At 57.9% G+C, this 88,659-nt stretch carries 84 protein-coding genes, 3 tRNA genes, 4 pseudogenes and 1 riboswitch; of the genes and pseudogenes, 38 read left to right on the top strand and 53 right to left on the bottom strand.

Translation table 11 applies throughout. The features are described 5' to 3' along the window. Positions 1-158: 158 nt before the first annotated feature. The 3 genes from AC13C0_RS11915 to AC13C0_RS11925 all read left to right on the top strand — a co-directional run bounded on the left by AC13C0_RS11915 (position 159) and on the right by AC13C0_RS11925 (position 3,907). On the top strand, positions 159-779 hold the full coding sequence (locus AC13C0_RS11915; RefSeq protein WP_482954432.1) for an ABC transporter substrate binding protein: 621 nt from the start codon (positions 159-161) through the stop codon (positions 777-779). A gap of 76 nt (positions 780-855) precedes the next feature. Next, a complete protein-coding gene (locus AC13C0_RS11920) occupies positions 856-2,856 on the top strand; it encodes a methyl-accepting chemotaxis protein (protein ID WP_341581941.1) in 2,001 nt (666 codons plus the stop codon). Positions 2,857-2,965: 109 nt separating this feature from the next. Further along, the gene (locus AC13C0_RS11925) at positions 2,966-3,907 is read left to right on the top strand and encodes a peptidoglycan-binding protein (RefSeq protein ID WP_117617041.1); all 942 of its coding nucleotides are present in this window, start codon (positions 2,966-2,968) and stop codon (positions 3,905-3,907) included. 3 nt (positions 3,908-3,910) lie between these two features. Here the strand turns inward: AC13C0_RS11925 and AC13C0_RS11930 are convergent, their stop codons facing one another. From AC13C0_RS11930 to AC13C0_RS11940, 3 genes are all read right to left on the bottom strand, one after another. Continuing rightward, positions 3,911-4,162 (bottom strand): hypothetical protein, encoded by a 252-nt coding sequence (locus AC13C0_RS11930; RefSeq protein ID WP_117617040.1) that lies wholly within the window; start codon positions 4,160-4,162, stop codon positions 3,911-3,913. 234 nt (positions 4,163-4,396) lie between these two features. Then, positions 4,397-4,549: a DUF1127 domain-containing protein gene (locus tag AC13C0_RS11935; RefSeq protein ID WP_162893658.1), complete on the bottom strand. Its 153-nt coding sequence runs from the start codon at positions 4,547-4,549 to the stop codon at positions 4,397-4,399. Between the two features lie 171 nt (positions 4,550-4,720). Then, positions 4,721-4,972, bottom strand: a complete 252-nt coding sequence (locus AC13C0_RS11940; RefSeq protein ID WP_117617039.1) for an HP1242/YdcH family protein — start codon at positions 4,970-4,972, stop codon at positions 4,721-4,723. A gap of 178 nt (positions 4,973-5,150) precedes the next feature. Here AC13C0_RS11940 and AC13C0_RS11945 point away from each other — a divergent pair, with 178 nt between their 5' ends. Together AC13C0_RS11945 and AC13C0_RS11950 are read left to right on the top strand one after the other, a co-directional pair. After that, positions 5,151-6,119, top strand: a complete 969-nt coding sequence (locus AC13C0_RS11945) for a beta-ketoacyl-ACP synthase III (RefSeq protein ID WP_117617038.1) — start codon at positions 5,151-5,153, stop codon at positions 6,117-6,119. A gap of 133 nt (positions 6,120-6,252) precedes the next feature. Next, positions 6,253-6,525, top strand: a complete 273-nt coding sequence (locus AC13C0_RS11950) for a YebG family protein (RefSeq protein ID WP_117617037.1) — start codon at positions 6,253-6,255, stop codon at positions 6,523-6,525. 37 nt (positions 6,526-6,562) lie between these two features. On the opposite strand, the gene AC13C0_RS11955 is transcribed toward AC13C0_RS11950, so the two are convergent. Together AC13C0_RS11955 and AC13C0_RS11960 are read right to left on the bottom strand one after the other, a co-directional pair. Then, on the bottom strand, positions 6,563-9,028 hold the full coding sequence (locus tag AC13C0_RS11955) for a YbcC family protein (RefSeq protein WP_482954433.1): 2,466 nt from the start codon (positions 9,026-9,028) through the stop codon (positions 6,563-6,565). Further along, positions 9,025-10,644 (bottom strand): NADH-quinone oxidoreductase subunit L, encoded by a 1,620-nt coding sequence (locus tag AC13C0_RS11960; RefSeq protein WP_482954434.1) that lies wholly within the window; start codon positions 10,642-10,644, stop codon positions 9,025-9,027. Before AC13C0_RS11960 ends, AC13C0_RS11955 begins: the two co-directional genes overlap by 4 nt. A 113-nt stretch (positions 10,645-10,757) precedes the next feature. Between AC13C0_RS11960 and AC13C0_RS11965 the strand changes: the two genes are divergently transcribed. The 4 genes from AC13C0_RS11965 to AC13C0_RS11980 all read left to right on the top strand — a co-directional run bounded on the left by AC13C0_RS11965 (position 10,758) and on the right by AC13C0_RS11980 (position 15,003). Further along, positions 10,758-11,669, top strand: coding sequence for a LysR family transcriptional regulator (locus tag AC13C0_RS11965; protein ID WP_117617034.1), 912 nt, complete (start codon positions 10,758-10,760; stop codon positions 11,667-11,669). 90 nt (positions 11,670-11,759) lie between these two features. After that, positions 11,760-13,247, top strand: a complete 1,488-nt coding sequence (locus AC13C0_RS11970; protein WP_482954435.1) for a flavin-containing monooxygenase — start codon at positions 11,760-11,762, stop codon at positions 13,245-13,247. A gap of 79 nt (positions 13,248-13,326) precedes the next feature. After that, positions 13,327-14,004 (top strand): FadR/GntR family transcriptional regulator, encoded by a 678-nt coding sequence (locus AC13C0_RS11975; protein WP_482954436.1) that lies wholly within the window; start codon positions 13,327-13,329, stop codon positions 14,002-14,004. Between the two features lie 3 nt (positions 14,005-14,007). Continuing rightward, on the top strand, positions 14,008-15,003 hold the full coding sequence (locus tag AC13C0_RS11980; protein ID WP_341581937.1) for a bile acid:sodium symporter family protein: 996 nt from the start codon (positions 14,008-14,010) through the stop codon (positions 15,001-15,003). Positions 15,004-15,017: 14 nt separating this feature from the next. On the opposite strand, the gene AC13C0_RS11985 is transcribed toward AC13C0_RS11980, so the two are convergent. Then, entirely contained in the window at positions 15,018-15,662 is a 645-nt protein-coding gene (locus tag AC13C0_RS11985) for a J domain-containing protein (protein ID WP_482954437.1), read from the bottom strand. 131 nt (positions 15,663-15,793) lie between these two features. Between AC13C0_RS11985 and AC13C0_RS11990 the strand changes: the two genes are divergently transcribed. The 3 genes from AC13C0_RS11990 (at position 15,794) to AC13C0_RS12000 (ending at position 20,923) form a co-directional block, all read left to right on the top strand. Continuing rightward, positions 15,794-17,971 (top strand): TonB-dependent receptor plug domain-containing protein, encoded by a 2,178-nt coding sequence (locus AC13C0_RS11990; RefSeq protein WP_482954438.1) that lies wholly within the window; start codon positions 15,794-15,796, stop codon positions 17,969-17,971. Between the two features lie 116 nt (positions 17,972-18,087). Beyond that, positions 18,088-18,987 carry an ABC transporter substrate-binding protein gene (locus AC13C0_RS11995; protein ID WP_482954439.1) on the top strand — a complete coding sequence of 300 codons (900 nt, stop codon included), beginning with the start codon at positions 18,088-18,090 and terminating at the stop codon, positions 18,985-18,987. Beyond that, positions 18,980-20,923 (top strand): HAMP domain-containing hybrid sensor histidine kinase/response regulator, encoded by a 1,944-nt coding sequence (locus tag AC13C0_RS12000; RefSeq protein WP_341581933.1) that lies wholly within the window; start codon positions 18,980-18,982, stop codon positions 20,921-20,923. The genes AC13C0_RS11995 and AC13C0_RS12000 overlap by 8 nt, the downstream gene beginning before the upstream one ends. 49 nt (positions 20,924-20,972) lie before the next feature. On the opposite strand, the gene gorA is transcribed toward AC13C0_RS12000, so the two are convergent. From gorA to gspE, 11 genes are all read right to left on the bottom strand, one after another. Next, the gene (gorA, locus tag AC13C0_RS12005) at positions 20,973-22,334 is read right to left on the bottom strand and encodes a glutathione-disulfide reductase (RefSeq protein WP_341581932.1); all 1,362 of its coding nucleotides are present in this window, start codon (positions 22,332-22,334) and stop codon (positions 20,973-20,975) included. Between the two features lie 25 nt (positions 22,335-22,359). Next, a complete protein-coding gene (locus AC13C0_RS12010; protein ID WP_341581931.1) occupies positions 22,360-23,031 on the bottom strand; it encodes a GNAT family N-acetyltransferase in 672 nt (223 codons plus the stop codon). 54 nt (positions 23,032-23,085) lie between these two features. Beyond that, complete coding sequence (locus AC13C0_RS12015) at positions 23,086-23,616, bottom strand: type II secretion system protein GspM (protein WP_341581930.1); 531 nt, start codon at positions 23,614-23,616, stop codon at positions 23,086-23,088. Between the two features lie 4 nt (positions 23,617-23,620). Beyond that, positions 23,621-24,925, bottom strand: coding sequence for a type II secretion system protein GspL (gspL, locus tag AC13C0_RS12020; protein ID WP_341581929.1), 1,305 nt, complete (start codon positions 24,923-24,925; stop codon positions 23,621-23,623). 2 nt (positions 24,926-24,927) lie between these two features. Continuing rightward, on the bottom strand, positions 24,928-25,935 hold the full coding sequence (gene gspK / locus AC13C0_RS12025) for a type II secretion system minor pseudopilin GspK (protein WP_341581928.1): 1,008 nt from the start codon (positions 25,933-25,935) through the stop codon (positions 24,928-24,930). Between the two features lie 6 nt (positions 25,936-25,941). Further along, positions 25,942-26,703 carry a type II secretion system minor pseudopilin GspJ gene (gspJ, locus tag AC13C0_RS12030; RefSeq protein ID WP_482954440.1) on the bottom strand — a complete coding sequence of 254 codons (762 nt, stop codon included), beginning with the start codon at positions 26,701-26,703 and terminating at the stop codon, positions 25,942-25,944. A gap of 2 nt (positions 26,704-26,705) precedes the next feature. Continuing rightward, positions 26,706-27,077 (bottom strand): type II secretion system minor pseudopilin GspI, encoded by a 372-nt coding sequence (gspI, locus tag AC13C0_RS12035; RefSeq protein ID WP_341581926.1) that lies wholly within the window; start codon positions 27,075-27,077, stop codon positions 26,706-26,708. Then, positions 27,074-27,604 carry a type II secretion system minor pseudopilin GspH gene (gene gspH / locus AC13C0_RS12040; RefSeq protein ID WP_341581925.1) on the bottom strand — a complete coding sequence of 177 codons (531 nt, stop codon included), beginning with the start codon at positions 27,602-27,604 and terminating at the stop codon, positions 27,074-27,076. Before gspH ends, gspI begins: the two co-directional genes overlap by 4 nt. Positions 27,605-27,610: 6 nt before the next feature. Beyond that, positions 27,611-28,063 carry a type II secretion system major pseudopilin GspG gene (gene gspG, locus AC13C0_RS12045; RefSeq protein ID WP_341582758.1) on the bottom strand — a complete coding sequence of 151 codons (453 nt, stop codon included), beginning with the start codon at positions 28,061-28,063 and terminating at the stop codon, positions 27,611-27,613. A 68-nt stretch (positions 28,064-28,131) separates the two neighbouring features. Then, entirely contained in the window at positions 28,132-29,343 is a 1,212-nt protein-coding gene (gene gspF / locus AC13C0_RS12050; RefSeq protein ID WP_341581924.1) for a type II secretion system inner membrane protein GspF, read from the bottom strand. A gap of 3 nt (positions 29,344-29,346) precedes the next feature. Beyond that, positions 29,347-30,855, bottom strand: a complete 1,509-nt coding sequence (gspE, locus tag AC13C0_RS12055) for a type II secretion system ATPase GspE (protein ID WP_482954441.1) — start codon at positions 30,853-30,855, stop codon at positions 29,347-29,349. A gap of 165 nt (positions 30,856-31,020) precedes the next feature. Between gspE and AC13C0_RS12060 the strand changes: the two genes are divergently transcribed. From AC13C0_RS12060 to AC13C0_RS12075, 4 genes are all read left to right on the top strand, one after another. Beyond that, a complete protein-coding gene (locus AC13C0_RS12060; RefSeq protein ID WP_482954442.1) occupies positions 31,021-31,671 on the top strand; it encodes a type II secretion system protein N in 651 nt (216 codons plus the stop codon). A gap of 188 nt (positions 31,672-31,859) precedes the next feature. Continuing rightward, positions 31,860-33,464, top strand: coding sequence for an FAD-binding oxidoreductase (locus AC13C0_RS12065; RefSeq protein ID WP_341581921.1), 1,605 nt, complete (start codon positions 31,860-31,862; stop codon positions 33,462-33,464). 8 nt (positions 33,465-33,472) lie between these two features. Further along, the gene (locus tag AC13C0_RS12070; RefSeq protein WP_341581920.1) at positions 33,473-35,071 is read left to right on the top strand and encodes a glycerol-3-phosphate dehydrogenase/oxidase; all 1,599 of its coding nucleotides are present in this window, start codon (positions 33,473-33,475) and stop codon (positions 35,069-35,071) included. After that, the gene (locus AC13C0_RS12075) at positions 35,061-36,620 is read left to right on the top strand and encodes an FGGY-family carbohydrate kinase (RefSeq protein ID WP_341581919.1); all 1,560 of its coding nucleotides are present in this window, start codon (positions 35,061-35,063) and stop codon (positions 36,618-36,620) included. Before AC13C0_RS12070 ends, AC13C0_RS12075 begins: the two co-directional genes overlap by 11 nt. Before the next feature lie 31 nt (positions 36,621-36,651). On the opposite strand, the gene AC13C0_RS12080 is transcribed toward AC13C0_RS12075, so the two are convergent. The 14 genes from AC13C0_RS12080 to AC13C0_RS12145 form a co-directional block, all read right to left on the bottom strand. After that, complete coding sequence (locus AC13C0_RS12080; protein ID WP_117617013.1) at positions 36,652-37,869, bottom strand: D-amino acid dehydrogenase; 1,218 nt, start codon at positions 37,867-37,869, stop codon at positions 36,652-36,654. Between the two features lie 164 nt (positions 37,870-38,033). Further along, positions 38,034-38,132, bottom strand: a riboswitch (glycine riboswitch). A 161-nt stretch (positions 38,133-38,293) separates the two neighbouring features. Beyond that, positions 38,294-39,517 carry a CaiB/BaiF CoA transferase family protein gene (locus AC13C0_RS12085; protein ID WP_482954443.1) on the bottom strand — a complete coding sequence of 408 codons (1,224 nt, stop codon included), beginning with the start codon at positions 39,515-39,517 and terminating at the stop codon, positions 38,294-38,296. A 24-nt stretch (positions 39,518-39,541) separates the two neighbouring features. Continuing rightward, positions 39,542-41,005: an NAD-dependent succinate-semialdehyde dehydrogenase gene (locus AC13C0_RS12090; RefSeq protein ID WP_117620235.1), complete on the bottom strand. Its 1,464-nt coding sequence runs from the start codon at positions 41,003-41,005 to the stop codon at positions 39,542-39,544. Positions 41,006-41,041: 36 nt separating this feature from the next. Next, on the bottom strand, positions 41,042-41,725 hold the full coding sequence (locus tag AC13C0_RS12095; protein WP_117617011.1) for a TetR/AcrR family transcriptional regulator: 684 nt from the start codon (positions 41,723-41,725) through the stop codon (positions 41,042-41,044). A gap of 46 nt (positions 41,726-41,771) precedes the next feature. Further along, complete coding sequence (locus AC13C0_RS12100) at positions 41,772-42,476, bottom strand: ABC transporter ATP-binding protein (protein ID WP_117617010.1); 705 nt, start codon at positions 42,474-42,476, stop codon at positions 41,772-41,774. Beyond that, entirely contained in the window at positions 42,473-43,255 is a 783-nt protein-coding gene (locus tag AC13C0_RS12105; RefSeq protein WP_117617009.1) for an ABC transporter ATP-binding protein, read from the bottom strand. The genes AC13C0_RS12100 and AC13C0_RS12105 overlap by 4 nt, the downstream gene beginning before the upstream one ends. Then, entirely contained in the window at positions 43,252-44,199 is a 948-nt protein-coding gene (locus tag AC13C0_RS12110; protein WP_117617008.1) for a branched-chain amino acid ABC transporter permease, read from the bottom strand. The genes AC13C0_RS12105 and AC13C0_RS12110 overlap by 4 nt, the downstream gene beginning before the upstream one ends. Further along, a complete protein-coding gene (locus AC13C0_RS12115) occupies positions 44,196-45,065 on the bottom strand; it encodes a branched-chain amino acid ABC transporter permease (protein WP_117617007.1) in 870 nt (289 codons plus the stop codon). Before AC13C0_RS12115 ends, AC13C0_RS12110 begins: the two co-directional genes overlap by 4 nt. A gap of 77 nt (positions 45,066-45,142) precedes the next feature. Beyond that, complete coding sequence (locus AC13C0_RS12120; protein ID WP_117617006.1) at positions 45,143-46,366, bottom strand: ABC transporter substrate-binding protein; 1,224 nt, start codon at positions 46,364-46,366, stop codon at positions 45,143-45,145. 164 nt (positions 46,367-46,530) lie between these two features. Beyond that, complete coding sequence (locus AC13C0_RS12125; RefSeq protein ID WP_482954444.1) at positions 46,531-48,144, bottom strand: long-chain-fatty-acid--CoA ligase; 1,614 nt, start codon at positions 48,142-48,144, stop codon at positions 46,531-46,533. Between the two features lie 3 nt (positions 48,145-48,147). Then, the gene (locus tag AC13C0_RS12130) at positions 48,148-48,513 is read right to left on the bottom strand and encodes a DUF6285 domain-containing protein (RefSeq protein ID WP_482954445.1); all 366 of its coding nucleotides are present in this window, start codon (positions 48,511-48,513) and stop codon (positions 48,148-48,150) included. Beyond that, a complete protein-coding gene (locus AC13C0_RS12135; protein WP_117617003.1) occupies positions 48,510-49,535 on the bottom strand; it encodes a phosphotransferase family protein in 1,026 nt (341 codons plus the stop codon). The genes AC13C0_RS12130 and AC13C0_RS12135 overlap by 4 nt, the downstream gene beginning before the upstream one ends. Continuing rightward, positions 49,535-50,740 (bottom strand): acyl-CoA dehydrogenase family protein, encoded by a 1,206-nt coding sequence (locus AC13C0_RS12140; protein ID WP_117617002.1) that lies wholly within the window; start codon positions 50,738-50,740, stop codon positions 49,535-49,537. The genes AC13C0_RS12135 and AC13C0_RS12140 overlap by 1 nt, the downstream gene beginning before the upstream one ends. Before the next feature lie 10 nt (positions 50,741-50,750). Next, the gene (locus tag AC13C0_RS12145; RefSeq protein WP_117617001.1) at positions 50,751-51,551 is read right to left on the bottom strand and encodes an SDR family NAD(P)-dependent oxidoreductase; all 801 of its coding nucleotides are present in this window, start codon (positions 51,549-51,551) and stop codon (positions 50,751-50,753) included. A 158-nt stretch (positions 51,552-51,709) separates the two neighbouring features. Between AC13C0_RS12145 and AC13C0_RS12150 the strand changes: the two genes are divergently transcribed. The 7 genes and pseudogenes from AC13C0_RS12150 to AC13C0_RS12180 form a co-directional block, all read left to right on the top strand. Then, positions 51,710-51,946: a type II toxin-antitoxin system Phd/YefM family antitoxin gene (locus tag AC13C0_RS12150; protein ID WP_117617000.1), complete on the top strand. Its 237-nt coding sequence runs from the start codon at positions 51,710-51,712 to the stop codon at positions 51,944-51,946. Beyond that, positions 51,946-52,380: a type II toxin-antitoxin system VapC family toxin gene (locus AC13C0_RS12155; protein ID WP_117616999.1), complete on the top strand. Its 435-nt coding sequence runs from the start codon at positions 51,946-51,948 to the stop codon at positions 52,378-52,380. The genes AC13C0_RS12150 and AC13C0_RS12155 overlap by 1 nt, the downstream gene beginning before the upstream one ends. A 5-nt stretch (positions 52,381-52,385) precedes the next feature. Next, the gene (locus AC13C0_RS12160) at positions 52,386-53,681 is read left to right on the top strand and encodes a hypothetical protein (protein WP_117616998.1); all 1,296 of its coding nucleotides are present in this window, start codon (positions 52,386-52,388) and stop codon (positions 53,679-53,681) included. Positions 53,682-53,712: 31 nt separating this feature from the next. Further along, positions 53,713-54,306 carry a condensin complex protein MksE gene (locus AC13C0_RS12165; RefSeq protein ID WP_205422249.1) on the top strand — a complete coding sequence of 198 codons (594 nt, stop codon included), beginning with the start codon at positions 53,713-53,715 and terminating at the stop codon, positions 54,304-54,306. Continuing rightward, positions 54,303-57,074, top strand: coding sequence for an ATP-binding protein (locus AC13C0_RS12170; RefSeq protein WP_482954446.1), 2,772 nt, complete (start codon positions 54,303-54,305; stop codon positions 57,072-57,074). Before AC13C0_RS12165 ends, AC13C0_RS12170 begins: the two co-directional genes overlap by 4 nt. Before the next feature lie 10 nt (positions 57,075-57,084). Next, entirely contained in the window at positions 57,085-57,954 is an 870-nt protein-coding gene (locus AC13C0_RS12175; protein ID WP_482954447.1) for a DUF7281 domain-containing protein, read from the top strand. Positions 57,955-58,242: 288 nt separating this feature from the next. Further along, a pseudogene (locus AC13C0_RS12180) lies at positions 58,243-58,392 on the top strand (IS1595 family transposase); the annotation flags it as partial. Between the two features lie 161 nt (positions 58,393-58,553). Here the strand turns inward: AC13C0_RS12180 and AC13C0_RS12185 are convergent. Further along, positions 58,554-60,233, bottom strand: a complete 1,680-nt coding sequence (locus AC13C0_RS12185) for a methyl-accepting chemotaxis protein (RefSeq protein ID WP_482954448.1) — start codon at positions 60,231-60,233, stop codon at positions 58,554-58,556. A gap of 146 nt (positions 60,234-60,379) precedes the next feature. Here AC13C0_RS12185 and AC13C0_RS12190 point away from each other — a divergent pair, with 146 nt between their 5' ends. Together AC13C0_RS12190 and AC13C0_RS12195 are read left to right on the top strand one after the other, a co-directional pair. Further along, on the top strand, positions 60,380-60,670 hold the full coding sequence (locus AC13C0_RS12190; RefSeq protein WP_482954449.1) for a hypothetical protein: 291 nt from the start codon (positions 60,380-60,382) through the stop codon (positions 60,668-60,670). Between the two features lie 56 nt (positions 60,671-60,726). After that, on the top strand, positions 60,727-61,203 hold the full coding sequence (locus tag AC13C0_RS12195) for a diguanylate cyclase (RefSeq protein WP_482954450.1): 477 nt from the start codon (positions 60,727-60,729) through the stop codon (positions 61,201-61,203). Here the strand turns inward: AC13C0_RS12195 and AC13C0_RS12200 are convergent. From AC13C0_RS12200 to AC13C0_RS12235, 8 genes are all read right to left on the bottom strand, one after another. After that, complete coding sequence (locus AC13C0_RS12200; RefSeq protein ID WP_482954466.1) at positions 61,128-61,853, bottom strand: lysophospholipid acyltransferase family protein; 726 nt, start codon at positions 61,851-61,853, stop codon at positions 61,128-61,130. The two genes, AC13C0_RS12195 and AC13C0_RS12200, sit on opposite strands and share 76 nt — an antisense overlap. A 77-nt stretch (positions 61,854-61,930) precedes the next feature. After that, entirely contained in the window at positions 61,931-62,689 is a 759-nt protein-coding gene (locus AC13C0_RS12205; protein ID WP_482954451.1) for a GNAT family N-acetyltransferase, read from the bottom strand. Between the two features lie 122 nt (positions 62,690-62,811). Beyond that, positions 62,812-63,570: an alpha/beta fold hydrolase gene (locus AC13C0_RS12210; RefSeq protein ID WP_482954452.1), complete on the bottom strand. Its 759-nt coding sequence runs from the start codon at positions 63,568-63,570 to the stop codon at positions 62,812-62,814. After that, entirely contained in the window at positions 63,570-64,676 is a 1,107-nt protein-coding gene (locus AC13C0_RS12215; protein WP_482954453.1) for a M14 family zinc carboxypeptidase, read from the bottom strand. The genes AC13C0_RS12210 and AC13C0_RS12215 overlap by 1 nt, the downstream gene beginning before the upstream one ends. Before the next feature lie 17 nt (positions 64,677-64,693). Then, positions 64,694-65,548: an archaetidylserine decarboxylase gene (asd, locus tag AC13C0_RS12220; protein WP_482954454.1), complete on the bottom strand. Its 855-nt coding sequence runs from the start codon at positions 65,546-65,548 to the stop codon at positions 64,694-64,696. Continuing rightward, positions 65,548-68,256: a glycosyltransferase gene (locus tag AC13C0_RS12225; RefSeq protein ID WP_482954455.1), complete on the bottom strand. Its 2,709-nt coding sequence runs from the start codon at positions 68,254-68,256 to the stop codon at positions 65,548-65,550. Before AC13C0_RS12225 ends, asd begins: the two co-directional genes overlap by 1 nt. 2 nt (positions 68,257-68,258) lie before the next feature. Then, on the bottom strand, positions 68,259-69,053 hold the full coding sequence (locus AC13C0_RS12230) for an aminotransferase class III-fold pyridoxal phosphate-dependent enzyme (RefSeq protein WP_482954456.1): 795 nt from the start codon (positions 69,051-69,053) through the stop codon (positions 68,259-68,261). Between the two features lie 13 nt (positions 69,054-69,066). After that, positions 69,067-69,585, bottom strand: coding sequence for a hypothetical protein (locus AC13C0_RS12235; RefSeq protein ID WP_482954457.1), 519 nt, complete (start codon positions 69,583-69,585; stop codon positions 69,067-69,069). A gap of 93 nt (positions 69,586-69,678) precedes the next feature. Between AC13C0_RS12235 and AC13C0_RS12240 the strand changes: the two genes are divergently transcribed. Both AC13C0_RS12240 and AC13C0_RS12245 read left to right on the top strand, forming a co-directional pair. Further along, on the top strand, positions 69,679-70,746 hold the full coding sequence (locus AC13C0_RS12240) for an IS1380 family transposase (RefSeq protein ID WP_482954458.1): 1,068 nt from the start codon (positions 69,679-69,681) through the stop codon (positions 70,744-70,746). Between the two features lie 638 nt (positions 70,747-71,384). Next, on the top strand, positions 71,385-72,152 hold the full coding sequence (locus tag AC13C0_RS12245; protein ID WP_482954459.1) for a hypothetical protein: 768 nt from the start codon (positions 71,385-71,387) through the stop codon (positions 72,150-72,152). Positions 72,153-72,249: 97 nt separating this feature from the next. On the opposite strand, the gene AC13C0_RS12250 is transcribed toward AC13C0_RS12245, so the two are convergent. Continuing rightward, positions 72,250-72,323: transfer RNA gene (locus AC13C0_RS12250), tRNA-Cys, on the bottom strand. Positions 72,324-72,383: 60 nt separating this feature from the next. Then, positions 72,384-72,459 (bottom strand) — tRNA-Gly (locus AC13C0_RS12255). A 224-nt stretch (positions 72,460-72,683) separates the two neighbouring features. Here AC13C0_RS12255 and AC13C0_RS12260 point away from each other — a divergent pair. Genes AC13C0_RS12260 through AC13C0_RS12275 form a run of 4 tightly spaced genes read left to right on the top strand, consistent with a single transcriptional unit; the run spans position 72,684 to position 76,265 of the window. Further along, a complete protein-coding gene (locus AC13C0_RS12260) occupies positions 72,684-73,850 on the top strand; it encodes an MlaE family ABC transporter permease (RefSeq protein WP_482954460.1) in 1,167 nt (388 codons plus the stop codon). 11 nt (positions 73,851-73,861) lie between these two features. Beyond that, positions 73,862-74,683 carry an ABC transporter ATP-binding protein gene (locus AC13C0_RS12265; protein WP_482954461.1) on the top strand — a complete coding sequence of 274 codons (822 nt, stop codon included), beginning with the start codon at positions 73,862-73,864 and terminating at the stop codon, positions 74,681-74,683. Between the two features lie 5 nt (positions 74,684-74,688). Next, the gene (locus AC13C0_RS12270) at positions 74,689-75,627 is read left to right on the top strand and encodes an MlaD family protein (protein WP_482954462.1); all 939 of its coding nucleotides are present in this window, start codon (positions 74,689-74,691) and stop codon (positions 75,625-75,627) included. Further along, positions 75,624-76,265, top strand: a complete 642-nt coding sequence (locus AC13C0_RS12275; protein WP_482954463.1) for an ABC-type transport auxiliary lipoprotein family protein — start codon at positions 75,624-75,626, stop codon at positions 76,263-76,265. Before AC13C0_RS12270 ends, AC13C0_RS12275 begins: the two co-directional genes overlap by 4 nt. Here the strand turns inward: AC13C0_RS12275 and pgsA are convergent. From pgsA to AC13C0_RS12305, 6 genes are all read right to left on the bottom strand, one after another. Continuing rightward, positions 76,210-76,776 carry a CDP-diacylglycerol--glycerol-3-phosphate 3-phosphatidyltransferase gene (gene pgsA / locus AC13C0_RS12280; RefSeq protein WP_482954464.1) on the bottom strand — a complete coding sequence of 189 codons (567 nt, stop codon included), beginning with the start codon at positions 76,774-76,776 and terminating at the stop codon, positions 76,210-76,212. The genes AC13C0_RS12275 and pgsA overlap by 56 nt on opposite strands. 7 nt (positions 76,777-76,783) lie before the next feature. Then, positions 76,784-78,646 (bottom strand): excinuclease ABC subunit UvrC, encoded by a 1,863-nt coding sequence (uvrC, locus tag AC13C0_RS12285; protein ID WP_117616990.1) that lies wholly within the window; start codon positions 78,644-78,646, stop codon positions 76,784-76,786. After that, the gene (uvrY, locus tag AC13C0_RS12290) at positions 78,630-79,292 is read right to left on the bottom strand and encodes a UvrY/SirA/GacA family response regulator transcription factor (protein WP_117616989.1); all 663 of its coding nucleotides are present in this window, start codon (positions 79,290-79,292) and stop codon (positions 78,630-78,632) included. Before uvrY ends, uvrC begins: the two co-directional genes overlap by 17 nt. A 100-nt stretch (positions 79,293-79,392) precedes the next feature. Beyond that, on the bottom strand, positions 79,393-79,644 hold the full coding sequence (locus AC13C0_RS12295) for a hypothetical protein (protein WP_117616988.1): 252 nt from the start codon (positions 79,642-79,644) through the stop codon (positions 79,393-79,395). A 111-nt stretch (positions 79,645-79,755) separates the two neighbouring features. Continuing rightward, complete coding sequence (locus AC13C0_RS12300) at positions 79,756-80,010, bottom strand: hypothetical protein (protein WP_205422247.1); 255 nt, start codon at positions 80,008-80,010, stop codon at positions 79,756-79,758. A gap of 85 nt (positions 80,011-80,095) precedes the next feature. Next, positions 80,096-80,542 (bottom strand): DUF1330 domain-containing protein, encoded by a 447-nt coding sequence (locus AC13C0_RS12305; RefSeq protein ID WP_117616987.1) that lies wholly within the window; start codon positions 80,540-80,542, stop codon positions 80,096-80,098. A gap of 225 nt (positions 80,543-80,767) precedes the next feature. Here AC13C0_RS12305 and AC13C0_RS12310 point away from each other — a divergent pair. Further along, positions 80,768-80,986, top strand: a pseudogene (locus tag AC13C0_RS12310) (molybdopterin cofactor-binding domain-containing protein); the annotation flags it as partial. Positions 80,987-81,001: 15 nt separating this feature from the next. Beyond that, positions 81,002-81,436 (top strand): annotated as a pseudogene (locus tag AC13C0_RS12315) (molybdopterin cofactor-binding domain-containing protein); the annotation flags it as partial. A gap of 52 nt (positions 81,437-81,488) precedes the next feature. Here the strand turns inward: AC13C0_RS12315 and AC13C0_RS12320 are convergent. Further along, positions 81,489-83,699, bottom strand: coding sequence for a diguanylate cyclase (locus tag AC13C0_RS12320; protein WP_482954465.1), 2,211 nt, complete (start codon positions 83,697-83,699; stop codon positions 81,489-81,491). 145 nt (positions 83,700-83,844) lie between these two features. On the opposite strand from AC13C0_RS12320, the gene AC13C0_RS12325 reads away from it, so the two are divergent. Then, a complete protein-coding gene (locus AC13C0_RS12325; RefSeq protein WP_341581894.1) occupies positions 83,845-84,792 on the top strand; it encodes an AEC family transporter in 948 nt (315 codons plus the stop codon). Here AC13C0_RS12325 and AC13C0_RS12330 read toward each other — a convergent pair. Then, positions 84,789-85,562, bottom strand: coding sequence for a fructosamine kinase family protein (locus AC13C0_RS12330; RefSeq protein ID WP_341581893.1), 774 nt, complete (start codon positions 85,560-85,562; stop codon positions 84,789-84,791). The genes AC13C0_RS12325 and AC13C0_RS12330 overlap by 4 nt on opposite strands. A gap of 83 nt (positions 85,563-85,645) precedes the next feature. Here AC13C0_RS12330 and yccX point away from each other — a divergent pair, with 83 nt between their 5' ends. Both yccX and AC13C0_RS12340 read left to right on the top strand, forming a co-directional pair. After that, a complete protein-coding gene (gene yccX, locus AC13C0_RS12335) occupies positions 85,646-85,921 on the top strand; it encodes an acylphosphatase (RefSeq protein WP_117616982.1) in 276 nt (91 codons plus the stop codon). A gap of 77 nt (positions 85,922-85,998) precedes the next feature. Continuing rightward, positions 85,999-86,604, top strand: a complete 606-nt coding sequence (locus AC13C0_RS12340; RefSeq protein ID WP_117616981.1) for a DUF938 domain-containing protein — start codon at positions 85,999-86,001, stop codon at positions 86,602-86,604. A gap of 49 nt (positions 86,605-86,653) precedes the next feature. On the opposite strand, the gene AC13C0_RS12345 is transcribed toward AC13C0_RS12340, so the two are convergent. Together AC13C0_RS12345 and AC13C0_RS12350 are read right to left on the bottom strand one after the other, a co-directional pair. Further along, positions 86,654-86,744, bottom strand: a tRNA-Ser gene (locus AC13C0_RS12345). Positions 86,745-86,872: 128 nt separating this feature from the next. Then, positions 86,873-87,079, bottom strand: coding sequence for a DUF2905 domain-containing protein (locus AC13C0_RS12350; protein ID WP_117616980.1), 207 nt, complete (start codon positions 87,077-87,079; stop codon positions 86,873-86,875). A 50-nt stretch (positions 87,080-87,129) separates the two neighbouring features. Between AC13C0_RS12350 and AC13C0_RS12355 the strand changes: the two genes are divergently transcribed. Then, on the top strand, positions 87,130-87,660 hold the full coding sequence (locus tag AC13C0_RS12355; protein WP_117616979.1) for an isochorismatase family protein: 531 nt from the start codon (positions 87,130-87,132) through the stop codon (positions 87,658-87,660). Between the two features lie 68 nt (positions 87,661-87,728). Next, positions 87,729-88,409 carry a cupin domain-containing protein gene (locus AC13C0_RS12360; protein ID WP_117616978.1) on the top strand — a complete coding sequence of 227 codons (681 nt, stop codon included), beginning with the start codon at positions 87,729-87,731 and terminating at the stop codon, positions 88,407-88,409. A 64-nt stretch (positions 88,410-88,473) separates the two neighbouring features. On the opposite strand, the pseudogene AC13C0_RS12365 reads toward AC13C0_RS12360, so the two are convergent. Continuing rightward, a pseudogene (locus AC13C0_RS12365) lies at positions 88,474-88,659 on the bottom strand (group II intron reverse transcriptase/maturase); the annotation flags it as partial.

The following is an 88,659-nucleotide window of genomic DNA, read 5'->3' on the forward strand; positions in this document are numbered from 1 at the left end:
ATGCATTGAGCTCGTTGCGCTCTTCCTCTGTCATCTTCAAAGGTATAACGGGTCGGCCCATTGCAGTAGCTCCATCAACATTTTCTGCAATTATAGCCTTTAATGCCAATTACTCGATGAACTTTTGTTAAGGTACACTAGGTGTGAACGGAGGGCCCGTGCAGCACCCTGCTCTTGAGCACCCTCTGGTCACCGGCATACTGGAGCGGCCCTTCTTCGCGGAAAGCATCCGCCATCTGAGAAAAGTACTCAGCCAGAAGGATCGTTTCCTGGTGTTGATGGATGATTCACCAACCATGCGCAATGCCGTAAACGAATACTTCGGTGACAAAAGACAAGCCACCCTTTACGGCTCGCAACTGGACATTGTGCTTACCAATGACAAGGACACCTGGTTGCAAAGCGTTTTCAATGCACACGAAACCTACGACGCTATTGTGGTCGGCACGCACCACACCATTCGCGATGAAGCCGATAACTACATCACCCCAAAAGAGCTCATGACTGAGGCATTTACCCGCACCCGAATTCCGATCTTTTCATTCTGGGATATTTTCATCGGCAAGGAACAAAGCATCGGGGGATTCACCATTTCAGCCCATCAGGAAGGCCTGACCGCAGCTCGCCTCGCCTCCCTGATACTGAACGGGGTTAAACCCAATCGCATACCCCAGCTGAAATCCCTGAGTGGCCACTACGTGTACAGCGAAAGTGGACTGAAACACTGGAACCTGGATTTGTCGCCACTGATCGCCAGCCAAGCGAACTTTGTTGACTAAATCGTCACGATTCACTCCAGACAATTCCCGTTCGGTCGTTAACTGAGATATCTAGCACTTTGGAAGAGGTTGTACAGTGACTGCCACCATTGTTGAATCTATTGAGCGTCGCCTCGGCGTGCGCGGCAAACTGCTGATTGCACCGGTGTTTATCTTGCTGCTGTTCGCGCTCGTCACTTTTTACAGTGTTCGCGAATTCCGAAGCCTGGATGATCGAATGGGCACTGTCGCCAGGGACCTTGCCCCCGAGACGGCGATTGCAACGGATGTTCTCATCAACCTTTACCGGTTGAGACTTTGGGTTTTCGACTATTACGCCACGGGTAACGAGGAAGTCCTGTCCCGTCTTGAGCAGCTCGAGTCTGGATTTTTCAACGATCTGGCAGATGCTCAGGCAAACATCCGGGCACCGGAACGTATCCGGCTGGTCAGGGAAATCGAGCAGGCCACCTCCCGGTACGTTGGTATCTTCGAAGAGGAGTTGGTCCCCGCCAAACAGCAAGTTCAGCGAATTGTTGCCGAAGAACTGGACCAGTATGGCCCTGCCGCTTCCAAAGCATTGCGCAGGGCTATTGACGGCATCACCAACCGGGAACCGGACAGCCCACTCCGGGTCACGCTTGAGCAGCTGATCCACGACACGCTCCTGATGCGAATGGCAACCCAGCGATATTTTTCGGATGGCACTGAAACCTCCGAGAAAGCACTGGGTTATGCCATGGAGGATGTATCGGACGCCCTTTCCTTTCTCGATATGGATGCCGTGCCCGATTTCATACGCCAATACCTCGATACGGCCATTGAGGCGCTGGAGAAATATCAAGCCTCAGTGAACAATCTTTTGCTTCATCAAAGCGCCATGAACCGAACCAAAACAGAACAACTCGATGTTCTGGGCCCGCAAATTACGCAACTGGCGAGGGAGCTCGAACAAAAGGTTTTTGTTGCGCTGGAAGCCGTGGCCGATGAGGCGGAATCAGAAACCGACACTGCTCTGCGCCTGACTATGGCCGCCTTCGCAACCTCTGTATTGTTGGGACTGGTGGTTGCCTTCCTCTTTAGCCGGATGATGGCCATTAGCGTGAAACGCGCTCGCGCGGAAATCCTCGGATACCTGGAAGACATTGGCAACAATCGCGGCAATGTCTCAACCCGACTCACCAAAGGGCGCCCGGATGAAATCGGGGACTTCATATCAGCCGTCAATTCGTTTCTCGAAACCCTCGAGGACATCATCTCAAGGATTGCCACGGCATCCCGGGGGTTGACCAGCGAATCCGAGTCCCTGTCCGGCATTACAGAGAGGACGACAAAAAGCTCCGGGCAGCAGAGAGACCAGATTACCCAGGTATCGGCGGCGATGCAGGAAATGGTTTCCACATCCGATGAGATCGCTTCAAATACCAACGACACGGACGAATCCGCCCGGCAGGCCGCGCGGCTGGCCGATTCCGGACAGGCAACCGTGACCAATGCAATCCAGTCGGTAACCCGGCTTGCGGAACAGGTCCAGGAGGGTTCCAAACGCATTCAACGTCTGGAACAGGAGTCTGGTGAAATCGGTGGTGTCCTCGAAGTGATACAGAGCATCGCCGGGCAAACCAACCTCCTGGCCCTGAACGCGGCCATTGAAGCAGCCCGGGCGGGTGAAGCCGGCCGGGGCTTCGCTGTGGTTGCTGATGAAGTCCGCGGGCTCGCCAGGCGGGTTCAGGATTCAACGGTCGATATTGAGCGGATTGTTTCCAATCTCCAGAGTGGCGCCGCGGGGGCCGTGGTTGATATGAGCAAGGCCAGACAGATGGCCGGAGAGGCCAGCGAAGAGGCCGGCAGGTCCGGCACGGCGCTTTCGGACATTCTGGCCGCAGTGAACCGGATTGTGGACATGACCACACAGATTGCGAGTGCCACCGAACAACAACGGGCGACCGCCGCGGAAATGACTCAGAATGTCGAGGCCAGCAGTGGTGCCATCGACGAACTGACTGGAGACATTTCTCACGTAAACGATTCCAGCAAGGCGCTTGCAGGTATGGCCGAAGAAATGGACAGCCTCGTTCGCCGGTTTCACGTCAGCTAATTATTCCGGTTGTTAACTGCGTCATAGGCGGTCCCGGTTATTGCTGATACTTTCAGGGCTCACGTTACGAAATGTAAACGTATACGGAACAGCCCAGAGGGATTTCGCCATGAAACGCTCACGCCATTGCCAGGTTCCTGGCTTTCGCACTCAGGCCGCCGTCCTGTTCACCGCGGCCATGGGCTTCAGTGCTGCCCACGGGGCAAGTCCGGTAAATGTTATTTTTTCAGCGGAAAATGCCCTTTACGGCGCCGGCTATGACATCGGGCGTGCGGACGGCTGGTATGACAACAAGTTGCGGGCCGCTGTCCGGAACTATCAGGACAAAAGCGGCCTTCCCACCAGCGGTGACCTGGATTCGCAAACCCTGAAGGCGCTGGGTGTAAATACCACCGCCAAGGCAACAGTCAGCAGCAATGCTGTCGCCAGCCGTGAAGACGCTGTGGCTGCACTGGGTTTACCGGAACTGAACCTGCGGTTACGGCCTCAAGCTGTGGCGAAAATGGTGCCGCGAACGGAGCCAAAGCCCGAGCCATCTGCACCGTTGATCGAGGCCCCCCGGGAAACGGGAACTGAAGAACCTCCTGCAAGCGCTGAGGCATCTGCAAGCAAGCCACCAGAAGCTATTGATGATTCTGATAACAAAACCATTTATAGTCAATTAGTTAAAAACGGAACCTCAACTCCTTCTGAAGCTCCATCCTCGTCCTCCCCGGCCGTTTTGGGGGTCGTATCCGAGTCGTCCAGTGAAACTGCGCCAGCCCCGGAATCCGAGACCGAAATCGTTGACTCCGTACCATCGGCAAATCAAAAACCTGTTACCGCTGTTGCAGTAGTGGCCGTTGAGGCAGACGGTCCATTAGCACAGCTGCCAGCAGAGCCAACAAGTACCGCCCCCCTTGAGCCTGAAACCGAAGTTACAGTCACAGAACAAACCGCCGGCACTGGCAACCCTGCTGCAACGAATCAGCCTGAGAACGAACCCCGGCGTAGTACCGGTGGCGGATTCTTCAGTGCGTTGTTTGATTTCTTCTTTGGCTGGCTGGTGTAACCGTCAGCCCTGAGCCCGGCGGCTGAAAACCTTCCAGTCGACCACGTTGCCATCCGAATCAAAATGAACGTAGCCTCGGAAGCTTGGATCCTCTTCCCAGGCTTTCACGAAGCCTACGGTTTCGCCGGCATCAGAAACGATTTCAAAGGCCTCGCTGCGGACAGCTGCAAGTTCACTATCAGGATCAATCTCAGAACGTTTGAGGGTAACGGAAGAGTCTAAAGGCAAGGTGCTTTGCAGGAATTCCTGGATCATCGTCGAGCTCTCCTTTCTGGGTGAACCGTTGGGGTTCTGGAGGTAGCCAGACTATAGACTGATCCGTTCAGGGAATATACAGATACAAATCAACTTTCTTATATTTTTTCGAGATAAAAACACTTTAAGAACAATGGTATATTTTATTTTTGCCACATTCCGAAAACGCTGAACTGGTGATTTTCTCACCAGCTCAGGAGATTACCGGTGCAATTGCCGGTCAGTTCTTCCGGATCAGAATTTCCAGAAAGGCGTGCTCAGTTTCTGTTCAACCAGTTCGGGTGAAAACCCGACGTCGTTCAGCAACCGGCGATCCATTGTCATAACCAGGCGGACGAAGTTGCGCTTCATCCGCCAGCCTTTGTAAAGAGAAGCTGCGCTTTTCATTTTAAAACTCCTGAGTCAACGACAAAATGTCGGTCATTCAAAACCGGGACCTTGTTTAATTAGGATCCTATTTTAGGGTTGACGAGGAGTTTTCTAAATACTTGGAAACCCCTACACACAGGGGCTCTCAGCGTTTTTCCGTTAAATTCAGGCTACACATTCATTACGTTTTCATGATGCCTTGTCGTTTGAAACCAGCGCCTGGTAAAGATTATCCTTAAGCCGGGCGCGCTTCTGTTTCATGCGATGCAATTTGTCGTCACTAATAGGCGCATCCCTCTTTTCCAACCCCTCTATCTCCTGATCCAGCTCCGCGTATTCCCGGAATTTTTCATCGAACCTCGGGTCGTTGCTCTTGAGCTCATCAATAAGGTCACTGTACTGGGGAAATTCTTTGTGAAGCTCATGGCTGGAAATGCCCATCGTCTTGCTCTCCTCTTCTGTGCAGAGTTATGCATCGTGTCGATCAAAGGTGATCACCTTCAGCATAGACGAGCCTGCCAGTTTCCGGGCTTCTTTGACAAATCGCTAATTACGCACGACGTTACATGGGTATAGCATGGAAGAACGTTAAACCAGTTACGCCTCGGGACACTCGCGAATGACCTTTGCACGAATTACCGGCACCGGCTCTTACCTGCCAGACAATATCGTTACCAATAAAGACCTTGAGAAAATGGTCGACACCACAGACCAGTGGATTCGCGAGCGCACAGGAATCGAGCAACGGCATATTGCCATTGAGGGACAGACCACGGTCGACCTGGCCGAGCAAGCTGCGAGGAACGCCATTGACGCCGCTGGCATTAACGCTGAAGACATTGATCTGATTGTGTTCGCCACCTCCACCCCGGACAAGATTTTCCCGAGCTCCGCCTGCATTCTTCAGGCCCGGCTGGGAATCCATGGCTGCCCCGCTTTCGATATTCAGGCAGTCTGCAGCGGTTTTGTCTACGCATTGGCAACTGCGGAAAAATTCATCAAAACCGGCAGCAGCAAGAAGGCGCTCGTCATCGGGGCTGAGGTATTCTCCCGCATCATCAACTGGGAAGACCGTGGCACCTGTGTACTCTTCGGGGACGGTGCCGGTGCGGTGATCCTGGAAGCCGATGACGAAACCGGCATTCTCTCCACGCACATCCACGCCGATGGCCAATATGAAGAGTTACTTCATGTGCCCTGCGGTATTGCGGATGGTTATGATCAGGTGAAAGCCGGGCGCGCGTTTGTGGAGATGAAGGGCAACGAAGTGTTCAAGGTGGCGGTGAACACGCTCGGCAAGATTGTCGACGAAACCCTCGAAGCCAATCAGATGCAGAAATCGGATATTGACTGGCTGGTGCCCCACCAGGCCAATCTTCGAATCATCTCGGCTACTGCCAGAAAACTGAATATGTCCATGGACCAGGTTGTTGTTACTGTTGGCCAGCATGGCAACACCTCTGCGGCTTCGATCCCCCTTGCCCTGGATGTTGCCGTGCGCGACGGGCGAATCAAGCGCAATGAGGTGATCCTGCTGGAGGCCTTCGGTGGCGGATTCACCTGGGGTTCCGCACTACTGAGATACTGATTTTCCCTTCCCGTACCCTGTCTTTCCGGGCTTCGGCAATTGCTGAAGCCCGATTGCCATTGTGTTGGCGACCCCCTGTCGGATAGACTGTGTTTTTATACAGTACTACTAACGCTCACTGCGAGGAATGACCATGGCAGTACAAGCAGTCTACTTTTCCGATAGGGACGGCCTGGATATGGCACTGAAAAATCCTGACACGATGCTGTTCACCTCAAAAGCCGAAGCCGATGCCCGGGATAAGGTTCTGGAGCTGGCCGAAGAAATTCAGGTATTTCTCAGCCGTAAGGTTGAAGGGCTTGGCGATGACCTGGCTGAACGCTGCGCCATGGCCATCGCTGAAGAAAAGGATCTGTTTCAGAAATCGCTCAAAAAACCGGATCTTCTTAACGCGGAGCAGGAATAAGAGCCAAGGGCGGCCGGCAGGTAAAGGCCGCCCTGCCTCACGCTATGCTTTTCCACTGCCCCTTATCGTAACGCTCTGCCCCATTCTCAGACATCCGGCACAGGCAGACCCACTGATTCTGCACCAGGGCCGCCACGTCTGGCTGGCAACGAATCACCGACTCTATCCGCTGTGCCGGAGCGTCAATCAGCACCGTCAGCCGAACCGGTTCGTGGCGCCAGTAGGTTCCGTCGTGCACCGATTGCAGAGGCAGGCCGATCCTAAGATGCGACCCATTGCCTTCAACCACCCCCACATTGCCACCAACGACCGAATGAAGCAGCTTGTTCCCTGAGCCGTAGACTTCCGGAACCGTTACCGAAGCAAAGTACTGGAGGTTAATCCAGTTGGCTACGATCATCGGAGCGGCAAGCAGCCCTTCCAGCAGGCTGCCATCGGCATCCAGGGCGGGATCGTAATCGTGCAGAAATACCCGGCCGGAAAGATTCCTTCCGCGGGTTCTTGTCCGCTTGGCAAAGATGATGGCTGCATTGTTGGCCAACCCCCACTCCGGACGCACCTCTGACCAGTCTCTGGTCCTTTTCTCCATGGCTTCTTTCAGCTGGTCATCCCCCAACCCATTCAGTTTCAGTGGCGTTGCCCGCTCCTTGCGAACCCGAACGCCAGCCTCCTCAAAACCCGCCTGTAAATCCGCCAGCTTATGAACGTGGGAATCCGGAATCAGGTGGTGATCGGCAATGGTCACCTTGTCAGTGGCCGTGCAATGCTCGGCAGCCACGGCCCAGGTATAGTCGGGGATTCTTATACCCCGGGCGGCCAGCCCTGCCCGGATTTCGGGCTCGTTGATCAGGCGGGCGGCAAGGCGCGCGTTGACGCCGCCACTCTGGCCGCCGCAGGCGCCGCAATCCAGTCCGGCCTGATTCGGATTGTTATCGGTATGACTGCCATGGCCAACAAACACCAGCAAGGGCGCAAAGCTGCCGGTTAACGACATGCCCCGGAGCATGTTTTCTGCCAGCGTTACCTTTTCCGCATCGGAAAGGGGATCACCGCCATGGTTATGAACCAGTCGCCCTTCAATACAATGTTCAGTATTGCTGTGCTGGCCACGCTTCAAGCTGTCCTTCAGCAATTTCCAGGCCCACGCAAGCCCGGTTGTTTCCACCATAGTGAATGTGGAGAGACTGCTGTATTTCGCCTTTCTCACCGATTCCCGGGCAATTTCCTTCTGATCCAATGCCCTGTTTTCAGCGAAGTCTTCCCGCAAGCTGCCCTTGGTATCGATTAAACGGTATGGCGCTGACAATAGCCCCGGCAGGCGCCGGACCGGCGCGAAAGGCCCGTGCTGCTGGTGCGCAATGGGCATTCCGAAAAAGCCCGCGAAACCCAGCGTCTGAACGCCGGGACAGACCTCTTCCAGGTGTCGGCGCATCACTTCAGACCGGACATCAATACAGAAGACAGCCTGGGCTTCCAGCGTCTCGTTGTCTGGAACCGAAACCGGCTCGGTCTGATGCCCGAATCCAAGCGCCTGCCAAAGCGTGCGCTGATAACCGAGCTCAAACGCACGCTGCCACACCCAGAGCCTGTTCCGATCGTTCCGGTCGCCGGCACGGCGTGCCCGCGCTCTCTGTTTCTGCCATTGGGCTTTTTGGGCGGGCGAGGCAAAGCCAGCGCCGAGGGACTCCCAGACCAGCATGATGGCCAGCAGTTCTGCGCAGCGATCAGACGATGCGCCCTCAAGGCCAGCGCGCCAGTCCTCTCCACGGCACCAGGAGGCCCAGCCGTTTACCCGAAGCAACAGACTGTGGAGCAGGGCCTCAAGCTCCTGACCAGAAACCCTGATAGCCTTGATCGATTCTTCAATCGCCTCATCCATGGTATCCGGCACGGCGTTGAAAAACGCCCGGGCACCCGCCAGACCGGTTCTGAAATCCAGGGAACGATCCTCGCGAACCGACTCGAGCCAGAACCCGAACAAACCCGTGTCATATTCGCCTCTGGTCGCAGACCAACGGCCCTGGCGCTGGTCAAAAAAAGCGCCACAGGTTTTCGAAACCTGATCACAAACCACCTCAGCCAGGTTCTCTTCACCATTGCCTGCGGAGTTTGCCGGACCTCCGGAAAACGTACCAAGAATCGAGCCCTGTCCGGGAGCAGAGGTGTTTGATGGACGGCCAGGCCAGTCCAGATAATCCGCAAGACACTGCTCGCCGTCAAACTCCTCGATACTCGCCCTGAGATCCTCTTCCCGGATCCGGCCGCCGTCCCAAGCCTCCCGGTAATACTCCGGGGGCATCAGCATGTTGATCCCGCCACGCTCCTGCAGAAGCTGGTCTGCTCTCGCCGCCGTACTATGCCTCAGGCCCCAGAACGGGTTGACCGCAATCCACTGATCCAGCGGCCACACCGGCGCAATCAGGTTACAGGCCTTGCGGAAAGAGTCGCGCCAACCATCATCCATTACCTGCAACTCCGGCACCGACACCGATAAATTGGTCATGATCTTTCCTCCAGTCTGAACGGATGATGGGGAACTCTACGAAACATTGACGGCACCCTCAGCGCTTCGGCCGCCAGCTGACGAGTCAGCCGGTCAAACGGCAGGTCGAGATAGAGCCCCTGCCGGAAGTGGGCGCCGAGCACCCGGGTTGCCCGGAAACGGGCGCCCAGAACAATCAGCAGCGAACATAGGGCCAGCAACGCGACCATTGCCGCCCCCAGTGCGTAACCGACCGGAGGAACGGCAAAACCCTCATGCACGGGCACCGCCGGCCCCACCAGCGTATGCAGCAGTGAATAGACCGGAACCAGCAACACCGACATGCCTGCCAGTTTGAATTTTACTGAAGCGGTTGCGCCGGCCGGTATACCCATGGCCGCGGCGGCGACTGCAAGCACCAGCAGCGCCCCGAAAACCGGGTTGTGCTCAACAATCCACGGAGCCTGGAACAGAATCAGAGTTGCGACCAGCCCGGTTGAGCCCGCCCAGAGCATCCGGCTGGCCACTGGAGGCTCGGCAAAGCCACCCGCCGCCGACACCACCACCGTGCGCCCGGAGGCCAGGAAGGAGTGGGCCTTATAAAGCGAGTGAGCCAACAGATGCAGCAGCGCCAGCGTGTAGGCTCCCATGCCGATTTCAAACAGCATGAACCCCATCTGCGCACAGGTGGACCAGGCCAGAGCATGCTTCACGGAGTGTTGGGTCATCATGATGAGCGCCGCAACGACCGCTGTGAGGCCGCCAATCACCAGCAGTATCAGGTGTCCGGCGGTGAATCCGTCGAAGACCGGGAACAAACGCAGCCACAGAAATCCGCCGAGGTTGATCACGCCGGCATGCAACAGTGCAGAAACCGGCGTCGGCGCCTCCATCACCCGGATAAGCCAGCCATGGAAGGGGATCTGGGCACACTTGAGAATGGCCGCCAGAGCCAGGGCCACCGAGGCCATGGTCAGCTCCGGCGAACCACCTGCACGGGCGGTCTCGCTCGCCACCATCTCTGGCAGGTAAAAGGTGCCGTAGTGGAGATACAGCAACACCACACCCGAAATCACCAGCACGTCTCCGGCGCGGCTGACGATAAACTTCTGAACCGCTGCCATTCGCGCCTGTGGCCGGTCCTGGTAAAGCGTAAGAAGGTGGTGCAGGGCCAGGCTGACACCAATCCAGACGCCTGCCAGAATCAGCAGGTTATTGGTGAAAACCAGAACCAGAACCGAAGCGATCGTAACCAGGAACCAGGGAAGGAAGCGATCACGGCCGGGATCCTGGCTGAGATAATTGTGCGCAAACCGCAGAATCACCCACCCAACGAACGCCACCATCAGAGCCATCCAGACGGCGATACCATCCGGGTACAAGCCAAAGCGACTGCCGAGGGTAGCCAGTGTGTTGCTGTCGCCAACGACCACGGACTGGATGATAAGCAAAGTGGCAACCAGTAAAGACGCGGCCATTGAGAGCACCATCAGCCAGCCGGCAATGCGCCAGCAGTGATTCCGCTTCAGGGGGCTTTTCAGCCAGCCGCTCAATCCGGCCAGCGCAAAAAGGGCCACCGGCAGCATCAGCCAGATGGCCAGTACCAGTAACGAAGAAAATTCAGCGATTGGATTCATAGGGACAAACCTTCTGTTTGGCGGAACCTTTCGGGAGTACTTTGCCCTTGCCAGACCGATATAAAAAATGGTTTATACTTATTAATTCATTCTGTTTTTGAGAACGGTCGGCAATGAAGCTCAATTACCACCACCTGTATTATTTCTGGAAGGTTGCCCGCACCGGCCATCTCACCCGGGCGGCAGACTCCCTGCATATTTCCCAGTCCGCTCTTTCAGGGCAGATCCGGAAACTGGAGGAAAGCCTCGGCCATGACCTGTTCATTCGGGAGGGGCGCCGGCTAAAGCTGTCCGAGGCGGGACGCATGGCTTTCTCCTATGCCGAAGAAATCTTCCGGCAAGGTGAGGAACTGTCGGCCCTGTTTGCCTCAGGCGCGCAACCGAACCGGGAAATCCTCCGCATTGGCGCCGTCGCGACCCTGTCACGGAACTTTCAGGAGGGTTTTCTGCAACCCTTGCTGAACCGGGAGGATCTGGAGCTTAGCCTGCAAAGCAGCCACATTGATGAATTGCTGCGGCGTCTGTCGGCCCATCGACTGGACCTGATTCTTTCCAATCAGACAGTACAGGGGGATGAGCAGAACCCCTGGCGCTCCCGTCTGATCGCCAAACAGCCGGTAAGCATCATTGGCCCGACGGGCCTGGAGGTGCAAAGAGAGTTCCCTGAGATGCTCAGGAACCGGAGCCTGATTGTTCCGGGACCGGACAACAACATACGCCAGGCTTTTGATCAGCTCTGCGAATACCACAGGCTCCGCCCGCACATTGCCGCGGAAGTGGACGACATGGCCATGATGCGACTGCTGACACGGGACACCGGGCACTTTGCCATCATGCCGCCGGTGGTGGTGCGGGACGAACTTAAAAGCGGGGCCCTGTCGGATTACGGCGCCCTGCCCGGCGTCTTCGAGGAATTCTACGCCATCAGCATCCGGCGCCAGTTCGAGACTCCAGCGCTGCGGGCGCTGCTTTCGCAGACCTCTGATAATTTTCTCGCCCAGCCCACGGTTGATCATTCTGACTAGCCAGTCTGGCCAAAAAAGTCATCCATCGGGGTGCTGTAGAACCGTATACTGATCCCGAACGAGCACAACAATAATGACGGACAGCCTTCCATGACCCCGCCCAGCGAACGTGAACGCCCATCCATTCTGATCATTGGCGCCGGTTTCGGCGGCCTCGGAATAGCCATAAAACTGAAGCTGGCGGGCTACACCAACCTGACACTGCTGGAAAAAGCCGACCGGGTGGGTGGCACCTGGCGCGACAATACCTACCCTGGCGCAGCCTGCGATGTCCAGTCCCACTTCTACTCCTACTCGTTTGAACCCAAGCACGACTGGTCCAGAAAATTTGGCCTGCAACGGGAAATCCTCGGGTACATGGAACACTGTGTCGCCAAATACCGGCTGGCCGACCACATCCGTTTTAATTCGGAAGTGCAGGAGGCGGCTTTTGATGACAACAACAATCAATGGACCGTTACTCTGGCCACCGGCGAGCAACTGACCGCAAGCGTGCTGATCACGGCAACAGGCCAGTTGAATCAGCCCGCCTGGCCAAAGCTCGATGGCCTGGAGCGCTTCAAAGGCAAGCTGTTTCATTCAGCCCGCTGGGATCACGGCTATGATCTGACGGGTAAGCGGGTAGCGGTTATCGGTACTGGCGCGAGTGCCATCCAGTTTGTGCCGGAGATTGCCCCAAAGGTAAAACAGCTGGACCTGTTCCAGCGCTCTGCCGCCTGGGTGCTGCCCAAGCCGGACCGCCCCTTCAAACCCTGGGAGCAGGCCTTGTTCCAGAAAGTCCCGGCCTGGGACCGGGTCTACCGCTATCTGATCTACTGGAAAAACGAAAGCCGGGCCCTGGCATTCACCAAATTCAGCGGATTGCTGGAGTTCCATGCCAACCAGGCAAAACGAGAAGCCAGAAAGCAGGTCACCGACCCGGCAAAGCTGCACCGTATCATCCCCGATTACAAAATCGGCTGTAAGCGCATTCTGATTTCCAACGATTGGTACCCGGCCATTAACCGGCCAAATGTGAATCTGATTACCGACCCCATTGACCATATTGATGAGACCGGTGTAGTTACCCGAGACAGCCACCACCCGGTGGATGCCATCATCTGCGGGACCGGTTTCCGGGCCTCGGAGTTTCTCTCCCCCATGCGGATAACCGGCCGGAGCGGGAAGACCCTGAACGAGGCCTGGCAGAACGGCGCAGCCGCCTTCAAAGGCATCACCGTCAGCGGCTTTCCCAATCTGTTCATGCTGTATGGCCCCAACACCAACCTGGCCCACAACTCCATTCTGTACATGCTGGAGTCCCAGTTCCGTTATGTCCTCGGTTGCCTGGATGCGCTCGGAAAATACCCCGGCTCCGCCATGGACGTTCGCCAGGACAGGCAGGACCGGTTTACCCATGTCGTCCAGGACGGGCTTGAAGACACTGTCTGGAGTTCCGGGTGTACTTCCTGGTACCTTGATGCTAATGGCCGGAATACCATTAACTGGCCGGGGTTTACCTTCACCTATCGTTTCGCGACACGACGGGTGGACACTGCGGACTATCAGTTTATTTATCCCTCTCAGCCATCTGACTGAGGCAAATCCTTCATCAATACTTGAAGCCTTCGCTAATTCATAGGATGATTGGGTCATAGGTTTGAGGGATGATAGACACATGCTAGAACGTATCCGCAAAGGCTCGCTTGTGGAAACCGCGATAGAAAGCCTCCGAAATGCCATCGAAAAAGGCGACTGGGATGTTGGCGATCGTCTGCCGGTGGAATCGGAGTTATCAGACGCTCTCGGGGTAGGCCGGAACACTGTCCGCGAAGCGGTTCGGGTGTTGGTGCATGTGGGGATGCTGGAAACCCGGCAGGGAGATGGCACCTACGTGCGCGCCACCCGGGACGCCGGCGAAACACTCCGCAGGATCACCCGTACCCAACTGGCGGATCAGCTGGAAGTGCGCATTATGCTGGAAACCGAAGCCGCCAAGCTGGCTGCGGCAAGGCGCACAGACCAGGATCTGCGGAACATGACCAGCGCCCTCGATGCGCGGGCCAAAGCCGGTGAGGATCTGCAAAGCCGCATCCGCCATGATGAAGCCTTCCACCACGCCCTGGTGGCGGCCTCCCATAACCCGGCACTGGCTGAGCTGTACAATTACTTCTCCCACGCCGTCAGCCAGACCATCGAGCAGACCGAAACCAATACCGACCTGCCAGAGCCGTCCCAGGAAGATCATGAACTTCTGCTGGCCGCGGTCCGCCGGCAGGATGAAACCAGGGCGGAGAACCTTGCCAGGGAATTATTGAAACCCAGCCTTCAGGCGCTCAAGCGGCAGGAGTCCTGAAATATGAGGTTCAGGATTGATACCTTCACCCTGCTCCTGCTCGGCGCCATCGTTCTGGCAACGTTTCTGCCCGCTACGGGCCAGGCCGGAGACATGCTGGCGACCGCCGGCACGGTAGCGGTCGCCCTGCTCTTCTTCTTCCACGGTGCCGCCCTGTCCCGGGAGCAGATTGTTTCCGGGGCCACCCATTGGCGCCTGCACATTCTGATCACATCGCTCACGTTCATTTTCTTCCCGCTGGCGGTGTTGCCCATCAACGGCCTGAGCGACATTGTGCCAACCTGGATGCCGAAAGATCTGGGCCTGGGGTTCCTGTACCTGGGTGTACTGCCATCAGCGGTCTCCTCCTCCATCGCCTACACGGCCATGGCCCGGGGCAACGTACCTGCGGCCATCTGCAGCGCCGCCGCCTCCAATGTCTTCGGCATGATGCTGACACCCTTCCTGCTTCTGCTGCTGGTGAGCACCTCAGGGGGCGGAGACTTTTCAGTGGCCGAAGCGCTGAAAGACATTATCCTGCAACTACTACTCCCCTTCACGGTTGGCCACGCCATGCGGCCCTGGCTGGGCGGTTACCTGGCGCGAAATGAAAGCCTGATGGCACGCTACGACAAGTGTGTAATCTGGTTGATTGTCTACTCGGCCTTTTCCTTCTCGGTGGAAAGCGGCCTGTGGCAGAAACTGCCGTTGCAGGCGATCCTGTTCGCTATCGCGTTGTGCCTGGGTTTGCTCTTGCTGTTTATAGTGTTTGCCAGGTTTCTGGTGCGGCGATTCGGCTTCAGCCTCGAAGACGAGGCAGCTGTCGTGTTCTGCGGTTCCAAGAAGAGCCTGGCATCAGGGTTGCCCATGGCGAAGGTACTGTTCTCCGGCCACCCGGGCTTCGGGATGATCGTTTTGCCGATCATGTGCTACAACCAGATCCAGGTGATCGTCGGGGCAATCCTTGCGCAGAAATACCGGGAGAAGATTGAACAGGCCAATGCAGAAAAAGCGGAATAACCGGGGTGGCGGCTTTAACCGCCCCCCATTCCGCCAAAGAGCGCGGCAAGAATGACCAGGCCCACAATCCAGCCAATGATCGCAGGCCAGAAATTGACCATCTGGGGAGGCTCATCGTCCTGCGCTTCCGCCATCTCCCGTTCTGGGTAATTGCGCTCATCCGGCAAATCCCGAACCTGCTCAACGCTGAACCAGTTAAACCAGTCCCCGAGAAACTGGGCGACAGGAGCGGGAAACGTGCCGTTTTCAGCCATTGGGCGCAACTGCGGCTCAAGTTGCCGGCCAATCTCCCGGCGCAGTGGCTTCTGATCCGCTGGCGGTTCATTAAGAATCGCCTTCCAGATACCGACGTCCCTGCTCCGGGAGGAGTCGTTCAGCAGCGCCTTGATCTGGATAACCACCTCACGGACAACCTGGCCGTCGTTGGCATCAAGTGGACGATCAGTTCCCTCACCCCCGGCCCGGCCCTGCTCCTGCAGCCGAACGGCTACCGGCTCCTCCCCCGGTGGCTCCGGGGCATCACCCACCGCCTCCCGAAACGCCTGCTCAAGGCGCCGGGCCTCGTCATCAGAGGCAAATTTTAGCTGTTGCTCATACGCGTCCTGGATCCGCTGGCGATCGCCGGTGGGCTCAATTCCAAGGATTTCCCAACAATTCATACAGCTGCAACTCCCGGGCCTGACATTCATTACATTTTTGAGAGACAAAATGCCCCACGTCCCCTACGATAGGCACCAATCACACTATAACAATACCAACTTTTTTCTCGGCAGATTATAGAACGTCAACCATGCATCAAGCGACAAAAACGGCAGGAATGAAAAAGGGCCGCCCCTTTGTGACCTGCCTCAGCGCCACTTTGATTGGCGGTGCGTTGTTACCGTCGACAGGGTTCGGCCAATCCCCCACATCCGATCTCATGCCCGGCCTGCTCGCCCTTGATGGTGTGCAAACCGAAATACCCGAGGTTCTGACAACAACACGATTACGACAGTCAAAACTTCGGGTGCCCGGCACGACCACCATCCTCACCGGCGACATGATTCGCGATCTGGGCATCATGAACCTGGTTGAAGCCTTCCGTCTGGTTCCCGGCATGGTCGTTGGTGCATATGGCAGCAACAACCCGGTCGCAACCTATCACGGAACATCCCAGTACGAGCAACGACGTCTGCAGGTTCAGATCGATGGCCGGACGGCCTATCGGGTCAGCCTGGCAGACGTTGACTGGATTACCATGCCGGTGGCCCTGGAAAACATAGAACGGATCGAGGTGAGCCGTGGTCCTAACTCCGCCGCCGATGGTATCAACGCGTTCCTGGGCAGTATCAATATAATCACGCGCTCACCCCAGGACACCGCTGGCGTGGAAGCATATGCAAGCGCAGGCTCCCGCGGCTTCGTCAGGGCCTTTACGTCCGTCGGCGAGGCCGGCCAGGCCGGTAGCTGGCGGCTTTCTTACGAAAAGCGCAAATCAAATGGTTTCGACACCACCAGGGATGGAGTAACCCCCTTTCATGATGGCCACAACGTCAACAACTTCAACTTTGACAGTATTATAAATATCGACAGCCGCCACTCCGTGGACTTCCGTGCCGGCGTGATCGACGGCATCAACGAAGAGGACCGGGACAGATCCGGCAAGTTGGGCGCGATGACAGACCCAGACATTGTCGCGGATGATTACTACCTGCAGGTCCAGTTTAATGGCGCCACCTCCCCCAATCACTTTTATCATGTCCAAGCCAGCCACCAGGTTCAGCAGCGCCGCCAACGCTGGTCTGTCAGAATCCCCGAACTACCGGAACCGGGAGAAGCCCCGCCAACTGCTCCGGATTTTTTGGCGGACCTGTTTCCTCCGGGAGTGCCGCTCCCTTCCCAGACCTCTCCGCTCATCGCAGACTTGAATGAGGATATCAAGGAATCCCGTCATGAATTCGAGATTCAGGACACGATCATCTTCAATCCGGGCCTGAAACTGGTGTCCGGTCTAGGCTACCGAAACGACGGCTACGACTCGGAAACCTTCTTCAATGGCAAAGGCAGTACTTATCAGAGCCGGCTGTTCGCCAACCTGGAATACTCACCGAGCCATTGGCTGACCCTCAACGCGGGCGGAAACTGGGAACGAACCTCTACGACCGACGAGGGCTATTTTTCTCCGAGGATCGCATCCAATTTTATTCTGAACAACAACCATGCCCTGAGGTTTGTCTTCTCCCGGGCTGTGCGTACACCGGATGCTTTTGAACAGTCCCCCGACTGGTCCTACCGGCCGGCCAATGTGCGCGCCCCTTACGAAGCGCTCGAGGGCACCCGCCTGCTGATCGAGGATCTGGTGGATAGCAGCACCTCCACCTATGGAGAAGATCTCGAGGAGGAGTGGATCACCTCCCGGGAAATCAGCTATTTTGGTCAGTTCCGTTTTGAGCATGCGATGCTGTCCACGGAGATCCGGTATTTCAACGATGATTTCCGGGACATGATCAGTGGGGTCATTAACGAAGAAGAGTGGTTCATCGCCAACAACGTTGCCATGAAGCAGGAAGGTGTCGAACTTGAGACCTCACTCACATTCCCGGGCACCATGCTGCGAGCCACTTATGCTTACATGGATCAGGAAGGGTATTATACCGGTGATCCTGCCGCCCTCTCGCCCAAGGACCAGAGATATGTGGTCGGCCTGCTTTCCCGACTGTCTGCCCGTCACTCGGGTAGCGCTGCCTGGATACAGGAGCTGCCATTCGAACTACAATCTTCAGTATCCTATTACTGGACTAACGAAGTCCGGGAGACCCGCTTTGAGCGCGCGGATTTTCGCCTCGCCAGGCGCGTTGACAGGCCGGACTACAGCTATGTGCTGGCTTTGACGATCCAGCATTATCTTGATCTTCAGGCCTGGATGAGCCCGGACAACCGGATTGAGGACCACAACCAGTTTTTCGTTGAGGCTGGAATTCGCTTCTGAACACCTATTATGGAAAGCATCTGACCCTGGACGGTATGAGGCACACATCAAACAGTTTTTCTGAAACGCGGAACGGAGCGCTGGTCCGAAGACTGGTCCTCCGGCTTTGCTTCGGATTGCTGATCTGGGCGTTTGGCCACTCGGCTTTTGCCCAGGATGAAGCCGTCAGGCGAACCGTCTATCTTGCCGGTTCCGGCAATGGCGCCCTGGACCAGCATTTGACCGGCTTACTTCAGTCGCAAATGGGCGAAGGCGTCAACCTGCGCCCGATATCCGATGACCAGATTCCGATGACCGCGGAGGCGCCGGTCATCACCATTGGCCCCTCTGCCTTCTCCCGGGTCCGCCAGCGCAACCGCTCGGCGCCCATTCTTGCGATGCTTGTGGAAAAATCGTTTATTTCGACATTTGCAGATCGCTCGCCGGGCCAGATTTCCGGCATTCTTTACGATGTTCCCCTGATCCGTCAGGCGCTGACAGGAAAGGCAATCCTGCCCCATGCAACCAGGATTGCCCTGCTGGCAACCGCGGATTCGGTGCAACTCTATGAACCGTTGCTTGATGAACTGCCGGCCTTCGGAATGGCCGGCAGGATTTTCCTGGTGGATGACGCCGACGACTTGATCCCAACCCTTGTTCGGGCGCTGGGGTATGGTGATTTCCTACTGGCCGCTCCCGACAGTGCCATCTACAACCCAAGGACCATCAAGCACATCCTGCTGACCGCCTATCGCCGTAACCAGATTGTCATCGGACCAACCCAGGCCTATGTGAAAGCGGGTTCACTGGCATCCAGTTATGCACCATTTCCCGAGATGGCTCGGTTGGCCAGCCAATTTCTGGACACCTACTTTGAGACCGGAGAGTTCCCTCCGCCCTCCTACCCGGATCAGTTCCGGGTAGAAATCAACAAACAGGTCGCGCGCTCCCTGAACATCCCATTGCCCAGCCGGGAGGACATTGCCGCCCGGGTGGATCGACAACTGACCGTCAACGGAGAGGTGTCTGATGAGTAATACGCCCCGACAGCAGCGCCCGTTGTCCCGCAAGCTGTTGCTGCTCGGCGCATTGCCCGCCGTTGTCATGTTCCTCGTGCTTATGGTGTTTTTCACATCAGCCCGGCTGGAGGATGCCCGTCGCGACTTGTCAGACAGCAGCCAGATGCTGGCAGACAGTCTGGCTCCGGCTCTGGAGTACGCGGTTGTATCCGGCAACACCCTGGCTCTGGAGCAGGTTCTCTCTCAATCCCTGCGCCGCAGCAGGACGGACTGGATCCGGGTATCGGATGTTTTGGGCGAGCAGGTCGGCTTCGTTGCCCAAGGACCGGTGAATCCGCAGGAAAACCCGGAACGCTATCAGGTTTTTGAGGCAGAAATTCTCCAGCAGCCTCTGGAGCTCGGGTCAGAACGCGCCGCGGAGTGGTTTGAACCGGACTATGGCTTTGGTTCGGGCGCACTGCGGGTGGGAACTGTGCAGGTCGGTGTCGGCACCGATGTTCTGGCGGACCGTCGCATGGGCATTCTGTGGACATCCACTGCCGTCGGTCTGGCATTGCTTTTGTTCACCATCCTGATCATCAACCATTTCCTGACCACTATCCTCTCTCCGGTCCGGGATCTGACCGACCGGATCGGTAAGCTGACAGCCGGCGATTACCAGGAACGACCGCTGAATACCCGCCAGACCTCCCGGGAAATCGTCGCCATTGAAGAGCAACTGAATCAACTGGCAAAACACCTGGCCGGCCTGCAGACCGCCCGGGATCAGACCCTGACGGCGTCTGAAAGTGCTCGCGAAAAGGCGGAAACGGCGAATCAGGCGAAATCCGAGTTTCTTGCAACGATGAGCCATGAATTACGCACGCCGCTTAATGGTGTACTCGGCATGATTGACCTTGTTCAGGAAGAACCACTCAGCAACCGCCAGCGCGACTACCTCATCACGGCCCGCCAGTCCACCGAGGATCTGCTTACCGTGATCGGCGACATCCTTGATTATTCCCGTATGGACAGCGGAACTCTCAAGCTGGAGACTCAGGAGTTTGACCTCAGACAACTCATCCTGAACTGCACCGCTACCTACCGGCATGTGGCCGAGCAACAAGGCCTGGCCCTGAATCTCACATTCTACGGCGACTGGCCCGATACCCCGCTGGTTACCGGTGATGCCGCGCGCCTTCGGCAGGTGCTCGCCGGGCTAGTGGACAATGCCATCAAGTTTACCAGTGACGGCTTTATCAATATTCAGGCCGGCTGCTTCTGCCTTGAAGACAACTGCGTCATCCTGAACTGCTCAGTCAGCGATTCCGGGTCTGGCATTCCGGTGGAGCGCCTGCACGACATTTTTAATTCGTTTGAACAGCTCGACGGCGGAAACACCCGGCTGCACGGAGGTACCGGGCTGGGCCTGTCTCTGGTGCAATGCCTGGTGGAGCTGATGGGCGGCCACATTCAGGTTGAGACCGACCTCGGCAAAGGTTCGTCGTTCCGGTTTGAATTGCCTTTTGAGCTGGCAGAAACCAATGCCCGACCAAATCCCCCCGGCATCCTGCCGCGAGAGTCGATAGGCGGAACCAGCCATGCCCTGGTGGTGGAAGACAACCCGGTGAACCAGCGGGTTGCCACGGCCATACTCAGCCGGTTGGGCTTTCAGACCGATTCCGCCGACAATGGCAAGGAAGCGCTGGAAAAGGTAACCACCAATCACAACGGATACGATGTGATTCTGATGGACTGCCAGATGCCGGTTATGGATGGTTACGAGGCAACCCGATACATCAGGGACTGGGAGAAGAGTAACGGTCAGTCAGGAACGCCGATCATTGCGCTGACCGCCGATGTACTGCCAGGCACGGAGAAAAGCTGCCTTGACAGCGGAATGAATGACTACCTGGCCAAACCGGTCCGAAAGGAAAATCTGCGCGAAGTACTGAGCCGCTGGATACAGCTTTAAGGTGGGTTGGCGCCCTTCCCTGGGCGCCTTTTGGTGATTCAGGGCTGATTCAGGCCACCGGCTCTCTCATGGTGACGAACTCTTCCGCCGATGTCGGGTGAATACCCAGCGTGGAATCAAACTGCGCCTTGGTGGCACCGGCCTTGATGGCCACGGCGAGGCCCTGGGTTATCTCGCCGGCATCCGGCCCGACCATATGGGCGCCCAACACCCGGTCGGTTTCATCGTCCACCACCAGTTTCATCAGGCTGCGTTCATCCCGTCCGCTGAGGGTGTATTTCATTGGCCGGAATTCGGAGCGATAAATCCGCAGGCGATGTCCTGCTTCGCGGGCCTCCTCCTCGGTCAGGCCAACCGTACCGATGCTGGGCTGACAGAACACAGCGGTGGGTATGGCGGAATAATCCATGTCGCCCTGGCCGTCACCGAACAGTCGTCTGGCCAGCACCATGCCTTGCGCCAGGGCCACAGGCGTGAGCTGCGGAGTGCCAATCACGTCACCCAGTGCCGTGATTGAGGGGACGGCGGTCTGGAAATGATCATCCACAACCACATGCCCGGACGCACTCAGCTGGACGCCCAGATCTGTCAGCCCCAACCCGTCGACCAGAGCCCGCCGGCCTGTTGCAGCCATCACCAGGCCGGTTTCCATGACCTCTCCGTTACTGAGCTGCACCCGGTAATGGGCATTTTCAGCGTCAACCGATTCGATCGTTACGCCAAACTGGAGGTTGACGCCCTTCTTGCGCATTTCCTGTTCCGTGAACCGACGGACATCGCCATCAAATCCTCTCAGGAACAGGTCACCACGATACAACAGCGTGGTCTCAACGCCCAGACCGGCCAGAATGCCGGCAAACTCAACGGCAATGTAACCACCTCCCCAGACGACCGCCTGTTTTGGCAGTTGCGGCAGGTAGAACATCTCGTTGGAGGTAAGAATGCACTCTTTACCCGGTATGTCCGGAATCACCGGCCAGCTGCCGGTGGCCACGGTAATGTGTTTCGACGTATATGACTTGTCGCCGACCACAACCGTATGGGCATCGGACACAGTGGCGGTGCCTTCGATAATTGTAACCCCGGCATTCTCAAGCAGCCGGCCGTAAATGCCGTTCAGGCGCTCAATTTCGGCGTTCTTGTTGGCGACCAGCTTGGGCCAGTCAAAACGGACGTCATCCAGCGGGACCTGCCAGCCATAACCGGCCCCGTCTTCCAGCTCATCGTGAACGTGGGCACCGTATACAAACAGTTTCTTGGGCACGCACCCCACGTTGACACAGGTGCCTCCCAGGTACCGTGATTCCACCACGGCAACGCGGGCGCCTCGTTGCGCCGACATACGGGCAAGTCGAACACCGCCAGAGCCGGCTCCGATAACAATCAGATCAAAATCCTGCTGGTCAGACACAGTTTCTCCCGTTAACAATTAAAAATCAGGTACGGCCTGGCACGGCCGTTTTGCTTTCCGGATGCACTTCCCGGAACAGAACGTGATCCTCGAAATCTCCGAGCCGGATCTTGCCCAGGCTTCGGAAACCTTCCGATTCGTAAAATGGCAGATAACGGTTGTTACCAGTATCCAGTACCAGCCCGCTGCCCTGCGGATTTTCTGCGCAGAGCTTCTCAACCGTTTTCAGCAACAGCCGGCCATAGCCCCGGTTCTGATACTTGGGATTCACCCCCATCAACGGCAGCTGGTGGGCCTGGGGCTGTGGCAACAGGTTGCGGATTTTCTCATGGTAATCGAGATAACGGCGCGTCGATGCGAAACCGGTGGTCAGCACCATACGGATACGCCAGCTGATCTGGTCCGCCAGATTCATCCGGAGCTCCGGATCACCGATGAAAGCCACTGCAACGAGGGTATCGTCGACCATAACCCCGATGGCGTCCTGATCGAGCTCAAAATACAGATCAATCAGTTCGCGTACGGTGGCCCTGACCCGCTGATCGTACCCCGGCCGGCGATGATCAAACAGATACTGGAATGTCGGTTCATTCCGGTAAGCATGGAAAAGTATGGATCTGGCTTCATTGCACGCACTCTCGTCCAGGCGAACAATGGCTGGCTCGGATTTATTCTTGTTGTCGCTGCCGTTACTCATCACTTTCCTCTCCCGCGTCATTCCGGGCACCGGCCCGGAATCTGTTTTTCAGAATCAGATGGTCAGTGTGAAACGAGCGGAAACCCGCCCCGGTTCACTGGCCCTGTCCACGGCGGCCTGATCAACCATCACGCCATGGTTCGTATTCAGATTCTCAAGCCACGCCGCAACCTCTGCAAACGGTGCGTTCTCCAGCCAGACGCGAATAGCGCCCTCGCCGCCGGGCTCAAACCGCTGCAGTGACAACCCCGCTTCGCCAGCGGAACGGGTCACCAGAGCCATCAGGGCTCGACCGTCTTCCGGCTTGTCTGCGGCGGCCGATGCGGTGCCCCCACCGGAATTGCCCAGGCGCTGGATCGTCTGTTCATTCGCCTGCATCCAGGCCAGCAGCTCGGCAGCATTATCCCGGGCGCTCAACGACTGGTCATGGAACTCCGCCGATGGGCGCCAGACAGCAAAGTACAGAATGCCGATAAAGACTGCGATCGCGAGCACGATCAGAGCCTGCTGGTCACGCCTCGGTAACTGGTCGTATTGTGCAATCAGTTTGCCCACCACCGGCTGATCCTCGATTCTGGAAAGCATACCCTTAACCTCCGGATACAGTCAGGCGGCCGCGGGCACCGCTGGATTCGTTCACCACCGAACCAATCCGGGCCTCAAGGCCCTGACTCGCCAGACCATTGCGCAAGGCACTCAGGCGATCGTAGCTATCCGCCCGCACATCCACGATCAGTTCCCCTCGGGAGCGGCTGTAGTTCACCGAATTGAAATTGACCGACTGGGTCCCCGGCAAGCGCGCATACTGCTGGCCGGTGTATTTCATCAGAGTGATAAAGTCCACCTCCGGACCACTGGCGCCGGCAACCCGGAGCTGCCCCTCAATGACACGCCTGACATTACCGGCATGGGTTCGACGATCAGCGGGAAAGGCATCGCGGTAGATCGCCATAGCGTCATTTCTCAGCGCTTCGGCCTGGTTCTGATAATAGAATCCCATGCCCGCCTGCAACGCTACCTGAATGACAAACCAGACCGCGGCAACCGCAATCAGCGGTTTCCAGGGCTTCAGCGGACTCGTTTTGCCGGACGTTGTCGAAAACATGCCCTGGCACAGATTGACCGGCTCACACATATGGTGATGATGGGCGTAGGCCAGCAATTCAAGTGGCATGAGCTCGAGGACTTCTTTCTTGAGCACAAGGCGGCCGGAAGCATTCAGCTTACCAATGCCCGATTGCTGAAGTTCAAATTCCTCCTCGGTGCCATAGAGGGTTACGGGTATTTCCGCAACCACTTCGTCTGCGGAGGGTGCGGCGAGGGTGTGAACAAACATGCCAAGATTGGCCGACTGCATGCTCAGCCACTCACCCCGCTCGCTGACCATCATCGCGGTATCGCCATCCAGACAGACGGACCAGCCGCCAGCGGTACGTGGTAGCACAGAGGCATCCGGATAGATTGCGTCCAGACGCACCAGCTCCCAGCCACTGAGCAGAGTCACCCACTGCGCCATGCGTTCGCGGTCAATCGCGGCTACCCGGTAGCCGTGATCGCTATGGCTACCCAGCGCCAGGTGAACGGAATCAATATCCTGGGCGATCTGCTCCTCAACGGCGTAGGGCAACGCCTGGCGGATGAAGCGGCTTTGTTTGGCCGGAATATCGGCAAGGCAATACAGTGCCTCGTCGCCGGGAATCAGGCCAATCAGCAAAACGTTGTCCAGGGCGTTCTGGCCCAGAGTCTGTTCAATGCTATCGCGGCTGTCTCCGGTTCCACGGGCCTGGGTATCGCCACTGGCGTCGTGCAGCACCCAACTGAACATCTGGGCACCGGGATTCTGGTCAGCGTCCGCAAAAGGCGGTATCGGGCGGACGTAAAGGCGATAAGACATGGTTATCCTTCTGAAATGGTAAAAGGCTCTTTGGTGATTCGGTTTTTCTGTCCGGTATCCCTGTGAACCGTCCGGACCTCCCCTTCCGGGGTCCGGTACACGGTACTGACCATATTAACGACACGGTTATCGTAGGTAATCCTCGAAGCAACTTCAAAAAAACGGGTCCGCAAACCCAGGCCCGCAGACTTGAGCCCGAGGCCGGCAAACTCCGGCAGCGCCAGAAAGTCCTGCAGGTTCTCGAAGGGTTCTTCTTCCCGCTTCTCTAGAATAGACGCAGCCTGGGCGTCCGTCAGTTCTTCATGCAGCGAGCGAATCACCATCGCGGTGGCGGTATTCACGTTAACGCCAGCCCCGGACACCGGAAGTGCCACGACGTGGGGCCTGAGGGCCTGATAGATTTCCTCGGTCATGCCGTCGATCAGCCGCAGCTCGGTCACGCTGGTAAAGGGCTGATTGCCGGCACGGTAGCCCGGATCGGCCATCAGATACTGGCCGTCCTCGGCACCGTAGGCAGTCACCGTCTGGTCATTCGGATCAATCCAGTCGACCAGGGCGTCTACCGACACGGCGGTAATTCCCAACGCCGCAAAAAGCCGGACAAAACGGTCTCGTGTCAACGCGTCAACCTGGCCGTTTCCGCCAACCAGATCGTTCAGGTTCAGGCGCCCGCCCAGATCGTCGATCTGCACTTCGGCCACGCCGTTGTCATCCAATGGCAAAACAGCGGCGTTGGCGGCCCAGAATTCATCCAGGCTGTCGACCATCAGGCTGTCTTCCTTGTCTTCTTCGAAATCCCTGCTCAGAATCTGCCGGGCAAAGACCTCAGCACCCAGGGCAATGCTCTGCCCCTGTTGTTGAGCCAGGTAATGACCCGCCCTGAAAACCCGGATGCTCTGCTGCTGGGTCATCCCTGAGGCAAGCATGACCACCAGAGCCATGGCAAGAAGCACCATGATCAGCGCTACGCCATGCTGGCCCTTGCCCGGAAAACCGGAGATTCGCTGCATGACCTGTCAGCCCCCCTGCCCGGGAACGCCGGCGCTGCCGCCAGCCTGCTCTCGCGTGGTTTGTTCTTCAGACTCATTGCCCGCCTGATTGGCCTGGTTGATGGCACCCTGGGCAACCGCCGGATCAAAGTCCGGCAAAACAAAGGTCCTGACTATTGTTCCGAAGCGCTCATGCTCAAGGGTAATCTCGATCCCGAGGGGCAGCGTTATATCCGGACGGCTTCCAGGGGTTAACCCGGCCACCGCTTCATCAGTGGGCCATTGCGGTTGCCAGCTACGATTCGCATCGAGAAACCGGACCTCCAGGCGGTTAACACGCTCAAGCAGTAACACATCGCGGCTGTCTTCCTCCTGGCCCTGATCCACCATCGGCCAGTAGCGCCGACGCAATTCGCTGCCGGTGTATTCCCACGCAACCCGCTGGAGCCCGCTGCGCCGGATACCCAACGGGTTCCGCCAGCCTTGCCGGGTCAGTAGCAGGGCAAACTCATCTTCTCGGCTGGACAGCGCCGGCTTGAAATCGCCATAGATATCGCGGGCGGGCCTGTTTACCACTTGCAGAATATCTCGCTCCAAAAGAAGCATGGCCTTCTGGAGGCCATCGAACTGTTCCGCCAGTTCGTTGACCCGGTCACGGGAACTGACCACGCTGCTTATCACCTGCCATACTCCCAGCCCGATCACCGCGGTGATGGTGACGGCAATCAACACCTCCAGCAGAGTGAAGCCGCCCTCTGATCGCGAGACAGACTGAGCGTGCGCCCGCATCATCATTCCCCTACAAACGCAGAGAGGGTGTGTATTGGCACCGGCGCGGCGCCATCATCCCGGTATCGGGCGACGGTCACTTCGACGCGGCGCATCCTGGCTTCTGCGGTCGCCAGAACCGCCGTTGTCACCTGCCAGCGGTAAGGCCCGTAATCGGTATCCCGGGAGGTTTCGGAAATACCCGGGAGGGTTTCCTGCAGACGGATCTGGTTGATCCGGTTATCCGCCAGCCAGCTGGCCAGCGTTTTATCCCGGATCCGTTCATAACTGGAGATATACTGGCTTCCAACTTCGGCCGCGGCGGTCGCAATGAGGCCGAAAACAAGCAGCGCGATCAGCACTTCGATCAGCGTAAAGCCGTTCTGAGTCCTCACCTGCTGCTCCCGTCATCGCCCGGTTTACGCCATTCCATCGGCGACACACCATCAGATGCCAGCACCTGCTTGTAATCCGACCCGCTACCGATGGTAAATTCCAGCTCGAAAGGCGTGGTCTCGCCACTGGAAAAAAACACCACGTCCGGCAGCAGACGATCCTCCGCCGAGGCCAGCCTCGGCGCATCGCTTTCAATGAACCGGGTAACGGCCAGCCACTCCGGCAGGCTGCGGGCACGAAACAGACGCTCTCCAGATGCGTTCCAGTCGCCCGTCTGGTCCTGGAACGCGACAAACTGATAGCCGCCCTCTTCCAGCCGAAGCCCCAGCTCCAGATTATTAAGAACGGCCTGCTCCGAAGCCGTCTGCATCAACAGGTACAGTTCGCTGACTTCGTTCTCCAGTTCACGCTGCTGGGAACTTCCGCCCATGGTAAACACGGCGAGTGACGCCAGCAGCCCGACAACCACCAGGACAACCAGTATTTCAATCAGGGTAAAACCGGTAGGCGGGGCTCTGAGTTGCACAATGGTTCAGCCCTTGGTGTTCCAGACACTGATATCCGCAGCGTTGCTGTCACCGCCTGGTTGCCCGTCGGAGCCATAGGAATACAGATCGTAGGGACCTTCGGTACCCGGGCTCACATACTGGTACTGGGCACCCCAGGGATCTTCCGGAACGCTCTTGAGGTACCCGTCGGGGTTCCAGTTTTTCGGTTCCGGGCTGCCACTGGGCTTCGACACCAGTGCTTCCAGGCCCTGTTGGGTGGAGGGGTAATGACTGTTATCCAGGCGGTAAAGATCCAGTGCGTTGGCGATATTGCTTAATTGGGTTTCCGCAACCGTCACTTTTGCCTGTTCGCTGCGCCCCATGATATTCGGGGCAACGATGGCCACCAGCAGGCCAAGGATGACCATAACCACCATGATCTCGATCAGGGTAAAGCCCTGGCTGTGCTTCGGTGTATTCAGGTTCTTGATCGTCATTGTTTCACTCGTCATTGACTTGGATTTCCATTCGGTTCGGGCCTGTCTCCTGACAACCCGGCGCGGCTTTAACCCACGAGATTACTCATGTTCAGTATCGGCAGCATAATCGCCAGAACGATAATCAGCACCACCACACCCATCACCAACAGCATCATGGGTTCAAACAAACCCACAATGGCGGCGATTTTCGATTGCAGGGTGTTTTCCTGCATTCGTGCCGTGCGTTCAAGCATGCTGTCGAGTTCGCCACTGGCCTCCCCGCTGGCAATCATATGCAGCATCATGGGCGGAAAGTACCCGGTCTGGTCCAGTGAGCGATGCAATGAGCCCCCCTCGCTGACCTTTCGGGCGGCGTCCCGGAGTTCCTGGCGCAGGAAGTCGTTCGAGAGCACCTCGCCGGCAATACGCATGGCCTCCACCAGCGGCACGCCACTGGTCGTAAGAATGCTCAATGTACTGGCATAACGGGCTGTATTTACCCCGCGCACCATCCCGGAAAGCAGCGGCAAATGCAGCAAACGCTTGTGAAAGCGCATTCTGAACCCGGGCTTGGTCAGGAAATACCGGAACACCATCAACGCGCCCACCAGCAAGATAAAAAGGTAGACACCGTAATCCGCCAGAAATTCCGACACCGCCAGCATCGCCATGGTGAGCGTTGGCAGTTCCTGCCCCTGTCTCAGGAACACGTCAATGATATCCGGCACCACATAGGTCAACAGGAAAACCACGATCGCGATGGCAACAATGCTGAGAATGATGGGATAAATCGCCGCCAGCTGAATTTTCTGGCGAGCTTCCTGGCGGCTCTCGGTGTAATCGGCCAGCCGGTTCAGCACCAGATCCAGGTGGCCGGCATGCTCGCCCGCAGCAACGGTGGACCGGTAAAGTCTTGGAAAGGCTTTCGGAAACTCGCCGAGACTGTCTGCAAGCGTATAACCCTCCATAACCTTGGCGCGGATCGCAATCAGCATGCTGCGAATGCGGGGCTTGGTTGATTGCTGCGATGCCGCCGACAGGGCCTGCTCAATGGGAATACCCGACTGAATCAGTGTGGCCAACTGGCGGGTGACCAATGCCAGGTCCGCCGCAGCAAGAGAGCCGCGACTACTCAGCGGATTGCTGCGGGTCTGCTTTTCAACTGCCGGTTCCACGGCCAGAGGGGTCAGCCCCTTGTCCCGGAGTTGCTGGCGAACCACCCTCGGTGCATCGGCCTCAACCACACCGCGCTTCTGTTTGCCCCGGGCATCAAGTGCCCTGTATTCGTATGCGGGCATGGTTTACCGGCCCCGGTGAGTGACGCGAAGCACTTCTTCCACCGTGGTGACACCGTCCAGTATCTTCTGCACCCCGTCGGCGTGAATGCTGGGGCCGTGCTGGCGGGCAACCCGTTCAAGGTCCAGTTCCCCGGCGCGCTTGTGGATCAGGGAACCGATTTCCTCGGAGATTTCCACCACTTCATAGATACCGATACGGCCACGATACCCAAGGTGGTTGCAATGGGAGCACCCCTTCGCCCGGTAAATGGTTGGTGGATTGGCCGAATCCTGCTGCAGGAATTCGCAATGCTCCTCAGTGGGCGTGTAGGGCTCCCGGCATTCCTTGCACAGCACTCGCACAAGGCGCTGGGCGACGATCCCCACCAGACTTGAAGATATGAGGAATGGCTCTATGCCCATGTCCATCAGACGCGTAATGGCACCAACAGCCGTGTTCGTGTGCAAAGTGGAAAGCACCAGGTGCCCTGTCAGACTGGCCTGAACTGCAATTTCCGCGGTCTCCAGATCCCGGATCTCACCGATCATCACCACATCGGGATCCTGCCGGAGAATGGCGCGCAAGCCGCGGGCGAACGTCATGTCCACTTTGGTATTGACCTGGGTCTGGCCGATACCGGGCAGGTTGTATTCGATCGGATCCTCAACGGTGAGGATGTTCCGGCTGCGATCGTTGATTTCCTGAAGGGCCGCGTAAAGCGTGGTGGATTTACCGGAACCCGTCGGGCCGGTTGCCAGCAGGATACCATAGGGCCGGTAGATCAGTTTGCGAAGCACTTTCAGATCCGGATCGGCCATCCCCAAAGACTCCAGCCGTATGGCCCCTGCCTGCTTGTCCAGCAGTCGCAGAACCACCCGTTCACCGCTCGAAGAGGGCATCGTCGAGACCCGGATATCCACCTCACGCCCGGCCACCCGCAGGGCAATACGGCCATCCTGGGGCACCCGTTTCTCAGCAATATCCAGCTTTGCCATGACCTTGATCCGGGACACCAGCAGCGGAGCCAGCGCCCGCTTGGGCTCGACCACTTCCCGCAACACACCGTCCACCCGGAAACGAACCACAAGCCGTTTTTCGTAGGTTTCAATGTGCACGTCCGAGGCGCTGGTTTTCACCGCTTCGGTCAGGATCGCGTTGATCAGGCGAATGATCGGCGCATCGTCTTCCTGCTCCAGAAGATCCTCGGTTTCCGGCACGGAGTCAGCCAGTGACGCCAGGTCCATGTCATCGCCAATGCCCTCGACCATCTGCATCGCTTCGGCTGAATCATTCTGGTAGGCAGAGTTAAGGGCCTGATCGAACCGGTCTGGATCGATCGAGGCAAAGCGGGCGCGGCCGCCGCTGATCCGATTGGCTTCCGCCAGCGCGGAATGGGACGCCCCGGGACGAACCAGAATGACCGGCTCGCCCGCATCCGAACGGGTCAGGATCACCCCGTTGCGCTTGGCAAACGTAAAGGGAAGACGGCCCAGCGGAGCATCCTGCGGCTGAAGTTCAGTGTCTGTGGTCAAGGTCGTCCTCGTTCGTGAAACCCTTTTCGATTCAATCAATTCAGAAAGGCTACCACAGGATATGGAGCCGCTGAATAACTCTGTACACTATACTGCCAATAAAACGTTGCAGTCTGATAACCTGTGGGCTTTTCGCGGCCCACAAACTTGCATTCAGGATGATCGATGCTCCTAAACAACGAACGGCTTCCCCTGATCCTCACGCTTCTGGCAGGGGCTGCCATGGTGGCCCTGACAGCGTGGCAGGGCCACCGTTTCTGGCAGATGGAAAGCCTGCAAGGTGATTATGGCACTGCACAGCCGCGGGTTTCCGAGTCCGCTCCGGCCCGGGAGCCGCCCGGTGTTGACCTCTCTTCCCTGGACCTGTTCGGGGCGGCCACCGGGGACAGCACATCGACGGAGATTGATACCGAAAACCTGCCGGAAACCAACCTTCGGCTATTCCTGCGCGGCGTTCTGGCCGCGGACGGCGATTTTCCCGGCAGCGCACTGATCGAAGACGACAAGAGCAAGACCGAAGCCTACTTGGTGGGCGATCAACTGCCCGGCAATGCGAAGCTTCGGTCGGTTCACCCAAACCGCGTAATCATTGAACGCGCCGGTAAGCTTGAGAACCTGTATTTCCCAGAGTCGGAGGATCGCGAAGGGATGTCATTCACCGCAGATCGTGAGGCCGAACCGGTCAACGCCGTCCAGCCTGCGGCTTCGGTCACAACCTCCATAGCGCCAGCCACCGCCGCGAGCGATGATCAGCGCCGGGAGGAAATCCGCCGGCGCCTTGAGCAGCTCAGGGAACGCCTGCGGAACAATAACTGAGGCCCCTATATACCGGCATAACTGCGATACCTGCATACCTGCGCTGTGGCTGCCGGTTTCCGCCGTGGGTGCCTTTGAGTTCCGCTGGCGGTAAATGACAGCGTCCCTGGCGCCAACCGACACCTGCGCCTGGCGCAAAGCCTATAGAATGCGCTCACATTCGTTTTAAATCCGGGAGAAAGAGAAAGATGCGACGCTGGAACGGCTGGGGCGATGAGACCTTCAATCTGGCAATGCCGGAACAGGGCCATGACTTTCTGGCCAGCAAGATCGGGAACGGCCGTCCGCTGGCCGACACAACCCTGGAGTCGGCTTGTGCCAGGGTGCCGGAAACCCGACTGCATCCCGGGCCTGACCTGGAGGCCCTGATCGATACCGCGCCGGAAACGCGGGTTCGGCACGCCCGGGGCCAAAGCCTTGCTGACTGGCTTGCCATGCGCAGCGGCGATTTTGGCGTGTTCCCTGATGGCGTCGCCTATCCGGCATCGAACGAAGATGTCCGGAAACTGCTTGCCTGGGCGGCGGAGCAGCAGATCAACGTGATTCCCTACGGTGGCGGCACCAGCGTAGCCGGGCATATCAATCCGGTCGACAACGGCAAGCCCGTGCTGACCGTGGATATGGGCAGAATGAACCGCCTGCTGGATCTGGACCCGGACAGCCAGATTGCCACCTTTGGAGCAGGCACCCCCGGTCCACTTGTGGAATCCCAGCTTCGGGCCCACGGCTATACCCTTGGCCATTTTCCGCAGTCCTTTGAACTGTCCACCATCGGGGGCTGGGTGGCTTCCCGCTCCAGTGGCCAGCAGTCCCTGCGTTATGGCCGAATTGAGCAACTCTTTGCCGGCGGCCGGGTTGAGACCCTGCAAGGCACCCTTACCCTGCCCACCATCCCGGCCTCGAGCGCCGGCCCGGATATCCGCGAGATGGTATTGGGCTCCGAGGGTCGGATCGGCCTCATTACCGAGGTTAAGGTGCGGGTAACCCGGCTACCTGAACACGAGAGCTTCCACGTTGTCTTCTTTCCGGACTGGGAGCGTGCCCGCACTGCAAGCCGAATGCTGGTCCAGAATCGAACCCAGCTGTCCATGCTGCGCCTCAGTAACGCCGTGGAGACCGAAACGCAACTCGCCCTTGCCGGTCACCCCCGGCTGATCGGCACCCTGGAACGCTTCCTCTCGCTCCGCGGCGCCGGAACCGGCAAATGCATGATGACGTTCGGAGTCACCGGAAGCCGGCGCCAATGCCGGAATACCCTGCAGGAGGCCCGCAGCGTCTGCAAGGCTCACAAAGGGGTCTACACCGGCACCCGGCTTGGTGATAAGTGGGCCGCCAAACGGTTTACCATGCCCTACCTCCGGGAGGCGCTCTGGCAGATGGGCTATGCTGTCGACACGCTGGAAACCGCAACCGACTGGGACAATGTCGATAACCTGCTGGGGCTTATCGAGACCAACCTTCGGGAAGGGTTGGCGGATAAACAGGAAAACACCCACGTGTTTACCCACCTGTCCCATTTTTACAGTCAGGGCTGCAGCATCTACACCACTTACGTCTTCCGGGTAGGCGACAGTTACGAACAAACCCTCGCTCGCTGGCAAAGGCTCAAGACAAGCACCTCCGAACTGATTGTGAACAACCGGGGCACCATCAGCCATCAGCACGGTGTTGGCAAAGACCATGCGCCCTACCTGCCAGTGGAGAAAGGCGAGCTGGGTATGCTGGCGATCCGTTCCCTGTGCCACACCTTTGACCCGGACGCCCTTCTCAATCCGAAGACCCTGGTGGAGTGAGACGAATCATGACGCGGGCTGAGACTCTTAAAGCGCTGACAACCGACAACGCCGGGTTCGATGTGGTTGTGATTGGCGGCGGCATCACCGGGGCCGGCGTTGCCAGAGAAGCGGCGGGCAGCGGTCTGCGCACCCTGCTGGTTGAACAGAAAGACTTTTCCTGGGGCACTTCCAGCCGTTCCTCAAAGATGGTTCACGGAGGACTGAGGTACCTGGGCAGCGGGCACTATGGTCTGACCCGGGACGCCGTCCGTGAGCGCGAACGATTGATGGCGGAAGCACCGGGGCTTATCGGCCCACTGCGATTCATCATGCCTCACTTCAAAGGCCAGTTTCCCGGGCCGCGCCTGTTCCAGCTGCTGCTCCGGGCTTACGACTTCATCGCTCACTCTCCAAGCCGGCACTTTCTGAGCCCGGCCCAATCAGAGCTGTGGGTTCCCGGACTAACCACCGAAAATCTGGCAGGGGCCAGCGGCTTCACCGACGCCGTTACCGACGATTCCAGGCTGGTACAACGGCTGATTGCAGAGGCCCGCAGGGACGGTGCCATCTGCCTGAACTACACACGTGCTCAGGAGGTAAAGCGCAGCCAGGGCAAAGTGTCCGGGCTGGTTATCCAGCCAGAGGAGGAAGACACTCCGATAGAGGTATCCGCCGATCTGGTGATCAATGCAACGGGTGCCTGGGCCGATCGACTCCAGACCGGCGGGAACGCCACCAAGGCCATGACCATCCGCCCCCTTCGCGGCAGCCATCTGGTACTGCCCTGGTCGTGCTTGCCCGTGTCCTGCTCGGTATCGCTGTTTCATCCGCAGGACCGTCGCCCGGTGTTTGCCTTTCCCTGGCAAGGTACAACCGTTCTGGGCACCACCGACCTGGACCATGAGGGCAGCCTGGATCAGGAGCCCGTCATTTCAGAGGCGGAAACCGAGTACCTGCTTCAGATCGCTTCTCGCCTGTTCCCGGCCACTCCCATCTCCCGATCCAACATACTCTCAACCTGGGCCGGAGTGCGGCCCGTGGTCACGGATGGCACCGGCAAAGCACCGTCAAAGGAAAACCGCGAACACTCGGTTCGACAAGACCGGGGGCTCATCAGCATTGCCGGCGGCAAGCTGACGACGTTCCGTGTGATTGCCCGGGAAGCCCTGAAAATGGGTCTCGGGGAAAGCGCAGGCAGCCTTCTGCGGCCGGGCAGCCAGGCGGTTTTCCAGACTGCACCAAAACTGGCGCGGCCGGAGCAGGTCGGGCATCAGACCTGGCAGAGACTGCAAGGATATTACGGACCCGACCTGAATCAGCTGGTTGCATCGGGCCCCATGGAGCCTGTGGTGCCGGACCGCCATTGGGATTTGCTCTGGGCAGAGCTGCTATGGGCCTGCAAGGCAGAAGATGTTCGGCATCTGGACGATCTGCTGCTGCGAAGAACGCGACTTGGCCTGATTCTGGCCGAGGGTGGCAAGGCGCTGTTGCCGGCGATCAAACTCCGCTGCCAGGCAGCGCTGGGCTGGGATGACCAGCGCTGGGCAGAAGAAGAGACCCGCTACCTCGGTATTTACCAGAGCGCCTATTCCCTGCCCCGGAAGGAATCGCCCAATGCCAGCTGAACCCCTGATCCTGGCCATCGATAATGGCACCCAGAGCATCCGCGCCCTGCTCTTTGACACCAAAGGCAACCTGATTGGTAAAGGCAAACAGGAGATCGAACCCTACTTTTCCAGGCAACCCGGCTGGGCCGAGCAGCATCCGGAATACTTCTGGAAGCAGCTCGGCGAGGCCTGCAGATTACTGTGGCGGACAACCACTGCAATGCCTGACCAGGTGGCTGGCGTTACCGTGACCACTCAACGGGGAACCGTGATCAATCTGGATGAGAACGGCCAACCGCTGCGGCCGGCAATCATCTGGCTGGATCAACGCCACGCACGGGTTGATGGCCCCGTCAAAGGTCCCTGGGGCTGGCTGTTCAAACTGGCCCGCCTTGAAGACACCATCAATCGGTTCCGGGAAAAAACCCAGGCCAGTTGGATTGCCCAGAACGAACCCGAACTCTGGGCCAGAACCCGACATTTCCTGCTGCTTTCCGGATATCTCAACTATCGCCTTACCGGCGAGTTCAAAGACTCAACCGGCAGCCAGGTGGGCTACCTGCCCTTCGATTACAAAAAACACCGCTGGGCTGGTCCCAGGGATTTCAAATGGCAGACCATGCCGGTCACCCCGTCCATGCTGCCGGAACTGGTATCACCCGGTGAAACCCTGGGGTATCTGACTCAGGAGGCCGGCCAGCATCTGGGCCTGAACCGGAAGTTACCGGTCATCGCGGCAGCATCGGATAAAGCCTGCGAGATTCTCGGTTCGGGCGGCCTGACACCGGACATCGGCTGCATGAGTTACGGCACCACCGCTACCATCAATACCACCAGCAAGCGTTACGTAGAGCCCGTCCGGCTGATGCCGCCCTATCCTTCTGCGCTTCCGCGCCACTATTCCACTGAGGTCATGATCTACCGGGGCTTCTGGATGGTGAGCTGGTTCAAGCGGGAATTCGGCCTGCGCGAACAGAAAATCGCGGAACAACGGGGAATCGAACCCGAGACGCTGTTTGATGAACTGGTCAAGGCCGTCCCGCCAGGTTCCATGGGCCTGATGTTGCAACCCTACTGGTCACCGGGCGTGCGCCAACCGGGGCCGGAAGCGAAAGGATCCATTATCGGTTTCGGGGATGTGCACACCCGCTCACACATTTACCGGGCCATACTCGAGGGGCTGGCCTATGCGCTGCGCGAAGGCAAGGAGAAGATCGAAAAACGGAGCGGTGTGAAGATCAAAAAGCTCCGGGTGGCCGGCGGCGGCTCCCAGAGCGATGCCGCCATGCAACTGACGGCCGATGTGTTCGGACTCCCCGCTGAACGCCCCCACACCTATGAAACCTCGGGGCTCGGCGCCGCTATCGACGCGGCTGTGGGCCTCGGGCTTCACCCGGACTTTGACACCGCCGTCGCCGAAATGACCCGGGTCGGGGACGTGTTTTCCCCCAATGAGAAAACCCGGGCTCTCTACCAGAAGCTTTATTCCGAGGTGTACCTGCGCATGTACCCGCAACTTCAGCCGCTATACCGGAAAATCAGGGAGATAACCGGCTACCCGGGCTGATACGGTCTGCAATCCTGGCGGAAGGCGGACCCTACGACGCCTTCTCCACAGCGTCCGCCAGCATCTCGGCGGTAATGGCCGACAACGTCCAGCCCAGATGACCATGGCCCGTGTTGTAGAACACGGTCGGCAGACGGCCCGGTCCGACTCGCGGCATCATGTTGGGAAGCATGGGGCGCAAACCCGCCCAAGGTACAACACGGCGTGTACAAACCCCGGGGAAACACTGCTCGACCCAGCGGGTGAGCGGCCGGATCCGGTCATCCTTGATATCGCGGTTGTAGCCGCTGAATTCCGCGGTACCGGCAACACGGAAGCGACCATCACCGAGCCGGCTGGTGACAATCTTGGTGGCATCGTCCAGCAGACTGACCGTCGGTGCGGCTTTCTGAGAGGCTTCGTCGTCAAGCTCAACCGTGATCGAATAGCCTTTGACCGGGTAGATATTGACCCGGTCCCCCAGCTTTGATGCCAGCCCCCGGCTACCAACACCCGCACAGATCACCACGCCATCGAAGGTATCCCGGGATTGCTCTTCTCCATCGTGCACTGTAATCCAGGCACTGTTTTCGTCCGCACTCAGCTCGGTCACCGTGTGGCCATAGCAGGTTTTAACGCCAAGTCGCTGGATGGCATCCGCCAGCCCGTTGGTGAACTTGTGAATATCACCTGTGGAATCACTCTCGGTGAAAAAGCCGCCGTAATAGGTGCCTGCCAGAGTCGGCTCAATGGCCTTCATTTCCTCCGGAGTGACGGACCGGCGCTCCAGGCCGCCAGCGGCCAGAAGCCGTGACACCCTGGCAGCGTGATCAAACCCGGCCTTGTCGCGATAAATGTGCAGAATGCCCTGCTTCTTGAGATCGAAATCGATCCCCTCTTCCTGCGCCCAGGCAAACAGGTGATCACGGGCAGCAATGGCCAGACGGGCGGTTTCGGTGGTGTTCTTCTCGTACTGGGGAATTGCAGCCATGAACTCGGCGAACCAGCTCAGTTTATGCCAGGAGGGTTTGGGATTAACCAGTAACGGCGCATCCCGGCGGGACATCCACTTGATGCCCTTGATCACTGTCTGCCAGTTATTCCAGACCTCCGCATTAGAGGCCGACAGCTGGCCACCATTGGCGAAGGAGGTTTCCATCGCCGCATAACGGTGCGTCTCGTAAACAGTGACATCCAGCCCGCGCTTGGCAAGGGTGTAAGCCGTGGTAATACCTGTGATACCACCGCCAATAACAGCGATTCGCTTCATTACAGTCTCCGTGAGGCGTCCAGGGTTTCCTTTCTACGCAACATGGTAGAAAGCACCCCTTCCGTCACGGGACCTGAGAGATTCACGGGCCGTTTCAGCGAAACCGGCCGCTTGCTCCTTCGGTGTGCCGACTGACGCGATTGTCGACAGCTCTTCGGAAAGTTTTCATGCTAGCGGTCCTTTTGCCTGAGAGTTTCCGGGGCAGTTGCTCCTTCGGCGCTGATCACACTTATGTGTGATTCAGTCTCTCCCGCTGACATGTCTGATCTGCATCTGGTGCCTATCAAAGCGTATAAGATAGCAAATAACCCGGGGGCAGGAAACCGGGCTGCCGCACGGGAGCCTGATGCGGGAACACATGGCCTTTGGCGCCTTATACCCACCCCTGCATAACCCCCTGCTTTGGTTACCATCACAGGGATGTTCACGATACAACACCACGCTCCCGGAGCACCCTGATCTCCTCGGGGGACAGCCCCGCAATGTGCTGCAGGACCTGTTCCGACTGCTCCCCTAACAGCGGCGGTGCCGCTCGGTAGGTCACCGGTGTCAGTTTCAGCTTGATTGGATTGCCGACCATCGGTACCTCGCCCAGGTCCGGATGCGAAACAGACTGTTTCATCCCCCGCGCAAGGACCTGGGGATCATCAAATACCTGATCCAGGGTATTCACCGGCCCACAGGGCACACCTGCCCCCTCAAGGATTTCCACCCACTCCCGGGTAGACCGCATCACCGTGGCCCGCCTCAGTTTCGGGGTCAGCTCCCTGCGGTTGGCCACCCGGGCTCGGTTCGTCGCAAAGCGCTCATCGCTCGCCCAGTCCGGATGTCCGAGCACGTCACACAGCCGGGCAAACTGCTGATCGTTGCCGACGGTCAGCACCATGTTGCCGTCCGCGGTAGGGAAATCCTGATAAGGAACGATGTTGGGATGGGCATTTCCCATCCTGGCCGGTGCCTTGCCCGTAGTCAGGTAATTCATCGCCTGATTGGCCAGGCAGGCCACCTGCACATCCAGCAGCGCGGTCTCCACATACTGGCCCTCGCCGGTCCGGTCCCGGTGGCTGAGGGCAGCAAGCACGCCGATGGTGGCGTATAACCCGGTCATGATGTCCGTCAGGGCTACCCCGACCTTCATTGGCCCGGCCCCGGGCTCGCCGTCCGGCTGCCCGGTAATGCTCATCAGCCCGCCCATGGCCTGGATCAGGAAATCATAGCCGGGCCGTTTCGCGTAGGGGCCATCCTGGCCAAATCCGGTAATCGAGCAGTAGATGAGTTTGGGGTTGATGCGTTTCAGGCTGTCATAATCCAGGCCATGGCGTTTGAGGCCGCCCACCTTGAAGTTTTCCAGCACCACATCCGATTCGGCCACCAGCTTGCGGATCAGTTCCTGCCCCTCGGGATGGGCGATATCGATCGCCAGGGACTGCTTGTTCCGATTGGCGGTCAGGAAGTAGGCGGAGAGCTCGGCGCTGCCATCAACTCCCTGCAGATAGGGCGGCCCCCAGGAGCGGGTGTCGTCACCGGTTCCCGGGCGCTCGATCTTGATGACCTCCGCGCCCAGATCCCCGAGGATCTGCCCCGCCCAGGGGCCGGCCAGGACCCTGGAAAGGTCCAGGACACGAAGGTGCGACAAAGGGCCTGACACCCGGCTCTCCTTGCAAGCGGGCATTTAGCGCATGCCACCGAGGCAGAGATACTTGAGCTCCATGAACTCGTCCAGACCATAGCGGGAGCCTTCCCGACCCAGGCCGCTTTCCTTGACGCCGCCAAAGGGGGCCGCCTCGGTGGAAATGATCCCCTCGTTGATCCCGATCATGCCGGTCTCAAGCGCCTCGGCTACGTGCCAGATGCGCCGGATGTCGTTGCTGTAGAAGTAGGCCGCCAGACCAAATTCCGAATCGTTGGCCATGGCGATTGCCTGCTCCTCGGTATCAAACCGGAACAGCGGCGCCACCGGGCCAAAGGTCTCCTCACGGGCCACCAGCATGTCCTGGGTGACGTCGGTGAGGATGGTTGGCTCGAAGAAGGTGCCGCCGAGGGCGTGCTCCTGCCCTCCCAGAACCACTTTTGCCCCCTTGCCGGTGGCATCGGCGATATGCCGCTTGACCTTGTCCAGGGCCGCCTGATTGATCAGCGGACCCTGGTGGGTCTCGCCTTCGAGACCGGCGCCCACCACCATCTTGCTGACGGCTTCCTTCAGCTTTTCAGCAAATTCGTCGTACACGCCGGACTGGACATAGATGCGGTTGGCGCAGACACAGGTCTGCCCGGTATTGCGGTACTTTGAGGCCATCAGTCCGGCCACCGCGGCATCGAGATCGGCATCGTCAAACACAATGAACGGAGCATTGCCACCCAGCTCCAGGCTCACTTTCTTGACCGTGCCGCTGGCCTGGCGCATAAGCAGTTTGCCTACCGGCGTGGAGCCAGTGAACGACACCTTGCGCACTGCCGGGTTGGTAGTCAGCTCCTCGCCTACCTCCGGCGCCCGGCTTTTCGAGCAGGTAATGATGTTAAGGACCCCCGGTGGAACACCGGCCTCCTCTGCCAAAGCCCCCAGAGCGAGGGCGCACAAGGGTGTGTCTTCCGCGGGCTTGACCACCGCCGGGCAGCCAGCGGCCAGGGCCGGCGCCACCTTTCGGGTAATCATGGCTACCGGGAAGTTCCAGGGTGTGATCGCCGCCACCACCCCGATGGGCTGTTTGATCACCACAATCCGCTTGTCCCGACCGTGGCCCGGAATCACGTCGCCGTAGGCCCGTTTGGCTTCCTCGGCAAACCACTCGATGAAGCTGGCGCCGTAACCTACCTCACCGCGGGCTTCCGCCAGAGGCTTGCCCTGCTCCGCCGTCATCAGGCGAGCCAGGTCTTCCTGATGCTGCATCACCAGATCGAACCAGCGGCGCAGTATACCCGTTCGTTCCCTGGCCGGGCGGGCACGCCATTCCGGCCATGCGGCCTCCGCCGCCCGGATGGCCTGCCGGGTGTCGTCGGCGTCCATATCCGGCACATTCGCCAGATGCTCACCATTGGCCGGATTGGTTACCGGGAGTCGGATACCTGAACGGGCCTGGACCCATTCGCCGTTGATATAGGCGCTTTCGCGCACAAGTTCCGGATTCGCCAATCTGATAGTCATCACAGTCCTCACAGGAGAGAGTCAGCGCCCTCAGAGCAGATAGCTTTCAATTACATCCCTGACAAACGCAGCATAGTCGTCAACGGCAACATTCTGGTCACGGTATTTTCTGCGCTTCAGGTACCAGTCCTGCAACAGGGCCTTGGCCATCGACGCAACGAGGCGGGCATTTCTTGAGCGGTAAACCCCCGCCTCAATGCCGTCTTCAATTAACCCCAGGAAGATCTCTTCGATCTCCAGCTCAATGGCAACCGCGTCGCGTTTTTCCTCAGCCGGCAGTCTCGTCGCTTCCATGTAGGAAAAGTAGAACCAGGCCCGCATCAGTTCGCTCAGGTACAGGTGTGCCTTGATCGCCGCAAACAAACGGTCACGGACATCCGGGACCTCTGCGGTGTAATGCAGCAGGGTCCGGCGCGTGATAATGAAGCCGTGGCTCTGGATCAGATGGATCAGGTCGTCCTTGTTGCGGATATAGGCATAGAGGCCACCCATGCTCATTCCGGAATCCCCACACAGATCCCTGAGCGTCATGGCATGGAAACCCTTGGAGTTGGCCAGCCGCAGGGTCGACTCGATGATCCGGGTCAGATTTCTGACCGCCGTCGCCTCCTTCTTGATGCTGATCCGTTCCTTGTTCTGACGGTAAACATCACGGATCACATCCTCCTTGGACATGCTGAGTTCACCACGAAATGCCTCATAATTCTCGATCATAGCTGCCACGCCTGTCTGCTCCTGCGGGCGGGGATTATAAGCCAGATTATGCCACCGAGAGGAACCGGTCCTGGGTGGCCTGATCAGCACGCAACTCATCACTGCTCGCTTCATGCACTACCTGACCCTTTTCCAGGATGTAGGCTCGCTGGGCATGCTTGAGGGCAAACCGCACGCTCTGGTCGGTGAACAGGATGGTTGTAGTCTGACTGAGGTCGTCAATCAGCTCACCAATCTGCTGCACAATAACCGGGGCCAGTCCTTCATTGGGCTCATCCAGCAGCAACAGTCTGGGCTGAATCATCAGGGAACGCGCCACCGCCAGCATCTGCTGCTGGCCGCCAGACAGGGTGGCACCGTCCTGGTCCGCCCGCTCACCAAGCATTTCGTACTTCTTGAGGATGCCATCCACCGTCCAGCGGGCGGTACTGCCCTTGCGTTGATAGGAGGCCACATCCAGGTTGTCCCGCACCGTCAGCCCGGGGAATATCCGGCGATCTTCGGGCACATAACCGATGCCTGCGCGGGCAATCCGGTGCGCGGGCCAGCCCTGGACCGGCTTGCCATCATAGATCACCTCTCCGGATCGCGGCGGCGTCAGCCCCATAATACTTTTCAGGGTTGTGCTCTTTCCCGCACCGTTACGGCCAAGGATGCAAACCGTCTCACCGGCTTCGAGCTGAAGGGTAACACCCTGGAGCGCCTGACTCTCACCGTAGAACGTCTGGATATTGCGAACATCAAGAATCATGGATTGGCCTCCTCGACCGCCTCGTCGTCTTCCTCACCCAGGTAGGCGACACGAACCTCCGGATGGTTCTTCACTTCCTCGGGTGTACCGGCAAACAGCTTTTCGCCACGGTGCATGACCAGAATCCGGTCCGCCAGGTTGAAAACCACGTCCATGTCGTGCTCGGTAATCATGAACGTGTAGTCACCACTGTCCGCAAGCTTCTTGATCAGCCGGGTGGTGCGCCGGGTTTCATCCGGGGTCATCCCGGCGGTGGGTTCGTCCAGCAGTACCAGCTTGGGTTGTGTCGCCAGCACCATGGCGATTTCCAGCAATCGCTTGTCGCCGTAACTGATGACTTCGGCACGCTGGTCCCTGAGGCTGTCGATGCCCAGGCGCTGCAGAAACTCGACCGCCTCCTGCTGAATTCCGGTGTTGCGGGAAGCAATGTTGAACAGCTTGCGGCTGTGGCCGTGATAGGCCGACAGCACCACCTCCACATTCTCCTGCACCGTCATCTCCGGGAAGATGTTATTGATCTGGAACGACCGGGATACTCCCAGCCGGCTGATCTTGTGGGGCGGCAGGCCGGTGATATCCCTGCCGTCCAGCATGATCTTGCCTTCAGTCGGCTGCATCCGGCCGGAAACCATGTTGTAGAAGGTTGTCTTGCCGGCACCGTTGGGGCCGATAATGGCAATGGTTTCCTTCGGCATGACCTCCAGGTTAATTCCAGATACCGCAGTGACTCCGCCAAAACGCTTGGTCAGGTTAGCTATGGTAAGGATTGGATTACTCATTTCTTCACCTCCATCCACCAGTCAATGACAGTACCCAGCAGACCCTTGCGGAAGAAAATCACCATCATGGCCAGGATGATGCCCAGAACCAGCATCCAGGATTCGGTATAACTGGTGATCCAGGTTTCCAGCAGCACAAACACCGCGGAACCGACGAAGGGCCCGAGAAAATACCCAGTGCCACCGAGGATGGCCATCAAAATCGGTTCGGCGGACATGGACCAGTGCAAAAGTTCCGGGCTCGCCACCCGCAGGAACGGTGCGATCAGGCCACCGGCCAGGCCCGCAAAGCTGCCGGCAATAACGAAAGCCACCAGACGGTAGGTGCGTACGTTCAATCCGGCAAAGGACACCCGTTCCGGATTCTGACGGATGGCCCTGAGGATCATGCCGAAAGAGCTGCGACAGATCACGTAGAGCACCACCGAGGCAACAGCCACGATCCCCAGCACCACGTGGTAATAAACCGACGGATTGGCCAGGGTCAGATCAAGGCCGAGCCCGAAGGAACCCAGGGTAAACCCGGCAAGGCCGTCACTGCCGTTGGTTACCGAACGCCACTGGTAGGCGATGGCAAAGACCATCATGCCAAAGGCCAGGGTGAGCATGGCAAAGTACACCTCGTTAAGCCGGACGCTCAGGAAGCCGATGACCAGCGCCAGCAGCGCGGATGCCCCCATGGAAACCAGCAGGCAGGCCAGGAACGGCCACTCCAGATGGATCAGTACCAGTGCCGTGGCGTAAGAGCCGATACCAAAGAAGGCGGCATGCCCGAAGCTCAGCATGCCGGTATAGCCGAAAATCAGGTTGAAGCTGGCCGCGAACAAACCCAGGATCAGGATCTCGGTAAAAATAAAAACATAGAAATAGGAAGCGATCCAGGGCACCGCAATCAGCCCCGCGATCACCACAGCCAGAATGGCCATCAGAACCTTGGTCTTCATGCGGCTGCCCCCTTGCCCATAATGCCGTTTGGCTTGAACAACAGAACCAGTGCCATGCCTACAAACGGCAACAGCAGGTTCACTTCCGGCAGGTAGCGGCCACCGAAGCCGTGAATCAGGCCCAGGATGATGGCGCCGAGCAAGGCACCCGGGAAGCTACCCAGACCGCCAATCACCACCACAATGAACGATTCGATAATGATCTTGTCCCCCATGCCGGGATCCAGTGCACGCATGGGTGCGGCCATTACACCGCCGACGGCGGCCAGCCAGGCGCCAAAGGCAAAGACGCCGGTCACCACCATCCGGGTGTTGATGCACAGGGCCTCGGCCATGTCCCGGTCCAGTGCGGCTGCCCGCATGACGCGGCCGACGCGGGTGCGGTTGAACAGGTACCACAGCCCGGCCAGCAACAGCAGGCCGACGACAATCACAAACAGGCTGTAGGTGGCAACGGAACTGCCCAACAGTTGCACCGAACCGGAAAGCAGCTGCGGCGGCTGGACCACATGAATACCACTACCCCAGATCATCCGCACACTCTCGTTGATGATCAGCAGGATGGCGAAGGTCAGTAGCAGGCTGTCTGCCACGTCCCGGGAATAGATGAAGCGCAACAGGACCCGGTCGATGATCACCGCCAGGATGGCGACACCCATCGGAGCCAGTATCAGGGCCACCCAGAAGGGCATGCCTGCAATATTGATCAGGGTGAAGGCCAGGTAGGCCCCCAGCATGTAAAGTGCCCCATGGGCAAAGTTGATGATGTTCAGCACACCGAACACGATATTCAGGCCCACTGCGATGATAAACAGCAGCAGCCCGATATCGAGACTATTCAGCAACGCCGCTCCGATGCCAGACATGGATTACCTCATTAGGTTAGGGCCGGTTCCGTAGCGCCCCGGAGGACGCCACGGCAAGCGTAAGAACAACAATCAGATCAGAGCTTGCAACCGGTCTCTTCGATAGTGCGGGCTACTTTTTCGCCGTCAAAGATCCGCAGGTTGGTCAGCGTGCGGATGCCGTGCTCCGGATGCATGGGGCCGGAAACACCCCAGTTCGGACTGACCATCGCCTGGTGATCACCCTCACGGAAAGTCACCGTGCCGTTCGGCGCCTCCAGACTCATGCCGCTGAGTGCCTTGGCGACGGCAGGACCTTCGGTGGTACCTGCTGTTTCCATGGCCTTTTTATAGGCATAGATAGCCGCATAGGCGCCCTCGGCGTTGTAGCTCGGGGGAGTGCCGTAGGCGTCGATGTACGCCTTGACGAAGCGATCGTTCACCGCGTTGTCATAGGCCTCATACCAGTAACGCGTGGACAGATGCACACCCTCTGGCATTTCCTCACCCAGGGCGGACAGTACTTCTGTAGCCGCCCCGACGGTAAACATCACCTCCAGGTCCTTTTCGAAGAACCCACGGGTATTGGCCTGGCGGATAAAGTTGACCAGGTCACCACCCCAGACGGAGATGAGCACACCCTCGGCGTCGGAGTCCATTACACGGTCAATGAATGGGGTGAAGTCCTCGGCCCCGAAGCGCGGAAAGTTGGTCTCCGACATCAGGTTCACTTCCGGCTTGATGTCCTTGAGGTAGTTACCGAAGAACTCCCAGGACTGGTGGCCGAAGGCGTAGTCCGGACCAATGGTGGTCCAGTTGGTGGCATCGGTTTCCGCGGCCACCAGGGCGGCAGCCTTCATGTTCTGGGCCACGTTCACACTGATGCGGTAGGTAAACGGATTACACAGACTGCCGGTGACATCCGGCGTGGCGGCGTGGGTAATGATCAGCGGCTTCTGCAGCTCTGGCATGGTCGGAACCATACCCTGGGCAACACCCGAGCTGTCCAGACCCACCAGGGCGTCAACACCCTCGGAGTAAACCAGTTTCCGGGCTGCCTGGATGGCTACCGATGCCTTACCCTGGCTGTCCTCATAGACCATTTCGACCTGGCGACCCAGGATGCCGCCCGAAGCGTTGATTTCGTCCACCGCAAGGTTGATGCCCTTCTGGGCAAACTCACCGTAGGTGGCGGCACTGCCGGAGAGAATGTAGATGCCCCCGATCCGGATCGGATCCTCGGCATAACTGGTACCGGCGGTACCCAGCGTAGCGGCTGCGGTCATCGCAACCAGGAGTTTCCTGATGCTCGTTATTTTCATGATAATGCTCCTGTGTTCTTGTCTTTGTTGTCACTGGAACTTGCAGACCCGTTGAATCAGGCCCGGTTTTCGTCGCTGTGAATGCGTTGTTCGCGCTATCGCAACCTCCCGCCGACCATGGTCAGCCTAATCATCGGGACAGCCCGGTCATCGTGACAGCCCGGTCATTGTGACAGAGAGTCCCGGAGAATGTTTTTGCGGATCTTGCCGGTGGCGGTCTTGGGCAATTCACCAAGCACCACCTTCCGCGGTGCCTTGAAGTGCGCCATGCGCTCCCGGCAAAAGGCAATAATCTCCTCGGGGGTGGGTGCCTCGCCGTCGTCGACCGGATTGACAAAGGCACAGGGTACTTCGCCCCACTTTTCGTCGGCCATTGCCACCACCGCCGCCTCGGAGACCTTCGGGTGCCGGTAAAGAACCTCTTCCACCTCCAGGCTGGAGATGTTCTCGCCACCGGAAATGATGACATCCTTGGCACGATCCCGGATTTCCACATAGTGATCCGGGTGCATGACGGCCAGGTCACCGGTATGAAACCAGCCGTCCCTGAACGCCTTCTCCGTGGCTTCCGCATTCTTCAGGTAGCCCTTCATCACGGTATTGCCGCGGATACAGATCTCGCCCATGGTGTTGCCATCGGCAGGCAGCGGTTCCCCACTGTCCATATCCAGCACCGCGACCTCGTCCAGACCATGGGTGGGAACACCCTGGCGGGACATTTTCACTGCCCGTTCCTCCAACGGCAGCTGCTGCCATTCCGGCTGGAGCACACACAGTGCCGAAGGGCCGAATGTCTCCGTCAGGCCATAAAGGTGAGTAACCTGGAAGCCAATGTCCTCCGCCTTATGGATCACGCTGCTGGGGGGCGCCGCGCCACCCAGGGCAAAGTGGGCGGGCCGGGACAGTGTCAGGCCTTCGCGTCCCAGGTCCTGCAGCAACATGTTCATCACTACCGGCGCGCCGCACATGTGGGTCACACCGTAGTCCTCGATCCGGCGGTAGATTTCCATGGCGTCCACCTCCCGCAGGCAGACGTGGGTGCCGCCCACCGCCGTGATCGCCCAGGTGTAGGCCCAGCCGTTGCAGTGGAACATCGGCAGGGTCCACAGGTAGACGGTCTCGGCGGTCATGTCGAACACCATGGCGTTGGTCATGGCCGCCAGGTAGGCGCCGCGATGGTGGTAGACCACACCCTTGGGATTGCCGGTGGTGCCTGAGGTGTAATTCAGGGTAATGGCGTCCCATTCATCGGCGGGCCGTTGCCAGGAGGCCTCCGGATCGCCCTCCGTCAGCAGGTGCTCGTAGCCCAGGTCTGCCAGGCCCTCGCTCGCCCCCGCCTTGCGCTCGATGGCCACCAGCAGCGGCGGCACCTCCAGCTCGGCAATAGCGGCCCGGATCTCGTTCTCCCACTGGGTGTCGTAGAACAGCACCCGGGCTTCGCCATGGGCCAGGACAAAGGCTATCGTGGCCGAGTCCAGGCGGATATTGATCGAATTGAGTACCGCCCCGGCCATCGGCACCGAGTAGTGGGACTCCAGCATCTCATGACTGTTCGGGCAGAGGATGGCCACCGTGTCACCGGGGTTGATGCCGCGGCGACGAAGCGCATCGCCCATCTGGCAACAGCGCTGGTAGAGCTGCCGGTAGGACAGTGTCCGGTCATCATCGATGACTGCCCGCTTGTCCGGGAAGATCCGTGCCGAGCGCTGGAGCAGACTCAGCGGTGTCAGCGCGGAGTGGTTGGCAGCTGTCTTGTCGAGGTTGTTGTACTTGTTCATGGTTCACCGTTTCAGGTAGCCGGGGTTGTTGATCCGCAACCGGGCCTCCGTGAGAGTTCGGAGCACCGATCGCAGGGCCGGATCGGCGCCATCGAGGTGACGCTCTCGAACGGCCCGGGCAAGGGCGGCCTCAGCCTCACCGGCGGTAGCTTTGAGGGACCGCTCCGCCAGGAATGCCCGGACAGTCCGGTCGGTTTGCTCCGGTTGGCCCTGCTCGCGCTGCTCAAGCTCCCGGATTGCCATACCCATGGCATTGGCTACCATCAGCGCCTGGTATTTGCGCTCTCCCGTCAGCTCCGGGGCCACTGAATCCAGCAACACCTGGCGGGCCTCGGTGAGCAAATCCCGGGTTTCCGGTTGGTTGATCATTGCCCATCCTCCAGTTCCTGAATCTGGTTCAGCAGGTCGGATTCCATCTGGGCCACCATGCGGCCGGTCAGTGCCAGTTCCAGCGAACGCTGTTCACCGGACATGTGCCTGCGCGCCTGCTGCAACGCGATCATCGCCCAGCGCACCAGGGCCATGACTTCCCAGTAACTCACCGCCGCCGGGTCAAGGTCGGTTCCGCTTGCTTCCCGGTAACCGTCCAGAAGATCCTGTTTGGCTCCGACGCCACCAACTTCCCGGTCATCCGCCCCAAATCGCCAGCTGCGGCAACAGAGCCAGCCCAGATCTTCACAGGGATCGCTCCAGGCGGCGAATTCCCAGTCCAGGACAGCGGTCAGCTCGTCACCGTCCATCATGTAGTTGCCGGTCCGGAAATCACAGTGGCACAGCACCGTCGGGCCCGGTTCCGGCGCACGGTCCTCCAGCCAGTTCAGCGCCCACTCCAGCACCGGATGGGGCTCACCGATCTCTTTCAGATAGCGGCGATACAGCGCGACCCGACTCAGGGCCGGATTGTCCGGATCCGGCAGTGCCAGAAACTCCAGCGACTCCTGCGGTGGCCTCACTGTGTGTAGCCTGGCGAGCTCGGCACCCAGCCTGCGCACGATGTTCCGGCGCTGCTCTTTGGTGAAATCCGCTTTGACAAGCTTGCGCGGTGAGGCGCTGCCCGAAGCCCGGGTCATGACATAGAACACCCGCCCACTGACCTCAGTATCCTCGCACAGCCAGAGCGGCTCCGGAGCGGTAACCCCGGCCTGAAACGCCGCCTGCAGAACCTGGAATTCCTCAGGCCTGGACAGGCTCTCCGACACCCCGGAGGGGGCGTCCTGCCGGACCACAAATTCCTGCCGCCCCGGCCGGCTGCCGCCCTCCAGCTCCAGGGTCAACCCGAAGTTGTCCTGGATGGCGCCCCCGGAGAGCTTGTCGAAATCGATAACCCGGGCACTCCGGGCACCGGTTTGCCGGGCAATGAATGCGCTGAAGGTGTCGGCAAGCGCAGACATCAGGCCTTCACTCCCCAGTGCCAGAAGTCCGTACGCTCCGCCAGCAGGGTCTTCGAGAACACCATCTTGTGTATTTCCGAGGCCCCATCCACCAACCGCGCCTGGCGGGCATAACGGTAGATCCACTCCAGCGGGGTATCCTTGGAATAACCCCGGGCACCGCACAGCTGAATGGCCGTGTCCACCGCCTTGTGCAGGGTGTCGGCCACCGCGACCTTGGCCATGGAAACTTCCTTGCGGGCGAAGTCACCCTGGTCCAGCTTCCAGGCAGCGTGCATGGTCAATAGCCGGCCGATCTGGATCTCCATCGCGGCCTCGCCCAGCAGCCACTGCACGCCCTCGCGCTGGGCCAGGGTCTGACCGAAGGATTCCCGGGTATCGACATACTCGGTGGCAATCTCCAGGGAGCGACGGGCCAGGCCGAGCCAGCGCATGCAGTGGGTCAGACGGGCCGTGCCCAGGCGGATCTGGGTGACCTTGAGGCCGTCACCGACCTCCATCAGCCGGTTCTCATCCGAAATTTCCAGGCCATCGAACCGGAGCTCGCAATGACCGCCGTGCTCTTCCGGCCCCATGATCGGAATCCGCCGGACGATCTCCCAGCCCGGATCATCCTTGTGGAACATGAAAGCGCTCAGGCCCTTGCGGGTATCGTCGGAAGTCCGGGCAATCAAGATGAAATGGGACGCTTCGGCGGCGCCGGTAATATAGTGCTTGTGGCCGTGGATGACCCACCGGTCGCCCTTGCGCGTGGCGGTAGTCTGCATCATGCCGGGATCCGAGCCGCAGCCGGGGGGCGGTTCGGTCATGGCAAACGAAGACCGTACCTTGCCCTCCACGATGGGTTTGAGCCAGCGCTCCTGCTGGGCCTCGGTCGCCACCTTCGCCAGCACGATCATGTTGCCGTCGTCCGGTGCCGAGGAATTGAACACCACCGGCCCGAAAATCGAGCGGTTCATTTCCTCGTAACAGGCCGCCATACCGGAGACATCAAGCCCCTGGCCGCCCAGATGCCCAGGAATCTGCAGGCACCACAGGCCCTGCTGTTTTGCCTTGGCGCGCATCTTCTCGAGATGGTCGTGCGCAATGTTCTCATGCTCATCGTAGGCCTCCGGGTTCTGCTCCAGCGGCAACAGTTCCTGTTCCACAAAATCCCGGATGCGTTTTCGGTAAGACTCGTTCCTGGCGTTCAGATTGAAGTCCACAGCCCACTCCTTACAGTGAGGATTGAAGATGACCGCCATCAACCACAAGGGTGCTGCCGGTCATGTAGTCGGAAAGCCCTGAAGCCAGAAGCAGCAACGGACCGGAGAGATCATCGGCCTGCCCCAGGCGACGCTGGGGAATGCGACGGATCATTTTCTGACCGGGTTCACTGGCGAAGAAATCACGGTTCAGGTCGGTTTCAATGTACCCCGGTGCCAGCGCGTTGACGCGGATACCGTAACGGGCCCATTCGAGCGCAAGGGCACGGGTCAGCTGCTCAACGCCGGCCTTTGCGGCGGCATAAGGCGCCACGTTGCCGGCCACGCGATGGCCAAGAATGGAAGAAATCATGATGATGCTGCCGCCCCGGTTGATTGCCGAGAGGCGGCGTGCCGCTTCGTTGCTGACCAGCCAGCAGCCCTTGAGATTGGTGTCAATCACCCGGTCCCAGTCCGAACCGGTCAGGTTCAGTGCCTTCTTGCTGGTCGCCACGCCAGCATTGGAAACCACGACATCGGGGATGGCAATGTCATCGGCCATGGTGTCGAACGCTTCAGTGACGCTTGCCTCGTCGGTGACATCCATGGTGACAACATGGACCCGATCAGCATGCTCGGGAAATTCAACCTTGAGGGACTCCAGTGCCTCGCGGCGGCGGCCACTGACAATGACCGTTGCACCGGCCTCCAGCAGGCATCGGGTAAAGCTGTGGCCCAGGCCGCCTGCCGCACCGGTAACCAGTGCAGTCTTGCCGTCCACGCGCAGGGACCAGTTTGTGTTGCCAGGGTTCGTGTTATTGGAATTGTTCATATTTCGACCTCCGGAATATAAAAATAGAACGAGCGCTCGAATTATTCAAGTTTCAGATCGAACCGGGACCCGGAAACCGAAAATACCCCGGGGCGTTAAATTGCGACCAAACCCCGATCAGGAGTACACTTATTGTGTACACAAATGGGGTAAAGGTTATGCAGACAATCAATGTCCGGGAAACCCGGGAAAAGCTCTCAAATCTATTGGACGCCGTGGCCGCCGGAGAAGAGATTGTTATCCTTCGCCATGGCAAACCTGCTGCGCGCCTGACCGCAGCCCTGCCAGAAAAAATTCAGTTTCCGAACCGGTCAGAACTCAGGGCCTCATTGCCCCCCTCCCGGGAAAGTTCCGCTCGGGCGGTGCGGCAGCTCAGAGACGATGAGCGTTATTGATGGTTTACTTTGACACCAGCGCCGTTCTGCCCTATTACCGCCAGGAACGCACCAGCGATCAGGTTCAGGCTTTGCTTGAGTCACAGACCAGGCCTGTTCTTATCAGTCATCTGACAGAAGTTGAGGTTGCAAGCGCACTGGCCCGTTGGGTTCGAATGGGGGAACTCAGTGAGCCTCAGGCGAACCGTATCGAAAGTGCGTTCCATGACGATGTAAGTCATGGCCGCTTCACCCTTTGCCCCATTGAAACGACCCACTATCAACGAGCGAGCCACTGGATTGGAACAAGGAAGACGAGCCTGAGGACGTTGGATGCGCTTCACCTGGCCTGCGCGGAACATCACCAGGCCCGTTTAATCAGCGAAGACGAGGCGCTTGTGAACGCAGCCATTTTCTTTGGCATCGACGCCAGCCTTGCTTCAAAGAGCGTCTGAGTACCATGGCGAGTCCTAAACATCTCACCCGCACACTTTTTGAGCACTGGGAAACCGTTGAATCCTTGGTCAGGGCCACCCGGGATATGCCGGCGTTCTCCGAAGAGCAGATCCTTGCAGCGATTCGACAGGCCCAGCCGGCACTGGATGACAATCAAGTCGGTGATGCCCTGCGCAAACTTTTTGCCAGTGGCGTGCTGGAGGTTCAGAGTCGCTCTGAACGCTTTGTGGTGAATGCCCACGTGTTGGAATTTGTGCGTGGTTTGACTCATGAACACGAACTGGGGCTGTCTTCGGTCATCCAGGCACGCATTGAGGCCATTCGTGGCGCGACAGAAACGCTCACCTCCGGCATAGAGGCGGGTGATACCGGCCAGCAAACCTCTGCAATTAATCGGCTCTCCACCCTGTTCAGAGACATTGCCCGCCAACTGGAGCAGGACCGCCACGCCATCGCGGAGTTGGCCGAACAGGCCAAGTCATCCGATACCCGGGCCCCCATTGCCAGGCGCTACAAGTCCGTGCTCGATGCCTATGACCAGTATGTTGAGCCGATGAACGCGATGATGGATTCCGGCCCTTCAGGCATTTTCTATCATCATCTGGCAGCGGCGGAAGAGGCTCTCGACCTTGGCTACAACCGTCTGGTAACCAAGGGTGCACTGTACAGCCACCTGAACCGTCTCAGGCACGTTGGTTACCAGGCAAAGGAATTGCGCCGGCTGGGGCGAGTCACGGCCCAGCAGTGTGCCGACATTCTGTTGCCCCTTCGGGAGGAAGCACGCCAGCATAACAATCTGTCCTCCGCCATAAGCCGCCTGCTGGGCCAGGTCCGAAAAAAGGGCCTCAACCGGGCGTTTCGGAAGCGGCAGGGTCAACCCTGGTTGCCGGTCTGGCGTGTGCACCAGAGCCGCAGTGTGTCCGTGGGGGACCAGGTGAAAACCATCATGGCCGAGGCCAGGAATTTTGAGCCCAATGAACAGGCCTTCCCGGACGAAGTGGATGCAGCGCCCGTGGCCATTGCGGAGTGGATTGACGAAGACCAGCTCCGACAACAATTGTTGACCGGGCTTCCGGTTTACAACCTGCTGGAATGGCTGCGGCAACACTACCCCTCCCTGCCTGACCAGGTCCTCCTGAGACTTTATCATGACCTTGCGAGGGAGGATCAATGGGAAACGCAATTGGAGGCAGAGCCCACAACTACAAGCCTTTCAAAGGTTTCTGTCCTTTACTGGCCCTACCGCCTGGTCCAGCCCGATCCAGAAGCCAATGATCCTTTAAGCGAGCCCTCTAAGTGAGATCCGTGAGTGACAACTGTGAGTAGCAACTGTGGATAATACGAGCCAATTCAATCAGATCGCGGATAACCTGCCGAGCCTGGCCCAGCTTTTCCGGTGGTTCAGCCGGGGCCGCCACCTGAACCGCCTCGCGGAACCGGCGTTATGGGAAGAGCTTGAACGCAATATCAACGACTATCAGGCCATCTTTACGGCGTTGGGACACGAACTTCGTCTCGATGGACGTGGGTTTGCCTGGTTCCATCAGGACGAAGGCAGCGCGACAACCAACAAGGCCACGCGCCAGTTGGCCCTGTTGTTCATGGTCCTTTTCGACACTCAGGCGGATGCGGGCATACCGCTGATGAAATTCGGGCACTGGCGCATTGATCAGACTCTGCTAACCACTGTTTACGAGCAACATCAGGACCTGCTGGATGCGGAGGAGCTGGATCTACCCGGTTTGTCAGGGTTAATGAAAACCGCCGAAAACTTCGGCTTTGCCCGTTTCGATTCCGGAGCCTGGCAATTGCTGCCGGCGGTGTGTCGCTACCTGGACCATTACGAAGAACTGGCCAGCCAGGTGGATCAGGCCGAGGATGTGTCCTGGGCTGGCGATCAGGATGACGAGGATGATACCCCATGAGCTCAGATTACGGTTTCCAGCAACTGGTGCTCCTCAACAGTGCCGGGTACGAACGGGCAGAGCTTCCCCTGGATGAGTCCGTCTCTCTCATCGCCCCGAACAACACCGGCAAAACCAGCCTGATCAACGCCCTGCAATACCTGCTGATCATCGACAAGCGGCACCTGGACTTTGGTGCTCATGACAAGGATAAGGCCCGGCGATTCTACTTCCCCTCCAACAGCAGCTATATCCTGCTGGAGGTCACCCTGCCGGAATCCGGTTCCGTGGTACTGGGCTGCGTAGGCAAAGGCTTCAGCCACGACTATGAGTATTTTGCCTACCGGGGGCCTTTGGATATCGAAGAGTACCGCCTGGAAAACGGCAAGCTGGTGACACAACCCCGGCTATTGGAGCAGCTTGCCCACCATGGGCGAACGGCCAACTTCTACTCATCCACGGACTTCGCCGAAATGGTCTACGGCGGCGCCCGCAAGCGCGGACAGACCAGTTCCGACTTTACCGTGTTCCGGCTGGAGAACCGCAACGACGCCAGTGCCTATCGGCAAGTGCTCACCCGAACCCTGCGGTTGGACAAACTGAGTTCCGCCGAAGTGAAACGGCATCTGTTGCAAATCTTCAGCCGCCAGTTGCCGGACTCCGTCGTGGACTTCAAACAGGAGTGGGACAAAGCCTTCGCAGAAGTGAACCAGGACCGGGAGCAATACAATGCCGCCCGCAACCAGCAAGGGCTCATTGACGACCTGGAAAAACTTCAGGAAGAACGACTCACCATACGGGGTCGGATCATTGCCCGGCGCCCGCTGATCGATGATGGTCTGGAGCGCTGGCAAAACCATTACCACACCCAGGGCCAGAGCCTTCAGGACCAGCACCAGAAACTGGAGCGAGAGGAAGCAGAACTGCTGGCAAAAGACCGGGAGCAGACCCGGCGCCAGCTTGAACTTAATCAGAGGCTGCAAACCCTGAAGGCCGAAGAAACGCGCCTTGCGGAGCTGGAGAACCAGTTTGCCCTGGTCACTGCCCGGGCTCAGCTTGAGCAGCAGCTGACCACCGCCATCCAGAACCGTGACCGCCAGATTGCCCTTCTGGCCGGCGCCGACAGTCAGTCCGGCGCAGCTCTCGAACGTCAGATCCAGCGGGAGAAAAAGGAGCTGTCGGCACTGAGCAAGGAGCAGGAGACGCTATCAGACAACCTTTATCTGACCCTGAAGCAACACGTCTCTGAAGAAGGGCTCAACGTTCTCAACAGAAGTCTTAACCGCCAACTGCTCACCCTGTCCCCTCGGGAGTATCAACTGGACTCCGCTGAACTTCACCATTGGCTACAGAGCATGCCGGAGGACAGGTTGCTGCTACCAGGCCTGAACCTGTCCCTCCAGAACCAGTTGCCGCAACATGAGCAACGGTCAGCTGAGGAGATTGCGCGCCTGACCGAAGAATGCCAGGCCCGGCTCCAGGCGCTGGAGGAACAGCAGGCTGCGGCCCGGGAGCTCGATAGCCAACGGAAGCGCAAGCTGGAGCTTGAGCAGGAAGCAAAGAATCTGGAAAAGGGCCTGGAACAGTTTGATGAGTTGAAACGCCTTCAAAACACTCACCCGGACCGACGAAAGGAAATGGGCGCAGCCAACCGGGAACTGACTGAGATTGACCATGCCCAGAAACAGGCCAGCGCCCGACAACAAGCCCTGAGAGATCAGCTCCAGGCATTGGCGAACCAAAAGCAAAAGCTGGAGGCCGCGCATCAGGAGATAGATCGCATCCGCCAGAACCGGGGTGATACAGACGAGCAATTTAACTGGCTGGAAGACCTGCCCCACACTCCCTGGGTGGGCGACCCCGAGTTACCCCTCGACCGGTTGGCCGAAACGTTGCGGGAATACCAGCGGGACTGCCAGCGACTGAAAGACCTGGACCGGGACCTCCACCACCTGCGCATCACGCTCCACAGCGGCGGACTGACCAAGTTCCAGTATGCCCCGAGCACGGAGGAGGAAATCCGGCTGATGGTTGAATTTCGCCATCACCTCGCCCGCGAAGCAGAAGCACTGGAAAAGAAAGCCCGCAGCGCCGTGGTCACCGTGACGGCCAGTCTCCGGGATCTTCGGGGCAACCTGCAGTCCTTTGAAAATGCCATGCATGAATTCAATCGGTTAATCAGCCGCAGAAGGCTGTCAGATCTCAAGGTGTTCCGCATCCGGCCGGTTCACGAAAGCCACCTGGTGGACGCCATTGATCTGCTGATACAGACTGCGGAAAAGGTAGAATCCGGTGAGTCCTTTGAGTTGTTCAATCAAACCAGTGTGCTCGACGACCGGCAGTTGGACCAGGCCCGCCAGTTATTGATTGACGAGGGCAGCGCCCGCCACGGCCTGAAGGTGGCCGACCTGTTCCGACTGACATTCGAGCTGGGAAAGGAAAACCAGGACCCTGAGAGCTTTGACGATATCGACAGCGCGGCCTCCAACGGAACCGTGCTCATGGCCAAACTGGTTACCGGACTGGCCATGCTGTACCTGATGCAGGACAAGACCCGTCAGATCCAGGCGCTGTGCTACCTGGACGAAGCCCTGGCCCTGGACGCGGCGAACCAGAAGAGCCTGATCAAGACCGCTTCCGAATTTGGTTTCGCGCTGATCTTTGCCTCACCTTCACCGTTGATCACGGCCCACTACTGCGTGCCTATTCAGCAGAGGAGCAACGGTATGAACCACATCAGCCGCAAACACTGGCAGATCCTGCAACCGTTAGAGGCTGTTGAGGCGTGAGTTCCCACCGATGAACAGATCCCTGAGAGAAGCATTGATCAAGCTAGAGGATTCTGGTGGAGAGTGCGTGGGCTCGCGGTTCACTCCTTCCCAAAAACGAGTACTTGATGACTTCCTCCGCACGACCGCCTGCGTAACCAGGGTGCGCCAGGGAAACGGCACCGTCTATCGTGTCACCAACCCGACGGTGTTTAGACAGAATCTTCGAGAGTTACGACCTGATGCCGAATCGGTTGACGAGAATCTCCCGGTTCGTGCAAAGAACCTGGCGCTTACCCGATCCACGAAAGGTCGGAAGAATACTCACGAGGCTTCCTACCGGCTACTGAAAGCAACGGCCCCTGGAGTGACCTGGAGTTGCGACAGCGAATCCCTCAATCTCTGGGCCCTATCCTCCCTGGCAGGAGCCCTGGCCATCGATATCAGCCAGGCGGATACCTCGCTGACCTCGGGCAACCCCTTGTGGTTAGTGGAAAACCAGGCCCTGCTGGACGACACCAATTGGGTACCCGAGGACCTGAATGGATCCGTACTTTTTTATCAGGGCCAGATCAGCAACCGGCTGATCACCTGGCTAGTTGCGAGAAGCCGAAGCCCGAGGATTCTTTTCTTTCCCGACTACGATGGCGCCGGGCTTCAGAATTATGCCCGTCTGCGCCAGGCAATGGGCGAAAACGTCGAACTGTGGCTAATGCCTGACTGGAAGCGGAAACTGGAACGCTACGGCGATTCTGACGTGTGGCGAAAAAATCTTAAATATGTGGCCAGTGCCGAGCAGAGGTTAGATCCGGACAAGGAACCGGAAGAGGTTCTGGAGCTTCTGAAAGCCCTGAAGCTCAGCGGAAAAGCACTGGAGCAGGAGGCCGTGTTTTTGGTTTAATCCGGGTATTTTTCGGGTGAGAAAATCAACCAAAACCAAAAACGACATCTTTTTGATTTTAAAGGGAAAATAATGGAGGCGCGGGTCGGAATCGAACCGGCGTACACGGAGTTGCAGGACGAGCTCTCAGAAAGACTTTTCTATTTTATTTTCAAATAGTTAAAAGCCTTTTCTAACAATAGATCTACGCTCAGTCACGCATCATAAAACCTTTCCTGATTACTCATATTGATCAGCTTGCTCTACACTGTGATTATATCCAGTAAAGGAGATGACGTCATGGCACGGCAGCATGCCCCGCGCTACCTGGCCGAGTTCGAGTATCGCTTCAATCGGCGCTATGACCTCAAGGCCATGGTCCCGCGCTTTCTCACGGCAGCCACGAGAACGCCGCCGATGCCATACCGGTTCCTGAAGATGGCTGAGCCTTATGCGTAATCAGGAAGCTTTATTTCACATCAGCATGTTATCGACAAAAGGTCCCTCACATCGCTTAGGCTGTGAAGATACCGGACACTATTCTGCAGCGGATGCAAAACCATCAAGGCCCACAGCGTTGCTTTTGGAAACCACGCTCTCTGGGCCTGCTGCCAAGCGGCTCAATTATCGACCGATGTTCGGAATCGGGAAGTAAGGTTGTTCATGGAATTTGCTTCGGTCTTCAATGCAATACTGATTTCCCTGCTGCCAGCTACATTGTCATTGACGTTGGACGCGTGGGCATTGAGCGTCGCAAACCGGTCACCGACACGATCAATCTCTGTGCGTTGCAGTGAGAGTGCTTCATTAATTGTGGCGCTGCGTTGCTCCAGCTCCGAAAACCAGCGATTCATAGAAACCAGATGTCCTTTCAGGTCTGCAAGAGTCTGGCGGTTGTCATCACCGGCCTGCGTCATCTCAACAATCAAGTAGTCAACGCCCTGCACTCCCGTAAGGAGATCGGCTACCCATTGCCGGATTTCTCCGGTGGAATCGGCCGTTCGTTTCGACAATGTGCGAACCTCATCAGCAACAACCGCAAACCCGCGGCCATGTTCGCCCGCTCTCGCTGCCTCAATTGCAGCATTGAGGGCCAGCAGGTTCGTTTGCTCGGCAATATCGGCGATTACGCCAATAACCCTCTCGATCTTCGAAGCCGAATCTGTCAGTGCCTGTATTGATCCTGACACTCGCCCGATTACCTCTACCGTATGCTCGGCCGCCGTCTCACTCTTTCTTAGTCCCGATTGAATATCTGAGTTTGCCGTCACCGCCGCCTGAACCGTTTCAGCGGTTTCGCGCGTCGAATCTTTGATCGTGGACGCCTGATCTGCCATCGCCTTCATTGAATCGGTCACATCCTGGATCTGGTGATGCGTCGTTTGGGATGCGGACTCCAGTTCTCTCGCCTGGGTATCGAGACGCTCGGACCGCTCGTTGACGGTTTTCGAGGCCTCCCTGATATCCCCGACAAACTCCTCGAACCGACCGACCAGACGAATCAGCGCGGCAGCAACGCCTGCCACTTCGTCTGAACCAGCCAGTGCCGGGGGGCTGGCAAGATCTGAACACTCATCCATTCTCTGAATATCCCGTTCGATGCGCTGCAGCCTTACAATGACCGTCTTTCTCAGCCAGAGCGTCAGCAGAACGATGACAACCAGGAAGGTCACAGAGCCAACAATCAGAGAAACCTGTTGGCGGTCGAGAAAATCCAGGAGTTCGGCCGAGCCCTGAGAAATTCGATCACGAGTCCCTTCATTACGGACGTTGATGCTTTCCAGCAACGGCGACAGTGCCGGAAAAAGTGAAAAGTCCACTGTTTTGCCTGCCTGGTAGTAGCTTTTTTCTTCGATACCTTGCCTGAGCTCTTCCAAATAGGCGGCAAATGCTTCTCGACCCTCTTTGTTTTCACTTGCCCAGGCGCCCAGTTGTTCGTTCTGCTGAATCGCGTTCCATTTAGCCGGGATTGACTTTGAAAGTGACGTGAATTCTTTGCTGATCTCACCCCAGAGCAGCAACTGGCCTTTGATCTTGAAAGAAAGATCCTGCACACGACGAAGGTCCTGCTCCAGATCATTCAGTAGCCATGATTCGGTCATGCGGTTCTGGATCAGGTCCTCGGCCGCATTTTCCGCCTTTCCGATGATTGACCAGGACAGCAGGGAAAGGGCCGAGAGCGCGAAGGCTGAGAAGAATGAAAAGAAAAGAATCCTGCTTCGAACGGTTTTTAACATGACACCACCACAGCTGAATGATGATGGTGATGTTGCAGAATTTTTGTGACAGCAATATTGCAAAGGCCAAAAACATTGATTTCATTGAGAAACTTACAAAAGTTAATATCAAAAAGGCAACCGCACCTCCATCACTGAAATGTTCCTGTCATGTTTAACAAACAGGATTACTGGGCATGATGATTCTTGGCACATCCAGGAGTGACCTAATGCAGGACTGCCTCAGTCAGGAACTGAACCGCTTGTTGTTGGAAGATGACGTCACGACACTTTTGCAGCCCATTGTGAATATCGATAATAAAAGCGTATTTGGTTTTGAGGCACTGAGCCGCGGACCATCAGACAGCCCTTTGCACACGGCCCCAATGCTGTTTGAAACTGCTGAACGCTGTGGCCAGACGCTGGAACTGGAAACTCTCTGCCTTCGGACCGCTGCACGCCACTGGCCAAACACATCACCGAACGAAAGATCGAAAGCGCGCGCTATGCGAACCCCCTGAGCCTGCTGGCAGGCAATGTTCCCATTCAACAGGCCTTGGTTGCCCGCATAGAGGAAGTGCGTCCCTTCTCACTGATTTATTTTGATATCAATACGTTCAAGCCTTTAAACGACGTCCTCGGATATCGTGTCGGTGACCAGGTAATTCTCCTACTCGCCGAACTTCTCACCGAGGCTTTTCACGCTGATGATGACTTTATAGGGCACATCGGCGGGGACGATTTTGTTGTCATCAGTTCTTCGGGGTCAGCCACTCAAAGCGCCACTGCCGTGCAGGCACGATTCGCTGAACAAAGTCGGCACTTTTACAGCGATAGCGCACTGATAAGCGGGTTTATCGAATCCGAAGACCGAAACGGCGAGCTCTGCCGCTTTCCACTGGTGTCGCTGGCGGCGGGTACCGTAGACGTAGGCCCGGACGAGAGGGTGACGGCTGATCAGGTCTCAGACCTTGCCAGCTATGCCAAGAAAAGAGCCAAGGCCTCCCCTTCGGGTTTTTCACGCAATACCTCCAGTCCCTTGCTGACCTGCTGATGAAGTGTCCGAGCCAGCTCGCTCGGGGTGTCACTTACGGAAACTGCCAGAGGTGGGTGAAACACAACATCCACTCGCACCGCAGGCTTTCTTAGCAGACGGAACAAGTGAGCGACGAACTCATCGTCACCAACAAAAGGCACCAAGCGGTCGGGTTGCCCGTCCCGGTGGTAGGCAATCGTGATCGCCTGCACCGGGCACCTGGCCGTGATCGCCGCGCCGAGCAGGCGCGGGTGAAACGGTCGAACGCTTTCTCCGGCGGTCGTGGTTCCTTCAGGAAAAACCAGTATGGACTCCCCCGCTTCCAGGGCCGAGGCCAGTGTCTCGCGAACCGCAGCGGAATCGCCGGCACCACGCTTTACAAAAATGGTTCCGACCTGGCGGGCAATCCAGCCAATCAATGGCCAGGAGGCCACCTCATGTTTGGCAAGGAATCGCAAAGGAAGGCCGGCGGCCAGAATCGGGATATCCGTCCAGGAAACGTGATTGCACACGCGCAATGCCGAACCTTCTATTGGCAATCCGTGCGTCTGGATGCGCATGCCCAACAAGCGGCAAAGTCCAGCGCAGTACCTATTCACCAGGACGGCTCGGGCGATTCGTCGTCTGCTGCAGAGCTCAACGGCCCGCAACAATACAAGGGTCATCATGCTGAGCAGCACAAACCCGACAAACGCGCTCAGGCGCGTGAAGAGCCGAAGACTCTCGGCAATACGCTCTATTTTGCTCAAGCGGTCCTGGCCTCAAGTTTGTAGCGCCGCGCATAACGGGCTGCCAGTTTATCCACATTCAACAGCACCAGCAGGTCCGCGCAGCGAAAAGCGGGATCCCAGCAGGGCTCACCACACACCTCTGCACCCAGGCGCATATAGCTGCGGATCAGCGGCGGAATCGCCACTTTGTCTGTTTGTGTGCGATGGCTGGCGAGGTGGGGCAATGTGCGCTTGGGCGTGACCCGGAAGTTGTCTGCAGCCAGATGCTCCTGCTGCACCTGTTGGGTAATTCGCCACGCCTTGTAGCCGCCATCAAGCATGCTGATACTGGCGCAGCCCAGCAGATAGTCGATGCCTTCCTGAACCAGATACTGTGCGACCTCGGACCACAGCATGCTCAGTGCCGCTCCCGAGCGGCAATCGCTGCGAATGCAGGTCCGGCCAAGTTCCGCAAACACGCCAGGGTTGCGTTTCAGGCGATCAAGATCGAATTCGTCTTCCGAATAGAAGCCACCGATTCTGGCAGCTACCTCGCCATGCAGCAGGCGCGTGGTTGCGACCACCTCACCGCTTTGGTCCATGACCACGAAATGCTCACACCAGGGGTCAAATCGATCCTGGTCGATACCGGTATCCGTTTTCAGGTCAGCGCCATATTCGCTGGTGAATACCTGATGCCTTAGCCGCTGAGCCGCGACGATCTGGGCCGGTTCCGTTGCCACGCCGGAGGTAAGCTTTCGGCCGGTGCTGGAGGCTGTCGACTGACTTTGCATGTTCTGATCCCTTTGACTGGCTGATTCATTGCCGCCGCTGATCTGCAGCAGACCGGTTTAATCAGACGGTAAGGCAGGGGTATTGCACCCAGATGAAGAGTTTGCGACGAATCGATGACAGCTCAGCCGGTAGCGGCCTGGAAGCGTTGATCGACTGGGAAGTAGCTATTGAGCTGGGCAATCAGCCACTCGGGATCGTCCAGTGGCAAGTCATGGCCAGCGACGGGATGCACTTCCAGTGGGCACTCAAGAGACTCGGCCAGATCCCGACTGCAACGCCAGTCCGTCAGCCGATCACCATAGCTGGCCAGCATGAGGGTCGGCATCAGCGGCACCTGATGCGGCGCCTTATAGCGGGAGGCCGCGTAAAGCTGGCGAATCACATCGGTCCGCCGCACCGGACGCTCCCGCTGAATCGACTGCCATTGTTCAGTAACCGCGGTATTAACAGGCCGGTTGCTCGTGAGGGCGAGAATAGACTGTTCCCGCCTATCACGGTCGGCCTGCGTCAGCATGCGCGCTACGTGCGCCCATTGAGCGGGGCGCAGTCGCAGCCAGGGAGCGCTCAGCCCGGAACTTGAGGAAATCAATATGAGGCTCGCGCAGTCTTGAGGCCGATGGAGGGCCCAGTCCAGTGCCACCATACCGCCCAGAGACAGCCCGATCAGCCCTAACGGGCGCGGCAATGGCTGAGTCGCCTGCTCGGCGAACCGGCGCATCCCGGCAATACAGGTGGGTGAACGTAAATGCCGGGCAAGCCCGGTCCCGGGTAGATCCAAGGTATGAAAGCGGTCCTCCGGACGGGCCATTCGAAGCTGCGCCGGCCAGTCGCCCCAATGTGCACTTTCCCTTGCCAGCCCCCGAAGTAACAACCAGTCCATTACAGATTCTCGCCCTTGCTGTACCAATGCATTCTGGCAGCCGCCCTCAACCACTCGTCTTCTGACTTGGTGGGTAACCAGTTACCGTAATTCGCGCTGGCGTTGAGCAGAAAATCCAACAAGATCAGATGGCTGCGCAGGACACGTTGATGGCGATGAGTCGGCAGCGGGTTAAACAGTCCCTCTCGGCTAAATAGCTGACGGGGGCGCTTGCGCACCCAGCGCCAGGACCCCATTTCCAGGGTAAGCGGCAGCCAGGGCGAGCTTGCCTCACGATTATGGCGTTTGTAAAAGTAGTCCCACAGGTCGCCATGGGTAACATAGTGCTCTGATTGCGGCTCGAACTGATAGTCGTGGTGAGGATAGGCTTGCTCCCAAAGCAGCTTCAGCGCCATAACGGAGGAGATATTACGCATTGGCCGGCGTCGGTAAGCGTACGGAAACCAGATCTGATCACGCCAGCCAAAGCCCGAGTGGCAATCCAGCGACACGCTGAATGGCCGTCCCGGCAATACCTCTTCGATGATGCTCTGCAAGGCCAGATTCTCCGGCTCCATCCCTTGATCAGATTTGCCTCTGTACCATGGAAGCACCGGCGATATGCGCTGCCCGCCCACCAGGAACGTGCTCTGCCTTTGGGCAGAAATGGGTGCATTGCGCATGAGATCGACACCGGCGGGGTTGCTGCGCCGGTTGAGAAACATACCGCCGGGATTGAGTATGGGCACAACCACCAGACGTACTTGCCGCAGTAGTTCAGACAAATGTTCGTCCCAGCGCAGCCTGTTGGCCAGGTTGCGCAACCATGCCAGAACCACCTGGGTGCCGATGCGCTCTAGCCCGTGCACGCCGCCCAGTAGCAACAGCGCTGGTCGGTCCGCCGGAGCATCGCCCACATCGACCCGGTAAATTGGCAGCTCAAGCGAACCCACCGGAATGTTCGTGCTCACCTGCGCGGAAAACTGCGCCGGTGACTCAGCGAGGATACGCTCCAGTTCAATCAGCTCCGGTAACTTTCGTCGCAACAGACGCCGCTGTTGTGCATCACGCAGGCTCTGCTGTTCCGGAATCGCCTTGATGTGCGTGAGGTCGCTCAGTTTAGTCATGGATCTGCCTCGCCGATCTACAGTTCATTGCGGAGTGACCTGTCGTCGTACCAATCGTCCATGTTGTCGTACATCTCACCTTTGAGAAGGTAGTAAGGCGCCTTCTGGTAAATCTTTATGTCATGGAAGGAGCAGCCGGATGGAAAAACACCAGAACATAGCTGACGAGAAAACAACTGGCACTGAGCAAACGCAGGCACTGAATGGAACTTCATGCTGGCCACCAGAATGGCCGCCACCGGCACCAAGGTCAGGCTGAAAGCGGGGTGGCCCGATTCCAGTTCAACCACCGCCCTTTCATTATTGCAGAACAGCTTCTCGACCTGTTTCAGGGCAACGGGATTGACGTTCCAGGTGTCTCCGGAGACGTAGCTAACCCGGTGAACCCGGCAGTCCACTGGCGCATGAAATCGGTGATACATGCTGGATTTGAGGCGCAGGGTGACAAAGTGGCCGTTGCGGTACTTCGATGCGAGATCAGCATCCGGAATCAGTTCTTCCAAGGTGTAAGGAAAGCCCTTGGCCTGGAATAGCTGGTTACCGGCAATACGCCCGCAGGCTCCGACGATGGCATCACAGGGACTGGTGACAATGTCCGGCCGGGCATCTGTCGGGCGCAGACCGGGCTTGAGCTGGCGCGTAAAACGCTCCTGCAAACTGCGAAAGTGAGGGGTCCTGGCGTCCTGTAACCGGAGATCGTCAGCGAACCTTTGCCAGACAGAGATCGAGAGCGCTGTTAGCCTTGGGCTTTGTATCCGGCTGAACCTGCCCATAAACAACGTCAACCAGCGTCTTGGAAGCCGGTTAGTCAGCAGGAAGTTGAGCTGCTCGCCAGGAGTTAACCGGGATGTTGCCTTAGTGAATCGCTTCATCAGGCCACCGTGGCTTCAGCATAAGCCTGTTCCGGGTATTCCAGCCCCAGATCCGCAAGAAACTGGCGCATGATGGGCTCTGCCTGGAACCGCGCGGCGCGTTTGCGGGCATTTTCGGCCAAGCCAGAATGACTTTCGGGTTTGCTGAAAAAACCCGCGATTGCCTCTGCCATGGCTTCGATATCGTCAACCAGATAACCGCTCTGCCCGTCCTCAATGATGTCTTTGGGCCCTTTGCAGTTGTAGGCCACAGCGGGCATGCCATGGGTCAGTGCCTGCAGCAGCACGTTGTCGAAGGTGTCAAAACGTGACGGAAACACGAACAGATCCAGCCCCAGATACAGCGATGCCAGTTGTTCCCGGCTCTGCCAGCCCACAAAAACGGCATCGGGCATAGCCTTTTTCAGCTCTGCACTGGCCGGCCCCGACCCGGCAATCACGATTTTGAGCTCCGGAACCGACCGGCGCGCGTCTCTCACAATCTCTGGCAGATCAAAGATGCCCTTTTCACGGCTCAGTCGACAGGCAATAAACAGCACCGGGGTTGTGTCGATGGCGCCGGGAATCAGGTCCGACTTGCGCGCCGGCTGAATTTTGAGGTCTCTCGGGGACGTATGGTGGGCCGTGAGCAACACCTTTTCTGCCGGCAGCTGCATCTCATACCCGGTCAACCAATCCCTGTGCTCACGGTTAAGCACGAATACGCCGTCAAACTGACTGTATAACGCCCGCATCATGCGGCGGACCCGGTCTCTTTCATGTTGGTTCAGGTGGGTGGTGTGAGTGATGAAATCGATCCAGTCCGTATGCATGAAAAAGTAGCTGGGTACGTTGAACATCTTTTGCAGGAACAGGGCGACCAGTGCCATCGGCCCTTCCGTGGAACAGACGATGCGGTCATAGCCGCCTTCATAGAAGATTCGGGCAATTTCCATCACGTCTGGCACCTGCAGGGTCTGTTCTCCAAAGGGGTGCAGGTCGATGTCGGCAATGGGCTGAACGACATGAAGGTGGGGTTCGGATTCCGCTTCGGGATGGCAGATCAGAAAATCAATGGGCAAGTTGGTGCGTTTGATTTCCATGAGCTTGCCGCTGAGCGAGGCGGATACTCCGTTCTTGTCCAGCAGGGTATCGGTCAAATACAGTGCCCGTCGCGAATGCTCGTTTTCTCCGAGCTGCCGGGCAAATCGGTTGATCAGCTCGCGATTCTGATACAGCACACGGGTTGATGCCAGGGTTGACCCCGCCAGTATGGTACTGATCAGCACCGGAAAGGACAGGCTGTCCAGCGCTTCGGCCAGGTTAACGTTACTCATGTTGTCCTGGCGCTTGCCGTCACCCAGGAGCAGCGCTGTAAGCTGGCTGGGTATTTCCAGCTTTCGGGTCAGCTCTTCGGTAGAAAAGTCCTTCAGGCCGGCACCCTGATTCTTGTCTACTGCCTTGCGAATTCGCTTGGCGATCAGCTGGTTCAGATGGTTGAACAGATCACCAATGCTGTCGTTGACGGTATCCACGAACGCCTCGGGATGATTGCGTTTGCTATCGGCGATCTTCTCCAGCTGGGCAATGCAAAATTTATAGTCTTTAGCGGCGTGCCATTTAAGAAAGCGATTGGGTTTCTTGCCCTGAAGCGCGTCGTGAATGAACGAGAAAAACTTCATAGTTTTCTTATGCTTTTGCATTTCCAGAAACAGGTTGGCGACCACAAAACAGCCCATCTTGTCCCAGGTTGATCCCCGATGAAGCAGAATGCGAAGAAGTCCTGGGTCTTTGAGCTTGGTGGCTGCCTGCGAAAAGTAGTCCAGCAGTGCAATATTGAGTTTCTGGTTCTCGCCGACCGTGCCGAAGGGCGCAACCTGACCATGACGCAGTGCTTCCAGGGCAAGATCTGAGGCCGCTTCGGTTTTCAGGCGCCTTTGCAGATCCGGCACGTAAAGCTGCGAGCCGCAAAGCCCGGCGAAGATTCCGGTGTGGTCGTCAGAGCCGCCAGTAACGACTTTCGGCTGATCAGGGTCTATACCGAATTCTGTTGGGTCCAGGTTGTGCTTACGGCCATACTCGCGCATGCGTTCCGGCGTCAGGCTCCGGACCCAGTTCAGGGTCAGTACGCTCTGCCACAGATCCCGCTGGCCATTCAGCACTTCGAAGCGCCAGAACATCACCGCCAGCTTTTCGAACAGGCACAGGTCAATGTGATCATTGCGGCTATAGAGATAGAGCGGATGCGGAAGAATCACTGGAATATCGTAGCGGGCGGCGTAGCGCAGGAAATCGTAGATGTTCTGGCGCTTCTGGTTGAGGACCTTTTCCTGTTCCCGAGTGAAGCCGTAGGTAAGCACATGAAGGAACAGGTCATATTCAGGAAAAAAGCAGGTGAATTCGCAGCCCACAAGAACATCCATGCCCTTCTCCTGAAGCTCCCAGCAGGATCGGGCGTTATTATGATTGGTGACCGTAACCACGGAGCTGCCGTTCTGTTCCAGAACCTTTACCAGTTTTTTGGTTTTCAGCCAGGTTTCCGGCAGCCGCAGAATCCGGCCCCACAGTTCATCCGGTACATCGCTATTATGATCGTGACAATGAAAGTCGATGCGCAGGCAGTTATCCGGATCAAACCGCTGTGCCTGCTGTGTCATGAAGCCGTCGAATTCGGCTCTCAGGTCCCGACGGAAACCGGAGTCGCCGTTGCCGTGCTGTTGAACTGCCATACTCAACCCACCTTGCTGGAGTATTGATCCTGATCGGGTGCCCAACCGGCTATTTTCTGGCGCCCGGCAGCGATCAGCGGGCCGTGGATCCGGCCAGCCAGCGCCGGAAAGCGGGCGGTCAGCATGTCGGCCAGGAACTGGCGCTTGATTGCCTTGTTGGTCAGCGCTGGGCTCTGCCACCACCAGCCGCCGTCCTGCATCTGGTGCGCGGCGTTCACAAACCGCTCTATAACGTCCTCGAACTCGGCATCACTGAAGCTGTAACTCATGATCAGCCGACCGGTAGCGGTCCAACTCAGCTCCAGCCCGGCCTCTCTCAGATAGAACTGGAACATCCAGTTGTAGCGGCTGGGTTGGGTGTAGAGCACTGAAAGGATGGAATGCAGGTTGGTGATCTGTAACGGAAGCCTTTCACTGCGCAAGCGGTGATTGAACTGAGCCACACGGCGATTGCAGAGACCTTCGGAGTCCCGGTACTGCTGCTGTATTTCCGCTTGGCGGATGCGATTCAGAAACGAACTCATCGCGCCCATAACATAGGGGTGGGAGTTGAAGGTGCCGCAAGCGAACGACACGTTGATCGGCTGATCGTCTTTGAAGCGCTGCATCAGCCGGTGGGTGCCCGCCAAAACGCCAATGGGCAGGCCGCCGCCCAGGGTTTTGCCGTAAGTCACCATATCGGCGTGAACACCGTCCCACCAGCCGTGGTAGGCACCGCAAAAACGAACCAGATGGGTTTTGCCAGTGTGATAGCGGGCCAGTCTGACTGCCTGCATAACCGCCTCGGTACCGGACATGTGAAAGGACACCTCATCTTTGGATGGAGCGACAGTGCTCGAGTGTTTTGGCGCATTGCCGTTCTGTGCGGGCCTGTAGCTGCTGAAGGGCATTGCGGCGCTGCTGAACCACGGGCAAAGGCGCACCGTCGCAGGCAAAAAACCCGGTTTCATCGTAGCTGAAAAAAGGAATCAGTCGCGCAATGCGCCGGGACCAGTTGCTGTGCCCACGAAGGGAGGCATGTTTTGCCCGTGAAAGTTGCAATCTTATCTGGGCTTTGTAGATAAGATAAAAGCTTACAGCTGCCGCGAGGGCGTAAAGGCTAATAGCGGACATCATCGATTCTGTTCCTGCCAATTTGCTCAAAAATAACGGAGCAAAGTGAAACCAATGTGTCATTTTTCCTACGGTTGTATGACCGGGGCTAAAGCCGCTTTTACTGTGGGGAAGGATTCGCGAGGTACGCTCACCGGCAGAGCGACCGCAGGGAACGGTTTTTGGAGTGAAATTCTGCGTTATCGCGCAAACCTTGACCTGAATCCGTGACTTCATTCAGCCGGAACTGCACCCAAAGCCTGCAATAACAGGGCCTTGAGCGATATAATAGCACCTGACATCCATTCACCCAGTCAGTGCATTTGGCTTATGCGTACCTTCACTCTCCAGCAATCCAGAACCGAAGTCTATACGCCCCACGGCGGACTGGCCCTGGTGGGGCACTGCCTGAACCGGCATACATCGCTCACTAAAACCGCCCGTACAGTCGTCAAACGGCACGGCATCCCGAACATTGAACTGATCCGGACCTACCTTGGCCTGATCACACTGGGCAAGAGTGACTTCGAAGCGGCCGAGCCGGTACGAACAGATCCGTTCTTCAAATCCGCCCTGGGCATCAAACAGTCGCCATCGTCAGCCCGTTTGCGGCAGCGATTTGATGAAGATGCCAAGGCGTTAGTGCCCTTGCTGGATGATGCCAGCGTTGAGTTTCTGCAGTCTGTCGAGGTCCCGGTCTCGCCATTAGAGATGGGGCATGTCGCCCTGGATATGGACGTCTTCCCCATGGACAACAGCCAGACGCACAAAGAAGGGGTCAGCTACACCTATAAAGGCTATGACGGCTATGCGCCCATGGCGGCCTACCTGGGTCAGGAAGGCTGGTGCCTGGGGTGTGAGCTGCGCCCCGGCAGCCAGCATGCCAACAACGGATTTCTCGACACCCTCAAACGGGTTTTACCTCGGGCCCGGGCTCTCACGGACAAGCCCATCCTGTTGCGCCTGGACAGTGCCCACGATGCCCGAGACAACCGCGACTTCCTGCGCGAGCAGGAACAGGTCGACTTCCTGATCAAGTGGAACCCTCGCAAGCAAGACCCCCTGGCCTGGGCAGACAAGGCCCAGGCTCAGAAAGCCTGGACACTGGAGCGCGACGGCAAGATGGAAGCGGTTCTGTCAGAAGATCTTCCGGACGAACCCGGCCTGCGTCGCATCGTCAAAGTCACCGTTCGCACCAGCGACGCCAGTGGCCAGTTGTATCTGGAACCGGACGTCAGCCTGGAAGGCTGGATCACGTCCTTGCCGGCCGAGGCCGTCAGCGACCAGCAACTCATGGCGTTGTACAGCGGCCGGCAATGGATCCTGCGATTTGGCCGACACTGTCCGGGCTTTGCCGTTTACCGCGACCTATATCGAGGTCTTGCGTCCTCCGGATAAACCAGCTCAACAACCGCCGTAACCGTTACCCTGACAACACCCGGAACCGCGTACCGGGGCGATTGGCTATTGCCTGAATACCGCCCATTGATCACAAACTGACCAGACTCGGGCGAATGGCCGTCCCGTTCTGCCCTTCCTCGACATCAAAAACCGGAATTTCACCAAGTTCTCGCTCATGTTGGCGCAGATGGTGATCTGGCGGGTATATTGACGAGCGGAGTCACTGATTCAGGTATCAGTTTGACAAACGGTCAAAATATGCGCACAATTTTATCACTATTTAGCGGACTTGGTTAGCCTTATGTCGCAGCATGCTGTCCTAAAATCTGACAATCTCTTTGGCCGTCGTGAGGCGGAAAAAGAATCTGCCCGCATGCGTGACTATAAAGATCCTGCTTATGGCAGAGCTATGTCTGCCTTACTTAGAGGTGCTGCCGCTGCGCCTGTAAGAGCTCGTGTCAGAGGCTAATCCTCCCCCCGACCAAACACTCCCACCATCGTTTCAGGTCATCCAAGACCAACAGCGTTCCGTTGTAGAACAATATTCTCTTATAAATGACCTGCTTTGCCGAATTCCAGACAGCGCACGGGATCTAGTCTTTGTCGTGGGCGGCCAAGCACTTATGTTTTGGTCCATGAAATATGCCCAGACACGACCAAGCCCCCTCGAGTTCAGCGAAGATGAAGCAATCGCTATTGCCAGCATGGACCTGGACCTTTATGCCAGGGACAAACAAGCTATCGAAGCTTGCGCCGAGCGCTGGGTAGGCAAGGCCACCTACCCGAAGTTCGGTGACAACACGCCACAAAGCGCCATCGTCCTTCTCAATCTGCCAGAGGAAGATGAACCATACAAGATTGATTTCATGGAGAGCGTACAGGGAGTGTCTCAGAAACATATTGAGGCATTCTGGGATGGATTTGTGATTGGTGGCGAAACTGTGCGCTTTCTCTCACCCCCACTTTGTCTGGCAAGCAGGATTCATAATTTCGCCACACTGGGTTACGGGCCTGACAAGGCTGCTCGCGAGGCCATTCGAATCAACACAGCCATAAAGATCACTAAATGTTATCTGAGTGAACTGCTTGATGAACATTATCTTGAAAATAACGGGGGGACACCCCGCCACGCGTTGAATATTCTTAAATTCTTGTCTCAGCTGTTTGAACATGACGACACCGTAGAGGCAGTCCTTGGTGCCGATGCGGACCCAACGCACTGCATACCTGCTGCTCACCGAGGATGGCCCCAAAAAACTCGAGACGAGCAGATACCCCGGATTATTGGCAAGGCTTATGACAAGTACCGTCGAAGAGCCATGCTCAGGTATCGTCACCTCAAACCGGGAAACGCCGCACCAATTGGAATTCATCGCTGGTTACCGACCGGGCATGCGACCTAAACCCGTAAAAATACTTTGGGTTTAATTTGGATATTTTTTGGGTGAGAAAATCAACTAACTGCGAGCGGAGTAATTTGTTGATTTTAAAGGGTAAAAATGGAGGCGCGGGTCGGAATCGAACCGGCGTACACGGAGTTGCAGTCCGCTGCATAACCACTCTGCCACCGCGCCGGAAAAGATCGAAGAAATCGGATCTTTGTGCTCTCAGGTGGGCATTGAGAGACTTGAAATTGGAGCGGGAAACGAGATTCGAACTCGCGACCCCAACCTTGGCAAGGTTGTGCTCTACCAACTGAGCTATTCCCGCTCGTCGCTATGAGGCATTGCCTCGTCAACGGCTGCGTATTCTACGGATTACCGTTCAGGCGTCAATAGTTTTTTATCAAGGTTTTGTTTTATTGGAGTTTGTGGGTAAAGTTTGGCCAATCGCGAACACACGATGCGATGAAGCAGATTCCGCACTGGCGGAGATCCACTGCACTCTCTAAGCTAGTGACTGGCCAGCAACATCACTTATGGATTCGACAGAACGTGCCCAGTCCCGTTTCTTCCGAGCAGACCGATCCACAAAGACCTTTCTCCGGCCCGGGCTCCGTGACCGTTGAAGCCGGTACCCTCAGGGTCACCGGGGACTGGTTGCTGAGCCATTACCGGGCGCTGACATCGGTGGCGTCTTCTGTGTCTATACAGGAGATGAGCGGATTACCGGTTGACCTCTCCCGGTTGGACCGGATTGATACCGCCGGTGCATCACAACTGGCCTCGCTGGTCGGGCCGGACCGCTTACTGGAAGCGGCGTCGGCCCCCGGAGAGTTACCCCGCGAGAAATCCGCCCTGATTGCGGCCGTCTGCGAAGCGATGAAAGACCAGCCCGCACCGGGCCGTGCGGCACCCTCCCTGCTCTGGAGCTTTATCACCGGAACCGGTCAGAAGGTGGAAAGCATCTTCCGGCTGCTGTGGATTCTCGTGGGTTTTATCGGCCAGACCCTGGCCACTCTGGCCTGGAACCTGCCCAGACCAAGGCGCTGGCGAATGACGGCGTTTGTAGCGGCCGTTCATGACACTGGCCTGAACGCACTGCCCATTGTGGCATTACTGACATTTCTGGTCGGTGCTGTTGTGGCCTTCCTCGGAGCCACGGTACTGGACGGCTTCGGCGCTACGATTTACACCGTCAACCTGGTGGCATTTTCATTCCTCCGGGAGTTCGGTGTGCTCCTCGCTGCCATCCTTCTGGCCGGCCGTACCGCCAGCGCTTTTACCGCACACATAGGCGCCATGAAGGTTAATGAAGAGCTGGATGCCATCCGCACCCTGGGGCTCAATCCCATTGAACTACTGGTACTGCCCCGGGTAATGGCCATGATGGTCAGCCTGCCGATTCTTACCTTTGTCGGGATGATCTCGGGGATGGTTGGCGGGGCCGTGGTGTGTGCCCTGGTGCTGGATATCTCGCCCACCCAGTTCATGGCCATTGTTGAGCGCGATATTGCACTGAAGCATTTCCTGGTGGGTCTGGTTAAAGCTCCGGTTTTTGCCTTTCTGATAGCGGTTATCGGCTGCCTTGAGGGGTTCAAGGTTGCAGGCAGCGCGCAATCCGTTGGGGAACACACAACCGCCAGTGTCGTCCAGTCCATTTTCATGGTCATTCTGCTGGACTCCATTGCTGCGCTATTCTTTATGGAAATGGGCTGGTAATCATGGTGTTTATGAGTGCAACCCAGGAAACCAAAGCCGCTACGGAGCCAGTAATCGAAGTGCGCGAACTGTGCAACCGGTTTGGTGACCATATTGTCCATGAAAACCTGGAACTGGACCTCCTCGGAGGCGAGATCCTGGGCGTGGTTGGTGGCTCGGGAACCGGTAAAACCGTGCTCCTGCGAAGTATTGTCGGGCTTATTACGCCCGCCTCCGGCCACATTCGGGTATTTGACCAGGACCTTACACAACTCCCGGCGATGGCCCGCTCAAGGATCGAGCAACGATTTGGTGTCCTGTTCCAGGGGGGCGCCCTGTTCACCTCCCTGAACCTGCAGGAGAATATCGCGGTACCCCTGATTGAACACGCCGGCCTGAAAAGGCCGGAGGCGGAAAAGCTGGCACGAATGAAACTGGCGCTTACCGGACTATCACCGGAGGCCGCCGTGAAATACCCGTCTGAACTCTCCGGTGGCATGATCAAACGGGCGAGCCTGGCAAGAGCGCTGGCCCTGGATCCTGAAATCCTGTTTCTGGACGAGCCCACCGCCGGGCTGGATCCCATCGGCGCCGCCGCCTTCGACCGCCTCATTGTGACGCTACGGGATGCCCTTGGGCTGACGGTGTTCCTGGTCACCCATGACCTCGATACTCTGTATTCAACCTGTGACAGGGTTGCGGTACTGTCACAGCGCCGCGTGCTGGTAGCTGATACCCTGGAGACGGTTGCCACCATGGAGGATGAGTGGATTCAGGACTATTTTAACGGCCCCCGCGGCCGCGCAGCCAGTTACGCCTTTATGGATCATTCGCAGATACGGAATCAGGAGTAGTAACCATGGAGCCCAGGGCCCATCACCTGATCATTGGCCTGTTCACCATCATCGCGTTCGGGGCAGCCCTGATTTTTTCCCTGTGGCTGGCAAAATCATCTGCTGACCGGGAATGGGCTTACTACGAAATTGTCTTTGACCACGCCGTCAGCGGCCTGGCTGAAGGCAATCCGGTTCTTTACAGCGGCGTGCAGGTGGGTGACGTGATGGCGCTGACCCTCGACTCTGAAAACCCTGGTCGTGTCCGGGTGCTCGTTCGGGTTGATCAGTCCGTACCCATTCGTGACAACACCAAGGCAGGGCTCGTGCTGGCAAACATTACCGGCAGCATGAGTGTTCAGTTCAGTGGTGGCAGCCCGGATCGGCCAGCACTAAAGGGAAACCGCGACAATCCTCCGCTGATCGTCGCTGAGCCCTCTACATTTAACAGCTTGCTCGCCAACGGCCATCAGCTTTTGGCCAAGGCGGACCTCTTGCTCAGTAACGCCACAGAACTCCTTTCTGGCGATAACATCGAGAACCTGACGGCTATCCTGCGGAATACACGTGAAGCAACCGACGCCCTTCTCGCCCGCCGCGAACAGCTGTCAGCCCTGCTCGACCAGTTGGATGCTGCCGGGTCTCGCACCGAGGAAGCCGCCATCAAGGTTTCGAGGGTCTCTGATAACGCAAACGAATTGCTGCAAACGGACGGTCGACGGGTCCTGCAATCCATGGACAAAACGCTGGGCATCATTTACACCACCATATCCAGAATTGATCAGCTGACGCGCGACAACCGGGGTGCCATGGATTCCGGGCTTCAGGGGATGGGTGAACTGGCACCGGCACTCAGGGAGCTGAGGGCGACGCTTCGGAATCTGAACCAGTTTACCCAACGCCTGGAAGAGGACCCGACGGGGACTCTGTTCGGAAACGACACCATGAAGGAGCTTTCCAAGTGAAGGTAGCGCCAATCGTTAACCTCGCCCTCCTCCTGGGCATCGGCCTTGCAGGTGGCTGCACAGTGTTTCCGACCCCCGAGCCACCCCGGGTGATGGACATGGCTGCACCAGAAACAATCAGCAAGGCAGACCAACGCTTCCCGGAATCGCTGCGCGTTGATACACCCTATGCGTCCAAACCATTCAACAGTACGAGGATCCTGGCCAAGCCTGCGCCCTGGGAGTTCAGGTCTTATGAAGGCGTTCGCTGGCGCGACACGATGCCGGTTGTGGTGCGTGACACCTTGGTCAGCACCCTGAGACAAAGCGAGGCGTTTGCCAGCGTGATCAGTGAAACCAGCCCCGCCGAGGCAGAGCTTACCCTGATCAGCGAGCTTTCCGCCTTTCACGTCGAAAATCCTGAGAGCACGCCCCGGATTGTTATCGAGCTGCACGTGCAGCTGATCCACAACCGCTCCCGGGCCAGCCTGTGCAGCAACAACTTCAGGATAGCTGAACCGGCGCCCGGCCCTGCTATTGAGCAGATTATCGAAGCGTTCGGTGCCGCCGGCAATACGCTCTCAGACAGAGTGATTCTCTGGGCTACGGCGTGCGACCTTCCGTCTCACCCGGGAAGAGATCGGCCCAGGCAGCCTTGAGGTAAAGCCCCATAGACCAGAGGGTAAGAGTGGCTGCGATATAAAGCAGCGCCAGCGCGATGTTGGACCAGAAAACCCCCGGCGGAAACGCCAGTAACCCCACAATGGCAGCCATCTGCGCCGTTGTCTTGATCTTGCCGATGTAAGAAACGGCAACGCTGGCACGGCTGCCAATTTCCGCCATCCACTCGCGCAGGGCGGAAATGACGATTTCCCGGCCAATAATGACGGTGGCCGGAATGGTCAGCAGAATGGCGGAATGTTCCTCGATAAGCACTGCCAGGGCCACGGCCACCATCAGCTTATCAGCCACCGGGTCAAGAAACGCACCAAACGGGGTGCTCTGGTCGAGTTTTCGAGCCAGGTATCCGTCCAGCCAGTCCGTCGCCGCTGCCAGCCCGAAAATCGCGGCACTCACGAGGTAGCTCCACTCCACCGGCAGGTAAAAAATCACCACGAACACCGGGATCATGATGATGCGTGAGAGTGTGAGGATATTAGGTAGATTCATGCTGTCCTTACTCGTCGTGCAAAGCTGCGTATAGGGTTTCTGCCAGTGATTTGCTGATGCCCGGCACCTTGACCATCTCATCAACACCCGCTTTGCGGAGTTCTTGTATTCCGCCGAAATAGCGTATCAGGTCGCGGCGTTTTTTCGGCCCCACACCTTCGATACCCTCCAGTGTAGACTGTCGCCGTTTTTTGTCCCGGCGCGCTCGGTGCCCGGTAATCGCAAAGCGGTGGGACTCGTCCCGGATGTGCTGAATCAGATGCAATGCCGGCGAGTCTGCCGGTACCCGGAAGACATCGCCGGTCATCGCATCAATGAGCTGCTCCATGCCTGCCCGGCGGGTCACGCCCTTGGCGACACCGATCAGCGGTATATCGGAAATTTCAAGCTCATCAAACACTTCCCGGGCAATGTTCAATTGCCCTTTACCACCATCAATGAAGACAAGATCCGGGCGCTTGCCCTCCCCGGCCACCATTCGCTTGTAGCGGCGGGAAAGCACCTGGCGCATGGCGGCGTAGTCATCACCGGCGGTGACGCCTTCGATATTGAACAGGCGGTAATCGGTCTTCAGGGGGCCATTCTCATCGAAAACCACGCAGGATGCGACGGTATTTTCCCCGTGGCTGTGGCTGATGTCGAAACACTCCATGCGCGACGGGGTTTCTGCGAGCTCAAGCAGGTCCCGCAGGGCCAGTAACCGCCGGTACACGGTTTCCTTGCTGGCAAGGTGTGTGAGCAATGTCTGGCGGGCGTTGGTCATGGCCAGTTCGAGCCAGCGGCGACGTTCTCCCCTCACATTGCCCCGGATACGGATCTCCCGGTTAGCGGACTCCGTGAGTGCCCGGGCGAGAAGCTCCTGACCCTCAACCTCAACGGGCACAAGGATGTCCCGGGGAATCTCCCGGCGGGTATTGCCACCAAAATAATACTGGCCGAGGAAGGCGCTGAGCAGCTCGCCTTCGGTCTGTTCGATGGAGTATCGGGGAAAGTAGTCCTTGGTACCCAGCACCCGGCCGCCACGAACAATGATGACCACAATACAGACAACCCCGGCATCCTGGGCAATGGCGACCACATCGGCATCGCCGCCTTCGCCATCCACCGACTGCTGTTCCTGAACGTGGCGCAGATGGTTAATCTGATCCCGGTAGGCCGCCGCCTTCTCGAACTCCAGGTTTTGCGAGGCAGCCTCCATGGCATTCATCAGATCATGGATGATGGCCGGGTTCTTCCCTTCCAGGAACATGGTGGCGTGGCGAATGTCCTGCTGGTATTCCTCCGGCGCCACATAACCAACACAGGGCGCGGTACACCGGTTGATCTGGTACTGCAGGCAAGGCCGCGTCCGGTTTCGGAAATAGCTTTCACTACAGGATCTTATGCGGAATACCTTCTGCAGAATATTAAGACTTTCCTTGACCGCACCGGAACTTGGAAACGGCCCAAACCAGGTGCCGCCGCCTTTCTTGGTGCGCCCCCGGCGAAACGTCAGCGAGGGATAGTCGCTGTGGGAGGACAGGTAAATATAGGGATAGGACTTATCGTCCCGGAGAAGAATATTGTAGGGCGGCCGTAACGACTTGATCAGGTTCTGCTCGAGTAGCAGGGCCTCGGTTTCACTGCCGGTAATCGTGACTTCGATTGAGGCAATCCTGGCAACCAGCGCTTCGGTTTTCGGCGCCAGGCCGGTCTTGCGAAAGTAGCTGCCGACCCGCTTTTTCAGGTTACGGGCCTTGCCGACGTATAGCACTGCGCCGCCCTCGTCATACATTCGGTAGACGCCGGGCCGCTCCGTGAGCTGCTTCAGGAAGCTCTTGCTGTCAAACTCCCCGATGTTGTTACTCTCAGGGTCAGACCTTGTCGGCATCAAGCAAACCAAGCCGCACTGCCATCAGGGCCAACTCCACATCACTGGAAATTTCCAGCTTCTCAAAAATCCGGTAGCGATAGCTGTTGACCGTTTTCGGGCTCAGGCACAGCTTGTCGGAAATGTCCTGCACTTTCTGGCAGCCCACAACCATCATCGCAATCTGCATTTCCCGCTCGGAAAGCCGGTCAAACAGCGACAGCTCGCCGTCTTCATCCCGGTCGCCGCCGCCAAGCTGTTTCAGCGCCATTTTCTGAGCGATTTCCGGGCTGATGTAACGCTGCCCCGTATGGGCCATACGAATGGCGCGAACCATCTCCCTGATGTCTGCACCCTTGGTTATGTAGGCCGTGGCGCCGCTTTGCATCACTCGGGCCGGATAGGGGTCGTCCGCACAGGCGGTAACGACAATCACGCGAAGGGAATCATCAATCCGAAGGATGCGGCGGGTAGCCTCAAGGCCTCCGATGCCGGGCATACGGATGTCCATCAGGACAATGTCCGGCCGCTGCTGGCGCACGAAATCGATCGCGTCCTCTCCGGAGGACGCCTGCCCGATGACTTCAATGTCCGGGTTATCAGCCAGCATCCGGGTAATACCGGATCTCACCAGCTCATGATCATCAACAACCAGTACCCTGATCAAAATTCACCTCGCACACGGCTTTCGGGAAAACAGCGCGATTGTAACGTTTAGTTCAGGCCCCGGGTAGGTGCAACCCCAAATACCATAACAGACATGCCGCCTATGCAGGCACACCCAGGCCCGCGGTATTCTCTACGGGGTCAAACCAGACCACCAGATCGCCCCGGCGAACTGCAGCCAGCACCCGGCTCCGTTCACCCATGGGGTTTTCGGTGTCGTTCAGTCCGTGATACCGGGTGCAATATTCTTCAACCAGGCCCAGAAGCTGATCTTCCGTTAACAACTCGGTATCAACGGTGAACTTTTCCTGTCTGGGATCCTGCTGGGGCTGATGCTCGGTGCTGTCGGTCATACTACCTCCTGTGGGCCACCATAGTAAGGATAATGATGGCCAGCAGATTGGTCTGTTCGGCAATCTCCGCAATCACGCCGATTACCTGCTCGATCTTGCCAGTGGACTCATTCAGGGCATGAATAGAACCGGAGACACGGAACCGGCGACCAGAAAGTTTTGCTGGCCGGAAAGAAACTTCATCCGGGCCATCAGGGCCTGAACCCGCTCGAAGTTCTCTCTGTGATCTTCCGCCCAGGCACTCAGGGTTTCTGAAGCGTCTTGCGCTTTCAGGATGATGCTCCAGGACAGAGCGGCGAGTCCTGCCAGGGCAAAGACCGAGAGAAACGCGAAAAACAGAATCCGGGTTCTTACTGTGCCGAACATGACAACTCCAACAGCGGGCTATGCCGCGGATGGTATGCCGAATCTGTGACACTTTTATTGCAATCGTTGCGTCAGAAAATCACCTTCACTGCTCGGCTGCCTGCCGCCGGGCGTGGCATTTGCTGCGCAAGATTCCGTCCTCAACGCTCGCCACCAGCCGGGAATCCTTCAGTGCCGCGGTACGGTGCCTGACAACACCCTTGTACTCAGCGCTTTCGATCATGGCCATAAAGGCATCTATGGAGGGGTAGCGAACCAGAAGAATCTGGTCCCAGGACTCATCCGGTGGCGCGATCAGCGGGCCGAGGCTCCGGCCAGACCAGATAACCTCGGCACCCACGGATTCCACACAGGCGGCGGCCTCCTCCATATACAGCTTATAGGCCTCCCGGCCAGACCGCTCCGGCGCCTCTTCCTTGTAACTGGCCCGCTCACGAAAACGCAGCAGGTTCAACATAACCACTGGCTGATCCTTGGGGGTATCTGCCAGTACCTTCTGCAGCTGCTCGGGCGTGGGATTAATGGCGTCCATCCTTATCCTCTTGTTCTCGTGGTTCCGGCGCCTACTATAGCCTAGCCCTGATGCATGAACGCAAGGGTTTTCATTACCTTTCACTCAGGCTGCACTGTTTGCCTTCTTATCTCGTATAGCTACAGTGAACGAAACGATACATTGGCCGGCGGCTCTGCCCTGGTTCTGGCTGCCCGCTGGGATATGCCCATGGCCAGCGAAAAAGCGCAATTCGGCGCTGGCGCCATGCCCGGAGGCTGGGTGGATAACCCCAACGTGTTCATTCACATTGATGCCGATGGCACCGTTACCATCATGAATAATCGATCCGAGATGGGCCAGGGCATCCGAACCAGCCTGGTCATGGTGGGTGCCGACGAGCTTGGCGCTGACTGGGACCGGGTTAAGGTCCGGCAGGCTGAACGTGACCACAGCAAATATGGCAACCAGAATACCGACGGTTCCCGTAGCATGCGCCACTGGTTCCGCTCGGTGTACAACCTTCCTCATGCCTGGGCGATCCAGAGCTTTGCCCATGAGCTGTCGGTGGCCGCTGGCCGGGATCACCGGGATTACGTGCTGGATTTGCTCGGCCCCGACCGCGAGATCCATAACCTGACGGTGGGCGATGGCTGGAACTACGGTGAAGACCCGGACCTCTATCCGATCGATATCGGCAGGATGCGGAATGTGATTGAGCGGGCTACTGGCGAAGCGGGCTGGAGCAAATCCCTGGGTGACGGTCGGGGGCTTGGTCTGGCCTTTCATCACAGCTTTGTCTCCTACACGGCCATCGTGTTCGAGGTGGAAGTAGATGATCAGGGTGAGCTCACCATCCACCGGGCAGACATTGCCTTTGACTGCGGCAAACAGGCCAACCCGGAGCGCATTCGCTCCCAGTTGGAAGGCGCCTGCCGGTCGGTGATCAGTTGAAGGGTTGAAGGGTTAAAGCAACATCAGGGCCTCCTCAGAGGCCCTGATCTGTCTCTATCCGGTTGCGCCCGCCTGTTTTTGCCGCATACATGGCTCTGTCGGCACGGGCCACCAGCTCCTTACGCTTGTCCTCGGGACGCCAGGTAGCGACTCCGATGCTGGCGGTTACGCCTTCCGGCATCCTGCTTATGCGCACACCGGCAACTGCCTTACGGATACGCTCCGCCAGAATCACTCCGTCTTCCCTGGCTGCGCCGGTGGCCACAACCACAAATTCCTCACCGCCCCACCGACCAATATGGTCTTCCTGCCTCAGCACGCCGTTTACCTCGCAGGCAATGTGCCCCAGCAACTCGTCTCCTGCCTCATGACCCCAGGTGTCATTCACTCGTTTGAAGTGATCAACGTCCAACAACAGGACACAAAACGGAAGTTTGTGCCGGCGGGCTTTCGCCAGTTCCTTGTCCAGCTCCTGTTCGGTCCGGTACCGATTCCAGATACCGGTCAGGGAATCATGACTGACCGCTTCACGGAGTTTTTCATTTGCCCTGGCAAGCGCCTGCTGCTCCTCCCGGAGCATTTCGTTCAGCCGGGTAATTTCGCTGGCCGATGCCAGCAGGGCCACATCCTCACCAAGATCCACCGCGGCCTGACGCTCAATCGGTTTCCACGGATCGCTGGTGCCCCGGACCTCCTCCTGCCAGGCGCTGAAGGTGCGGTGCAGGTCCTGCCCGCTGGCGGGGGCGCTGACCAAAGCATCGGAATCCGGTTTTCCAGCCCAGTAAAACGTCCTGTCATGCTCCGGGCGGAAAAACATCAACCAACCTTCAGAATCTTCCCCCGGCAAGGGTGCTGCGAGCATCCCACAGCAACCATTCAGCTCAAGGCCCGCTGCCAACGGTTCATTCCTGAGGCGGCTGCTCACCCAGGCTCCCTGGCCGTGGCTTTGTTCGAGCCTTCTTGCAAACTCTGCGATGGTTTTCAGGGGTGGAGTCACGCCGAACCCGGATATCTCGCCTTTAGTCCTGAACGCCAGGCCGGCCGCGCGAAAAAACACGAGCCATTCGTTGCCGTACTTTTCGAGCATTGCCGTGGGCGACAGCCCGGCTTTGACATCCTCCACCAGAAAGTCCCTGGACTCCTGCACCTGCAAAAGAAAGCTGGATTCCATTCGCGCCTTGAGCAGGAACAGTCGTTGAGTCGCCATGGTAACCAGAGTTCGGGCGGCATCCCTGAGTGTGGGTGCCAGCGGCATTGGCGTCGCGGAAATGCAGGTCACCATTCCCCAGAGGCCGGTCTGACCTACGATGGCGAGAGACAAAAGGGACCTGGCATTGAAGTCATCCAGAAAGCTTCGCTGACGTCGGGACGGGGCCCGCAGCACCGTACCACTGGCATCAATGTCCCGGATCCTGTGTTCTGAAAGTGCTGCTGAGGAAACAACCGGAACGGCATCCGCACCCAAATCCGGAATGCTTCGAACCTCCCTTGCCGCAAACTTTTCCCGCTGTTCCGCCGGATAGTCACTCGCGGCAAAGCGCTGCCCCACAACCGGGGACAGACCTTCGGCCAAATCCTCCGCAAGACAGACACCATGGCCTTCGTCATCGAAATGGAACACCAGGACACGCTCAAAACGGGTTATATCCCGCACACCGGCCACCAGGATGTCCATCAGAGCGCCCGGCGTTTCGGCCCGGGCCAGTCTGGTCAGCCACTGGTTCACCGTTCCCATCAGGCGCCGGTTGCCAAGCGGTGTAATGGGCTCGATCTCGACGATGACCGCATCACCGGACCGGAAGGCATTGACCTGCAGCCGGGTCTTGCGACCGTCAATATCTCTCTGGATTGAAAGCGGACCACTGAGCCGGCTGCCCGTGCGCAATTCGTTTCGCGCCTTCCCCGTAATCCGTTTACCGAGCACCTGTTCAGGCTTCTGATCCAGCAGCTCATCAGCAGCCACACGCAAATACTGCTGGGCGTTCGCACTGCATTGAACAATCAGGGAAAGGTCCTTATCCAGAACCAACAGGCAGCCACAGGGTTGAATGCTGAGGAGAGACGTATTCCGCACAGGAGGGGCAGCAGACGATTGAGAGGCCTGGCTGGCCTGAAGAAGGTGGTCGGGGTTCAAGATAAGCGACGGCTCCAGCGAAACAAAATGACAGTTAGCCGGAAACCTGTCCGTGGAGCACAATTTCCCTGCAAATCCGGCGATGAGTTGCCTGAAGTATACAGCTTTCACGCCACCAAACTATGTCATCTTGTCAACTATTTGTTAAATTCGGAACCACTCATGAATGGAACCTTGGTGGCATTCCGGTAGCAGGCTAGGTAGTGCAGCGCTTATAATCCTCATCCTCAACACAACCCGGAAATGGCCAGCCGTAATGACCCTGATCGACCTGTTCCTGCAAACCATGGAAACCACATTACCGGTTTTCATAATGGTCTTTATTGGGCTTGGGCTGCGACGCATCGGCTGGATTGACGGCGCATTTGTTAACACGGCCTCGGCCCTGGTCTTCAAGGCAACGTTACCGACTCTCGTGTTTCTGAGCATCATCCGCGCGGACCTGGATACGGCCTTCAATCCCGGCCTTCTGGTGTTCTACCTGGGCGCGACCCTGGCAAGTTTCGCAATAGCCTGGCTCTGGGCGCGCTGGCGCGTTGTCCGGGAAGATCGGGGGGTTTATGTGCAGGGTGCCTTCCGTGGCAACTGCGGCATCGTGGGTCTCGCGCTCGCCGCCAACCTGTATGGCGATTTTGGCTTATCTGCCGGAGGTATCCTGCTGGGGCTGGTGATTATCTCCTACAACATCCTGTCCGTGATCGTATTGGTGGCCTATCAGCCCGGGCAGGCCACAGACTGGCGGAAGATCTTTCACGATATTGTTCGTAACCCGCTCATTATCGCCGTGTTTGTCGCCATTCCCTTTGCCGCGCTGGAAATCACGCTACCGGGCTGGGTAATGATCAGCGGTGACTATTTTGCATCCCTGACCCTTCCGCTGGCGCTGCTCTGCATCGGGGCCACAGTCTCTCTCAGTGCTATCCGGAACGACAGTAAAACGGCGTTCAGCTCCAGCCTGATGAAGATGGTCGTGCTACCCACGCTGAGTACGGCCGCAGCCTGGCTGGCAGGCTTCCGCGGTCCTGAACTGGGACTGATGTTCCTGTTCTTTGCCAGCCCCACCGCCGCGGCCAGCTTTGTGATGGTAAAAGCTCTGGGTGGAAACGACCGGCTGGCCGCCAATATAATCGCCCTGACAACCTTGATGGCCAGCATTACCGTGACTCTGGGTGTGTTCGTATTGCGAAGCGCAGGGCTGATCTAGTGTCCCGTCTGGCTAATAGACTCAATAACGGCAATCCCGGCCTGACAGCCGCCGAGATACCCGCCACCGAACAGATTGTAGTGATTCAGATAGTGGTAAAGGTTGTAGACCTCACGCTTCACGCCATACACAGGTGTTCGGGGATATTGACGATCGTAGGCGGCGTAGAAGGATCGCCCGAAACCTCCGAACATTTCCGTCATGGCGAGATCGGCTTCACGGTCACCGCAATAGACAGCTGGATCAATCAGCCAGGGCATTTTCACATCAAACAGCACGTTTCCGCTCCAGAGGTCGCCATGAAGCAGGCTCGGGTGGTCACAATGGGTGTCGAGCCATTTCATGAGCACTTCACCCTGCTGCTCCAGCACCTTCTGAAAACGGGTCCGCTGGGCGGCGTCGCGCACCCTGGTAACCTGATATCCAAGGCGGTCCCGAACAAAAAATTCGCCCCAGCTGCGGCACCAGCGATTGGGTTGCGGCGACAACCCGATGTAGTTGTCGTGGCTCCAGCCGTAGGCATCCCGCGGAAGGCTGTGCAGTCGGGCCAGGCCTTCACCAAGCGCTTGCCGGGCACGATCCGACGCCCCCAAGGCTTCGATGGCGGTGATTTCCAGTTCGGATTCATCTACCCGGTAAACCTTCGGAACACCGATATCAGTGACCCCGGCCTCGCCAAGAGCGCTGGCAAGACGCTCCAGACCTTCTGCCTCGCAAATCAACGCATTGGCATAGCCGGTGGCGTTCTGTTTCAGGTAGGTATCGGCCATGGGGAACACACTCCTTGAAGTTTTCCTGCCGGAACCGGTAGATTGAACCAAAGCCTGACACGACGCATTTAAAGGGGCAAATGATGGATAAAAAACGCTGGCACCTTCTTATCTCCGGGCGGGTACAGGGCGTCTACTACCGGGCCTCTACCGAAAAACGGGCCGCTGAACTTGGCCTCACCGGCTATGCCCGCAACCTGCCCTCCGGCCAGGTAGAAGTGGTTGCCGAAGGATCGGAAGGCCAGTTGCATCAGCTTCATGAGTGGTGCAAAGGCGGGCCACCGGATGCCCGGGTAGACGCCATCGAAATCACGGAACAGCCCCCCTCAGGAGCGTTCACTGATTTCAGCGTTCGCTAATCGATGCCTTTCAGTGACCGATACACCGGGCCAGGGTTACCACCACTATCTACCTACCACCTTTCAGAGGTCGGGGCATGCCAAAGGACAAACCGTTTTCCCAAGCTTGTGAGAATAACAGGCAACCGATTCTTGAAAAACTCTCCGGGCTTTTCAAACAACCGGGCACGATTCTGGAAATCGGAACAGGCACCGGCCAGCACGCGGTGCACTTTGCCGGGCATTTGCCGCACCTGACATGGCAGCCCAGTGATCGCCCGCGCAACACCCAGCTTTGCATTCCGTGGCTGGACGACGCAATGCTGCCCAATATCAGCCCGCCTCTACCCCTTGATGTCCTCGCCGGGGATTGGGCCCAGGTACCCGCCATCAGCGGCGCCTTCTCCGCCAATACCGCTCACATCATGGCCTGGCCGGAGGTAGAGGCAATGTTTCGGGGCATCGGCAAGGCATTACCAATGGGCGGTACTTTCTGCCTCTATGGCCCGTTCAGTTATGCGGGCAAGCATACCAGCCCCAGCAACGAACGGTTCGACAGCTCGCTCAGAGCGCAGGCTCCACACATGGGTATACGGGATATCGAGGATTTGCAGCGCCTGGGTAAGGCCACAGGCCTGACGATGGAACAGGATTTCGACATGCCCGCCAACAACCGGCTGCTTGTCTGGCGCCGGTCTGAGTGAAGGTATAAAAACCTCGACGGTGCCGGGGTTTTGTATTGGCGGATTGTATTGGCGGAGAGGGAGGGATTCGAACCCTCGATACGCTATTAACGTATACACACTTTCCAGGCGTGCGCCTTCAGCCACTCGGCCACCTCTCCAATAAACTGTTTCAAATCAGCGATGTCGTCGCGCATTTGAGGGCGCAAACTTTAATGGTTTTACGGGCGATTGGCAACTCCCTTTGGAGAAATCGCCAAAAAATTTCGGGAATCGCCGGCTTTTCTGTTTACCGGTTGAACAGATTCAGGACTATGGTTAACACAACGCTGATGATGATCATGGACGTAATCGGGATAAACACCCGGCTGTTTTCCGAACGTATATTGATGTCACCGGGCAGTTTTCCGAACCAGTTCAGAATGCCGGGTGTAAAATGGAGGATAGCCCCAACAACAATCAGTATGATGCCGGCGACAATGAACCAGCGGGCCATGGCGGGTACCTTTGGTGACCAGATCCGATAAAGATACGGGGAGAATAACAATGCTGATGAAAGCTGAGCAATCGACATTGCTGCTGATCGACGTACAGGAAAAGCTCATGCCAGCCATAAGCCACGGTGAAGAGGTGGTTGACCGATGTATTACACTCGCAACCATAGCTGGCCTGATGGAAGTGCCGGTACTGGCCACCGAACAGCTTCCGGACAAGCTGGGCCATAATGTCGAGGCGGTTCGGGAGCTTTCTCATCAAACTCTGGCGAAACACCATTTTGACGCCTGCCCCGACGGGCTTGTCGATCACCTTCCCGAAGGCCGGCAACACATTGTAGTGGGTGGTTGTGAGACCCATGTCTGCATGATGCAGACCGCCCTCAGCCTTGTCGACGCCGGCTACAAGGTCTGGGTGGTGGCCGATGCGACAGGTTCCCGGAACGAGTTTGACCGTGACGTCGCCCTGGATCGCCTGAGCGAAAGCGGAGCACGGGTCGTGACCCTTGAAATGGTGGCATTCGAATGGATGCGCCATTGCAGGCATCCGCAATTCAGGAACATTCAGGCGCTGATCAAGTAAATGCATCCAGCACAGCGATGCCGACGTAAACACACCCCCGAAATCCCACGCAGTTCTTGAGGTTACCGATGCTAAACATGGATTTTACCCGCAAGGTCGTAATTCGGACTGCCGAACAGGAATGGGTTCCCAGCCCCGCAGGCGGTGTACTCAGAAAACCCCTTGCCAGAGAGGAAGCGGAGCGCGGGCACGCAACCAGCGTTGTTCGTTATGAACCCGGAGCCTCATTCAAGCGGCACGAACATCCACTCGGCGAGGAAATTCTGGTTCTCGACGGCGTATTTTCCGATGAAACCGGCGACTATCCGGCAGGTACTTACCTGCGCAACCCGCCGGGAAGTGGCCACGCCCCGTTCAGCAAGGAAGGTTGCACCCTGCTGGTGAAACTGCATCAGTTCGATGAACGGGATCAGTCAACGGTTCGTATCGACACCACCAATACGCCCTGGCTCGCCGGCATTGGGGGCTTGCAGGTTATGCCCCTGCACGAGTTCGAGCATGAGCATGTTGCCCTGGTGAAATGGCCGGCGAACGAAGTCTTCCAGCCCCACAGACACTTCGGAGGTGAAGAGATTTTCGTACTGTCCGGGGAATTCTGCGACGAGCACGGCAGGTACCCTGAGGGAACCTGGATCCGGAGCCCCCATCTGAGCCAACACCATCCGTTCGTGGATAAGGAAACTGTGATCTGGGTCAAGACGGGCCACCTTCCTGGCGACCAGCCAATCGGGATAGGGGGGAGCCACTAGACTCCGCCCCTCCCACACCACCCGGCAAGCGGGTCCGCACCGGGCGGTTCGAGACGTTGAGGTATCACGAGAGACGCGGCACGCCCAACCGATCAAAGTAGGCAATCGTCAGCACGTTGTGAATGGCAGACCGACTGTTATGCCACCAGCGACGGCTCAGGGCCGCCACTGATTCCGCAACCCAGGGACTCGCGCCAAGGCGCAGCAGTTCCCGGTAAATGGTCCTGCCCCGCTTCCACTGTTTGAGATG

Source organism: Marinobacter sp. B-21, assembly GCF_056857895.1.

Bases quoted from the DNA above. Each gene is read 5' to 3' on its own strand.
- AC13C0_RS11925 (WP_117617041.1), top strand. From the start codon at position 2,966: ATGAAACGCTCACGCCATTGCCAGGTTCCTGGCTTTCGCACTCAGGCC.
- AC13C0_RS11930 (WP_117617040.1), bottom strand. From the start codon at position 4,162: ATGATCCAGGAATTCCTGCAAAGCACCTTGCCTTTAGACTCTTCCGTT.
- AC13C0_RS11935 (WP_162893658.1), bottom strand. From the start codon at position 4,549: ATGAAAAGCGCAGCTTCTCTTTACAAAGGCTGGCGGATGAAGCGCAAC.
- AC13C0_RS11940 (WP_117617039.1), bottom strand. From the start codon at position 4,972: ATGGGCATTTCCAGCCATGAGCTTCACAAAGAATTTCCCCAGTACAGT.
- AC13C0_RS11945 (WP_117617038.1), top strand. From the start codon at position 5,151: ATGACCTTTGCACGAATTACCGGCACCGGCTCTTACCTGCCAGACAAT.
- AC13C0_RS11950 (WP_117617037.1), top strand. From the start codon at position 6,253: ATGGCAGTACAAGCAGTCTACTTTTCCGATAGGGACGGCCTGGATATG.
- AC13C0_RS11955 (WP_482954433.1), bottom strand. From the start codon at position 9,028: ATGACCAATTTATCGGTGTCGGTGCCGGAGTTGCAGGTAATGGATGAT.
- AC13C0_RS11960 (WP_482954434.1), bottom strand. From the start codon at position 10,644: ATGAATCCAATCGCTGAATTTTCTTCGTTACTGGTACTGGCCATCTGG.
- AC13C0_RS11965 (WP_117617034.1), top strand. From the start codon at position 10,758: ATGAAGCTCAATTACCACCACCTGTATTATTTCTGGAAGGTTGCCCGC.
- AC13C0_RS11970 (WP_482954435.1), top strand. From the start codon at position 11,760: ATGACCCCGCCCAGCGAACGTGAACGCCCATCCATTCTGATCATTGGC.
- AC13C0_RS11975 (WP_482954436.1), top strand. From the start codon at position 13,327: ATGCTAGAACGTATCCGCAAAGGCTCGCTTGTGGAAACCGCGATAGAA.
- AC13C0_RS11980 (WP_341581937.1), top strand. From the start codon at position 14,008: ATGAGGTTCAGGATTGATACCTTCACCCTGCTCCTGCTCGGCGCCATC.
- AC13C0_RS11985 (WP_482954437.1), bottom strand. From the start codon at position 15,662: ATGAATTGTTGGGAAATCCTTGGAATTGAGCCCACCGGCGATCGCCAG.
- AC13C0_RS11990 (WP_482954438.1), top strand. From the start codon at position 15,794: ATGCATCAAGCGACAAAAACGGCAGGAATGAAAAAGGGCCGCCCCTTT.
- AC13C0_RS12000 (WP_341581933.1), top strand. From the start codon at position 18,980: ATGAGTAATACGCCCCGACAGCAGCGCCCGTTGTCCCGCAAGCTGTTG.
- AC13C0_RS12010 (WP_341581931.1), bottom strand. From the start codon at position 23,031: ATGAGTAACGGCAGCGACAACAAGAATAAATCCGAGCCAGCCATTGTT.
- AC13C0_RS12015 (WP_341581930.1), bottom strand. From the start codon at position 23,616: ATGCTTTCCAGAATCGAGGATCAGCCGGTGGTGGGCAAACTGATTGCA.
- gspL (WP_341581929.1), bottom strand. From the start codon at position 24,925: ATGTCTTATCGCCTTTACGTCCGCCCGATACCGCCTTTTGCGGACGCT.
- gspK (WP_341581928.1), bottom strand. From the start codon at position 25,935: ATGCAGCGAATCTCCGGTTTTCCGGGCAAGGGCCAGCATGGCGTAGCG.
- gspJ (WP_482954440.1), bottom strand. From the start codon at position 26,703: ATGCGGGCGCACGCTCAGTCTGTCTCGCGATCAGAGGGCGGCTTCACT.
- gspG (WP_341582758.1), bottom strand. From the start codon at position 28,063: ATGACGATCAAGAACCTGAATACACCGAAGCACAGCCAGGGCTTTACC.
- gspF (WP_341581924.1), bottom strand. From the start codon at position 29,343: ATGCCCGCATACGAATACAGGGCACTTGATGCCCGGGGCAAACAGAAG.
- AC13C0_RS12060 (WP_482954442.1), top strand. From the start codon at position 31,021: ATGCTCCTAAACAACGAACGGCTTCCCCTGATCCTCACGCTTCTGGCA.
- AC13C0_RS12065 (WP_341581921.1), top strand. From the start codon at position 31,860: ATGCGACGCTGGAACGGCTGGGGCGATGAGACCTTCAATCTGGCAATG.
- AC13C0_RS12070 (WP_341581920.1), top strand. From the start codon at position 33,473: ATGACGCGGGCTGAGACTCTTAAAGCGCTGACAACCGACAACGCCGGG.
- AC13C0_RS12075 (WP_341581919.1), top strand. From the start codon at position 35,061: ATGCCAGCTGAACCCCTGATCCTGGCCATCGATAATGGCACCCAGAGC.
- AC13C0_RS12080 (WP_117617013.1), bottom strand. From the start codon at position 37,869: ATGAAGCGAATCGCTGTTATTGGCGGTGGTATCACAGGTATTACCACG.
- AC13C0_RS12095 (WP_117617011.1), bottom strand. From the start codon at position 41,725: ATGATCGAGAATTATGAGGCATTTCGTGGTGAACTCAGCATGTCCAAG.
- AC13C0_RS12100 (WP_117617010.1), bottom strand. From the start codon at position 42,476: ATGATTCTTGATGTTCGCAATATCCAGACGTTCTACGGTGAGAGTCAG.
- AC13C0_RS12105 (WP_117617009.1), bottom strand. From the start codon at position 43,255: ATGAGTAATCCAATCCTTACCATAGCTAACCTGACCAAGCGTTTTGGC.
- AC13C0_RS12110 (WP_117617008.1), bottom strand. From the start codon at position 44,199: ATGAAGACCAAGGTTCTGATGGCCATTCTGGCTGTGGTGATCGCGGGG.
- AC13C0_RS12115 (WP_117617007.1), bottom strand. From the start codon at position 45,065: ATGTCTGGCATCGGAGCGGCGTTGCTGAATAGTCTCGATATCGGGCTG.
- AC13C0_RS12120 (WP_117617006.1), bottom strand. From the start codon at position 46,366: ATGAAAATAACGAGCATCAGGAAACTCCTGGTTGCGATGACCGCAGCC.
- AC13C0_RS12125 (WP_482954444.1), bottom strand. From the start codon at position 48,144: ATGAACAAGTACAACAACCTCGACAAGACAGCTGCCAACCACTCCGCG.
- AC13C0_RS12130 (WP_482954445.1), bottom strand. From the start codon at position 48,513: ATGATCAACCAACCGGAAACCCGGGATTTGCTCACCGAGGCCCGCCAG.
- AC13C0_RS12135 (WP_117617003.1), bottom strand. From the start codon at position 49,535: ATGTCTGCGCTTGCCGACACCTTCAGCGCATTCATTGCCCGGCAAACC.
- AC13C0_RS12145 (WP_117617001.1), bottom strand. From the start codon at position 51,551: ATGAACAATTCCAATAACACGAACCCTGGCAACACAAACTGGTCCCTG.
- AC13C0_RS12150 (WP_117617000.1), top strand. From the start codon at position 51,710: ATGCAGACAATCAATGTCCGGGAAACCCGGGAAAAGCTCTCAAATCTA.
- AC13C0_RS12155 (WP_117616999.1), top strand. From the start codon at position 51,946: ATGGTTTACTTTGACACCAGCGCCGTTCTGCCCTATTACCGCCAGGAA.
- AC13C0_RS12160 (WP_117616998.1), top strand. From the start codon at position 52,386: ATGGCGAGTCCTAAACATCTCACCCGCACACTTTTTGAGCACTGGGAA.
- AC13C0_RS12170 (WP_482954446.1), top strand. From the start codon at position 54,303: ATGAGCTCAGATTACGGTTTCCAGCAACTGGTGCTCCTCAACAGTGCC.
- AC13C0_RS12175 (WP_482954447.1), top strand. From the start codon at position 57,085: ATGAACAGATCCCTGAGAGAAGCATTGATCAAGCTAGAGGATTCTGGT.
- AC13C0_RS12190 (WP_482954449.1), top strand. From the start codon at position 60,380: ATGCAGGACTGCCTCAGTCAGGAACTGAACCGCTTGTTGTTGGAAGAT.
- AC13C0_RS12200 (WP_482954466.1), bottom strand. From the start codon at position 61,853: ATGATGACCCTTGTATTGTTGCGGGCCGTTGAGCTCTGCAGCAGACGA.
- AC13C0_RS12205 (WP_482954451.1), bottom strand. From the start codon at position 62,689: ATGCAAAGTCAGTCGACAGCCTCCAGCACCGGCCGAAAGCTTACCTCC.
- AC13C0_RS12210 (WP_482954452.1), bottom strand. From the start codon at position 63,570: ATGGACTGGTTGTTACTTCGGGGGCTGGCAAGGGAAAGTGCACATTGG.
- AC13C0_RS12215 (WP_482954453.1), bottom strand. From the start codon at position 64,676: ATGACTAAACTGAGCGACCTCACGCACATCAAGGCGATTCCGGAACAG.
- asd (WP_482954454.1), bottom strand. From the start codon at position 65,548: ATGAAGCGATTCACTAAGGCAACATCCCGGTTAACTCCTGGCGAGCAG.
- AC13C0_RS12225 (WP_482954455.1), bottom strand. From the start codon at position 68,256: ATGGCAGTTCAACAGCACGGCAACGGCGACTCCGGTTTCCGTCGGGAC.
- AC13C0_RS12230 (WP_482954456.1), bottom strand. From the start codon at position 69,053: ATGTCCGGTACCGAGGCGGTTATGCAGGCAGTCAGACTGGCCCGCTAT.
- AC13C0_RS12235 (WP_482954457.1), bottom strand. From the start codon at position 69,585: ATGAAGTCACGGATTCAGGTCAAGGTTTGCGCGATAACGCAGAATTTC.
- AC13C0_RS12240 (WP_482954458.1), top strand. From the start codon at position 69,679: ATGCGTACCTTCACTCTCCAGCAATCCAGAACCGAAGTCTATACGCCC.
- AC13C0_RS12245 (WP_482954459.1), top strand. From the start codon at position 71,385: ATGAAATATGCCCAGACACGACCAAGCCCCCTCGAGTTCAGCGAAGAT.
- AC13C0_RS12265 (WP_482954461.1), top strand. From the start codon at position 73,862: ATGAGTGCAACCCAGGAAACCAAAGCCGCTACGGAGCCAGTAATCGAA.
- AC13C0_RS12270 (WP_482954462.1), top strand. From the start codon at position 74,689: ATGGAGCCCAGGGCCCATCACCTGATCATTGGCCTGTTCACCATCATC.
- pgsA (WP_482954464.1), bottom strand. From the start codon at position 76,776: ATGAATCTACCTAATATCCTCACACTCTCACGCATCATCATGATCCCG.
- uvrC (WP_117616990.1), bottom strand. From the start codon at position 78,646: ATGCCGACAAGGTCTGACCCTGAGAGTAACAACATCGGGGAGTTTGAC.
- AC13C0_RS12295 (WP_117616988.1), bottom strand. From the start codon at position 79,644: ATGACCGACAGCACCGAGCATCAGCCCCAGCAGGATCCCAGACAGGAA.
- AC13C0_RS12300 (WP_205422247.1), bottom strand. From the start codon at position 80,010: ATGTTCGGCACAGTAAGAACCCGGATTCTGTTTTTCGCGTTTCTCTCG.
- AC13C0_RS12305 (WP_117616987.1), bottom strand. From the start codon at position 80,542: ATGGACGCCATTAATCCCACGCCCGAGCAGCTGCAGAAGGTACTGGCA.
- AC13C0_RS12325 (WP_341581894.1), top strand. From the start codon at position 83,845: ATGACCCTGATCGACCTGTTCCTGCAAACCATGGAAACCACATTACCG.
- AC13C0_RS12330 (WP_341581893.1), bottom strand. From the start codon at position 85,562: ATGGCCGATACCTACCTGAAACAGAACGCCACCGGCTATGCCAATGCG.
- yccX (WP_117616982.1), top strand. From the start codon at position 85,646: ATGGATAAAAAACGCTGGCACCTTCTTATCTCCGGGCGGGTACAGGGC.
- AC13C0_RS12340 (WP_117616981.1), top strand. From the start codon at position 85,999: ATGCCAAAGGACAAACCGTTTTCCCAAGCTTGTGAGAATAACAGGCAA.
- AC13C0_RS12350 (WP_117616980.1), bottom strand. From the start codon at position 87,079: ATGGCCCGCTGGTTCATTGTCGCCGGCATCATACTGATTGTTGTTGGG.
- AC13C0_RS12355 (WP_117616979.1), top strand. From the start codon at position 87,130: ATGCTGATGAAAGCTGAGCAATCGACATTGCTGCTGATCGACGTACAG.
- AC13C0_RS12360 (WP_117616978.1), top strand. From the start codon at position 87,729: ATGCTAAACATGGATTTTACCCGCAAGGTCGTAATTCGGACTGCCGAA.